Annotated in this window: 92 protein-coding genes and 3 pseudogenes (1 of these 95 only partly in view); 46 read left to right on the top strand and 49 right to left on the bottom strand. The window is 70.4% G+C overall.

All coding sequences use genetic code 11. The features are described from left to right. Positions 1-3: 3 nt before the first annotated feature. Together I004_RS0105200 and I004_RS0105195 are read left to right on the top strand one after the other, a co-directional pair. On the top strand, positions 4-228 hold the full coding sequence (locus I004_RS0105200) for a hypothetical protein (protein WP_028434599.1): 225 nt from the start codon (positions 4-6) through the stop codon (positions 226-228). A 263-nt stretch (positions 229-491) separates the two neighbouring features. After that, complete coding sequence (locus I004_RS0105195) at positions 492-1,217, top strand: transporter substrate-binding domain-containing protein (protein WP_028434598.1); 726 nt, start codon at positions 492-494, stop codon at positions 1,215-1,217. Positions 1,218-1,331: 114 nt separating this feature from the next. Here the strand turns inward: I004_RS0105195 and I004_RS0105190 are convergent, their stop codons facing one another. Beyond that, a complete protein-coding gene (locus I004_RS0105190) occupies positions 1,332-2,240 on the bottom strand; it encodes a shikimate dehydrogenase (protein ID WP_028434597.1) in 909 nt (302 codons plus the stop codon). Continuing rightward, the gene (aroQ, locus tag I004_RS0105185; RefSeq protein WP_028434596.1) at positions 2,237-2,707 is read right to left on the bottom strand and encodes a type II 3-dehydroquinate dehydratase; all 471 of its coding nucleotides are present in this window, start codon (positions 2,705-2,707) and stop codon (positions 2,237-2,239) included. The genes I004_RS0105190 and aroQ overlap by 4 nt, the downstream gene beginning before the upstream one ends. A gap of 138 nt (positions 2,708-2,845) precedes the next feature. Here aroQ and I004_RS0105180 point away from each other — a divergent pair, with 138 nt between their 5' ends. Further along, entirely contained in the window at positions 2,846-3,508 is a 663-nt protein-coding gene (locus I004_RS0105180; protein ID WP_028434595.1) for a TetR family transcriptional regulator, read from the top strand. 136 nt (positions 3,509-3,644) lie between these two features. Continuing rightward, complete coding sequence (locus I004_RS0105175) at positions 3,645-5,018, top strand: MFS transporter (RefSeq protein ID WP_028434594.1); 1,374 nt, start codon at positions 3,645-3,647, stop codon at positions 5,016-5,018. Between the two features lie 63 nt (positions 5,019-5,081). Here the strand turns inward: I004_RS0105175 and I004_RS0105170 are convergent, their stop codons facing one another. Beyond that, positions 5,082-5,792: a response regulator gene (locus I004_RS0105170; RefSeq protein ID WP_028434593.1), complete on the bottom strand. Its 711-nt coding sequence runs from the start codon at positions 5,790-5,792 to the stop codon at positions 5,082-5,084. Between the two features lies 1 nt (position 5,793). After that, positions 5,794-10,302: a HAMP domain-containing protein gene (locus tag I004_RS32370; RefSeq protein ID WP_078510842.1), complete on the bottom strand. Its 4,509-nt coding sequence runs from the start codon at positions 10,300-10,302 to the stop codon at positions 5,794-5,796. A gap of 86 nt (positions 10,303-10,388) precedes the next feature. Here I004_RS32370 and I004_RS0105160 point away from each other — a divergent pair, with 86 nt between their 5' ends. After that, complete coding sequence (locus I004_RS0105160; protein WP_051344727.1) at positions 10,389-12,206, top strand: SpoIIE family protein phosphatase; 1,818 nt, start codon at positions 10,389-10,391, stop codon at positions 12,204-12,206. A gap of 43 nt (positions 12,207-12,249) precedes the next feature. Here the strand turns inward: I004_RS0105160 and I004_RS0105155 are convergent, their stop codons facing one another. Then, the gene (locus I004_RS0105155; RefSeq protein ID WP_028434591.1) at positions 12,250-14,940 is read right to left on the bottom strand and encodes a LuxR family transcriptional regulator; all 2,691 of its coding nucleotides are present in this window, start codon (positions 14,938-14,940) and stop codon (positions 12,250-12,252) included. Between the two features lie 291 nt (positions 14,941-15,231). Here I004_RS0105155 and I004_RS0105150 point away from each other — a divergent pair, with 291 nt between their 5' ends. Next, a complete protein-coding gene (locus I004_RS0105150; RefSeq protein WP_028434590.1) occupies positions 15,232-17,835 on the top strand; it encodes a LuxR family transcriptional regulator in 2,604 nt (867 codons plus the stop codon). Here the strand turns inward: I004_RS0105150 and I004_RS0105145 are convergent. After that, positions 17,825-18,664, bottom strand: coding sequence for a LuxR family transcriptional regulator (locus I004_RS0105145; RefSeq protein WP_028434589.1), 840 nt, complete (start codon positions 18,662-18,664; stop codon positions 17,825-17,827). The genes I004_RS0105150 and I004_RS0105145 overlap by 11 nt on opposite strands. A gap of 111 nt (positions 18,665-18,775) precedes the next feature. On the opposite strand from I004_RS0105145, the gene I004_RS0105140 reads away from it, so the two are divergent. Then, positions 18,776-20,422 (top strand): AMP-binding protein, encoded by a 1,647-nt coding sequence (locus tag I004_RS0105140; protein ID WP_028434588.1) that lies wholly within the window; start codon positions 18,776-18,778, stop codon positions 20,420-20,422. A 135-nt stretch (positions 20,423-20,557) separates the two neighbouring features. Here the strand turns inward: I004_RS0105140 and I004_RS0105130 are convergent, their stop codons facing one another. Together I004_RS0105130 and I004_RS0105125 are read right to left on the bottom strand one after the other, a co-directional pair. After that, positions 20,558-21,754 carry an amidase gene (locus I004_RS0105130; protein ID WP_037975030.1) on the bottom strand — a complete coding sequence of 399 codons (1,197 nt, stop codon included), beginning with the start codon at positions 21,752-21,754 and terminating at the stop codon, positions 20,558-20,560. A 118-nt stretch (positions 21,755-21,872) separates the two neighbouring features. After that, positions 21,873-22,703: an IclR family transcriptional regulator gene (locus I004_RS0105125; RefSeq protein ID WP_051344725.1), complete on the bottom strand. Its 831-nt coding sequence runs from the start codon at positions 22,701-22,703 to the stop codon at positions 21,873-21,875. A 105-nt stretch (positions 22,704-22,808) separates the two neighbouring features. On the opposite strand from I004_RS0105125, the gene I004_RS32365 reads away from it, so the two are divergent. The 6 genes from I004_RS32365 (at position 22,809) to I004_RS38000 (ending at position 30,041) form a co-directional block, all read left to right on the top strand. After that, the gene (locus I004_RS32365) at positions 22,809-24,257 is read left to right on the top strand and encodes an MFS transporter (protein WP_078510839.1); all 1,449 of its coding nucleotides are present in this window, start codon (positions 22,809-22,811) and stop codon (positions 24,255-24,257) included. After that, entirely contained in the window at positions 24,254-25,777 is a 1,524-nt protein-coding gene (locus I004_RS32360; RefSeq protein WP_051344724.1) for a mannitol dehydrogenase family protein, read from the top strand. Before I004_RS32365 ends, I004_RS32360 begins: the two co-directional genes overlap by 4 nt. Before the next feature lie 84 nt (positions 25,778-25,861). Then, a complete protein-coding gene (locus tag I004_RS32355) occupies positions 25,862-26,995 on the top strand; it encodes an L-idonate 5-dehydrogenase (RefSeq protein WP_078510838.1) in 1,134 nt (377 codons plus the stop codon). After that, on the top strand, positions 26,992-28,245 hold the full coding sequence (locus tag I004_RS32350) for an alpha-hydroxy acid oxidase (protein WP_051344723.1): 1,254 nt from the start codon (positions 26,992-26,994) through the stop codon (positions 28,243-28,245). The genes I004_RS32355 and I004_RS32350 overlap by 4 nt, the downstream gene beginning before the upstream one ends. A gap of 153 nt (positions 28,246-28,398) precedes the next feature. Further along, positions 28,399-29,130 carry a creatininase family protein gene (locus tag I004_RS0105100; RefSeq protein ID WP_028434584.1) on the top strand — a complete coding sequence of 244 codons (732 nt, stop codon included), beginning with the start codon at positions 28,399-28,401 and terminating at the stop codon, positions 29,128-29,130. After that, on the top strand, positions 29,127-30,041 hold the full coding sequence (locus tag I004_RS38000; RefSeq protein WP_486579745.1) for a RibD family protein: 915 nt from the start codon (positions 29,127-29,129) through the stop codon (positions 30,039-30,041). Before I004_RS0105100 ends, I004_RS38000 begins: the two co-directional genes overlap by 4 nt. 105 nt (positions 30,042-30,146) lie before the next feature. On the opposite strand, the pseudogene I004_RS40160 reads toward I004_RS38000, so the two are convergent. The 5 genes and pseudogenes from I004_RS40160 to I004_RS0105075 form a co-directional block, all read right to left on the bottom strand. Then, positions 30,147-30,968 (bottom strand): annotated as a pseudogene (locus tag I004_RS40160) (lysylphosphatidylglycerol synthase transmembrane domain-containing protein); the annotation flags it as partial. Beyond that, the gene (locus tag I004_RS0105090; protein ID WP_028434583.1) at positions 30,965-31,828 is read right to left on the bottom strand and encodes a class I SAM-dependent methyltransferase; all 864 of its coding nucleotides are present in this window, start codon (positions 31,826-31,828) and stop codon (positions 30,965-30,967) included. The pseudogene I004_RS40160 and the gene I004_RS0105090, both read right to left, overlap by 4 nt. An 11-nt stretch (positions 31,829-31,839) precedes the next feature. Beyond that, positions 31,840-32,964: a glycosyltransferase family 4 protein gene (locus tag I004_RS0105085; protein ID WP_037975028.1), complete on the bottom strand. Its 1,125-nt coding sequence runs from the start codon at positions 32,962-32,964 to the stop codon at positions 31,840-31,842. Further along, entirely contained in the window at positions 32,937-33,335 is a 399-nt protein-coding gene (locus tag I004_RS0105080; protein WP_028434581.1) for a 6-pyruvoyl trahydropterin synthase family protein, read from the bottom strand. The genes I004_RS0105085 and I004_RS0105080 overlap by 28 nt, the downstream gene beginning before the upstream one ends. A 72-nt stretch (positions 33,336-33,407) precedes the next feature. After that, complete coding sequence (locus tag I004_RS0105075; protein WP_028434580.1) at positions 33,408-34,421, bottom strand: zinc-dependent alcohol dehydrogenase; 1,014 nt, start codon at positions 34,419-34,421, stop codon at positions 33,408-33,410. A 107-nt stretch (positions 34,422-34,528) separates the two neighbouring features. On the opposite strand from I004_RS0105075, the gene I004_RS32340 reads away from it, so the two are divergent. Together I004_RS32340 and ribA are read left to right on the top strand one after the other, a co-directional pair. Then, complete coding sequence (locus I004_RS32340; protein ID WP_078510837.1) at positions 34,529-35,320, top strand: CDP-alcohol phosphatidyltransferase family protein; 792 nt, start codon at positions 34,529-34,531, stop codon at positions 35,318-35,320. Between the two features lie 141 nt (positions 35,321-35,461). Further along, entirely contained in the window at positions 35,462-36,118 is a 657-nt protein-coding gene (gene ribA / locus I004_RS0105065) for a GTP cyclohydrolase II (protein ID WP_037975026.1), read from the top strand. Between the two features lie 712 nt (positions 36,119-36,830). Here ribA and I004_RS0105060 read toward each other — a convergent pair. The 3 genes from I004_RS0105060 to I004_RS32335 form a co-directional block, all read right to left on the bottom strand. After that, the gene (locus I004_RS0105060) at positions 36,831-37,517 is read right to left on the bottom strand and encodes a histone deacetylase (protein ID WP_486579744.1); all 687 of its coding nucleotides are present in this window, start codon (positions 37,515-37,517) and stop codon (positions 36,831-36,833) included. A gap of 173 nt (positions 37,518-37,690) precedes the next feature. After that, positions 37,691-38,182: a GNAT family N-acetyltransferase gene (locus I004_RS0105055; RefSeq protein WP_028434577.1), complete on the bottom strand. Its 492-nt coding sequence runs from the start codon at positions 38,180-38,182 to the stop codon at positions 37,691-37,693. Next, positions 38,169-39,491, bottom strand: a complete 1,323-nt coding sequence (locus I004_RS32335) for an MFS transporter (protein ID WP_051344722.1) — start codon at positions 39,489-39,491, stop codon at positions 38,169-38,171. The genes I004_RS0105055 and I004_RS32335 overlap by 14 nt, the downstream gene beginning before the upstream one ends. A gap of 68 nt (positions 39,492-39,559) precedes the next feature. Here I004_RS32335 and I004_RS0105045 point away from each other — a divergent pair, with 68 nt between their 5' ends. Beyond that, complete coding sequence (locus I004_RS0105045) at positions 39,560-40,072, top strand: winged helix-turn-helix domain-containing protein (RefSeq protein ID WP_028434576.1); 513 nt, start codon at positions 39,560-39,562, stop codon at positions 40,070-40,072. A gap of 194 nt (positions 40,073-40,266) precedes the next feature. Here I004_RS0105045 and I004_RS0105040 read toward each other — a convergent pair whose 3' ends face one another. Together I004_RS0105040 and I004_RS0105035 are read right to left on the bottom strand one after the other, a co-directional pair. Further along, positions 40,267-41,622, bottom strand: coding sequence for a phytase (locus tag I004_RS0105040; RefSeq protein WP_199779327.1), 1,356 nt, complete (start codon positions 41,620-41,622; stop codon positions 40,267-40,269). 131 nt (positions 41,623-41,753) lie between these two features. Beyond that, positions 41,754-42,188, bottom strand: coding sequence for a subtilase-type protease inhibitor (locus I004_RS0105035; RefSeq protein WP_028434574.1), 435 nt, complete (start codon positions 42,186-42,188; stop codon positions 41,754-41,756). A gap of 985 nt (positions 42,189-43,173) precedes the next feature. Here I004_RS0105035 and I004_RS37420 point away from each other — a divergent pair. Beyond that, a complete protein-coding gene (locus I004_RS37420) occupies positions 43,174-43,986 on the top strand; it encodes a ricin-type beta-trefoil lectin domain protein (RefSeq protein WP_158677003.1) in 813 nt (270 codons plus the stop codon). Between the two features lie 80 nt (positions 43,987-44,066). Here I004_RS37420 and I004_RS32325 read toward each other — a convergent pair whose 3' ends face one another. Beyond that, positions 44,067-45,290: an MFS transporter gene (locus tag I004_RS32325; RefSeq protein WP_051344720.1), complete on the bottom strand. Its 1,224-nt coding sequence runs from the start codon at positions 45,288-45,290 to the stop codon at positions 44,067-44,069. Positions 45,291-45,505: 215 nt separating this feature from the next. Here I004_RS32325 and I004_RS0105020 point away from each other — a divergent pair, with 215 nt between their 5' ends. From I004_RS0105020 to I004_RS32315, 4 genes are all read left to right on the top strand, one after another. Next, positions 45,506-48,151 carry a glycosyltransferase gene (locus tag I004_RS0105020; RefSeq protein WP_199779326.1) on the top strand — a complete coding sequence of 882 codons (2,646 nt, stop codon included), beginning with the start codon at positions 45,506-45,508 and terminating at the stop codon, positions 48,149-48,151. After that, positions 48,151-49,614: a radical SAM protein gene (locus tag I004_RS0105015; RefSeq protein ID WP_028434572.1), complete on the top strand. Its 1,464-nt coding sequence runs from the start codon at positions 48,151-48,153 to the stop codon at positions 49,612-49,614. The genes I004_RS0105020 and I004_RS0105015 overlap by 1 nt, the downstream gene beginning before the upstream one ends. A 163-nt stretch (positions 49,615-49,777) precedes the next feature. Beyond that, complete coding sequence (locus I004_RS37415; RefSeq protein WP_158677002.1) at positions 49,778-50,752, top strand: helix-turn-helix domain-containing protein; 975 nt, start codon at positions 49,778-49,780, stop codon at positions 50,750-50,752. 16 nt (positions 50,753-50,768) lie between these two features. Further along, positions 50,769-51,779, top strand: a complete 1,011-nt coding sequence (locus tag I004_RS32315) for a helix-turn-helix domain-containing protein (protein ID WP_037975024.1) — start codon at positions 50,769-50,771, stop codon at positions 51,777-51,779. 60 nt (positions 51,780-51,839) lie between these two features. On the opposite strand, the gene I004_RS0105000 is transcribed toward I004_RS32315, so the two are convergent. The 3 genes and pseudogenes from I004_RS0105000 to I004_RS0104985 form a co-directional block, all read right to left on the bottom strand. Next, positions 51,840-52,853 carry a pirin family protein gene (locus tag I004_RS0105000; RefSeq protein ID WP_028434571.1) on the bottom strand — a complete coding sequence of 338 codons (1,014 nt, stop codon included), beginning with the start codon at positions 52,851-52,853 and terminating at the stop codon, positions 51,840-51,842. 37 nt (positions 52,854-52,890) lie between these two features. Beyond that, a pseudogene (locus I004_RS32310) lies at positions 52,891-54,103 on the bottom strand (GDSL-type esterase/lipase family protein). Positions 54,104-54,209: 106 nt separating this feature from the next. After that, the gene (locus tag I004_RS0104985) at positions 54,210-54,779 is read right to left on the bottom strand and encodes a TetR/AcrR family transcriptional regulator (protein WP_028434568.1); all 570 of its coding nucleotides are present in this window, start codon (positions 54,777-54,779) and stop codon (positions 54,210-54,212) included. A 586-nt stretch (positions 54,780-55,365) separates the two neighbouring features. Here I004_RS0104985 and I004_RS0104980 point away from each other — a divergent pair. The 4 genes from I004_RS0104980 to I004_RS32300 all read left to right on the top strand — a co-directional run bounded on the left by I004_RS0104980 (position 55,366) and on the right by I004_RS32300 (position 58,823). Then, positions 55,366-56,247, top strand: coding sequence for an arginase family protein (locus tag I004_RS0104980; protein ID WP_037975022.1), 882 nt, complete (start codon positions 55,366-55,368; stop codon positions 56,245-56,247). A 311-nt stretch (positions 56,248-56,558) separates the two neighbouring features. Then, positions 56,559-57,311: a GNAT family N-acyltransferase gene (locus tag I004_RS0104975; RefSeq protein ID WP_028434566.1), complete on the top strand. Its 753-nt coding sequence runs from the start codon at positions 56,559-56,561 to the stop codon at positions 57,309-57,311. Next, positions 57,308-58,315: a lysophospholipid acyltransferase family protein gene (locus I004_RS32305; RefSeq protein WP_078510834.1), complete on the top strand. Its 1,008-nt coding sequence runs from the start codon at positions 57,308-57,310 to the stop codon at positions 58,313-58,315. The genes I004_RS0104975 and I004_RS32305 overlap by 4 nt, the downstream gene beginning before the upstream one ends. Positions 58,316-58,385: 70 nt before the next feature. Continuing rightward, on the top strand, positions 58,386-58,823 hold the full coding sequence (locus tag I004_RS32300; protein ID WP_051344718.1) for a nuclear transport factor 2 family protein: 438 nt from the start codon (positions 58,386-58,388) through the stop codon (positions 58,821-58,823). 86 nt (positions 58,824-58,909) lie between these two features. Here I004_RS32300 and I004_RS0104960 read toward each other — a convergent pair whose 3' ends face one another. Then, positions 58,910-59,647, bottom strand: coding sequence for an alpha/beta fold hydrolase (locus I004_RS0104960; protein ID WP_028434565.1), 738 nt, complete (start codon positions 59,645-59,647; stop codon positions 58,910-58,912). 91 nt (positions 59,648-59,738) lie between these two features. Here I004_RS0104960 and I004_RS0104955 point away from each other — a divergent pair, with 91 nt between their 5' ends. Further along, positions 59,739-60,686: a helix-turn-helix transcriptional regulator gene (locus I004_RS0104955; RefSeq protein WP_028434564.1), complete on the top strand. Its 948-nt coding sequence runs from the start codon at positions 59,739-59,741 to the stop codon at positions 60,684-60,686. Positions 60,687-60,848: 162 nt separating this feature from the next. On the opposite strand, the gene I004_RS0104950 is transcribed toward I004_RS0104955, so the two are convergent. The 6 genes from I004_RS0104950 to I004_RS0104925 all read right to left on the bottom strand — a co-directional run bounded on the left by I004_RS0104950 (position 60,849) and on the right by I004_RS0104925 (position 67,530). After that, positions 60,849-62,171: an MFS transporter gene (locus I004_RS0104950; RefSeq protein ID WP_028434563.1), complete on the bottom strand. Its 1,323-nt coding sequence runs from the start codon at positions 62,169-62,171 to the stop codon at positions 60,849-60,851. Positions 62,172-62,212: 41 nt separating this feature from the next. After that, positions 62,213-63,730, bottom strand: a complete 1,518-nt coding sequence (locus I004_RS0104945; protein WP_028434562.1) for an MmgE/PrpD family protein — start codon at positions 63,728-63,730, stop codon at positions 62,213-62,215. Then, complete coding sequence (locus I004_RS0104940; RefSeq protein ID WP_028434561.1) at positions 63,727-64,554, bottom strand: cyclase family protein; 828 nt, start codon at positions 64,552-64,554, stop codon at positions 63,727-63,729. The genes I004_RS0104945 and I004_RS0104940 overlap by 4 nt, the downstream gene beginning before the upstream one ends. 107 nt (positions 64,555-64,661) lie before the next feature. Continuing rightward, positions 64,662-65,531, bottom strand: coding sequence for an HpcH/HpaI aldolase/citrate lyase family protein (locus tag I004_RS0104935; RefSeq protein WP_037975020.1), 870 nt, complete (start codon positions 65,529-65,531; stop codon positions 64,662-64,664). Next, entirely contained in the window at positions 65,528-66,745 is a 1,218-nt protein-coding gene (locus I004_RS0104930) for a CoA transferase (protein ID WP_037975019.1), read from the bottom strand. The genes I004_RS0104935 and I004_RS0104930 overlap by 4 nt, the downstream gene beginning before the upstream one ends. Further along, a complete protein-coding gene (locus I004_RS0104925) occupies positions 66,742-67,530 on the bottom strand; it encodes an IclR family transcriptional regulator (protein WP_028434558.1) in 789 nt (262 codons plus the stop codon). The genes I004_RS0104930 and I004_RS0104925 overlap by 4 nt, the downstream gene beginning before the upstream one ends. 233 nt (positions 67,531-67,763) lie before the next feature. Here I004_RS0104925 and I004_RS0104920 point away from each other — a divergent pair, with 233 nt between their 5' ends. From I004_RS0104920 to I004_RS32295, 4 genes are all read left to right on the top strand, one after another. Continuing rightward, entirely contained in the window at positions 67,764-69,185 is a 1,422-nt protein-coding gene (locus tag I004_RS0104920; protein ID WP_486579743.1) for an FAD-dependent oxidoreductase, read from the top strand. Beyond that, positions 69,182-70,645, top strand: coding sequence for a dihydroorotase (locus tag I004_RS0104915; protein ID WP_028434556.1), 1,464 nt, complete (start codon positions 69,182-69,184; stop codon positions 70,643-70,645). Before I004_RS0104920 ends, I004_RS0104915 begins: the two co-directional genes overlap by 4 nt. Before the next feature lie 188 nt (positions 70,646-70,833). After that, positions 70,834-71,445 carry a TetR/AcrR family transcriptional regulator gene (locus tag I004_RS0104910; RefSeq protein ID WP_028434555.1) on the top strand — a complete coding sequence of 204 codons (612 nt, stop codon included), beginning with the start codon at positions 70,834-70,836 and terminating at the stop codon, positions 71,443-71,445. Positions 71,446-71,538: 93 nt separating this feature from the next. Then, positions 71,539-72,492, top strand: a complete 954-nt coding sequence (locus I004_RS32295; RefSeq protein WP_051344716.1) for a hypothetical protein — start codon at positions 71,539-71,541, stop codon at positions 72,490-72,492. Between the two features lie 159 nt (positions 72,493-72,651). Here I004_RS32295 and I004_RS0104900 read toward each other — a convergent pair whose 3' ends face one another. The 3 genes from I004_RS0104900 to I004_RS0104890 are packed head-to-tail and all read right to left on the bottom strand — an operon-like array spanning position 72,652 to position 76,345. Further along, positions 72,652-74,799: a xanthine dehydrogenase family protein molybdopterin-binding subunit gene (locus I004_RS0104900; RefSeq protein WP_028434554.1), complete on the bottom strand. Its 2,148-nt coding sequence runs from the start codon at positions 74,797-74,799 to the stop codon at positions 72,652-72,654. Further along, entirely contained in the window at positions 74,796-75,788 is a 993-nt protein-coding gene (locus tag I004_RS0104895) for an FAD binding domain-containing protein (RefSeq protein ID WP_028434553.1), read from the bottom strand. Before I004_RS0104895 ends, I004_RS0104900 begins: the two co-directional genes overlap by 4 nt. Further along, positions 75,785-76,345, bottom strand: coding sequence for a 2Fe-2S iron-sulfur cluster-binding protein (locus I004_RS0104890; RefSeq protein ID WP_028434552.1), 561 nt, complete (start codon positions 76,343-76,345; stop codon positions 75,785-75,787). Before I004_RS0104890 ends, I004_RS0104895 begins: the two co-directional genes overlap by 4 nt. A 250-nt stretch (positions 76,346-76,595) precedes the next feature. On the opposite strand from I004_RS0104890, the gene I004_RS0104885 reads away from it, so the two are divergent. The 4 genes from I004_RS0104885 to I004_RS0104870 all read left to right on the top strand — a co-directional run bounded on the left by I004_RS0104885 (position 76,596) and on the right by I004_RS0104870 (position 81,610). Next, positions 76,596-77,177 carry a TetR/AcrR family transcriptional regulator gene (locus I004_RS0104885; protein WP_028434551.1) on the top strand — a complete coding sequence of 194 codons (582 nt, stop codon included), beginning with the start codon at positions 76,596-76,598 and terminating at the stop codon, positions 77,175-77,177. A 361-nt stretch (positions 77,178-77,538) separates the two neighbouring features. After that, the gene (locus I004_RS0104880) at positions 77,539-79,479 is read left to right on the top strand and encodes a LamG-like jellyroll fold domain-containing protein (RefSeq protein ID WP_028434550.1); all 1,941 of its coding nucleotides are present in this window, start codon (positions 77,539-77,541) and stop codon (positions 79,477-79,479) included. A gap of 386 nt (positions 79,480-79,865) precedes the next feature. Continuing rightward, entirely contained in the window at positions 79,866-80,240 is a 375-nt protein-coding gene (locus I004_RS0104875) for a PadR family transcriptional regulator (protein ID WP_028434549.1), read from the top strand. After that, positions 80,237-81,610 carry a permease prefix domain 1-containing protein gene (locus I004_RS0104870; protein WP_028434548.1) on the top strand — a complete coding sequence of 458 codons (1,374 nt, stop codon included), beginning with the start codon at positions 80,237-80,239 and terminating at the stop codon, positions 81,608-81,610. The genes I004_RS0104875 and I004_RS0104870 overlap by 4 nt, the downstream gene beginning before the upstream one ends. Positions 81,611-81,736: 126 nt before the next feature. Here the strand turns inward: I004_RS0104870 and I004_RS32290 are convergent, their stop codons facing one another. After that, a complete protein-coding gene (locus I004_RS32290; RefSeq protein ID WP_051344715.1) occupies positions 81,737-83,860 on the bottom strand; it encodes a glycoside hydrolase family 3 C-terminal domain-containing protein in 2,124 nt (707 codons plus the stop codon). Positions 83,861-84,117: 257 nt separating this feature from the next. Between I004_RS32290 and I004_RS0104860 the strand changes: the two genes are divergently transcribed. From I004_RS0104860 to boxB, 3 genes are all read left to right on the top strand, one after another. Next, a complete protein-coding gene (locus I004_RS0104860) occupies positions 84,118-85,755 on the top strand; it encodes an FAD-dependent oxidoreductase (RefSeq protein ID WP_028434547.1) in 1,638 nt (545 codons plus the stop codon). A gap of 266 nt (positions 85,756-86,021) precedes the next feature. Next, positions 86,022-87,581: a phenylacetic acid degradation bifunctional protein PaaZ gene (paaZ, locus tag I004_RS32285; RefSeq protein ID WP_051344713.1), complete on the top strand. Its 1,560-nt coding sequence runs from the start codon at positions 86,022-86,024 to the stop codon at positions 87,579-87,581. Between the two features lie 80 nt (positions 87,582-87,661). Beyond that, positions 87,662-89,140, top strand: coding sequence for a benzoyl-CoA 2,3-epoxidase subunit BoxB (gene boxB, locus I004_RS0104850; RefSeq protein WP_028434546.1), 1,479 nt, complete (start codon positions 87,662-87,664; stop codon positions 89,138-89,140). A gap of 76 nt (positions 89,141-89,216) precedes the next feature. Here boxB and I004_RS0104845 read toward each other — a convergent pair whose 3' ends face one another. Further along, on the bottom strand, positions 89,217-90,086 hold the full coding sequence (locus tag I004_RS0104845) for a PaaX family transcriptional regulator C-terminal domain-containing protein (protein WP_028434545.1): 870 nt from the start codon (positions 90,084-90,086) through the stop codon (positions 89,217-89,219). 163 nt (positions 90,087-90,249) lie between these two features. On the opposite strand from I004_RS0104845, the gene boxC reads away from it, so the two are divergent. From boxC to I004_RS0104815, 6 genes are read left to right on the top strand one after another with little or no spacing between them, the layout of a single operon-like run. After that, a complete protein-coding gene (gene boxC / locus I004_RS0104840) occupies positions 90,250-91,998 on the top strand; it encodes a 2,3-epoxybenzoyl-CoA dihydrolase (protein WP_028434544.1) in 1,749 nt (582 codons plus the stop codon). 39 nt (positions 91,999-92,037) lie between these two features. Then, the gene (locus I004_RS32280) at positions 92,038-93,663 is read left to right on the top strand and encodes a benzoate-CoA ligase family protein (RefSeq protein WP_051344712.1); all 1,626 of its coding nucleotides are present in this window, start codon (positions 92,038-92,040) and stop codon (positions 93,661-93,663) included. Between the two features lie 26 nt (positions 93,664-93,689). Then, positions 93,690-94,730 carry an NAD(P)/FAD-dependent oxidoreductase gene (locus tag I004_RS0104830; RefSeq protein ID WP_037975201.1) on the top strand — a complete coding sequence of 347 codons (1,041 nt, stop codon included), beginning with the start codon at positions 93,690-93,692 and terminating at the stop codon, positions 94,728-94,730. A 13-nt stretch (positions 94,731-94,743) separates the two neighbouring features. Next, a complete protein-coding gene (fdxA, locus tag I004_RS0104825) occupies positions 94,744-95,082 on the top strand; it encodes a ferredoxin (RefSeq protein ID WP_028434542.1) in 339 nt (112 codons plus the stop codon). Between the two features lie 15 nt (positions 95,083-95,097). Continuing rightward, positions 95,098-95,964: an amidohydrolase family protein gene (locus tag I004_RS0104820; protein ID WP_028434541.1), complete on the top strand. Its 867-nt coding sequence runs from the start codon at positions 95,098-95,100 to the stop codon at positions 95,962-95,964. Positions 95,965-95,967: 3 nt separating this feature from the next. Next, positions 95,968-96,513, top strand: coding sequence for a gamma carbonic anhydrase family protein (locus tag I004_RS0104815; protein WP_028434540.1), 546 nt, complete (start codon positions 95,968-95,970; stop codon positions 96,511-96,513). A 104-nt stretch (positions 96,514-96,617) separates the two neighbouring features. Here I004_RS0104815 and I004_RS32275 read toward each other — a convergent pair. From I004_RS32275 to I004_RS32265, 9 genes and pseudogenes are all read right to left on the bottom strand, one after another. Further along, positions 96,618-97,355: pseudogene (locus tag I004_RS32275) on the bottom strand (dienelactone hydrolase family protein); the annotation flags it as partial. A gap of 89 nt (positions 97,356-97,444) precedes the next feature. Next, positions 97,445-98,674: an MraY family glycosyltransferase gene (locus I004_RS32270; protein ID WP_078510830.1), complete on the bottom strand. Its 1,230-nt coding sequence runs from the start codon at positions 98,672-98,674 to the stop codon at positions 97,445-97,447. 188 nt (positions 98,675-98,862) lie between these two features. Further along, on the bottom strand, positions 98,863-100,557 hold the full coding sequence (locus I004_RS0104800; RefSeq protein ID WP_028434539.1) for a thiamine pyrophosphate-binding protein: 1,695 nt from the start codon (positions 100,555-100,557) through the stop codon (positions 98,863-98,865). A gap of 83 nt (positions 100,558-100,640) precedes the next feature. Further along, a complete protein-coding gene (locus tag I004_RS0104795; RefSeq protein WP_078510829.1) occupies positions 100,641-101,963 on the bottom strand; it encodes an MFS transporter in 1,323 nt (440 codons plus the stop codon). A 355-nt stretch (positions 101,964-102,318) separates the two neighbouring features. Next, a complete protein-coding gene (locus I004_RS0104790; protein WP_486579742.1) occupies positions 102,319-103,554 on the bottom strand; it encodes a cytochrome P450 family protein in 1,236 nt (411 codons plus the stop codon). Positions 103,555-103,644: 90 nt separating this feature from the next. Further along, positions 103,645-105,003: a cytochrome P450 gene (locus I004_RS0104785; protein ID WP_028434536.1), complete on the bottom strand. Its 1,359-nt coding sequence runs from the start codon at positions 105,001-105,003 to the stop codon at positions 103,645-103,647. Between the two features lie 11 nt (positions 105,004-105,014). Then, positions 105,015-105,803, bottom strand: a complete 789-nt coding sequence (locus I004_RS0104780; RefSeq protein ID WP_486579741.1) for a terpene synthase family protein — start codon at positions 105,801-105,803, stop codon at positions 105,015-105,017. 146 nt (positions 105,804-105,949) lie between these two features. Beyond that, positions 105,950-107,017 (bottom strand): polyprenyl synthetase family protein, encoded by a 1,068-nt coding sequence (locus I004_RS0104775; protein WP_051344711.1) that lies wholly within the window; start codon positions 107,015-107,017, stop codon positions 105,950-105,952. Between the two features lie 245 nt (positions 107,018-107,262). Continuing rightward, a complete protein-coding gene (locus tag I004_RS32265) occupies positions 107,263-107,967 on the bottom strand; it encodes a LuxR C-terminal-related transcriptional regulator (RefSeq protein ID WP_486579740.1) in 705 nt (234 codons plus the stop codon). Positions 107,968-108,547: 580 nt separating this feature from the next. Between I004_RS32265 and I004_RS0104765 the strand changes: the two genes are divergently transcribed. Further along, the gene (locus I004_RS0104765; RefSeq protein WP_028434533.1) at positions 108,548-109,540 is read left to right on the top strand and encodes a LuxR C-terminal-related transcriptional regulator; all 993 of its coding nucleotides are present in this window, start codon (positions 108,548-108,550) and stop codon (positions 109,538-109,540) included. Positions 109,541-109,559: 19 nt separating this feature from the next. On the opposite strand, the gene I004_RS0104760 is transcribed toward I004_RS0104765, so the two are convergent. The 6 genes from I004_RS0104760 to I004_RS0104735 are packed head-to-tail and all read right to left on the bottom strand — an operon-like array spanning position 109,560 to position 114,047. Beyond that, positions 109,560-110,384, bottom strand: coding sequence for an SAM-dependent methyltransferase (locus I004_RS0104760; RefSeq protein ID WP_028434532.1), 825 nt, complete (start codon positions 110,382-110,384; stop codon positions 109,560-109,562). Between the two features lie 54 nt (positions 110,385-110,438). Next, a complete protein-coding gene (locus I004_RS37410) occupies positions 110,439-111,125 on the bottom strand; it encodes a 4'-phosphopantetheinyl transferase superfamily protein (protein ID WP_051344710.1) in 687 nt (228 codons plus the stop codon). A gap of 41 nt (positions 111,126-111,166) precedes the next feature. After that, a complete protein-coding gene (locus tag I004_RS32255; protein WP_051344709.1) occupies positions 111,167-112,018 on the bottom strand; it encodes an alpha/beta fold hydrolase in 852 nt (283 codons plus the stop codon). A gap of 51 nt (positions 112,019-112,069) precedes the next feature. Then, positions 112,070-112,927, bottom strand: a complete 858-nt coding sequence (locus I004_RS0104745) for a hypothetical protein (protein WP_028434531.1) — start codon at positions 112,925-112,927, stop codon at positions 112,070-112,072. Beyond that, positions 112,927-113,172: an acetyl xylan esterase gene (locus tag I004_RS0104740; protein ID WP_078510827.1), complete on the bottom strand. Its 246-nt coding sequence runs from the start codon at positions 113,170-113,172 to the stop codon at positions 112,927-112,929. The genes I004_RS0104745 and I004_RS0104740 overlap by 1 nt, the downstream gene beginning before the upstream one ends. Beyond that, complete coding sequence (locus tag I004_RS0104735; RefSeq protein ID WP_028434529.1) at positions 113,169-114,047, bottom strand: diiron oxygenase; 879 nt, start codon at positions 114,045-114,047, stop codon at positions 113,169-113,171. The genes I004_RS0104740 and I004_RS0104735 overlap by 4 nt, the downstream gene beginning before the upstream one ends. A gap of 861 nt (positions 114,048-114,908) precedes the next feature. On the opposite strand from I004_RS0104735, the gene I004_RS0104730 reads away from it, so the two are divergent. Both I004_RS0104730 and I004_RS0104725 read left to right on the top strand, forming a co-directional pair. Then, positions 114,909-115,328 carry a YciI family protein gene (locus I004_RS0104730; RefSeq protein WP_028434528.1) on the top strand — a complete coding sequence of 140 codons (420 nt, stop codon included), beginning with the start codon at positions 114,909-114,911 and terminating at the stop codon, positions 115,326-115,328. After that, on the top strand, positions 115,325-115,343 hold the 5' end (the start) of the coding sequence (locus I004_RS0104725) for a DUF6596 domain-containing protein (RefSeq protein ID WP_028434527.1). 1,190 nt of this gene lie beyond the right edge of the window; the window shows 19 of its 1,209 coding nt (coding positions 1-19); its start codon is at positions 115,325-115,327; the stop codon falls past the right edge of the window. Before I004_RS0104730 ends, I004_RS0104725 begins: the two co-directional genes overlap by 4 nt.

Below are 115,343 nucleotides of genomic sequence, written 5' to 3'. Positions count from 1 at the left end.
CTGATGGCTTTCTTCCTGGCGGTCGACGCGGGGCTGCTGCTGATCATTACCGCCCTGGTGTGGGTCCTGGTCCGCAGAAGCCGCCGCCGCGGCGCCACGGGCACCGATGGCCTGCGCATCGAGGCGGCAGCCGGCGCCGAGGTGCGGGAGGCCCGGCGGCGGGCCCGCGCCGGGCGCCACATGGGAGCCGTGTCCACCACGCCGTACATGCGCGACCGGGGAACCTGAACGGGCCCGTGCCCCTTGGAGTTTCAGCGCGTCCACCGTAAGTAAGCGTGCCGTCGGGGGAGAGCGGTGCCCAGGTCGCGCGGGCCGACCGGTCCGTGACGTCGCGCGAGCCGACCGGTCCGTGACGATGACCAGCGCCTGAAACGAGCCCGCCCGCCCTGGCGGTGTTGCCCACCTCGACCGGCCGGCGTCGGGCCCTCGTCGACCCGCGACGCTCTCCGGTCCCGGCTGCCGGGCTCACGAAGTGTCCTACACTCCGGTCCGTGGTCGTGACTCCTGCCATCGCCGAGGATCTGGCACCGAGTGGCGTGCTGCGGGCCTCGGTCAACCTGGGAAATCCGGTGCTGGCTCAGGGCACGCCGATGGCGCCGAGCGGTGTCACGGTCGACATCGCTCGCGAGGTCGGCGCGCGGCTGGACATGCCGGTGGAGCTTGTCGGCTTCGACGCGGCACGCACGTCGTACGAGGCGATGACGTCGGGCCGGGCCGACATCTGCTTCCTGGCCGTCGAGCCCGCGCGTGAGGCTGAAGTCGCCTTCACCGCACCGTATGTGGTGATCGAGGGCGTGTTCGCCGTGCCCCGTGACTCGGTCCTCGCCACGGTGGATGACGTCGACCGGGAGGGCGTGCGGATCGGCGTGAAGCACGGATCCGCCTACGACCTCTACCTCTCGCGCACCCTTCAGCACGCGAGCATCGTGCGCGGAGAGGAAGGCGTCGAGGAGTTCCGCGCCCGGAGCCTGGAGGTCGCTGCCGGCATCAGGCAGCCGATGACCGAGTTCGTCGCGGCACATACCGAAGTCCGGCTGATCGAGGAGCCGTTCATGCATATCCAGCAGGCGGTGGGCACGACAACGACTCGGCGGCCCGAGACCGTGCAGTTCCTCAGGAACCTCGTGGAGGAGCTGAAGGCCTCGGGATTCGTCGCCGACGCGCTTCGGCGCTCGGGTCGATCCGAGTCCCTGGTCGCCCCACGCGCACAGGCGTAGCGCACGCGGGGACCACTCCGTGCACGGGGAGCACGGCAGGGAAACCGGCCGGACGCACTCACGGACCGGCGGGAGAGCATCAACCGCCCTGCGAACACGTGGAGTCGGCGCCGCTCACAGGTGAGCGCCGGGCGCCTCCGCGAGGTCCTCGAAGTCCGCGAGCATGCGCGCGCTGTCGGGCTCCAGCCCGGTGAACAGGCGGAGCGCGTCGGCCGCCTGGAAGACGGCCATGCCGCCGCCGTCGAGGACACGGCATCCCCGGGCGCGCGCCGCGCCGAGCAACTCGGTCCGCAGGGGCCGGTAGACGACCTCGGCGACCCACAGTCCGGGATGCAGCGCCCCCGCCGGTACGGGCAGCCCGGGATGCGCCGCCATTCCGGTGGGGGTGGCGTGCACCAGGCCGTCGGCGTGCTCCAACCGGCCCCTCAGTTCCGGGAGTTCGGCCACGACCGCACGTCCGTCGCCGAAGTGGCGGACCAGTGAGCCCGCCAGCGCGGAGGCCCGTTCGGGCTCGGCGTCGACGACGGTGAGGCGTCCCGTGCCCAGCCCGAGCATGGCGTGCGCGACGGCGGCTCCGGCGCCTCCAGACCCGAGCAGCACCACGTCGTCGATCGCTGCGTCCGGCAGTCCGCGCGCGAAGGACGAGGCGAAGCCGGTGACGTCGGTGTTGTGCCCCACGGCCCGGTGGCCGTCGAAGACCACCGTGTTGACCGCGCCGAGCGCCTCCGCCTGCGGAGCGAGCACGTCGAGATGCGGAATGACGGCCTGTTTGCAGGGGTGCGTGATGTTCAGCCCGTCGAAGCCGAGTTCGCGGGCCGCGCGTACGAGGTCGCCCGTCCGCTCCGCGGAGGCTTCCCCTGGGCCTGGGGGCCCGGGAGATGCCCCTATTCCGTCGAGGTCGATGAGCCGGTACACGTAGCGCAGGCCCAGCCGTTCCGCCTCCCGCTCGTGCAGCGCGGGGCTGAGGGAAGGGCCGATGCCGGAGCCGACGAGACCGACGAGGTACGTACGCCCGCCGCTCACCGCTTCTCCCGCACCAGCGTGGCCGCGTGGGCCAGCGCCAGGGCGTACCCGTTGGCGCCGGCGCCGCAGATCACGGTGTCGGCGACGGCGGAGACATAGCTGTGGTGGCGGAACGCCTCCCGCTTGTGGATGTTGGAGAGATGCACCTCGACGACGGGCAGTTCGACCGCCGCGAGCGCGTCGCGCAGCGCCACGGAGGTGTGGCTGTACCCCGCGGGGTTGATCACGATCGCGCGGTGCGCGGTTCGCGCCTCGTGGATCGCGTCGATGAGCACGCCCTCGTGGTTGCTCTGCCGGCAGTCCGCCCGCAGCCCGTGCGCCGCGGCGGTCTCGCGGCACAGCTCCTCGATGCCGGCCAGCGTGTCCTTGCCGTAGATGTCGGGCTCGCGCAGGCCGAGCAGATTGAGGTTCGGGCCGTTCAGGACGAGCACTGGGATGTCGTCCGGTAGGTCGGCGGAGTGGGGCATCGGTCGCTTCCCATCAATGTACGAACTGGTTCGTTAGTCATATCAAGCCGATGCCCCCACTGTGAAGCCCGGCAGGACGGGCCGCGCGCGGCTCGCCCTACAATCGCTGGACTGCAGTGACCCCCGCCGAGGAGCCGGATGACCACCGCGGAAGACCCGGCGCAGTCCGCCGGACGCGTACGTGACGCCGCCCGAACCCGGGCCGAGATCATGGACGCCGCCACCCAGGAGTTCGCGCGCGCCGGCTACGGGGGAGCCAGGGTCGACGAGATCGCCGCCCGTACGCGCACCACGAAGCGGATGATCTACTACTACTTCGGCGGCAAGGAGCAGCTGTTCACGGCCGTGCTGGAGCGGGCGTACTCGGTCATCCGCGAGGCCGAACAGCAGCTGGACGTCGAGCACCTGGATCCTGTCGCGGCCATCCGCCGGCTCGCCGCCGTCACCTTCGACCACCACGAGGCGCACCCGGACTTCATCCAGCTCGTCAGCATCGAGAACGTCTACGAAGCGGAACACATCGCAGGGTCGGAGGAGCTGCGCCGACTCAGCTCGCCCGCGATCGACGTCATCCGGCGCATCCTCGACGCGGGGCGGGCCCAAGGGGTCTTCACGGCCGATGTGGACGCGGTCGACCTGCACGCGATGATCAGTTCCTTCTGCTTCTTCCGCGTCGCCAACCGCCACACCTTCCGGGCCCTCTTCGAGCGCGACCTGCTGGACGAGGACCGCCGCGAGCACTACCGGACGATGCTCGCGGACATGGTGATCGCCTACCTGACGACCGGTGAGAAGGGCTGACTCCGGCGCCCCGCGGAGAAAGCCCCGTCCAGGCCCCTTGACACAAGCGGAACGCGGCTCCAGCATCCGTAGCCACTCACTATTAACTATCTGGTGGGTTAATTAGAGCCGCGAGGGACGCCCGAAGGAGCACGCCGTGACCGCCGAGAAAGAGTCCGGCTCTGCCGCCGCATCGGCACAGCCACGCAAGGCCGCTGTCGCCGCAGCGGTCGGGAGCGCACTGGAGTACTACGACTTCTTCATCTATGGCAGCGCAGCCGCCCTGATCTTCCCGAAGATCTTCTTCGAGGACTCGGACCCGGCGGACGCCACGCTGCTCTCCCTGGCCACCTTCGGTGTCGCCTATGCCGTCCGCCCGCTCGGCGCCCTGCTGCTCGGTCACATCGGTGACCGCTTCGGGCGAAAGAAGATCATGCTGTTCACGCTGTTCCTGATGGGAGCGGCAACCTTCCTCATCGGCTGTCTGCCCACGCGCGCCCAGATCGGAGGGGCGGCGCCCGCCCTGCTGGTGCTGCTGCGCGTCATGCAGGGCATATCCGCCGCCGGCGAGCAGGCCGGCGCCAACTCGATGACTCTGGAACACGCGCCACAGCACAGGCGTGGCTGGTTCACCAGCTTCACGCTCAACGGCACCCAGGCCGGACAGCTCCTGGCGACCCTCGTGTTCATCCCCGTCGCGGCCCTGCCCGAGGACCAGATGCTCACCTGGGGGTGGCGCATACCGTTCCTGCTGAGCGCCGCGGTCGCCCTGGTCGGCTGGTTCATCCGCCGGACCCTGCACGAGACGCCCGTCTTCACGAAGCAGGCGCAGGCGGGCCGGGTCGCGAAGATGCCCCTGGCTGTCCTCCTGCGCGGACACTGGCGAGCGCTGCTGCGGGTCATCTGCGGTGCGCTGGTCGCCTCCGTCAGCACGATCTTCACCGTCTGGGCGCTGTCGTACGCGACGAGCGACGCGGTCGGCATGGACAGTTCGGGGATGCTCTGGGTCGGCGCGCTCGCCAACGCGGCCGCGCTGGTGGCGATCCCGCTGTGGGCCCGGCTGTCGGACAGGGTGGGCCGCAGGCCCGTCTTCCTCGCCGGGGCGGTGGGCAGCGCCGTCACGATGTTCCTGTACCTGTGGGCGATCTCCACCGGCAGTTACCCGCTGACGCTGCTGAGCGGAGTCCTCGCCTTCGGCGTCGTCTACAGCGCCGCCAACGGCATCTGGCCCTCCTTCTACGGAGAGATGTTCCCGGCGTCCGTCCGGCTCTCGGGCATGGCCGTCGGCACCCAGATCGGCTTCGCCATCTCCGGGTTCGCGGTGACGTTCGCCGCCGGCATCGCCGGGCCGGAGGGAGACGGCTGGGCGAACGTCGGGCTCTTCACCGCCGCACTCTGCGTGCCGCCCGCGCTCGCCGCGCTGACGGCCCGCGAGACCGCCCATGTCCCCACCGACGAACTCGGGTTGCCCGCGGGCGGGAGCGCCGGGGTGGCCGACGATGTTCCGCACCGTACGGCCGAGCGCGCCTGACGGAACCTCACGGAGCAGCAGCAGGGGCGAACGGGAGCAGCCGGGCGGGGCCGCGCGCTCACCTCACCTGGCGTTCCCGTCCGTCGTCCCCACCCTGCGCACGATCTGCTCGAGGTCCGCGATGCGGTCGGCGAGGTCGGCCGATGCGGCGGTCTCGCCGTCCCTCAGCCTCATCTCGATCTGCACGAGCATTTCCGTGATCTGGGCGAGCTGTTCGGCGCCGCCCTTGCCGGCTCCCATGCGCTCCGGCTGACCGGTGGCGGACCAGGTGCCCTCCAGCGGTCCCTCCGCCGCTCCACCCTGGCCGCCGGCGCGGGGTGAGTGCTCGGCGACCAGGAGACGTCGAAGCTGTTCGGCCTGGACGGCGAGTTGACGGTTCTTGCGGTCCAGGTCGAGGAAGACGTTGACCTTCGTGCGCAGTACCCATGGGTCGATGGGCTTGGAGAGGAAGTCGGCTGCGCCCAGGGCGTATCCGCGGTAGGCGTAGTCCGCGTCCACGTCTGTGCCGGTCAGCAGGATGACCGGCACGTCCTTCGTCTGGTCCAGACGCTTGATGTTGCTCGCGGTCTCGAAGCCGTCCATCCCCGGCATGAGCACATCGAGCAGCACGACGGCAAAGTCCTGGCGCAGCATCGCCTTCAGCGCGTCCTCGCCGGAACGCGCCGTCACCAACTGCTGGTCCAGAGGCCCGAGCACGGCCTCCAGGGCGATGAGGTTCTCCTCCATGTCGTCCACGATCAGGATGCTGGACCTGTCGGGCACCGCGGCACTCATGTCATCCGTCCAGGGGCTCGTCGCCGGCGTCGTCACCGGGCGGGGAGATGTGGTGCTCCCGGCCTCCGGCGCCGTCCGGCGAGGCCGTGCTGTGCGGTTCCACACCTCCCGGCGCCGGTCCGGATCCGTTCGTCCCTGGCGCCGTGTCCGTCTGCCTCCTCGCCTCCGTCTCGCGCGCCGTCACCGGAGGTGCGGCTGAGACCTTGCCGTCACTGCCCTCACCGCCGTCCCCGCTCTGAGTGGCGCCGCTGCCGCCGGGCGTCCCCACTCCGCGGCCGTCCTTGAGCAGGTTGTAGATGGACTGGAGCAGCTCGTCGAGGTCGACCGGCTTGGCGACGTAGAGGTCGGCGCCCGCGTCGAGAGCCTTCTTGCTGTCGCCGGACATGGCCTTGGCGGTGAGGGCGATGACGGGCAGACCGGCCAGCCGCGGTGTGCGCCGGATCGTCTGGATGGCCTCGTAGCCGTTCATCTCCGGCATCATGATGTCCATCAGGACGACCGACACCTCGGGGGAGCGGTCCAGGACGTCCAGGCCTTCGCGGCCGTTCTCGGCGTACTTCACCGAAATGCCCACGCGCCCCAGGACATGGGTGAGGGCGAAGACGTTCCGGATGTCGTCATCGACGATGAGCACGTGGGTCCCCGACAGCACCTGGCCGCGCTCGCCGCCCAGCCACTGCTTGAGCTGCGTGGTCTCGGGCCAGGTGTCCTCCTTGTCCTTCGCGGGCTGTCCGCTGCCCGCGGGCCGCTCGGGCCTCACGGTCTCCACCCGCGGTGAAGGCGCGGCAGCCGGCTCTGACGGTTCGGGCCATGCCGCGGGTGTGGGTTCGGCCGGAGCCCCGCCCTCCGGTGCCTCCGCGGCCTCCCCGGGCTCAGCCGGTTCCGTGGGCGCGGGCGCGGCCCCTCCCGCCGGGCCCAGCGGCTCCGCCTCGGGCAGTGCGGCCGGCGGCGGAGTCGTCGTGACGGGCGTGCCACCCGCGGAGTCGCGGCCGCTGACGGTCGCCGGAGCGCCTCCCACGCGCTGCGGCGGGCCGATGGGGGCACTGCCCGGGTAGACCGACGGTACGTAGAGGGTGAACCGCGAGCCCACGCCCTCCTGGCTCTCGACGTCGATCCGCCCACCGAGCAGCCCCGCGATCTCCCGGCTGATCGACAGCCCGAGGCCCGTGCCTCCGTACCGGCGGCTCGTCGTGCCGTCGGACTGCTGGAACGCCTCGAAGATCACCGCGAGCTTCTCCGGCGGGATGCCGCTTCCGGTGTCCTTGACGGAGAAGGCGAGCACGGACTCGGCGTCGCGCAGCGTCGCCTCGTGGAAGTCCTTTTCCGCGATCCGCTCCACGCGCAGCTCGATGCCGCCCGACGAGGTGAACTTCACGGCGTTGGAGAGGAGATTGCGCAGTACCTGCTGGATGCGCTGCTCGTCGGAGTACAGCTCGCGCGGCACGTTCTCGCCCACCGCTATCTCGAACCCCAGCCCGCGGTCGATCGTCATCGGCCGGAATGTCGCGTGGACGTAGTCCAGCAGCTTCGTCAGCGGCAGCGAACGCGGCCGCACGTCCATCCGCCCGGCCTCGACCTTGGAGAGGTCCAGGATGTCGTTGATGAGCTGGAGCAGGTCAGATCCCGAGCGGTAGATCGTGGTGGCGAAGTCCACCTCCTGCTCTGAGAGCCGGCCGTCGGGGTTGTCGGCGAGCAGCCGCGCCAGGATGAGCAGCGAGTTCAGCGGAGTGCGCAGCTCGTGCGACATGTTCGCCAGGAACTCCGACTTGTACTGGGACGACGTGGCGAGCAGCGCCGCCTTGTCCTCGAGTTCGGCGTTGGTGCGCTGCAGCTCGTCCGACCGCTGGCGCAGTTCCTTGGTCAGCCGCTGCGACTCGGAGAGCAGAACCTCCGTGCGGGCGTTGGCCAGGATGGTGTTGATCGAGACGCCGATGGTGTGCACGAACTGGTCGATGAAGGTCAGGTACACCTCGTTGAACTTGCTGAACGACGCGACCTCGATGACGCCGAGCGCCCTGTCCTCGAAGAGGATCGGCAGAATCAGGATGTTCGCCGCGGGTGCGGAGCCCAGACCCGACTCCACTCTCACGTACTCCGGCGGCGCGTCCTCGATCAGGATGCGCTTCTTCTCGGCGACGGCCTGGGATATCAGCCCGCGCAGCGGGGAGTCGGGCCCGCCGGGTTCCTCGCGCCCGCTGGTGCCGTAGCCGGCGATGTACTCCAGCTCCTCGCCGGGCTTCCCTCCGGCGCCGACCAGGAAGAAGGCGCCCGCCTGGGCGTTCACCAGCGGAGTCAGCTCCCGCAGGATCAGGTCGGCGACCTCGACCAGGTCGCGCTGGCCCTGCATCAGCCCGGCGATGCGGGTCAGGTTGGACTCCAGCCAGTCCTTGGTGCGGGTGGTCTCGCGCAGGTTGGCCACCATCACGTTGATGTTGTCCTTCAGCTCGGCCACCTCGCCGCGGGCGTCCACCTGGATGGAGGCGGCCATGTCGCCCTGGGTCACGGCGCTCGCGACCTCGGCGATGGCACGGACCTGCGTGGTCAGGTTCAGGGCCAGCTCGTTGACGCTCGTCGTCAGTCCCTTCCACGTGCCGTAGACGCCCTCGACGCGTGCCTGGCCGCCCAGCTGTCCCTCGCTGCCGACCTCGCGGGCCACGCGTGTGACCTCCGAGGAGAAGGACGAGAGCGTGTCGACCATGGTGTTGAGGGTGGTCTTCAGCTCCAGGAACTCGCCGCGCGCGTCGACGTCGATCTTCTTGGAGAGGTCTCCGTTGGCGACGGCCGTGGCGACCTGGGCGATGTTGCGGACCTGCGAAGTCAGGTTCGTGGTCATGAAGTTGACGTTGTCGGTGAGGTCCTTCCACACGCCGGAGACACCGTGCACCTGGGCACGGCCGCCGAGGTTTCCTTCGGTGCCGACTTCGCGTGCGACGCGTGTGACCTCGTCGGAGAAGGCCCGCAGCTGGCGGACCATCGTGTTGACGGTGTCCTTGAGCTCCAGGATCTCGCCGCGCGCGTCGACGTCGATGTTCTTGGAGAGGTCTCCGTTGGCGACGGCGGTGGTCACCTGGGCGATGCTGCGGACCTGTGAAGTCAGGTTCAGCGCCATGGAGTTGACGCTGTCGGTCAGGTCCTTCCACACCCCCGACACGTCTCTGACCTGAGCCTGCCTGCCCAGGTTTCCTTCGGTGCCGACTTCGCGTGCGACGCGTGTGACCTCGTCGGCGAAGTCCGAGAGCTGGTCGACCATCGTGTTGAGGGTGGTCTTCAGCTGGAGGATCTCGCCCTTCGCGTCGACGGTGATCTTCTGGCTGAGATCGCCCTCGGCCACAGCCGTGGCGACCTGGGCGATGCTGCGCACCTGCGAGGTCAGGTTGGACGCCATGAGGTTGACGTTGTCGGTGAGGTCGCGCCAGACACCTGAGACGCCCCGCACCTCGGCCTGCCCGCCGAGGTTTCCTTCGGTGCCGACTTCGCGTGCGACGCGCGTGACCTCGTCGGCGAAGGCGGAGAGCTGGTCGACCGTCGTGTTGACGGTGCTCATCAGCTGGAGGATCTCGCCCTTGGCGTCGACGGTGATCTTCTTGCTCAGGTCACCCTGCGCGACGGCCGCGGAGACCTGGGCGATGTTGCGGACCTGCGAGGTCAGGTTGGACGCCATGAGGTTGACGTTGTCGGTGAGGTCGCGCCATGCCCCCGACAGACCTCTCACCTCGGCCTGCCCGCCGAGGTTTCCTTCGGTGCCGACTTCGCGTGCGACGCGTGTGACCTCGTCGGCGAAGGCGGAGAGCTGGTCGACCATCGTGTTCACGGTGAGCTTCAGTTCCAGCAGCTCACCGGAGGTCTCGACCATGACCTTCTGCGTCAGGTCACCCCGCGCGACCGCCGTCGTCACACCGGCGATGTCACGTACCTGTCCCGTCAGCCGCTCCGCCATGGTGTTGATGGCCTCGGTCACGCGGCGCCAGTCACCCGAAAGGTCCCCGACATCCGCGCGGCCGCCGAGGTTGCCCTCGGTACCGACCTCGCGGGCCACCCTGGTGACCTCTGCGGTGAACATGGAGAGCTGGTCCACGAGACGGTTCAGGCCGCTGTCCAGACGCCCGAGGTCGCCGTGCTTGCCGTTGTGCCGGTCCATGTGGTGGGTGAGATCCCCGTCGGCGATCGCCTCCAGCACCCTGGTCGCCTTCGTCACCGGGGTCCCGAGAGCCTCGATGAGCTGATTCGCCTCGTCGACGTTGGTGCTCCACGAACCCGGACCCGGGCTCGCTGATATCCGCTCGTCGAGTTGGCCCTCCTTGGCCACCTCCCGGCGGACGCGCCTCAGCTCCGTGGCCAGGTGGTCGTTGCGCGCGGCTATCTGGTTGAACACCCCCGCCATCTCGCCCAGAATTCCTTCGCTCTCGGCTGCCGCACGCACCGAGAAATCGCCGTCGCTGAGCGACCTCATGTTCCCCAGCAGTCGACGCAGGTCCGCCTCGCGTATCGACTGGCCCTGGGCGTCGTCCATGGCATCCCATCCCAAGCATCCTGGATGTGTAGCTTTATCCTATTGTAGAGGCTTTATCGCGAGGACATCCGAGTCAGGAGTGGCTTGTGCGACTGCCATCCGCGGGCCTGAGCGATCCCGAGTCGCGCAGGGCCCTGCCTACAAGCCAGCTCGCACCGTCCACCGCACGCGCGATCGTACGATCGGAGATCGAGAAATGGGGGCGCGCGAGCACGGCGCCGTGGCGGCTGACCGAGCGGCTTGCGGACGACGCGGAGCTCCTCGTCAGCGAACTCGTGAGCAACGCCCTCATGCACGCCGGCACCCAGATCGAGGTGGCCTGCGGGGTCGAGACGGACGTGCCCGGGCCGGACGAGCCCGGCGAGGCTCACGGACCGGTCGAGGTCTCGGCAGTGCTGGTCGAGGTGGTCGACCGGCAGCCCAGCGGCCGTGTCAGCGGCGACACCTCGGCACGGCGCGGAGGCCGTGGCCTCGGGCTCCAGATCGTCGGAGCTCTCGCCCAGTCCTGGGGCGTGACCTATCGGCGCACCGAGAAGGTCGTGTGGTTCCGTCTCGCCGTCGCCGAGATGGTCGCCAAGCCGTCCGGGTCGCTCAACGAGGCGATGCACCGCGAACTGGAGGCCGCGGAGATCTTCACCTCTTCCGAGCGGTCCGACCGCCGCCGCACCGCGGAGTGGGCCGACCGCGGCGGCGCGTTCCTGGCCGAGGCCAGCGAGCTGCTCTCGGGGCAGCTGGACGAGGACATGGTCGCCGCGCTGGCCGGCCAGCTGCTCGTGCCGAGGCTGGCCGACTGGTGCGCCGTGTGGCTGACCAGCGAGGCCGGCGGCATGCGCCTCTCCCGTGTGTGGGACGTCGACGAGCGCAAGGTGGACGCGCTGCGCTTCGCCCTGGAGCGGGATCCGCCGCCCGCCGGCCTGCGGACCGTGGGCATCCCCTGGCCCTGGCCGGAGAGCGCGGACGATTCCGGGAAGGGCGGTTCGGCGCTGGCCTTCTCCCTCGTCGCCGGCGGCACCTGCCTGGGCTCGCTGGTGATCGGCAGGGCGGGGCCGACCGAGATGACCGACTCCGTGGCGCGGACCGTGGAGGACGTCGCGCGCCGAGTGGCACAGGCCGTGGTCACCGCACGCCAGTACGCGCGCCAGACCAGCATCAGCCGGGCGCTCCAGCGCAGACAGCTGCCGCCGTCGCTGGCCAGCCTGCCGGGGGTGGAGACAGCAATCGTCTACGAGCCCCACGCCATGGGCCAGACCGTCGGAGGCGACTTCTACGACCTCTTCCCCATGGGCGACAACCGGTGGTCGTTCCTGCTCGGAGATGTGCAGGGCAAGGACCCCGAGGCGATGTCGGTGACCGGGCTGACGCGGCATCTCGTCCGGCTGCTCGCCCGTGAGGGGCATGGCGTGGAGTCCGTACTCGACAGGCTCAACGCCGCCATGGCGGAGGAGGGAGCCGAGGCCGTGGCCGTGGGCGGTGAGAGCGCGCAGCCGCGCTTCCTCAGCCTCGTCTACGGGGAACTCGAGCCGGACAGGAAGGCGGGCGGGGCGCACTGCTCGATCGCCAGCGCAGGACATCCGGCGCCGCTGAAGCTGTCCGCGCACGGTGTCGTGCCCGTGGTGGAGTCGCAGATGCTGCTCGGCATCGACGAGGGCACCGAGTTCGCGGCCTACGGCTTCGATCTGAGACCGGGGGAGACGCTGCTGTGCGTCACCGACGGCGTCACCGAACGTCGTAGCGGGCAGCGTCAGTTGGACGACAACGACGGGCTCGCCGAGATCCTTGCCACCTGCGGCGGCATGGGGGCGATGGCGGTGGCGGAGCGGGTGCGCCAGGCCGCGCACGAGTTCGGACCGGAGCCGGTCGAGGACGACCTGGCGATCCTCGTGCTGCACGCCGTGCGCGGCTGAACTGCCCGGCACCGGTCTGCCCGACCGGCGGCGGGCCCGCGGGTCACAGCGGCCGGACAGCGACCTCCTCCGCACTTCCGCCGGCGGAGTCGGACTTGGTCTGGTCAGTGCCGGTCCTGTCCGCGCCGGTGCCGTCCCCGTCCGGTCCGTCGTGGTCCGGCTCCCCGCACAGGACTCCCGCCAGCTCCGTCCGTGAGTTGACACCGAGCTTGGTGTAGACGGTCTGCAGATGGTTGGCGACGGTCCGGCTTGCCAGCCCCAACTGGGCGGCTATGGCGGCGTTTTCGAGGCCCCGTACCGCCAACTCGCACACCTCGCGCTGCCGTTCGGTCAGCGACTCCTCCCACGGTGCCGGTGCCGACCAGACCGCCCGGAAGCCTCCGCACATCTCACGCAACCGGGCCGCTCTGCGTGCGTGGCGGACCGCGTCCCGTCCGCAGCCGTGTGCCGAGGCGCTCGCCGCCGCCTCGGCGGCCATGCCGTGGTAGCCGAGCCCGGCCAGGGTCGCCGAGACCCGGCCGAGTTCTTCGGGGTCCTCCTCGGCCGCGGCCCGTGCTTGGCGGGCGAGCACGGGGAAGAGCGAACTGTCGCAGGCGGCCGCCACGTTCTCCAGACGCGAGGCGACATCGGCCGAAGGTCGCATGCGTGCCGCATAGTAGAGCGCCTCGGCGGCGTTGCTCAGCCGGCCCGCGGCCAGATATCTCCCCGAGAGGGCGACAGCCTCGCCGGCCGCTTCCTCCAGACGGCCCGAGCAGGCCAGGACACGCACCCGGCCCAGCGTCAGATGGTCGCTCATCACCGACTCCGCGGGCAGCCTGCCGTTGCCTTCGGCCAGCACCCGCCACGCGGCGTCCAGTTGGCCGTGCGCGGCGAGCCCGGCCGCCAACTCGCTGAAGACATAGGCCTGTACGGGGAAGGGCGTGTGCTCGTCGATGAGGGCATGGGCCTCCCTGTAGTACGGCAGGGCGGCGTCATGTCGGCCGGCCCATGACTCGCACACCCCCAACTGGAGGCTCAGCAGCGCCGTTTCCTCTCCGACGCCCCGTTCGAGCGCCGCCTCGTAGTACAGACGGCCGACGGCGAGGGCACCGACGATCCGGCCGTCCAGCACCAGCGCGTGGAGGTGGCACGCCTGCACGGCGCCGCTCATCGCGGGCCACAGACCGGCGGGTGCCGGCCCACAGGAGCCTGCCTCCGCCACGACCGTGCCGGGACGGCCGGTAAAGGTCAGCAGATACGCACGCAGCGGGGCCGCGGCACTGGCCACCGCGCTGCCGGGCGGCAGCTCCCGCAGGGACGTGAGTCCGCCGGACTCCGCGAAACCGGAGAGCCCCGCGGACCCGGCGGACCCCGCGTCCCCGCCGCCGAACACCGCCAGGGCCACTTCCGCGACGGCGAGCCCGGGGGCGTCCACTCCGTCGCGGCGGGCACCGCGGACGAGCGCGGCGGCGTCGGCCGTGCGCCGCAGCCCCCAGAAGAGGTTGAGCGCCCGCAGCGTGAGGAGATGGCCGAGGTCCTGCGCGGCGAGCACCTCCTCGGCCTCCTCCGCCTTGCCCTGCACCACGAGCGCTTCCGCCAGCAGCGCGCGGCCGGCCTGTCCGGCGACCCCGCGGGCGAGTTTCTCGGCGAGTCGCGGGTCGCGGCGGGCCAGCGCCTCGGACCCGGCGGCCAGCACGTCGTCGTCCGGGACGTCCTCCCCGGCCAGGAGCCGCCAGTTGACCAGCGGGAGACGCTCCTCGCCGGCGAGGCCGCCGCTGCACAGCGCGTCGGCGAAGCGGGCGTACACGGCGCGCCGCCGGGCCTCGGAGGTCTGCGAGCGCACCACTTCGCCGTACAGCGGATGACCCGCGCACACCACGAGCCGCTGCCCGCGGGTCTCCAGCGAGATGAGCGAGCGGCGCTCGAGTTCCTCCAACTCCTCGGGCCCGGCGAGGAGTTCGAGGACGCTGAGCGGAACGGGTTCGACGTGCGCGACGAGTTCCAGTGCGCGCGCGGGAGCCTCGCCGAGCTCGTCCAGCTCGGAGGCGACGAGGTCACCGAGACGTTCGTAGCCGCTCAGCTCTCCGTGCCACCGCCACACCCCGGCGCCCGCCCGCAGCGCCGTCGAGGCCCGTCCCGCCGAGACGACGTGCCGCAGGAAGAGGGGGTTGCCCCTCGTCAGCCGGAAGAGCCGGTCGGCCGTGACCCCGTCGACGGGACCGCCGAGCGTCAGGCCGAGCAGTTCGCCGATCTGCTCACGGTTCAGGCCGCCCACCGTGACCTCCCGCACCAGGAGGCGTCGGCGCAGTGCCCGGATCGTCGGATCGTCGAGCTCCCCGGTGCGCGCCGTCACCAGCAGCCGGGCGCCGGACGTGGCCGCCAGGTGCTGGATCATCGCGCCGGAGACCGCATCGAGGTGGGCGGCCTCGTCGACGCCGAGGACGACGGGCCGCCCCCGCGCCAGCCGCTCCAGCTCCCGTGCCGCACGCGGGAAGACATCCGAGGCAGGACCGCGCGTGAGCAGACCGGACATGGCGCCGAACGGGAGGGAACTGCTGGCCTCGGCGCCCGAGGTGCGCAGGGTGCACATCCCCTCACGCGTGCACTGCTCCAGCACCGCGGCGGCCAGGCGCGACTTGCCGATACCGGGCTCACCGCTCAGCAGCACGCCCGGCCCGTCCGGCTCCAGCAGGAGCGAGGAGAGCGCGCCGACTTCTTCGGTGCGTCCCACGAGGGGCCAGGCGGCAGTGTTCACGGCGCCGCGCCCGCCGTTCGCGACGGCCGCGCGGCGCCCGCAACGGCGGCGGGCGGCACAGGCAAGACAGGTCCCTTCGTGGGTGGCTCCAGTATCTTCCGCACTCCTGTGCGGGGGAACGTCGCGGCAGGAGGGCGGCAGGTGCGGCGGGCAACGGCGGGACGGCGGCCAGGGGAAGTCACCGCCCCGCCGGATTCCCCCGGCCCGCCAGGTTTCACCGCTGGGCGCGAGCGCGTCATGAGTAACCGGTGACCATTGCCATCCGGCCGGACCCGTGACCAGGATCGGCGCGTGCACACCGACTTCCTGACGTGCTCCTGGCCGCTGGCCGGCCGGAGCGACGAAGTCGCCGAGCTGGCCGGCCGCCTGATCCCGCCCCCGGCCGGCCGCGTGCTGCTGCTCGGCGAGGCGGGGGTCGGCAAGACGGCGCTGTGGCGTCAGGTCCTCGAACGCTGCCGGGAACGAGGAGGGCACGTACTCACCGCCGCGTGCAGCCCCTCGACCAGCGACATTCCCTTCCTCGCCCTCTCCGACTGGGCCGGCATGCCGCTCGGCGGTGCGTCCGGGACCGTGGAGTCGCTGCGTGGGGCCGTGCGCGAGCGGGCTGGGTCCCGTCCCCTCGTGCTCGGCGTCGACGACGCGGACCACCTCGACGCCGCGTCGGCCTCCCTCGTGGCCGACCTGGCCGGGGAGGCCGGTGCCGCGCTGCTGCTGACCGCCCGCAGCCCGGCGCCGCAGGAGGGCGTGCTTCAGCGGCTGATGGAGCGGGTGCCATGCCGGACGTGGCAGGTCCAACCGCTGTCCGAGAACGCCTTCGCCGGACTCCTGCGCGACGTGCTCGACGGCCCCGTGGACAGCCTGACGACAGGATCGCTGTGGCGGATGTCCTCGGGCAATCCGCTCTTCCTGCGCCACCTGCTGCTCGCCGGGGCCGAGAGCGGCGGACTGCACCGCAGACACGGAGTGTGGACGTGGCGGGGGCCCGCCGGCGGCCACCCGCGTCTGCGGGATCTCGTGGCGAGCACCGTCGGCGTCGTCCCGGACGAGGAGGCCCGCGCTCTCGAATACGTCGCACAGGCCGGCTCGGTGCCCCGCGGGGCCCTGGAGTCCCTCGTCGGCGCAGCCGTGCTGGACCGTCTGGTCCGGCGGTCCCTGGTCACCGCGTTCGCCGAGGCGGAGGGCGAACAGGTCCGCGTCGCACACCCGTTGTACGGAGAGGTCGTCCGCGCGGGGACGGGCCCTCTGCGGCGGCGGCGCATACACCGGGACCTGGCCGACGCCGTGGACCGCTGCGGCGGCGCGACCGACCCGATACGTCCCGTGCTGTGGAGACTGCGCGCCGGAGCGGAGGTCCCCGAGGGCCGGCTGGTGCGTGCCGCCTCCGCCGCCCTGCTGCACTCGGACGCCGAACTCGCACGGCGCCTCGTGGCGCACCTGCACACGCCCGAAGCCGTACGGGTGCACGGCCAGGCACTCGTGGCACAGGGACGTGCCGCGGAGGCCGAGGAACTGCTCGCCGCTCGCAACGGGCCACCCGCGTTGCGCGCCCTCAATCTCTTCTGGGGGCTGCGCCGCCCCGAAGAGGCACGTGCCGTGCTCGACGCGCTCGACGAGGCCGAGTCGAAGGAACCCGAGACGAAGGTGGCGTCCCGGGCCCTGGCCCTCTTCACCCACGGCGAGAGCCACGCCCGGCAGGTGCTGCCGTCGGTGCTCGAGGCCGGCGACAGCGGGGACTGGCTGGCGGACAACGCCTCGGCGACCCTGCGGGCCTACGCCCTGACCCTCCGCGGCCGGCCGGCCCTCGTCACCGCGGAGTTCGAGCGAGGAGCCATCCCGCTGCCGCCCGCATGGGGCTCGATGCGCGGCGCCACGGAGGCATGCCATGTGTACGCGATGGTCATGGCGGGGCGGCTCGACGAGGCGCTGCGCACGGCCGGACGCTACTACCGGGAGGCGCTGGAGCGGGGCGATCAGGCCGAGGTGGCACTGGTGGCGTTCATCCACGGCGTGGCGCTGTACTGGGCGGGGCGCCCGGATCTGGCGCTGGAACTGCTCAGCGAGGCGCAGGCACTGGTCGACGAGCAGACGATATTTCCCGTGGAGGGATACATCGTCACCGAGTACGCCTCGTGCGCGGCGGCCCTGGGTCGTACCGAAGAGGCCTCGGACGCGCTCGCCAGGGCGGCCGGCGGCTTTCCCGAAGGCAGCAGCATGCGGGAGAACCTGACCAAGGGCGAGGTGCGGGTGCACGCCGCCGCCGGACGGGTCGCCCTGGCCGCGGACCTCGCCGACCGGCTCGCCGAGACGTATCTGGCCGGCGGCAGGCTGACCACCGGTGTGGAGATCGCCTACCTGTGCTGCCGTCTGCGGCCGGGGGCCTCCGCGGCGCTCCGGCTGGAGCAGGCGGTCGCGGAGTGCGACAGCGAACTGTTCTCGCTCTTCGCCCTCCACGGCCGTGCGCTTGCCGACCGCGACCCGTGCGGACTCTCGGCGGTGGCGGAGGAGCTGGCGGCACTGGGCTACGCGGGTCTCGCCCTGGAGGCCGTCGTGGCGGCGCGCGGCCTGAGTACCGGCCGGGCGTCGGACGAACTCGCCCGGCGAGCCGAGGAGTTGAGGCAGCACTGCCGCGCCGGGCCCGGTACCGCGCTGCCGGAGACAGCAGGACACACGGGCCGGCTGACCAGCAGGGAGCGGCAGATCTGCGAACTGGCCGCATCCGGGATGAGCAACCCGGCCGTCGCCGGGTATCTGGACATCTCCGTGCGCACCGTCTCCAACCACCTGCAGCGGGCCTACGACAAGCTGGGCGTCAAGCGGCGCGCGGAGCTCGGGGCGGCGCTGGCACTGCCGCCCGCTCCCGGGCCGGCAGCTCCGGGGCCCGGAGTCAGGGAATGATGCCGGTGCGGCGCGCGGCCACCACCGTCTCCATCCGGGTGTGGGTGCCCAACTTCCGCATGGCGGAGCGCAGATAGGCCTTGACGGTCTCCGGCTTCAGCCCGGTACGGGCGGCCACCGCGGCGTTCGTGCCGCCCCCGGCGACGCACGAGACCACGTCCACCTCACGCGGCGTGAGGGAGACGACCTCCGCCGTGTGCTCCCTGGATGACTGCGGCCCGCACGCCGTCGCCAGCCGGCCGCAGGCGTCGAGGAGTTCCTGCCGCAGCTCGCCGTCCGGCAACCGCTGGGCGAGGGTGCGCAGTTCGGCGTGCGCCTCGCGCACCTCCTCCCAGGCGCTGGGATCGTCGACGGGCGCCTGCCGCGCCTGCATCAGCCGCTGGGCCTCCTCGCGGACGGCGAGGGTCTGCTCCAGCTCGCGCACGGCGTCGGCGGCGGTGTCCAGGGCGCGGTCGCCGAGCGCGAGCGACTCCCGCAGCGCCGCGTACACCACCCCGCGCACACGGCGGCGGACCACGACGGGCACCGCCAGCACCGAACGCAGGCCCTCCGCCGCCACGGCGGCGTCGTACTCGTGGCTGATCACACGCGAGGACCGGTAGTCGGTGACGGAGGCGGGCCTGGCCAGTGCGACGGCCTTGCCACCCAGTCCGTTGCCCGGCGCGATCGCCAGGCCGCGCAGCGCCTGCGTGGTGGTGCCGGTCATCTCGGTGATGCGGAACCCGCGTCCCTCGCCGGTCATGCCCGCGAAGGCAACCGGGATCTCGGTCGTGCGCCGCAGCCTGGACAGCGCCGCCCGCACCGCGCCCGATTCGGCCGGATCCGTCATCGCAGTCCCCTCTCGCGTTCCCCGCCGGACGTCACCCCCGTTCGGGGGTGGTGAGGCGCAGATCACTCGCACACGATGCTAAAGCCATGGCTCAAGGACGAGGAGGTCCCGGTGACCGGAGAATCCACGGCGCTCTCGTATGCGAGCGGGGCCGCCACCACGCCGCTGCTGGGCGAGACGATCGGCAGCAACCTCGACCGGAGCGCGTCCGCGTACCCCGACCGCGAGGTCCTCGTCGACGTCCGGGAGGGCAGGCGCTGGACGTACGCGCAGTTCGTCGCCGATGTCGACCAGCTCGCGCGCGGGCTTCTCGCGCGCGGCATCGGCAAGGGAGACCGCGTAGGGATCTGGGCCGTCAACTGCCCGGAGTGGCTGCTCGTCCAGTACGCGACGGCGCGCATCGGCGCCGTGATGGTCAACATCAATCCGGCGTACCGTACACATGAACTGGCCTATGTACTGCGTCAGTCGGGGGTTCGTCTGCTCGTCGCGTCCACCGAGTACAAGACGAGTGACTACCGGGCGATGGCGCGGGCGGTGGCCGGTGAATGTCCGCAGCTGCTGGAGACCGTCCACATCGGCACCCCCTACTGGGAGGTGCTGGTCAATGCCGGCCATGAGATCACCGACGAGCAACTCAGGGCGGCCGAAGCCGGGTTGAGCTGCGACGACCCGGTGAACATCCAGTACACCTCGGGGACGACCGGTTTCCCCAAGGGTGCGACCCTCTCGCACCACAACATCCTCAACAACGGTTATTTCGTCGGCGAGTTGCTGGGCTACACCGAGCAGGACAGGGTGTGCCTTCCGGTGCCCTTTTACCACTGCTTCGGCATGGTGATGGGCAACCTCGCGGCGACCAGCCACGGCGCCTGCGTCGTCATCCCCGCGCCCACCTTCGAACCGGCTGCGTCGCTCCAGGCGGTGCAGGACGAGCGGTGCACCTCGCTGTACGGGGTGCCCACGATGTTCATCGCCGAGCTCGGGCTGCCTGACTTCCCGGCCTACGACCTGGGTTCGCTCCGTACCGGGATCATGGCCGGCTCGCCGTGCCCGGTCGAGGTCATGAAGCGGGTCGTCGCGGAGATGCACATGGAGGAGGTGGCGATCTGCTACGGCATGACCGAGACGTCACCGGTCTCCACCCAGACGCGCACCGACGACGATGTGGAGCGCCGCACGGAGACCGTCGGCAAGGTGCTCCCGCACCTCGAGGTGAAGGTCATCGACCCGGGCAGCGGTGTGACTCTGCCGCGCGGAGAGCCGGGAGAGCTGTGCACCCGCGGCTACTCGGTGATGCTCGGGTACTGGGAGGACAAGGAGCAGACCGACCAGGTCATCGACCCGAGCCGCTGGATGCACACCGGCGACCTCGCGGTGATGCGTGACGACGGATACCTGGCCATCACTGGGCGCATCAAGGACATGATCATCCGAGGCGGGGAGAACGTCTACCCCCGCGAGATCGAGGAGTTCCTCTACACCCACCCCAAGGTCTCCGACGTGCAGGTGGTGGGCGTGCCGGACGAGCGGTTCGGCGAGGAGATCCTGGCCTGCGTCATCCCCAACGACCAGGACGACCCGCCCTCGCAGGAGGAGGTCGCCGCGTTCTGCGAGGGCCGCCTCGCGCACTACAAGATCCCGCGCTACGTGCGCGTCATGACGGAGTTCCCCATGACGGTCAGCGGCAAGGTGCGCAAGGTCGAGCTGCGCCGCGAGGCCATGGAAGGCGCGGAGCCGGTCCCCGGAGCGCTGTAGATCCGCGCACCGGTGCCGGAGGCGGCCTGGAGACGTTCGCCCTGCTCGGTGTGCTCGGTGTGCTCGGTGTGCTCGGTGTGCTCGGTGTGCTCGGTGTGCTCGGTGTGCTCGGTGTGCTCGGTGTGCTCGCCGGGCTCACCGACGGCTCTCCGCGACCGCGAGGTCCAGCAGCGCACGGTCGCTGCCGGGGGCCGCGATCACGCAGAGCCCGACAGGCAGACCACCGGCCGTCATGCGCGGAAGCACCAAGCACGGCAGTCCGGCCCCCGAGGCCAGACACGTGAGCTGGAGCGCCGAGCTCCTGACCGCGTCCCGCTCCTCGGTGCCCGACTCCCGCGCCGGCGCCGGGCCCGGAGCCGCCGGCAACAGCAGGGCCGTCCCGGGGGAGAGGGCCGCGTGCAGCGCGCGGGCCGTCGCCCTCACGGACTCGCGTGCCCGTGCCGCGCGCTCCCTGCCGATCCCGGACGCCCAGGAGAAGCGGCGCGCGATCTCCGGTCCGAGCGAGCCGGGGTGCGCGGCGACCCACTCTCCGTCGCTCTCCCACACCTGTACCGCCTGCGCGACCGAGAAAGCGGTCGCGCGCTCCTCCGGGTCGCCGCCGAACGCGCACTCCTCCCTGCGCAGACCCAGCCGGACCGCCAGCCCCGCGGCGGCCGACGCGAACGACTCGCGCACCCGGGGTTCGGCCGGGGCGAGGAGATCCTGCGAGACGAGCAAGGTGTGGAAGGGCCCCGGATCCTCGGTCTCGTCGGCCCCGGGCAGCAGCACGTCGCCGATCCGGGCCAGCGTTGGCGCGTCGTGCGCGAGCCAGGCGACGGTGTCGAAGTCCGGAGCCAGCGGCAGCATTCCCGTGACGGGAACGGCTCCATGGGTGGGCCGCATGCCGTACAGGCCGCAGTAGGAGGACGGTACGCGGATCGAGCCGGCGGTGTCGGTGCCGAGCCCGGCGTCCGCCTCGTGCAGCGCGACGGCGGAGGCCGGGCCGCTGGAGGAGCCGCCCGGAATGCGGTCGGGAGCCTGGGGGTTGGGCGGTGTGCCGTAGTGGGGATTCGTGCCGTCGAGGCTGTAGGTCAGCTCGTCCGTCTGCGCGATGCCGGTGATCTCGGCGCCCGCGTCGAGCAGCGCCCCGACCGCCCAGGCGTGTGCGGTCTCCGGTTCCGCTTCGGCGAGGAAGTCGGGATTGCCCGCGCCGACGCGCTGCCCCGCGATCGCGTACACGTCCTTCACCGCGAGCCGCAGGCCGCTCAGCGGCCCGCTGACTGACGGGGCGACAAGCGGGGCGCCGCGCTCCCGCCACACCGCTTTCTCCGCGTTGGTCTCCGACGGGGTCATGGGCCCTCCGCATGCAGCCGGGTGGTGGTCGTCGCCGCGGCCCGCAGCGAACCGGGGCCGAGGTGCGATGTGTACCCGCTCGAAGGGGCCGCGGGACACATCTGGTCCGCGGGCGGTCTCAGCGGCCGAACAGCGGCTCCAGCCTCGCCGCGGTCTGCGTCAGCGCGGCGCGCAGCGCCAGCACTTCGTCCCGCGCCACCACGAAGGTGACCGTCGAGATGCTGACCGCGCCGATCACCTGGTGCTCCGAGGCGCGCAGGGGAACGGCGATGCATCTGACGTTGGCCTCGTTCTCCTCCTCGTCCAGCGCGTAGCCCTCCTCCCGCACGTGTGCGAGTTCCTTCCTCAGCGCGGCGCGCGTGGTGATCGTGGCGTCGGTGCGGCGTTCCAGGCCCGCGCGCTCGACCAGTCCGTCCACTGCTTCGGCGTCGAGGCCGGAGAGGATGCACTTCCCGATCGCCGTGGAGTGCAGCGGCTGGTACATGCCCACCCGTGAGGCCATGGCGAACGGCTGGTCCCCCTCGACCTTGTGCGTGTAGATGATGCGGTCGCCGCTGCGCACCCCGACGTGGACGGTCTGGCGCACCTCCTTCTGCAGCTCGACGAGCACGCGCTCGATGCTGTCGCCGCTGCCCGAGCCCGCGATGGCGGCACCCAGGGCGCGCACGGCGGGGCCGATGCTGTAGCTGCCGCCCTCGTGTGGGACGGCCCACCCCTCTTCGGTCAGCACACGCAGCAACCTGTGCGCCGTCGGCTTCGACAGCGCGGCGGAAGCGGCGAGTCCGGCCAGCGGGACGGGCGCCTGCGACGAGCAGAGCGCGTCGATCAGCCGGAGCAGCCGTCGCGGAGCGGCTCCGTCCCCCGCCGTGGACTCCCCGCCGACGCCGGGGCCCGGGCTCCTCCCGCCCGCGGATGGGGACTTCGACGAAGCCGGGTCGGCAGAAGTCATTGACACCACCACGCACTCTCCATAGGTTGCGGCAGGATTCTAGATCACGGAATTCCGTTCCGGGAGCCGGAATTGGGTGCGATGCGGCGGACGCAAGGAGGGTGCATGCCCGCGCAGGCGGAAGTACGAAACCTCTCGGACGTCGCCGCCAGACACGTCCTGGCCAAACACGGGACCGACACCGGCCGCCGCACGGGCTGGCTGATGATCTCCACGATCCTGATCGAGGCGTGGGATCTGTACTCGATCTCCTTCCTCCTGCTCTTCGTCCAGGACGAGTTCCACCCCAGCGCGAGCATGCTCGGCCTCGCGTCGGCCGCTGTGCAGCTGGGCGCGCTCATCGGCGCGGTGTGCGGGGGCTGGTTCGCCGACAGGTTCGGGCGGCGGAAGGTCTTCATCACCACGATGGTGCTGTTCGTGGTCCTCGCGCTGGCCCAGTCCTTCGCCACCAGCATGTGGGAGCTGGTGATCATCCGGTTCCTGCTGGGACTCCCGCTGGGCAGCGACATCTCCACCGGCTACGCGTACATCATGGAGACGATGCCCAAGGGCAAGCGGGAGGTGATGGGCAACCGCTGGCAGGGCATGTTCGGCCTCGGCGAGGTCGCCGCCATCGCCGTCATCACCGTGATGTACCTCAGCGGCATGGACCACAGCCTGCTGTGGCGCATCGGTCTCGGCATCGGTGCGATCCCCGCGCTCGTCCTTCTCGTCGGCCGTCTCGACGTGCCCGACACGGCGCTGTGGCTCATCCAGCGCGGCAAGTTCAAGCAGGCCAAGACCGTCGCGAAGAAGATGTTCGACGACGACCTGCCGATGCTGCCCGACGAGGACCACGTCATCGAGCGCCCCCGCACACGGGACTTCCTGGCCGGTATCTGGAAGGACCCGGTACGCAAGAAGGCCAGCATCTTCGCCTGGATATCCAACGGGATGCAGGGAGCGGAGTTCGCCGCCTTCGCCTTCTACCTGCCGTTCATCCTCGTACTGACCGGCGTCTCCGGGACAGCCGAGACCAACTTCATCACCGGGGCCATCTACGTCCTCGCCACCATCAGTGGTTTCGTCGGCCCCGCGATCACGCCGCGCCTCGGCCATCGGGGCATCGCCCGCTGGGGATTCGGCATGGCGTTCGTCAGCCTGCTGCTGGCAGCGCTCTTCCTCCACCTGGACTGGAAGCCGCTGGTGCCGTTCGCCGCCGCCGGTCTGATGTGGGGTCACTACTGGGCGGCCTCCAACGGCATGACCATCGCCTCCATGGTGGCGCCCAGCCGGTACAAGGCGACGGCCTCCGGTTTCGGATACATCTTCGTGAAGCTCGCCGCCTTCCTGACGATCTTCCTCTTCCCGGTCCTCTTCGAGAGCCTGGGTGTTCCGCTGGCCACGGTCATCGTCTCGGTCCTCTCCCTGACCGGTTACCTGGCGGCGACCTATGTGCTGCCCGAGGTGTACGGGTACGTCGAGCAGGAGGACGAGAACCCGGAGGGTGCGCCGGGCGGCAGCACGTCCGCCACGGGCGCGCCGTCGAAGTCCGTTGCCGAGGAGCGCTCTTGAGCGGAGCCGGCGGTCCGCACCGCATCCTGCACCTGGGCCTGGGCAACTTCCACCGAGCCCACCAGGCCCTGTGCACGGAGGACGCCGGGCGCGCCGGCGACTCCTGGGAGATCACCGGGGTCGCCGGCAACACCCGCCGCGTCGTCGAAGCGCTGCACCGTCAGCGGATGCGCTACAGCGTCGTCACCCTCGGCCCCGAGGAGACCGGCGTGCGCCAAGTGGCAAGCATCACCGACGCGTTCGTGGCGGCGGACGAGCCGGACAGGGTGACGCGGGAGATCGCCGACCCGGGCACCCGCGTCGTCTCGCTGACCGTCACCGAGAAGGGGTACGACATCGACCCCCTCAGTCGGCGCCTCGACCTGGACTCGCCGGGGATCCGCGGGGACCTCGGCGGGGGAGCGCCGCACCGCAGCACGATCGGCCGTCTCGCTGCCGGACTGCTGCGCCGCGCCCGCGCGTCGGGCGCTCCGGTGACCCTCCTCAGCTGCGACAACATCACAGCCAACGGCACCACCCTGGCGGGTCTGCTGCGCGACTTCGCCGCCGCGCTGCCGCTCCATGACGGAGCCGAACTCCTGGGCTATCTCGACGAGTCGGTGACCTGCCCGGACACCATGGTGGACCGCATCGTCCCCGCCACGACCGACGTCCACAGACGCCTGGCCGCCGAAGCGGGCCACCAGGACGAGGTACCGGTGCCCGCCGAGCCGTTCTGGATGTGGGTGATGAGCGACCGTTTCGCCGCCGGACGGCCCGCCTGGGACAGTGCCGGCGCGGTCATGACGGACCGTGTGCACGACTACGAGACCGTCAAGGTGCGCCTGCTGAACGGCAGTCACTCGCTCCTGGCCTACCTCGGACTCCTCACCGGGCGCGCCCTGATCGCCGACGCGGCCGCGGACCCGTCGATCGCGCAGGCGGTGCGTCTTCTTGGTGACGAGTACGAGCCGACGCTCACCCTTCCCGACGGCTTCCAAGTGGCCGCCTACCGGCAGGAGTTGGGCGAGCGGTTCGCGAACCGCCGGCTGGCCCACCGCACCACGCAGGTCGGCGCCGACGGATCGCTCAAGCTGGCCCAGCGCGTGCCCGACGCGGCCCTGTGGCACCTGGAGCGCGGCCGGATCCCGTCCGCGCTCGCGCTGACCGTCGCCGCATGGCTGCGCTGCACCGCGTACCCGGAGCAGCTGGACCCGGACCGCGCCGGAGTGCCGGTGGACCCGAACGGTGAGCGGATCCGGGCACTGGCCGGGGGGACCGGCGGGGCGGGCGGCAGCGCGCAGCGCGCCCGGAGCCTGGCCCGAGCGGCCCTGCGGGACCAGGCGGTCCTGGGGCAACGGCTCGCAGAACAGGGTGAGTTCGTGGACCGGGTCGCCGAATTGCTGGACCTCCTGGAGACCGGGGGAGCAGCCGCGGCCCTGAATGCGGTGTGCAGCGACGATGCGCCCCCGGACGCGCCCACACCACCGGCCCAGACGCCGCCCCCGGGCGTGGACGCCCGGGGGCCGCAGCACCCCTAGACAGCAGCGCGCTGGGACGAACGCGAAGCACGCGGAGAACGGACAGGACGAAGCCTCGCAGGAGCGGAGGGAAGGAGGTGCGCGGTGCGGACCGCTGTCGTGCACGCTGCGGGTGATCTGCGGGTCGAGGAGCGTCCCGCTCCCGTCCCGGAGCCGGGCGACGTGCTCGTGGCGATGACCCACGGCGGCATCTGCGGCTCGGACCTGCACTACTACCGCGAGGGCGCGGTGGGTTCCTTCGCGATACGTGAGCCCCTTGCCCTCGGCCACGAAGTGGTGGGAAAGGTCGCCGAGGACCCGGAAGGGCGGCTCCGCCCGGGGACGCCAGTGGCCATCCACCCCGGAACCTCGTGCGGCAGCTGCCAGGAGTGCCGCGAGGGCCATCCCCAAGTCTGCCGCGACACGCGCTACTTGGGATCGGCGGCCACGTTCCCGCACACCCAGGGCGGCTTCACCGGGCAGCTGGCCGTCCCCTCCGGCCGACTGCACGTGCTGCCGGACGGGCTGCCCCTCTCCAGAGCCGTACTGGCAGAACCTCTCGCCGTGGCGCTCCACGCCCTCAACCGGGCGGGCGGAGTCGCCGGGGCACGCGTCCTCGTCAACGGGGCGGGGCCGATCGGGGCGCTGACCGCGGGAGCCGCCGTGGCCTGGGGCGCCGAGGAGGTGTGGGCGAGCGACGTCCGCGAACCACAGCTGCGCATCGCCGAGCGTGCCGGGGCCGGCACCACCGTCCTGATCGGCCAGGACACGCTGCCCGAGGAGCACTTCGACGTCGTCGTCGAGGCGTCGGGTGCTCCCTCCGCGCCCGCGGCCGTGATGGGCGCGATACGCAGACGAGGCGTGTTGGTTCAGCTGGGCTCCGCCCCCGCGGAGCCCGTCAGGGTCCCCTTCGGTCCCGTCGTCGCGAAGGAGATCGAACTGCGCGGCACATTCCGCTTCGAGCACGAGCTCGGCAACGCCCTGGCCATGCTCGCCTCGTCCGACCGCCTCGAGGCCGTCGTCACGCGCAGCTTCCCGCTGCGTGACGCGGTCGAGGCGATGGAGGCGGCCGCCGATCCGGCGGTGCCCGGCAAGGTCGTCCTGCTGCTCGACGGTGAGGACACCTCGCCCGAGGCCGCATGCGGCACCGTTGAGAACGAAGGACCTGCACAGACGGCCGCGGCGTCCGCCGCGGGCCCCGACAGCACGACCCGCACAACACGGAGAGCAGCCCCATGACGCGACTCGAACGGCGACTCCCGCGACCCAAGGACCTGGCGCCGCTGCTGAAGCTGAAGACCCGGCACAAGGGAGCCGTGGAGCGCAGGCTGGCCGACGCCCACACCATCTGGGACCTGCGGCGCATCGCGAAGCGCCGCACACCGGCGGGCCCTTTCGACTACACCGACGGCGCCGCCGACGGCGAGGTCGGCGTGCGCAGGGCCCGGGAGGCATTCGAGGACCTGGAGTTCAGGCCGGGCGTCCTGCGCAACGTCGACAGCGCCGACACCGCCACCACTGTGCTCGGCGGACGCTCGGAACAGCCCTTCGGCCTCGCGCCCACGGGCTTCACCCGCATGATGCACTCCGCAGGCGAACGTGCCGTCGTCGCGGCGGCCGAGCGGGCGGGGATCCCGTACGCGCTGTCCACCGTGGGCACCACCTCGATCGAACAGGTCGCCGAGACGGCGCCCTCGGCCCGCAAGTGGTTCCAGCTGTACCTGTGGCGCGACCGCGACCTCTCGCGCGAGCTCGTGGCGAACGCCAAGGCCGCGGGCTACGAGGCGCTCATCGTCACCGTCGACGTGCCCGTGAACGGGAATCGCCTGCGCGACCTTCGCAACGGCATGACGATTCCGCCCCAGCTGACGCTCAGGACGTTCCTCGACGCCTCGTACCGCTGGGAGTGGTGGCTGAACTTCCTGACCACCGAGCCCTACACCTTCGCCTTCGACAAGGACGGCCACGGCGCCCTGACCGAACTCGTCAGCAAGCTCTACGACCCGACCGTCACCTTCGAGGACCTGGAGTGGATACGGGAGGTGTGGGACGGCCCGATCATGGTGAAGGGCATCCAGACCGTGCGCGACGCCGAGGCCGTCATGGCCCACGGCGCGGACGGCGTGATCGTCTCCAACCACGGCGGCCGCCAGCTGGACCGGGCACCCGTCCCGCTGCACCTGCTGCCAGGCATCGCGGAGGCTGTGGGGGAGCGGGGCACCGTGATGCTGGACACGGGGATCATGAACGGCGGCGACATCGTGGCGGCGCTGGCCCTGGGAGCCGACTTCGCGCTCGTCGGCCGCGCCTACCTCTACGGCCTCATGGCCGGCGGCGAAGCGGGGGTGGCCCACGCCATCGGCATCCTCTCCGCCGAGGTCGAACGGACCATGAAACTGCTGGGCGTCACCAGCGTCTCCGAACTCGGCCCGGACCACGTCCGGTTGATGACCAGGCGCGTTCCGGTCGTATCGGACACGAAGAGCTGAGCGGACGGTGCGGCGTCGCGGCGGCCTGACCACCGGGACTGGTGGCTGTGGAGTTTCTGTGGAAGCGTGATCGCGGCGCACGAGCAGCCCGCCGCGCGCGCCGCTTCCGAGCGGTGCCGCGCCGGCGCACCGCACCGGAGGAAACGACCACCCATGGACACCCCTGCCCACGCCGTCCGCGCGCTGCCCACGGAGACGACCGGCGACGCGGCCGAGCGCAAGGCCACGGTGGCTCTTCTGCCCGTCGGTAGCTACGAACAGCACGGGCCGTATCTGCCGCTGTCCACGGACACGCTGATCGCCTGCTCCGTGGCCGAGCGCGTCGCCGCCGCGTACCCCGTGCAGCTGCTTCCGCCGCTGACGGTCTCCTGCTCGCAGGAGCACGCCCGGTGGCCCGGCACGGTGAGCATCACGGCCGCCACCCTGATCGCCGTCGTACGGGACATCGCCGACTCACTGCGCCGCTCGGGCGTGCCCGGTCTGGTGCTGGTGAACGGCCACGGCGGCAACTACGTGCTGCGGAACGTCGTGCAGGAGGCCACCGCCGAGGGGCACCACATGGCGCTCTTCCCCGTCGGCGCGGACTGGGACGAGGCCTCCGCCAAGGCCGGCATCGAGACCCCGGGGCGCAGCGACATGCACGCCGGTGAACTGGAGACGTCGATCCTGCTGCACACCCGCCCCGACTGCGTACGCGAGGGCTACGAGACCTCCGACCTGATCAGCGACGACCGCAGGCACCTGCACACACTCGGGCTCGGCCCCTACACCGAGTCAGGAGTGGTCGGCAGGCCCTCGCTCGCCACGGCCCGCAAGGGCGACGAGGTGCTCACCGCGCTCGCCGGTGCCTTCGCCGACCATCTGCGCGTCCTGGAGTCGTGGTGACGGCGGCAGGGCAGCCCGCAGGGGCACAGCCGGGCGGGCACATACCCTCCGGCAGCACCGGCAACGGCTCCGCCGCCGTTCAGGAAGCCGAAGCGGCATGGGAGAAGCTGCTGGGCGTGCGCACGGCCGACGAGGCCGACCGGGCAGGACTCGTGCGCGGTGAGGACGGCGTGTGGCGCTGGCGCGCGCCCGCCTCGCCCGAGGCGGACACGCTCGCCTCGCTCTACACGCCTCTCTGCCTGGGCGGGTCCGACTTCGCCTTCGCCCAGCTCGGCCAGAGCGTCGACGGCTTCATCGCCACACGCACCGGCCACTCCAATTACGTAACCGGAGAAGAGGACCGCCTCCACCTGCACCGGCTGCGTGCCCTGTGCGACGCGGTGCTCGTCGGGGCGGGCACCACGATCGCCGACGATCCGCAGCTGACGGTGCGTGCCTGCACCGGCACCAACCCCGTGCGCGTCGTGCTCGACCCGCGCGGCAGGACGGGGCACGAGACCCCCGGGGCGCGGGTCTTCACCGACGGGCTGGCACCGACACTTCGGCTGGTCGGCGCGGGCGGAGACACCGCCGCGTCCGGCCGAGGAGACGAGGAAGTCGTCGAACTCCCGCGCGGCGACGCGGGGTTCGAGCCGCGGCTAGTACTGGAGACCCTCGCCCGCCGCGGCCTTGGCCGGATACTTGTCGAGGGCGGCGGCGCGACGGTGTCCGGGTTCCTGCGCGCGGAAGTGCTGCACCGGCTGTACGTCACGGTCGCGCCGGTTCTCCTCGGAGACGGCGTACCCGGGCTCCGCTTCCCAGGGCCCGTACGGATGGGGGAGGCCCTGCGCCCCCGGACCCGTGCCTTCCCCCTCGGCGCGGACATGCTCTTCGAACTCGACCTCCTGGACCTCCTCGACGGCACGGCCTGAACGCCGCGCGGCAAGGAGACGGCAGACCAGCACGCCGGCCCCCGGCAGACTGGACAGCAGCGCCAGCGCCCCGTACACCACCGCGGAAGCCAGCCCCTGTGCCGCGCCCAGACCCGCCGCGCCGAACGCCAGCGCACACATGCCTTCGCGCGGACCCCAGCCGCCGACGTTGACGGGCAGCGCCATCACCAGCAGCGCCATGAGCAGCGGCGGAACCAGCGCGGTGAGCGGCGCGGTCGAACCTGCCACCCGCGCCGAGGCCAGGAAGAGCCCCAGGTACCCTGCCAGCGCGAGAGTGGACAGGCCGAGCACCGCCGGCCAGCTCTCCCGGGCGAAGAGCGCCGCCTTCGCGTCGATGAGGAAGATGCCCAGGTCGCGCCGCCACTTCGCGGCGCGCCCGCCCCGTCCCGCGAGGAAGGCCCCGGCGACGGCCGCCACCACGCACAGCGCGAGGGCAGCCGTGGCGAGCGGCACCTCCAGGGCGTCCAGCACCGGCAGGGGAGGGGGCGCGGCCACGAGCACCACGACACCCGCGGCCACGATGACGGCCTGCCCCGCGGTGCGTTCCAATATCACCGCGCGTACACCCCGCGCGACGTCGCCGGCTTCGCGGCCGTTGCGGACGGCACGGTGCACATCGCCCAGGACGCCCGACGGCAGCGTCGCGTTGAGGAACAGCGCCTGGTAGTAGTCGGCCACGGCCGTGCGCAGCGGCAGACTGATTCCGAGCCGCCCCGCCACGAGACGCCAGCGCCATGCGCTGAAGACGGTCGCGGGAACGCTGAGGGCGAAGGTGATCACGACCGCCTGTGCGTCGATGCGGTCAAGGGCCCCCAGCAGAGCCGAGGTTCCCAGCTTGTGGACCACCACGCCGAGGATGATCAGTGCTATGGGTGCGCGCAGCCGGCGCCAGAGAGTGCCCTTCATATGGAAGCAGTCCCGGCATGCCTCTCGGGAAGGGCCAGCAGATCGCGGTGGTGGACCACGGCTCGCAGCTCGCCCGCTTCGCACGCGTCGAGTCTGCGCCGCAAGTACTCCTCGCTGGCCGCCTCCAGCGACGGCTCCTGCGCACATGCCGCCGCGACCCACCCCAGCAGCCACTGCGCGGTGAGCCCCCTGTCGTCGGGGCCGAGCCGCCACGGGCTGGAGTGCGTGAGCACGGTGGCGCCGTTGCGCTCGAAGGCGGCCGTCGCCGCCTCGACGGCGTCCGGACCGAGCAGCCTGCGTCCGCTGTCGGTGCGGCGCTGGTGGGCGTCGAAGGCCGCGGCGAACTCCTCGTCCAGCGGATCGGACGGCTCGATCTCCACCTGTCCGTCCACGGACAGCGCCAGCAGCACCGCGCAGCCCGCCGAGGCGCAGCTCGCCGCCAGCGACTCCAACTCCTCGGCGGTCAGCAGGTCCAGCAGGGCGGAGGCGGTCACCAGCGTGGTGCCGGCAAGGTCGTCGCCGGTCAGCCGGGTGATGTCGCGCTGCTGCGGCACCACCTCGAGCGGAGTGCCGTCCGCGGCCTCCCGCGGCATCCGGGCGGCGATGTTCTCCAGCAGTGCCGGGTCGCGGTCGTGCATGAACCAGCGCTGAGGACCGGTCAGACGCGCGGAGAGCCACCGTCCCATCGAACCGGTGCCGCATCCCAGATCGTGAACTGTCAGCAGCCCGCCCGACGCGGTGGTGTCCGCGAGGAAGTCGTGCAGAGGCCCGAGGAGCTGCTCGGAGCGGGCGCGGGCATCCGCGTCCTCGCGCAGCGCGAGCCACTCGGGGGCGTAGCGGGGCGAGCCGACAGTGTTCAAGCGCCACTCCGTTATTCGAGCCGAATGTGCTCCAGCACTTCGGCAAGCTGACGAGAGCTTTCGGCCCAACCTTGCAGCTTGGCGCGTCGCCCGCGGGCGGATGTTGTCAGATGCGAACGAATTCCTGGATCTTCCAGCCATCCACGCAGCGCAGCGGTTAGAGCTGCGGTATCGCGCGAAGTGACCAGAATGCCGGGAATGCTCCCGTCGGGTGCGGTGCCGACGGTGTGGGGCACGGCGCCGGCCTCGATGGCGACCACGGGGATGCCGCGGGCGAGCGCCTCGGTGAGCACCATGCCGTAGGTCTCCGTGTGGGACGCGAGCACGAAGAGGTCCGCGGAATCGTACGCGGCCGCCAATTCGTCGCCCTGCCGAGGACCGGTCAGATGCACCCGCTCCGCCAGCCCGTGATCGGCGATGCGGCGGCGAACCTCCGCCACGAACCCTGGAGCGCGGTCCAGCGGACCGGTCAGCTCGCACGTCCACTGCAGATCGCGGAGACCGGCGAGCGCCTCGACGAGCAGATCCTGGCCCTTGCGCGGTGTGAGCGCCGCGACGCACAGCAGCCGCGAGGCGCCGTCCGTGCCGCGCGCGAGCGGCGCCGGATCGGTGCCGGGGAGTACGGAGTGGACGCGGTCCGCATCCAGTCCGTGCCGGGCGGCGACGTCGTGCGCCGCCCAGTCGCTGGTCACGACGACGGCGGCCGCCGCGTGCAGGGTCTGCCGCTCCAGCTGCTCGCGCTCCGCCGCCTCCGCGGCGCCGAGGCCCGTCTCGTCCGCGAGCGGCAGATGCACCAGCACCGCCAGGCGCAGTCTGCGGGCGTGCGGCACGACGACGTCCGGCACGCCGCAGGCGACCAGCCCGTCGACGAGCACGACAGCCCCGTCGGGCAACTCCTCCAGCAGGGCGGCCAGTTCGGCACGCGAGGCCGTGCCCGGCCGGGGCCACGTCCCCGCGACGACTCTCTCGTCCACGAAAGTGCCCGCCGCGCCCAGCTCGCGGCAGATGCGCAGGTCGTAGTTGTTGCCGCCGCTCACAGAGCGTGGATCACCGACGTCGCCGGGCATCACCACATGGACGCGCCGTGCGGACGGGCCGTCCTCGTCGTTCAAAGCGATCGCTCGTAGCTCGCCCATGCGACATGCGACTCGTGCAGCGTCACGGAGATGCCCTCCAGGCCGCGGGCGCCCTCGCCCAGCGCCCCCGCGTGGATCCTCTCGGCGATCCGGTCGGCGACGACCCTGGCCAGCATCTCCGTGGACGTGTTGATCCCGGCGAAGTCCGGTTCCTCGTCGAGGTTGCGGTAGTTGAGGTCCGCGAGGACGGAACCGAGTTCCTGCGTGGCGGCACCGATGTCCACGACGATGCCGTCGGCGTCGAGTTCGGGGCGCCGGAAGGTGGCGTCCACGAGGAACGTCGCACCGTGCAGGCGCTGTGCCGGGCCGAAGACGTCACCACGGAAGCTGTGGGCGATCATCATGTGGTCACGAACGGTGATGCTGTACATCGGCTCACTTTCCTGTATGTGCCCGTACGTCCCCGTACAGGCGGTTCCTGGTGCTCGGCGGGCTCGTTGTGCTCAGCCGGCCCGCGTCTCGTCGGCGTCGGTGTCGTAGGTGATGAGGTGGCACAGGGCGGGCAGCCGCCCGTCCGCGATGCGCGGCATCACCTCGGGAAGTTCGGCGAACCGGGACTCGCCGGTCAGCAGGGTCTCCAGTGCGGGATCGGCGAGGAGGTCGAGCGCGAGCGACATCCGGTCGGCGAAGGTGCGGCGGGCCCGGCGCGACGGCGGCAGTGCGCCCACCTGGCTGCTGCGCAGCGTGAGCCGCCGCGAGTGGAAGGACTCTCCCAGCGGGATGCTGATCCGGCGGTCGCCGTACCAGCTGAGTTCGATGATCTCCCCGTCCGCCGCGAGCAGTTCGAGGGATCTGGTGAGCCCCTCCTGGGACGCGCTGGCGTGCACGACGATGTCGCACTCCCCGGCGGCATCAGAGGGCAGGGCGAAGGGGACGCCGAGTGCCTCGGCGACCGCTGCCCGACCGGGATCGGCGTCGATCAACTCCACGCGTGCGGCGGGGAAACGGGAGAGCACGGAGGCCACGCAGGAGCCCACCATCCCCGCACCGACGACCGCGATCCGGTCCCCCAGCGAGGGAGCGGCGTCCCACACGGCGTTCACGGCCGTCTCCACCGTCCCGGCGAGCACCGCACGCCTCGCGGGCACCGGTTCGGGTACGGGCGTCACGGCGTCCGCGGGCACCACGTACCGCGTCTGGTGGGGGTAGAGGCAGAAGACGGTGCGGCCCATGAGCCCCGGGTCGGCGCCCTCCCCGCACTCCTCGACCACGCCGACACTGAGGTAGCCGTACTTGACCGGCCCGGGGAAGTCGCCCTCCTGGAAGGGGGCCCGCATCACCCCGTACTGGTTCTCCGGCACACGTCCGTCGAAGACGAGGGTCTCCGTTCCGCGGCTGACGCCCGAACAGAGCGTGCGGACAAGGACGTCACCCGGCCCGGGAGGATCCAGCGACACGGAGCGGATCTCACCTGAACCCGGGGAGCGCAGCCAGTAGGCGTGGGCGGTGCGCTCCATCTATGTGTCCTCCAGGTATGACGACAACTGCTAAGCCTTCACATCTCAGAGGCCACTCGTACCATAATCAGCCCCCTTCGACTCCGCCATATGCACCTGGAGGCGTGATGGGGAACCAGCACAGGCAGGACGACCGGGCCACTGACCAGCTGAAACTGCAGACTTCGACCGGAATGGCCGGGCAGTTGGTGCTCCTGGGGTTGCTGTGGAGCGTGACCGGACTCGGGCCGGTCGGCTGGGTTGTCGGGACGGCCTGCGGCGTGGCCGTCTGCCTCATCCTGCTGCGTTCGGGGAAGGCCGCGCTGGGACCGGCGGACCTGGTGACGCTCAGCAGAGCGGTCCTCGCCGGGGGCACGGCAGCGCTCGTGGCGGACCAGGGGCAGGACGCCTCCATGGTGGTCGTCGCGATCGTGGCCAGCACGGCGCTCGTACTCGACTTCGTGGACGGGCTGGTGGCGCGGCGCACGGGGACGGCCTCGGCGCTCGGCGCACGCTTCGACATGGAGGTCGACGCGTTCCTGATACTCGTGCTCAGTGCCTACGTCGGCCTGTTCGTCGGCCTGTGGGTGCTGGCGATAGGTGCCATCCGGTACGCGTTCCTCGCCGCGCAGCGGGTGCTGCCGTGGCTGCGCGGGCCGTTGCCGCCGAGCAGGGCCCGCAAGACGGTCGCGGCGCTCCAGGGCATCGCGCTGGTGGTGGCCGGATCCGGACTGCTGCCCGTATCGGTCGCGGTATTCGTGGCGGGCGGTGCGCTGTCGGCTCTCGTGTGGTCCTTCGGGCGTGATATCGCTTGGCTCTGGCATGTGCGCACGCTGCCCGTCATCGCGGAGGGCGCCCTCGAACTCGCCGTGGTTTCACACGGTGGCAGCAAGCCCGCGACCGGCACACACAGGGGTTGATCCGCCACCATGCAAGACGAAATGCCCGGTAAGGCACACATTCCCGCCCCCTCTCTGCAATCAATTGCCACTACACGCAACCCGGTTGACGATTCTCCTAAAAAAACCGATGCGGAGTTGAACGGCGGGTATGCTCGCCGCATGGCGTACCAGGAACTCTCTGTGAACGGCTCCTCGCGGCAAACCGCCGCTGTCGAGAGGGTGGTGGAGGCCCGGCTGCCCACGGTCCATGGAGAATTCCGAGCCATCGGATACATGGACCGCCGCACCAACCAAGAGCAAGTCGCGCTTGTCCACGGTGACATTGCGGCCCACGGCGCACTCACGCGTGTGCATTCGGAGTGCCTCACCGGCGAGGTGTTCGGGTCCAACCACTGCGAGTGCGGAGACCAGCTGGGCACGGCGATGCGGATGATGGTCGCGGACGGTTCCGGCATCCTCGTCTACATACAGGGCCACGAAGGCCGTGGAATCGGTCTGCTGGCGAAGCTGAAGGCGATGCACCTGCAGCAGGCCGAAGGACTCGACACTGTGGAGGCCAATCTCGCACTCGGCCTTCCGGTCGATGACCGCGAGTACACGGTCGCCGTGGAAATCCTCAACGATCTGGGCGTCGAGTCGGTGCGTCTGCTGTCCAACAATCCCCTAAAGCGGGAGGCCCTCGAGGCCAATGGCATCACAATCGCCGAGCGTATTCCGCTGCTGATTCCGCCGAACAAGGAAAACCACCGGTATCTGCTGGCCAAGCGGAAGAGACTCGACCACAGCCTTCCTCATCTCGACGGTCTGCTCGGCTGAATCCGTCACGTACGTCATCGCAACTGCCGCTGCCGCCTCATGACGCAACCGTCATGAGGCGGCGCTGCATTTCCGACGCAATTCCACACGCCGGGTCCCCGGATTGCTGCGTCTTCCCAACCGCTGCTGTGTGTTTGCGGGATCGCTGCGGGGCGCGCAGCCGCCCGCCGTTCCCGGGCCGGGCGGCGCCCGCCGCGGAGGGACCGGAGCAGGCATACCACCAGTTCCGTTCCAGGTGACCAGGACGCCTCCGACCGCTTCCGCGGCCCTCTGTCCACCCGCTGACGGCGGGCATCGCCCGGTACCTGTCGGTGTGCTCCGGCGTCATCGTGACGAGAATGCACCTGCGATCCGCGAGGCGACATCCGGCACCTGTACCGCCCCTGGATTCGTGAAGCGCGAACACCGTCGGCGGAGCGGTGCGAATGGGCATCGCCCGCCCCGGCATTGGCGGCCGTAGAACCACCCCGCCCGTATTCGGGGACCGTGAAAGCAATCACCTGCGCGGCTCCGCGATTTCGGGACCGCACCGCGACAAGAACCGGCCAGGCGGACCGTGCTCGTGCCGAGGCGGCGTTACCCGTCGGTCACCGGAACGTATGCGCCATGATCCGCGGCTTCCACTTCTTGCCGCGTTTGCGGGTGTGCCCGCGGGACGACCTCGGCCCCACCGTCCGGGAAGTGCCCGTCGCGGCCTTCCTCAACGGGGCGGTCAGCCCCGTACTGCTTCGCCCGAGGGGGATTCCAGAAGTCCGGCGACAGCGTCCCTGCTCCAGTGCTCCTCGGCTCCCGGGCGCGTGGCCAGATACTCGGCGATGCGGTCGTGCGACCAGCCGTGCGACTCCGCCAGCCCGGATGCCAGGTGCTGGAGGTAGGCGTCGGCCGGGGGATTCCCCTCGACGCTCCCGCGCCCCCAGGGAGCGGTGAACGTCAGCACGGGGTGGTCGTCGATGACGCCGGCACACACCAGCGTCTCGTACCGCCCCGGACCCATCTGGTCACGGCCCGAGGAGAGCACCTCACGCAGATCCAGGTCCGTGCCCGGCTCGCGGCGCATCTCCTGCGCGGCGATGTCGGAGAACTGCCCGGCCGTGACGAGCCAGGCCCGGGCGGCGGTACGTCCCTCACCGTCGGGGTCGTAGAAGGCCGTGCCACCCGTCCACACCGGCGATTCCAGCGCGAAGTACAGCTCTCCCGGAAGCATGACCGGCAACGCACGCTCAGGCGGCCGCGGATCACGGCAGCCCGGCTGAGCCTTGAGGCCGCCCGCGGGACGGCCGCCGCGCAAGTAGCAACTGAGGCGGGAGAGGTGCATGTTGGAGCCGAACGCCGCATACCAGACCTGCCGCGGGGCGGTGAACTCCCGCCGTGGCGGGGGCATCTGGCGAGGGATGATCACTGGATCTCTTTCCGTGCGGGTCTGCTGAAAGGCCTGGGACGGCCGCTCGGCACCTACCCGGACGGGCGCCGCGGCGAACAGTGTGCCTGGTCACGCCGGGCGGAATGCGGCGCCGACCTGGGTCCGACCAGCGCGGATCTCTTCGTTGTGCGGGGTCGTCGCCACTCGCGCCCTCACGCCGGGGCGTCCAGCGCCCACACCGTCACCGGATTGCCGAAGAGCAGATCGTCGCGGCGGGGCGTGAATCCGAGGCGCTCGGCCACACGCATCGAGGCGGCGTTGTCCGGGTGGATCATCGCCGTCACGAAGCCGAGCCCGAGATGCGAGAACCCCCAACTCACGGACGCCGCCGCCGCTTCGGTCGCGTAGCCTCGGCCCCACACCGCGGGCCTGAAGGTCCATCCCGCCTCCACCTCGTCGAACTGCGGCCAGTAGTTGAGGCCGCACCGTCCGATGAACTCGCCCGTGGCCTTGAGTTCGACCGCGCACAGACCGTGTCCCCGCTCGGACCACTGTTCCTCGATCTCGGCGAGCCGCGCCAGCGCCCGCTCACGGGAGTGGGCAGGGACGAACCGGTTCACGAGCGGGTCCGCGTGCAGGTCGACGAGCGCATCCACGTCACGTCGCGTCAGGGGACGCAGTACGAGCCTGTCAGTTTCCAGCACGCGACCCTCCCGGATCGTCCGCGGGCGCCACGGCCTCCTCACCGGCGGCGTCAGCCCCGGCGACTTCCCGCCGGACGCGAGCCGGCAGAAGCAGGGCCGCGACCATGCCGACGGCGAGAGCACCGGCGGCGAGCACCTGAACCCGGTAGTCGAAGACCGCCACCATGGCGGTGCCGAGCAGCAACACGATCCCTGTCGGGGCGAACATCAGCGTGTTCGCGGTGGCGGCGATCCGGCCCATCATCCTGCTCGGGGCCTCCCGTTGCACAGCAGTGAGTGCCGCGACGAGCGGACAGGGCAGCCCGGCGCCGATGAGCACACTCCCGGCGACCACGACCGGCCACCACGGTGCCGCCCTGGCGAGCGAGCCCAGCGCGAAGGCGGCGAACCCGGCTGCCGCGAAAGCGCGTTCGGGCATGCGGCGCAGAAGCGAGCCCGCGGCGAGCCCGATGACGAGCGAACCGAGACCCTGGGCCGCCGTGAGCACGCCCGCGTACACGGGAGGACGGTGCAGCCCCGAATCGAGCAGCGCGAACGTCACCGTGCTGCTCAAGGCGGAGACGGTCAGCGCCGCGGCTCCCGCGCACACGAGAGTGCGCAACACCCGCCGCTGCCACAGGGATCGGATGCCCTCGGCCATCTCCGCCGTCCAACTGCGCAGCGGAGGACGGGCTGTTGAGGGCCCAGTGCCGAGGGAGGGCTCGTGCACGCGGATCATTGCGAAGGCCGCTGCCGCGAGGACGAACGTCGCGCAGTCCAGCAGCGCCACCGCATGCCCGCCGAACGCCGCGAACAGGCCGGCGCCGGCCAGCGGGGCGCACAGTTTCCCGCTCTCGACAGCGGTCCGCGCCAGACCGTTGACATCGCCGCGGAGGTTCTCGGGGACGACGTCCGCGCACAGCGCCGTCTCCGCCGCGTCCGAGAGCACGGCCCCCGCGCCCACGAGGAAAAGGACCGCGAACAACAGCCACACCTGCTCACGCGAACGCACCGCGAGCGGCACGGTCAGCACCGCGGCCAGAACCAGGTTGGTGACCACCAGGAGGGGTCTGCGCCGGAAGCGGTCGGCCGGCACGCCGATCGCCGGGCCCGCGAGGGCGGGCAGCCAGAAGCAGAAAGTCACCAGCGCGGCAAGGCTGTCGGAGCCGGTCAGCGTCTTCACCCAGACACCGGCGGCGAGCGACATCGCGGAGTCCCCGAAGGCGGAGGTGACCACCCCGCCCAGGTACAGTCCCGCGTTGCGGTCCCGCAGGACCCGTATCACCGTCCAGCTCACGTCGCCCCCGTCCCGCTCCCGGCGGACGAACATACCCCCAATCAATTGCTTGGGGGTAGTGGGCGCAGGCCTCGCCGGTCCCATGCGCTTTACTGGCCTGCGTGACCGCCGTCGACCCCGTGCTGCGCGCTCTCGCCCATCCGGTCCGGCTGCGCATGATGACGCTCATGTGGCCCGGGCCCATGTCCGCCGCCGAACTCGCCCGCGAACTGGGCATCTCGCATGCGCTGTCCAGTCAGCATCTGCGCCGCCTGGACGCCGTCGGCCTCGTCGAGTTGGCGGAGGAGCGGAACACGCGGGGCGGACGCGAACGCCGCTACCGCGCTGTGCACGGCTCGCCGCTCTCCGAACAGCGCGAGGGCGCACCGATGCTGGCGGAGACACTGGCGCACACACTGCGTGAAAGGACGACGCAGCGTGACCCTGAGGGCGAAGGTGTCACCACCGACGCCGAGTTGTGGGTGGATCCCCGGGTGTGGGAGGACGTGCGCAGACGTCTGGCGGACCTGGCCATGGAACTCCACGACGCCGCGCGTCCGCCGCGCACCCCGGACACCACCCGCGTCGGCCTCACCTTGATGGCGTTTCCCATGTGTGAGGAGGGGGAGGGCTGAGCCACCCCTGAGAGCCGTCCGTGCATGGCCTGTTCTGCCTGACGGTGCGCGCACGCGCGCCCCGAGGTGGTCGACATCGAAGCCGGCGACCGCGACCTGCTGGACGGCACCACCATCCCGTCTGGGCGGGCGTCGCCCTCAAGTCCGCCGGCTGAACCGGGGCCCGGGCCGGGCGCCCTCAGTCCGGTTCGCCCTCAGTCCGGGTCGCGCGGGTCGAACGATTCCGTGTCGACGATCAGTGATTCCGGGAAGGCGGCAGCGAGGCGGTCCCACCTGACGAACTTGAAGTCGGTGCCCTTCCGTTCGCCTTCGGCCGGGGTTGCCTCGCCGTCGTGTGTGACGAGCACGCCCTTCGGAAACGCCTTGCCCAGCGGGACGTTGAGCACCGTCGCGCCATCGGACTGCTGCACGCCGTCGGTGTCCGGGCCGTCCGTCACCCTGAACGAACCGAGGTAGGGGGTGCGTTCGCCGCGCCCGAAGACCGCGAAGGTGTCGTCGCCCTGGCTGGAGGCGAGCACATATCCCTTGCCATCGGCGGCGTGATAGACGGTGAGGCCCTCGGCGTCGGCGCTCAGGTTCTTGCCGCCGTACCCGGGGTCGTTCGCCGTGTCGAGCACGCACTCCTCGTCCGCCTCGTCATACGTCCACGGTACGCCGTACTCCCGCACCTTCTCGAACAGCGAAGGCTCCTCGAACTCGCCGTCGTCGAGGGCGATCCGCCACAGACCGACGTCCTCCTGCGCGGCGTAGAGCACCTGCTTCTCCTGGTCGACGGCCATCCCCTCGACCTGTGCGCCCTCTCCCGGGTCCGTGCACGGAGCCCACGACTGTCCGTCCGGGAGCGTGAACGAGCCGGGCAGGTCGGCCGTGTCCTCGGCCGTGTAACCGACGCGGCCGTCCTCGTCGTTGAGCTTCAGCAGCTTCATCCGGGTCTCGGCACGCCGCGAGACGACCGCGTACGAGTCGCCGTCCTCCGTGTACGCGGCCAGTCCGTACGAAGTGTGCTGATCGTCCACCTCTTCCTCGTCCGCGGCGAAGACGGGACCGGCTCCGGCCGCCGTGACGTCGGTCAGCGGTGGGCTTCCCGCGGCGGCGGCCACCGGGTCGATCGCGTAGGCACGCAGCCGGTCACGGCCGCGGTCGCTGACGAGGGCCAGGTCGGTGGCGCGCCCGTTCAGCTCGAAGCCGTAGACGATGTCGACGTTGTTGAAACGCCCTGCCTCCGAGCCCTCACCCGGTGCGGGCGGTGCCTCGATGTGCTGCAGCCGGCGGCCGTCCAGCCCGTACACGTCCAGACCCGCCTCCTTGAGCGTGCCCACGACCAGGCTGCGCCGCGAGTCCTTCGGGTGGACCCAGACCGCCGGGTCGTCAGCGTCCGCGTTGCCGCCCGCCTCGTCGTCGTGGACTGCCGGAGTCTCGACGGAGGCCGTGGTGGGAACCGGCTCGGAAGCGCCGGCGGCCAGGGCGGCCGGCGCCGTCGCGACGAGCAGTGAGGCGGCCAGTGCCGCGGCACTCCGGACGGTGACGGGGCGGACGGTCGAAGGTCTCACAGCTCTCCTCGGTATCGGCACGGGAAGACAAGCCTGCGGTGGAAGGGTGAACTCCCTTCCACCGCAGGGCGGCTGACACACGATCAGTCGATGGCCGTCGTCATCCGCGTGTGGGACGGCTTCTTGACGGATCAGAAGTCGAAGACGCTCCCGCCGGCCTTCTGCGAGCACGAGTTGCCGTAGGTGTGCTGCCAGGACACTCGCTGGCCCTTCCACACGCCGTCCGCGGTGACGACGACCGGGTCCCAGATTCTCGTGCACATCCCGGGCGTCCCGGCCGCCACGAGCTCCTGGAACCGGCCGTCGACCGCGTTCACGTCGGCGCAGGCCCGGGCGGCGGAGGGGTGGCTGCCGCCCGCCGTCGGAGCGCAGTTCAGCACCACGGCACGCTGGACGGCGGAGGTCGCCGCGTCCGAGCCCTTGCCGACGGTCAGGACGAGTGCCGACGGTGCATAGACGCTGTCCGCGCCGGCGGGGGCCGCGTGCGCGACACCGCCTCCGAGGCCGGCGAGGCAACCTGCTGCGACCGTGGCCGCCGTCCCCAGAACCGTGACGCTGAACCGCATATCGAGCACTCCTTGATGTGAGATCACGTATATCGGACAGGCAGGACCCTGGCGTAAGACGGGCGAGAACGCACGTCGGTCGATCACTTCCAGTCGCGGATTACCCGGCCGAACCCGCACCACGGCTTATAGGACCAGGTCGGCGCGGATGTCCGGGTATCGGTGGTGTATCCGTCATGTAGGGCAAATCGGTTGTCGTTCAACCGGAAACTTCTTCCTGAGCTGCGCAGATGCGGGTCCGGACCCTGCCCGGCCGTCTCATCTCGGCTGGAAAGCGCCGCTGCGGGCCGGTCCTGATGGCTCGACTGCCGTCCGGCACGGCTCTCCGGGGGTTCAGCAGGGCAGACCTGCGCTGAGAGCGGTGCGTCATCGCCGTGGGATCCGGGTTCGTCAGCACGGACATGAACCGACATTCCGCAAAAGCCCTCCGTGCGGAATGCGGGCTCGACGTCCGGTATTTCGCTGTCTCGTCCCGTCGGATTCCAGCCGGTTCTCCGTGAAGAGCTTTCACGCGTCCAGTGATCACCTGTTGACTGGGATTACGGCGCGTCACCCCGTGCCCCCGCGGCCCCGTATCCGTCGGGACGTCACGACCTGAGTCCCGCGACTTCCGGTGAACCTCCCGTGTGTGCGGGCACATCCAGGCGCGGCGCGAATGCCGCCCGAGTCGCCGGGTAAGCGTGAGGCCCCGCCACGAAATGTGCGGGCTCTCCGGCGGATTCGCCGGTGGGCGGCCACTCTTTTCCTTTCACAGCACGATTCCCAGCGAGAGGACGCGATGACCGGCTCCCGTGATGAGCATCGGGCCCAGGGGGATTCCGAGTCCCAGGACTCGGCCTATTCCGCGGACGCCGCGGAGGAGACCTCTGCCTCATTGCCGGATCAGGAAGACGGGCCACGCTCTCAAGAACCGGAAAGGCCGTCCGCGCACGCGGACGGGGACGGGAACGGGGACACGGAGAACGCCGGCGGCATCGTCACCGTGGTGAACCCCCGTATCGTGCCCGCGGGTTCACGCAACCCCGCACCCGCGCCGCCACCGCCGGGCCGGACGCGCCTGGCCCTGCTCGCCACGGCCGCCGCAGTCGCCCTCACGGGGCTGGCGGGCGGCAGCTACCTGCTCGTCGGCGCTGACGCGGGGGACGGCGACTCCCGTGCCGGAGCCGGTCAGGGCTGGCAGGGCGGCCAGAACGACGACGACTTCGGCCACGACCCGCTGCCCGGCGACTCCTCGTCCGGCCGGGGCGACGGCAAGAGCAAGGACCCCGGCAAGGACGGCAGTCCTGGAAGCGGTGCGCACGGCGGGCCGCAGGACGATGGCGACAAGGGGAAGGACCGTCCGCCGAAGGATGACGACGACGGCGCCGATGAGGATCCTCCGCCGGAGGAACCCGGCGGCGGCAACGGCTCCGACGGCACCGTCCGCATCTGGAACCACAACTCGGACCTGTGCATCAACGTCCCCGAAGGTCAGGCTCGCGACGGCATGTACCTGGAGATCCGCACCTGCTCGGGCGCCGACTCGATGAAGTGGACGTTCGCGGACGACGGCACGGTGCGGGCCCTCGGTCTGTGCATGGACGTCGCCAACGGATCGGCCGAGAACGGAACCGTCATCCAACTCGCCAACTGCAGCGGGAATGTGGCCCAGCAGTTCCGCCTCAACGAGCGGAGTGATCTGGTCAACCCGCAGACGGACAAGTGCGTGCAGGTGCGCAACGGCGACGTCCGCGTCGGCCAGCAGCTCCAGCTGTGGGACTGCTCGGGCCAGGACAGCCAGAAGTGGAGCACGATCTGAGCGCGTGCGGTGCTGAGTTCGGCCCCGGCTGACCTGGCTGGGTCGCCCGCGCGAGGCGCCGCCCATGCGCATACCCGGAGTTACGGCTCAAGTCTGTCCGTTTCGCCGCCGCGGCCCGCCTTCTGCAGTTCCCGCGCGGCGGTGCGCTCCGGTGCGCCTCCGCGTCCCCGCACCGCGAGGGCCGCCGGCGTGATCAGCGCGGCCAGCAGGCCGACGAGCCCCATCGAGACCGTGAGACTCGTCAACGAGGCGACCCCGCCGACCAGCGGCGGCCCGCCGAGCAGTCCCGCGTAGGCGATCGTCGTGACGAAGCCGAGCTCACGCTCACCGCCGCTGCCGTCCTCGCGCCGGCCCGCGTCCCCGGCCAACGCCATCGCCGTGGGGAAGCAGAAGGCCAGGCCCGCACCGGCGAGCGCGAATCCGGCGTAGGCCACCGCGCCGGCGGGGACCAGGGCTCCGGCCGTCAGCCCGAAGGCCGCCACGAGCCCGCTGCCCGCGAGCACCCGGTGCGGCCCGAACCGCCTCTCCACACGCTCACCGACGAGCCTGGTCGTGGCCATCGTCACCGAGAAGACGGCAAAGGCCGTCGCGGCCACGGATTCCGAGACGGCCCGCTCGCGGACGAGGAACAGTGCCGACCACTCGGCGCACACACCTTCGGCCACCGCTGCACACAGCGCCACCGCGGCGAGCAGCCACAACTTCCTGCGGGCGACGACGTCCCGGAAGCTGCCCTCCGTGCGCTGATGCGGCTCCGGCCGTTCGCCGGGCAGCGCGCGAGCGGTGACCAGCAACACCAGCAGGCCCGCCGCCGACACCCCGCAGAAGTGCCAGGCGGGCGGCACCGTCAGAGCGGCGGCGAGGGCGGCACTCAGCGAACCGAGCAACCCGCCGGCGCTGAACCCCGCGTGGAAGAACGGCATCAGCGGCCTGTCCGTCTCCCGTACGACGGCGACGGCCGCCACGTTCATCGCCACGTCGACGGTGCCCATCAGCCCGCCCAGGCAGGCAAGTGCGAGCCCAAGCGTCAGCGGTGACCCCGTCAGGCCCACCAGCGGCAGCACGAGGCAGGAGCACGTCAGCGCCGCCGAAATGACGAACCGTGATCCCCGCGCGGCGCACGCGCGTGCCGCCAGCGGCGCCGTGACGATCATCGCGATGCCGGGTCCCAGCAGTGCGAGGCCGAGACCGCCCGGCTGCGCGTCCACCTGCGAGGCGAGCGCGGGTACCCGGGCCGCCCAGGCGCCGTACAGGCCGCCGTTGACGACGAACACCACGGCCACAGCGGCGCGGTGGGAAACCACGCGATTCCTCCTCCGTCGGTGACGAGCCTTCAGGCGGCGAGCGGTCAGGTTATTGGCATCCGCGTTCCAACGTCTGGAAAATGATCGAATCGCGGTCTTCTCACGCCGCCGCGGGGGGTAGTTGCTCGTCGGGGCGTGCATTCCGCCGGTGACTAAGTGGGCGGTCCTGACGTACCCAGGCAGAGCGGCACACAACGGCAGGAGTACGCGAGTCCATGACCGTGTTGTGGGGAATATCGTTCGACGCCACTCCGATCTCCGGCGTGGTGGTGGAATTCGTCAAGACCGCGCGGCACTTCCGGGAACACGGCTACCGGGTGCATCTGGATCTCGGTTACGACGTCAAAGCGGACAAGAACGCATTCTTCCGTCCCTACAGAGACGAAGCGGCGCAGCTTCCGCACTGGATACGGCTCGACCGCGTCGAAGGCCTCGACGAAATTCCCGGCTACGACCAGCAGTTCGTCTCCGACGTTCTTCGTGAGTGCGTTCAGGAGGGCGCCGGCGAACATCTTCTGGCGCGCGTGAACGCCGCCGCCGAAGCGATCAGCGAGCGGATCATGGAGACCTGGGAGCGGCTCGATGTGTCCTCCGTGCTCGTGGAGAACGGGACGCTGCCCGAGAACATCACGTACACGATGGCGCTGCACTCGGCCATCGAGCGCTACGGACGGCGTCACCGGCTGGGCCGCTTCGTCCTGTGGCGGGACCACGACCTGATGTGGCAGAGCGAGCCCGGCATCGAGAAGTACGGCACCTTCCCCTACCCGAGCACCGTGGCACCGGTGAACTCGCCGTACATCCGCTACATCGCCCTGCACGAGGAGGCGCGAAGAAGAACTCTCGAATGGGTTCCCGGCCTGGAGAACATCGACGTCCTGCCCAACACCTTCACGCACGCAGCCGCCGCGCCCCGGCAAGCGGCCGGCGGTGAGGGCCAACGGAGCGCCTTCCGCCGGGACTTCGGGATCCCCGCCGACGCGCCCCTGATCGCGCGCTTCACCAGGATCATCCCGCAGAAGCGGATCGACCGGGACATCCACCTGGTGGCGCGGCTCGCCGACCGCGCAGACGCCCACCTCTTCGTCGCGGGTGACACGGGGGAGTCCCCGGAGGAACACGCCAAACTCGTCCGGCTCGCCGACTCGCTAGGCGTGGGCGACCGCGTCGTCTTCGGCGGACCGCTCGCACCGCACGAGGCCGACATCGGGGCGGCACGCGCCGACGGGTACTCGGTGCGCGACCTGCTCGCCCACGCCGATCTGGCCTCGTTCCTGACCTCCTACGACTACGAGAGCTACGGGAACCCGATCGGTGAGGCGATCGCCTCGCGCGTCCCGTACCTGACCACCCGCTACCAGCTCTACGACACGGTGTACGGGGACAAGGGATTCCGCGCGCCCGTCATGGAGCTCACCGACGGCGACCTGCCCACACAGACCTTCGTGGACAGCGTCGCCGAGCTGATCCTGGACGAAAGGAAGCGCGAGGAGATGGCGGACTTCAACCACGGGCTGGGCAAGCAGCACTTCGGTGCGGATCGTGCGGGCGAGGTGCTCGGTGAACTCTTACTGCCTCCCATGGGGGAGCGGACCAGGATGAGCGTCGTACTCCCCGTGTACAACGAGGCGGAAAACCTCCCCGCGGTGCTCAACTCGCTGTGGGAGCAACGCGGTCCGGACGGCCCGCTGGACAAGTCCCTCTACGAGGTCGTGCTGGTGGACAACAACTCCACCGACGAGACGGTGAGGATCGCACGCCGCTTCGCCGCCGACCATCCCGAACTGGCCCTGCACGTCGTCCCCGAGCCGGAACAGGGCGTGGCCTGCGCACGGAAGACCGGCATGGACTTCGCGTCGCGGCGCAGCGCCCGGCGCGAACTGTCCGATGCCGAGCAGCGCTTCTACCTCGTCTCCGCCGACGCCGACTGCCGTGTCGACGAGCGGTGGCTGTGGGAGCTGATGACGGCGATGGAGTCGGGCAAGGCCGCCATCGGCGTGTGCGACTACTACTACGAGGCCGAGCACTTCGCCGGGAGGCCCCGGCTGTGGGATGCCATCCAGCGCACGCTGCGCTGCCGCGCCGTGACGTTCGCCCTCTTCGGCGGCTTCCCTGACGGGAAGGGCTTCGCGGTCGAGCGGGACGCGTACGAGAAGGTCGGCGGCATCGAGATCTTCTACCAGCTCCAGAACGGACGGTTCGTCAACCACCTGTCCGACGACTGGGACTTCGGGATCCTCGTGCGCGGTTCCGGCGACGACATCACCTACGTGCCCGCGTCCCGGGTGGAGATCAACCCGCGCCGGGTCAACCACGCCATCGACGAGGTGATCACCGGCCGTGCATACGGCTCGGACGGGATCATCGTGATGCGCGACATCCGGGTCCAGGAGCCCGCGGAGCCGGCGGAAGGCGGCCCGGTCGGCGATCTCACGGAGCAACAGGCCCTGCAGGCATGGGAGTTCTCCATCAAGGACTTCACGCCGAAGAACACCATCCTGCCCGTGCTGCTGACGCCATCGCTGCTGGACGACCGCGCCGTCATCGAGTTCTTCGGGGCCTCGCTCGCCGAGCGGCTCGGGAGGCGGATCGCCGAGATCAAGGACGAGATGCGCGTGGTCGACTTCACGCCCATCCACTCGTACAAGACGCCTTCCTACCGGCTGTACTTCGAGTTCGCGGACGAGATATTCGCCCGGCTGCGCGCCACCGTCGGCGAGGACATCGGCCATCCGCCGCCGCTGCCCGAATGTCTGCGCGATGTACCGGAGGAACAGTTCACCGAGTTCGTCAGGTACTTCTGCGAGGACCGCGAATCCGGCGAGGCACACAACTACTTCGGGAACGGGGGAGTCTTCTGATGGAGATCGGACACAGGCAGACCTACGAGGACTCCGTCGCATCGCTGCGGCAGACGGACCCCGGCCACCCGGTGCCGTCCGTGCTGGAAACCCTTGGCGCCTCCGAGAACAGGCATCTCCTGGAGTACGTGACCGAGGATCCCTTCGGCGCGCACGTCTTTCCGGGCAACATCCCCGGCCACACACCCGCGGACTTCCTCGCCGACCTCGACGAGCAGCTCGCCGGCACGGCACCCATCCACCTGTGGTCCTACATCCCCACCTGCGCCTACCGCTGCCGCTTCTGCCAGTACCCCGTGGTGCTCGTCAAGGGAGCGCCGGAGGTCGCCGACAGCAAGGCCCGCCAGTGGGTCGACTGGAACATCCGCGAGGCGGAACTGTGGCTGCGGGAGGTGCCGAATCTGGCGTCGGCTCCCATCGGGGAGTTCAACGTCTTCGGCGGAACCCCCTCGTTGCTGCCGCCGGACGCCATCCGTGCCCTTCTCGACTTCTACAGGGAGAACTTCAACTTCACCCCGGACACGGCGATCCGCTTCGAGGGCGACCCCAGCACCTTCACGCCCGGGAAGCTGGAGCTGCTCGCCGAACTCGGCTGCACCAAACTGAGCAGCGGTGTGCAGTCCTTCGACGATCCGGTCCTGGAACAGTGCGGCCGGGAGCACACCGCGCAGATGTGCGTGGACTTCATACGCAACGCCCAGCGACTGGGCTTCGAATGGACCAGCATCGACCTGATGTACGGGCTGCTCGACCAGACGGTCGACAGTGTGCGCAGGGACCTCGACATCGTCGTCGAGAACGAACTGACCGCCGTCGTGTGCACGAAGCTCCATCTGAAGTCCTACACCGACACCAGGACCGGAGTGGCCGGAGTGCAGCCCGCGGCTTGGCAACTGCCCGACTACCGCGCCAAGTTGGTCGAGAACGGCCATCGGTGGCCGACTCTCGGCGAGCAGTACCAGATGCGCGAGCTGCTCACCGAGGGCCTCGAGAGCGGCGGATACCGAGAACAGCCCACCATGTACTTCGCGCAGGACGGCAAAGGTCCGGAGACGTGGAAGGCCATCATGGTCGACCAGGACAAGCAGGAGGCCGAAGTCGCCATCGGGCTGGGCGGCAGCTCCAGTTGCCGCACCTCGGAAGCGATCACCGACGTGAACTGGAAGCGGTATTCGGAGGCCGTCGAGGCGGGCCGCGTCCCGCTGGGATCGGTGACCCGCTTCAGCGAGGAGGCGCAGGAGGCCAGGGCGGTCAAGATGGCCCTCTCCACGCTGAGCCCCCTCAGCGACGAGCTGCACCGGCGGCGCTTCCCCGGGTCCTCACTCTTCGAGGAACCCTGGCGCGGCAGGTTCCGCTCCCTGGAGGAGCGCGGCCTCGCGGTCATGGACAGCGACGCCGAGGAGGTCCGCCTGACGACGGACGGAAAGGTACTGGTCGAGGCGGTCATCAACTCGGAGTTCTGACGGCGGGGGCGCCTTCCCCGGCGGATCCGTGCTCCGCCGGGGGAGAGGCCTGGCCGCAGGGGACCCGGTGCTGGGGAAGCGGGCCCTCCGTCGCCGGGTGGGTGAGGAGTACGGTCAAAGGAGGGGTCTGGCAGGTCCTGCGACCGCTGCTGTGGAGGTGATCATGACAGCGGACACTCAGCAGCCCACGGTGAAGCGGTTCGACTTCACCACGTCGGACCCGGCGGCCGCGCAGGCAACGACCCGGGGGATGTACGGCGACTGTCGGCAGACGCTCTCTTCCGCGGAGGATTTCGCCTTCGGCTTCCATCGTACGAGCGCGGCGGGCATCAGCCTGGATCACCTGGAGCACTCCGCGACAGCGACCGCGGACTGCGACGTCTTCGAGGACCTGATGCTCTTCGCCTGCCTCACCGCGGGGAGGTTCAGCGTCACCTCGAGTGACCAGGAGGCAAGCCTGAACGTCGGCGACACGGCGCTCTACCCGCCCGGGGGCCCCATCCGGATCAGCTGGAGCCACATGCGTGCGGAGGTCCTTTCGATGCCTCTGCAGGTCGCCGAGCGGGCAGCAGCCGAACGCTGCGGCGAGGACGAGGTGCGCTTCGTGGGCACGACACCGGTCTCGCCGGCGATGGACAGGTTCTGGCGCTCCACGGTCGGGTTCGTCAGCCATCAGCTGGAGACGCCCGACAGCCCCCTCTCGGCGCCGCTGGTCCGTGCCGAGACGCGCGACCTGCTCGGAGCGGCAGTCGTGCAGGTGTTCCCGAACACGACCATGACGCCTCACTATCGGCCCGGTCCGGGCCAGGTCTCACCTGCGGCGGTCCGGCGAGCCGCTGACTTCATCGACGCTCACGCCGACCGGCCCCTCACGCTCGCCGAGATCGCGTCCGCGGCATCCGTCCCACCCCAGGAGCTGGACGCGGCCTTCGCCTCGCGTTTCGAGACCACCCCGCTCGGCTATCTGCGCCGCGTGCGCCTGGCGCGCGCCCACCGCGAGCTCCAGGACAGCGATCCGGCAGGCGAGGCGACGGTCTCCTCCATCGCCACACGCTGGGGTTTCTCCAGTCGCGAGACCTTCGCCGTCCACTACCACGACGTGTACGGGCAGCCGCCCGACCACACTCTGCGGAACTGACCTTGCGGGGAAGCTCATGAACGCCGCCACCGTCGATCCCGACCTCGAGCGCCACGCGTTGAGGCGGACAGTGTTCGAGACCAACGACCTCGACGTGGGTCGCACCTTCATGAACGCCACCTACGGCACCGAGCTGCGCATGAAGGGAAGCGAGCGGGACCAGCTCATCAGACACGCCCGCTACGACTTCGGATGCTTCTGCGTCGACGACGTGACGCTGTCCATGGACACCGGCTACGACGTCGACCCGCTGGGGAATCTCGCGATCGTCCAGCCGAGGTCCGGCTGGGTGGAGCACCGGTGGGAGGACAACAGCGAACGCGTGGGTCCGGGCGACATCGCCGTCATCTCACCGCCGGACCGGCCCTTCAGCGCCACCGTGCACAACCTCGACTTCGGGTCCGTCGTCCTGAGCCAGCCCCTCCTGATGCGGACCGCGGGCTTTCCCGAGGAAGAGCCGGACAGTTCCCTGCAGTTCTCCGGAACACAGCCGGCGTCCGCGGACCTCGGGGCTCAATGGCGCGAGGCGGTCGGATATGTACGCAACGTGGTCTCGGCCAGCCCCGACGCGATGAGTGAACCGCTCGTGATCGGCAATCTGGCGCGCAACCTCGCGACGAACGCACTGCGCATGTTCCCCAACACCGGTGGCCCGGAGCTCACTTCGGCGGACGGCGGCGACGCCACCACCGGTGCCGTGGCGAGGGCCGTCGCGTTCATCGAGGAGAACGCGCACAACGACATCAGCCTCGCCGACATCGCCGCCGCGGGCCGGGTCACCCCGCACGCCCTCCAGATCGCCTTTGCCCGCCATCGCAGCAGCACCGTGTTCGGCTGCCTGCGCAGCGTCCGGCTGGACCGCGCGCACTTCGAACTTCTCGCCGCCGAGGATGCCGCGTCGGGCGCCGACGACGGCGAGACGGTGGCGTCCATCGGTGCTCGGTGGGGATTCGCGAAGCCGGCCGACTTCGTCGCCTCGTATCACCATGCGTACGGCGTCAGCCCCGGCGAGACCCTTGCGATCTGAGCCTGCCGCGGCGCCGCGTCCGGCTCCGCCGCAGGCTCCTCCTCCTGGTCGATCCGGTCTCTACTCCCCGGCTTCGTCCCGGTCCAGGGGCGCGTCGGTGGCCGTGCGATGAGGCACGGGCCGCGGCGCGGTGGTGCCGAGACGGCCGTTCTGGAAGTCTTCGACCGCCTGGATGATCTCCGCCTTGGTGTTCATCACGAACGGGCCGTAGCGGGCGACCGGTTCGCGGATCGGCAGCCCGCCCAGGAGCAGTACCTCCCAGCCGGTGCGGCTGCCGTTGTAGTCCTGTCCGTCGGCGGCCTGCAAGGTCAGGGCCTCGCCGGGGCCGAGGACGGCCAATTGCCCTTCCTCCAGCGGCCGTCGATCGGTTCCGACGGTGCCGCGGCCGGCCAGTACGTAGACCAGTGCGTTGAACTCCTGCGGCCAGGGCAGGCCGAGCTTTGCTCCGGGGCTGACCGTGGCGTGGACGTACGTGATGGGGGTCCTGGTCACGCCGGGCCCGCGATGTCCGGCGAGGTCGCCCGCGATGACGCGCAGCAGGCTCCCGCCGTCGTCGCTGGAGAGCAGGACCGTCTGTCCGGCGGTGATGTCCTGGTACTGGGCAGGGGTCCACTTCAGCGACTTGGGCAGATTGACCCACAGCTGGATCCCGTGGAACAGGCCGCCCTTCGCCACGAAGTCCTGCGGCGGCAGCTCGGAGTGCAGCACGCCCGCGCCAGCGGTCATCCACTGCGTGGCGCCCTCGGTGATCAGGCCGCCGCCACCGGTGGAGTCGTTGTGCTCGAAGGCGCCGTCGAGCATGTAGGTCACGGTCTCGAAGCCGCGGTGCGGGTGCCAGGGGGCGCCCTTGGCCTCACCGGGGCCGTACTCGACCGCGCCGAGGTGGTCCAGCAGCAGGAACGGGTCCGCCGCGCCGAGGTCCGTCCCGGGAAACGGCCTGCGTACCTCGAAGCCTTCCCCTTCCAGCTGCCGGCGGGCGGTCACGGTCCTGGTGACCTCTCGCCATCGGACGCCCGCACCTGCGGGGGACGGGACGCGCGGCAGGGTGAGGGTGTCCGCGGTGACGGCCGGCATGGTGACCTCCTGGGTGCGGGGGAGCAGTGCACCACGGTCAATGAAGTTCAGTTTTCAAATATTCCTGGGTCGCGAAGGGCCTGTTGGCGGTGAACGCCAGCTCGGCGAAGCGCTCTGCGATGCGGCGGTGCGTGGCGGCGTCCGGGTGGAGCCCGTCGGGCAGCGGCAGCTCGGCGAAGTCGGCCTCGCCGTAGAGGTTGAGGCCGTCGAGCAGGTGCAGATTCGCGTCCTCCGCGGCCCGCTGCTCCACGATCCGGGCCAGCTCCTCCCGTACGACCCTCAGCGTCAGCTTTCCTCTCGCGACCTCCGCCGGGTCGCCCCCGGCCCGGAAGCGCAACTGCCCGGTGCTGAGCGCGTCGAGGTCCGGGGTGCTGGGGCCGGGCGCGTCCTCGTGGATCGGGCAGTGGATGGGCGAGACGACCAGCAACGGCGTGGTCGGGTGGCCCCTCGCGAATGGTGTCGAGAAAGCCATGGACGGCGGGGACGAGCGCGCGCAGCCGCATCACATCGGCGTTGACCAGATTGATGCCGATCTTGACGCTGATCAGATCGGCGGGGGTGTCGCGCAGCGCGCGGGCGGTGAACGGATCGAGCAGGGCGCTCCCGGCCAGGCCGAGGTTGATCAGTTCCACCCCGCCGCGGGTCGCCGCGAGTGCGGGCCACGTAGTGGTGGGACTGGCGGCGTCGGAGCCGTGGCTGATCGAACTGCCGTGATGCAGCCACACCTTGCGGTCCCGGTCGGGTGCGGGTTCGACGGGCGCGTCGGTACGCAGGGCGACGAGTTCGGTGGTCTCGTTGTGCGGCAGCCAGATCTCGACGTCCTTGCGGCGCTCGGGCAGGCCGCTGAAGCGGACGGTGCCCCCGGTGCCCGGACGCTTCTCGGCGGTACCGGCGGCCATGTCGATCGTCAGCGTGTTGCCCCCTGCCACTACGTCCTGCCCCTCGAGCCGGCCGTCGACGAGCAGGTCGTACACGCCGTCGGGGCTGGGCGGAGCGCCGACGTAGACCCGCTTCGTCGGCAGCGTGTCCAGCTCGACGGTGGTGGCCCGCGTGCGGAAGACCAGCCGCACGCCGGAGGGCTGTGCCTCGGCCATGGCGAGCTGCCCGTCGGTGCACTGGGCGCGGGCGTGTGCGGGCAGCCGGTGCGGCAGGACGCCGTGTGCGGTCCGCTCCAGGTCGAGGGCGCCGCGCAGCATGTCCGCGGTTATCGGCGTCGTGATGGATGCGGTGGTGCGGCTCTCGGAGTTCATCGCCTCGGCCTGTCGATCAAGAGGTATGGATCGGTCTGATGCGTGGAGGTGCTGCGTGAGCGCAGGTTCCTGCGGACGCCGCGACGGCGGGGTTGCAGGTGAGGGTTCAGGGTGCGGCCCCGCCCCGCAGCAGCGCGTCGAGACGGTCCAGGACCCATGACCAGGTCTCCTGTGTGTCGACGGGGGTGTGGCTGAAGCCTCCGGCCGCCTCCAGGCCGATGTAGCCGTGGAAGACGCTGCCCAGCATCCGCACGGCGTGCGTCTGGTCCGGTTCGGCCAGGTCGTAGCCGCGCAGGATCGCCCGCGTCATCTGCGCATGCTTGACCCCGGCGCTCGCCGCCGCCGTCTCCGGATCGAGCCGGAGCTGTGCGGCGGCGTAGCGGCCCGGGTGCTCCCGGGCGTAGTCGCGGTAGGCGTCGGCGAAGGCGGCCAGGGCGTCCTTGCCGGCCCGCCCGGCCAGGGCGGCGCCGACACGGTCGGCCAGTTCCTCCAGCGCGAGCAGGGCGATCCTCGTTCTGAGGTCCTGGGAGTTCTTCAGGTGCGAGTACAGGCTCGCGGTTTTCACGTCGAAGCGCCTGGCCAGCGCCGAGACGGTCACCTGGTCGAATCCGGCCTCGTCGGCAAGGTCCGCCCCGGCCCGGACCAGACGTTCCGTGGTCAGTCCCGCACGTGCCATACCGCTCCGCCCATCCGCCTGAAGTCTTCCGCCTGAAGTCATTAGGCATAAACCTAAATGGATTAGGAAGATGAGCTTAGCACCCGCGGAGACTCAGGCGGCCCGCCGGACCGGGTCAGGCCCGGGTCAGGGTGCCTGCACGTCGCCGCGACACGAAGCTCACCGACTCCGGTGCGGTGCGGTGCGGGTGATCGCTCCCGCTGACCGGACCGCGGGAAGGCGCGCCGGTTGATGCGCTGTCCGTGACCGGTGACGCATCGAGAGTGACCCGCCGTGGACGGCCGGGGGCGCTTTCGACGTGCGCGGCACGGGCCCTGCGCGGGGCTGCGTACGGCCAGACCCGGTCAGCCCCCGGCCGTCCGTGCCTCCTCGGGGGCTCGTTTGCCGGGGCGTCGCGCGGGAACGCGGTTTCCGGCAATGCGGCGCCGCCGCTCGCGTCGCGGTCGGCATGCCGGACCAGCGCCGCGAGCTTCGGTAAGTGAGCGCTCCGTCCGCCGGGTCGAACTCGCAGCGGTGGAGCAGCCGTAACGGTCGCAGGGCTGACAAGTCGCGGCAGCAGGGCCTCTTGTGCGAGTGGGAGGACCGGATGAGAGTCATCGGCGTTCCCTTCAACTCAGCCGGCCGATCCGACGGCGTCGCTCGTGCGCCGCGCGCCCTTCGGGAGGCCGGGCTGATCGACGTGCTCCCCGATGGCCTCCGCGATGCCGGTGACGTGGACGTCGGCGTGCCCGACCCCGGCCGGTACGCCCGCTCCGGGCTGATCTCGCCCGGCAGCCTGGAGACGACCACCGCCTCCGTGCACAGCGCGGTTGCCGACAGCCTCCGTGCCGGCGACCGTCCGCTCGTGCTCGGCGGCGACTGCCCCGTCCTTCTCGGCGCTCTGAGCGGCGCGGCCGAAGCAGCAGGAGACGTGGGCCTGTTGTTCGTCGACGGCCACGAGGACGCGTGGCCTCCGGACCGCAGCACCACGGGCGAGGCCGCCGACTGCGAACTCGGCCTCCTGCTGGGGCTGCACCGCGAGAACCTCCCGCACCCGCTGGTGCGGTTGCTGCCCACCCTCGCGTCCGACGCCGTCGTCGCGCTGGGGCCCCGCGACGCGGACGAGCTTGCGGCGTACCGGATCCCGTCGGTGGCGGGGAGGATCCGCATGCGCACCGGCGCCGATCTCGCCTGGCAGCCCGGCGCGGCGGCCGCGTACGCGCGCGAGGGCACCGAGCGCCTGCGCCGCCGCGCCGGCAACTGGTGGTTGCACATCGACCTCGACGTGCTCTCCACCGACGCCCTGCCCGCCGTCGACTACCCGCAGCCCGGCGGTCTGACCTGGCCGGAGTTGGAACTCCTGACAACGACGGCGCTGGGCGCCGCCGGCTGCGTGGGGATCACCCTGTGCATCTACAACCCGGATCTCGACGCCGACCGGCACCATGCGCGCCGCATCGTGGACTTCGCCCGCCTGCTGACGAGTTGAGCGTTCAGCCCACTGTGACGAGCAGCGCCGCGGCGAAGGCGCCCGTGTGGCAGTCGCCGACTCCCGGGCGGGGCCTGGCAGTTCACCCGTGGGCGCAGATCCGCGGCCCGAGCAGGAGATGAGGCCCCCGGATTCCCGGAGCGTGCGTGCGGACGTCTGCGGCACTCATCCGACGCGGAAGGGCCGCCGAGCGGTAACTCGGCGGCCCCGTGCGGAACACAAGCAACCGGTTGCATACGGAGGAACCCTCGCGGAGATCGCTGGCAACGGTCCGCGCGGGTGCCGCAGCAGCCCACCTAGGGAGATCACTCATGCCCACTGCATCCAGCGTAACGACCAACCCCGGTACGTACGCCACCTCCATAGCCGGGTCGGAGGCGGAGATACGCGCCGCCCAGCGACTCCGTCACCGGATCTTCGCCGAGGAGAACGGCGCACGGCTGCGTTCACCGCTGCCCGGGCACGACGTGGACGGATTCGACGAGGCGGCGGACCACCTCATCGTCACCTCACCGGCCGACGGCGAAGTCGTGGGCACCTACCGGCTCATGCCGCCCGGGAGGACCGAACGTCTCTATTCGGAGTCGGAGTTCGATCTGCGCTGCCTCCCCGTCGACGTCAGGTCGTCGATGGTCGAGGCCGGCCGCGCCTGCGTGCACCCCGATCACCGCTCGGGTGCGGTGATCAACGCCATGTGGGGCGGGCTCGCCCGCTACATGCTGCTGTCCGGACACCGCTATCTGGCCGGGTGCGGATCCGTACCGCTGGACGACGGCGGACAGTCCGCCGCCGACGCCTGGCTGCTGGGCACCACCAAGCACGCCGCACCGGCCGAACTGCGAGTACACCCACGCGACCCGTGGCACCCGCAGCAGCCGCTGACGGCCAAGCCGGACCACGCCTCGCTCCCCGCGCTGCTCCGCGGGTATCTGCGGATCGGCGCCTGGGTGTGCGGAGCACCCGCCCACGACAGGGACTTCGGTGTCGCCGACTTCTTCGTCCTGCTCGACATGGAGCGGCTGAACGAACGCTATCGGCGCTACTTCCTGGGCCAGGGCCGGTGAACCCCTGGGAAGTCGGCTCCCCCTGCACGCAGCGGTGCGTCACCCGGCCCACCGGAAACGAGCAGGCGGGCGCCCGCACCCGCCGTGTGCCCGCCGCGTCCGTGCTCCGGCGCTACGCGTCGCTCACCGCCACCCTGGGCAGCGCCCTGGCAGCCGGGACGCGGATCGCCGACCCGCCCGTGCTCCAGCGCCACGCCCGCAGCGTGCTCGACGCACTCGGCATCGGCCTGGACGCCACGGGTCCGCTCAGGGTGCCGGGCACGGCCAGCGGCACGCTGATCGTCGCGAACCATGTGTCCTGGCTCGACATCATCGCGGTGCTGGCCGTCGAGCCCGTGCCGCTGATCGCCAAGCAGGAGGTCGCCGGGTGGCCGGTCGTCGGGCCGCTGACACGCAGGACGGGCAACCGCTTCATCAACCGCGACGCGCCACGCGAACTCCCGCGGTTCGTCGGCGAACTGGCGGCACATCTGCGTGACGGCGGCTCCGTGATGGTCTTCCCGCAGGCGACCACCTGGTGCACCGCGCCAGGCGGGCCCTTCCGGCGCGCGATGTTCGAGGCGGCGCTCCAGGCGGCAGCGCCGGTCCGTCCGGCAGCCATCGACTACGCACGGGACGGCACGCGGAGCACGGCGGCGGCCTACGTCGGCGGGGACGCCCTCACGGCTTCGCTCCTCCGGGTGGCCGGAACCGACGGGCTCGCCGTACGCGTCCGTCCGTGCCGGCCGCTGTGGCCCGACGGCCACGACCGGCGTTCGCTGGCGGCGGCCGCGCATGCGGCGGTGTCCGACGCCGCGGGTGCCCCGGTGCTCGTCCCGCGCACAGGGGTTGGAGCCTCGCCGAAACAACTGCCCTGGCGCACGGTGCCGTCGGGCTTCACTTCCGGCGTGCCTGAGCCGCGTCCCCAAGCAAGACGTGCCGGGCCTCGGCAGGACCGCGGCCGGAAGAGGGGCGGCGAGGGGCGCTCAACTCACCGTTCCCAGAGGCCATTACCAGGGAGGTAATTGCCGGTCTCCGGCGCCGGCCGACACGCTTCCCGCACATCATTCGTGCACGGGAAGTGAGGCTGCTCAGATGACCGGAGACACAGAGGGCCGCGTGCGGGCGTATGCGGCGAAGACTCCCTTCAACGTCGGCCTGTGGGCGAAGTTCTGGGCGAAACCGGATGCGACCCGGGTGATGCTTCTCGCGGAGGACGTCGTCGGTGACTGGCCGGGTGACCCAGAACCCGTGCGGGGGAGGGAGGCATACAGGGACCGGATCGCGCAGTTGCTGGAACTCGTCCCCGACCTCCACCTCGAAGTCGCCGAACATGCCGAGAACGACGGCTGCCTCTTCATCCACTGGGTGGCCCACGGCACCGGCGGGCGGGGGCCGTTCGTGTTCGACGGCATCGACCGGATCCTGCTCGACGAGGACGGGCTCGTGAAGGAGACCGTCATCCGCTACGACCCCGCGGTCGTCGCGGCACGCGTTGGCGGCGGCTCGGACCGGGAGGGGCCGGACGCATGAGGACCGGGGGCCGGGACCGGCGCGGAGACCGACTTCCCGCACAGCGGCGCGAGTTCGCCCGCTCCTCATCCCTTGGTCGCGGCGTGTCAGCCCGCGATCTCGCCCAGGACGGCGGCCAGTTCGCGGGGGCGGGAGAACATCGGCCAGTGACCGGTGGGCAGATGGTGCATGTCCATCCCGGCCATCAGCTCGAAGACAGGATTCCCCGTTCCCGCGACCATGCGCACCTGCTCAGGAGTGAAGGTGGACATGATCACTGAGCGCGGGGTCGACGGCAGGACCGCGGGACGGTCCAGGGGATCCGCGGCCGTGCCGAAGGGCTGCGGAGTGCCCAGGGTGCGCATGCGCGTCAGATGCGACTCGGTCAGGCCCGCCAGATTCACGGGATCGGCAGCTGGGTCGAACGCAGGCACCGGGATGCTCCAACCTTCGCCTTCCGCCGTGACCTGCCGGCGCAGTTCCTCCCGCGCCTGCGGCTCGTGGAAGTCGATTCCGGCCAGGCCGTCGGGCATGGGGCCGCTGTCCACGTAGACGATCCGCGCCAGTCTCTCCGGGATACGGTCGGCGGCCCCGGTGACCGGCATGTTCGCTCCGCTGTGACCGACCAGCACCGCATCCCGCAGGTCCCCGCCCTCGATGACGTGGACGATGTCCGCGATGTGTGTCGCGAGGCCGACGTCCGAGGTGGCCTCCGCCGCCCGGTCGGCCAGCCCGGTCAGCGTGACCGGACGGACGTCGTGCCCGGCCTCCCGCAGGTCACGCGTCACCTCTTCCCACGCCCAGGCGCCGAACCAGAACCCGGGTACCAGCACGATCGTGGCCATCCCGTCCACCTTTCACCTGTGTCTTCCGCTCCTACGTGACTAGGGTGAACCCGATACCGGACAGGATCCGCCCGGATTTGCGAGGTGACTCGTGTCCCACCCCACGACCCGGGTGCTGGCCATGCTGGAGCTGATGCAGGCGCACCAGCGAATGAGTGGCGCGGCCCTCGCCGAGCGGCTCGGTGTCGACGAGCGGACGGTCCGCAGATACGCGGGCCGCCTGGCCGAGCTGGGCATCCCGGTGACGGCCGAGCGCGGCCGGTACGGCGGATACCGCCTGATGCCGGGCTACAAGCTGCCGCCCCTGATGCTCAACGACGACGAGGCGACGGCCGTGGTGCTTGGACTCCTGGCGGGACGCCGCCTCGGCCTGCCCGGCGACGCCGCCGAAAGCGCTCTGGCAAAGGTGCAGCGAGTGCTGCCGCGCTCGCTCCGCGACCGCGTCCAGGCCCTCCAGGAGACCCTCGGCTTCACCCTCACCTCCCGTGAGGGCGCTGCTCCCGCGACCGGAACGGTGCTGGTCCTTGCGCAGGCGGCACGCGAACGCCGGCGTGTGGGGATGCGGTACCGGTCGTGGAAGGGCAGCGACAGCGAGCGCGAACTGGACCCGTACGGCCTGGTCTTCCACTCCGGCCGCTGGTACTTCGTGGGGCACGACCACCGCAGCGGGCAGACCCGCACCTTCCGCGCGGACCGGGTGCTCTCGATGGAGTTGAGGGACGCCACGTTCGACGTGCTCGACGATCTCGACCCGGTCCAGCACGTCACACAGTCGCTGGCAGCCGTTCCCTACACCCACGAGGTGGAGGTGGTGCTGGAGACGACCCTGCAGCAGGCCGCCAGGTGGATTCCGCCCTCGGCCGCCACCCTCAGCGAGACGAGGGGTGGTGTCCTGTTGCGTGCGCGTGCCGAGAGCCTGGACGGCATGGCCCAGCTCCTCGCCGGGTTCGGCCGGCCGTTCACGATCCGGCGCCCGGACGAACTGCGAGACGCCGTACGCGATGTGGCGGCCCGCCTCGCGGCCTCGGCCGACGCTTGATCCCCGTCCCCGCTGTCCAGGGACGCCTCAGCAGCCCGGAGTCGTCACGCTGCCGCAGGCGGAAGTGGGCCCGGGCCACGCAGGCGGAAGGCCACGCCGGCCCGGCCCCACCTTTGTCGAACGCCGTGGTTTCCAAACACCCGGCTTCCAACACACCGGCCGCTACGGCGACTTGGCCGTCAGATCTGGCTGCGCGGCGGCGCCGCTCTCCGCGGGCGGCACCTGACGCGGCAGGTCCCGCTTCGGCAGCAGAAGCATCGCCGCCGCCCCGGTCACTGCCAGCACCGTCATCACCACGAAACCGCTGGAGTAGCTGCCGGTCGAGGTGACGATGAAGCCCATCACGGACGGTGCGACGACGCCCGAGAGGGCGAAGGCCGCGTCGGCGAACCCGGCGGCCGCACCCGGCTGTGCGGGCAGCGCGTCGATCGACGCGACCCACCAGATGCCGCCGGTCACGAACCCGATTCCCACTCCGATCGAGATGAAGGTGACCGACACCGTCAGGGACGGTGCCACGAAGATCGGGATCAGCGAGGCACCGGATCCCAGGAGCGCCAGCCCCATGATGGTCAGCCGGCTCCTGGGACTTCCCGTCTTCTTGAAGATCCGGTCGGTGAGGACGCCGCCGATGATCGCGCCGACCACGCCAGCCGCCCACGGAGCGACGGAGAACAGGCCGACCGCGGTGATCGTCAGGTCGTACTGGTCGGACAGATAGCCCGGCAGCCAGTACATGAAGCCCCAGAACATGAAGCCCCACGCGAAGTAGCCCACCGCGATGATCCACAGATTCCGGTTGGTCAGCAGGGGCCGCCAGCGGACCTTGTCCTTGGAGGGGCGTTCCTCCGCGAGCTGCCCCGCCGCGATGTACGCACGCTCCTCCTCCGACACCCTCCCGCTCTCGTCAGGCGTGTCCCGCAGCAGCGCGAAGGCGATGACGAACCACAGCACGCCGACGCCGGCGAGCACCCAGAACATGCCGCGCCAGCCGACTCCCGCTATGAGCTGGGTCATCACGGGCCCGCCGATCAGCAGCGAACCGGACACGGCGACGCCGCCGACCATGGCGAGCGCGATGCCGCGTTCCTTCTGCGGCATCCAGCGGCTGACGGTACGGGTCGCCGCGGGAAAGCCCGGCCCCTCACCGGCACCGAGAATGATCCGGACCACGAACAGGCCCATGAAGGTACCGCTGACGGGAGTCACCGCGGTGACGACCGACCAGAGGAGCACACCGGCCAGCAGGACCCGCCGCGAGCCGTAGCGGTCGACCAGCGGACCCGCGAGGAACGCGAACACCATGTAGCCGATGGAGAAGGCGCTGCTGATCAGCCCGTACTCGTACTTCGTGATGCCGAAGGCCTTGGTGAGCGGTTCGATCGCGAAGCTGATCGCGCTTCTGTCGATGTAGTTGATGACGATGAGGGCGACGATCAGTGTGAGCGTCAGCCAGCGGTACTGGGTCCGGGTCCGGGCGGGCATGGGTTCACCTCACGCTGGTGCGGTGCAGATGCTGTGGTGCCTCACGTGCCGGTCACCACGTTGGACAGCGCACGGGTCAGACCCGCGGTGTCGAGGGAGTTGCGGATGTTCCAGACCTCCTCGGCCAGATCCCGCACGGCCCGCGGACCGCCGGCGCCGAGGGCGTTGGCGGTGAACTTGGCAGTGAGTTCTCCGGCATGAAGGGGGTTTTCCGGGCTGCCCCTGTTGACCATGACCCGCTCGGTGACGGTGGAGCCGTCGCCGAGTTCCGCGGTGAGCACGGCAGGGAACTGGTGGGGGAAGATCCTTGTGCACTCCTCGTCCGCGACGCAGGTCACGCGGGCGGCGAGGGCGAGACGGGCGGGGTCCGCGGCGGCCTCGTCGGTGAAGTCCTCGTGGAAGACACCGAGTCCGGCCGACCGGGGCGAGCCGGGGAGGGCGTTCCCGTTCGACAGACCGGGCGGAGACCAGCCCGGACCGCACGCCCAGGGCGAGAGCAGCCCGGCGGCCACGGTGTACGGCCCGCTGAACGCCGCGTGGTAGCCGGAATGAGGGCGTGCCTTCTCCGCGGCGGGTTCGGCGATCGTGCGCAGCACCGGGGCAGGCACCCCGAGCGTCAGCCGGGCCACGGAACCGGGGTCGATGCCCCGCCTCCGCATCCGCATCGCCGCGTCCACCCCGGCGTGCGTGAAGTGATTGCACGGGTACGGCTTGATGAACAGCCGTGACAGCTCCCAGCGTTGACCGAGTTCTCCGGTCAGCGCCTCCTCTGCCATCTCCTCGTCGTACCGGTCGCCGCAGTACGCCTGGAAGAAGCCGAACCTGCCCTCGAGGACCGTCGGCGGCCCCGTCAGTCCGAGCCGCGCCATGTCCGCGGCGACAACGCCCGCGTGCGCCGCCCATCCGCAGTGGACGCGCTTGACGGTGCCACCGGTGCGGTTCGCCTCGATGATCCCGGAGCCCATGCTGGCCGCGATGCCGATCGCGGAGCACACACCGTCGGCGTCCAGCCCGCGCAGCACGGCAGCCGCCACGGCGGCGCCGACGGCACCGCAGATGGCGGTCGCGTGCAGACCGCGGTCGAAGAAGACCGAGTTGCCCAACTCCTCGTCGTACTGGGCCATGCCGAGCCGGCAGGTGACCTCGATCCCGGCGGCGGACGCGGCCAGCAGCCGTGCCCCGCCGGCGCCGGACGCTTCCGCGACGGCCAGTGCGGCCGGCAGCACCGAGGATGAGGGGTGCAGCACCGAGGGCAGATGGGTGTCGTCGAAGTCCAGGCTGTGCGCGAGGGTTCCGTTGACGAGCGCCGCCGACGGCGCGGGCAGCCTCGTGAGGGAGCCGATGACGGTGGCGGTCGGGGAACCGCCCCACTCCTCGGCCAGTTGACGTACCGCCATGCCGGGGCGCATGGGGAGCGCGGCCAGGCTGTTTCCGAGCAGGTCGAGCAGGTGTCCTGCGACCTTCTCGCTCAAGTCGGCTTCGAGGCCCTCCGAGGCCACGTCGACTGCGAACCGGGCGAGTTGCTGCGCCGGAGTGAGCCCGGCGGGAGCGAATGTCACGCCACCACCGCCAGCGGGCGGATCGGGGAGCCGGTGCCGCCGACGATCCTCAACGGAGCGACGACGAAGAGGAATTCGTACCGGCCGGCGGCCGCGAGATCCTCGAGTGCCAGGTGCTCCATGATGTAGATGCCGTAGTCGACCAGCAGCAGCCGGTGGACGGGCAGCAGACTGTGCCCGGCACCGGCCTGGATCTGCTCGCATGCGGTCGTGTCGGCGCCGACGGCACGGACACCGCGGGCGGCCAGCCATCCTCCCGCGCTCTCGGTGATGCCCGGCACGCCGGACTCCTTGCCGAGATAAGCCACAGGGTCGTCGAAGTTCCGTGCCCAGCCGGTCCGTACGAGAGCGACATCGCCCTGGCGGGGTTCCGCACCGCCGAGTTCTGCTGCGCGCTCCAGGTCCTCAGCGGTGACGCCGTATCCGCCGGGCAGCGTGTCCGCTCCGAGGGCGGCGGCGACATCGAGGAGTACGCCCCGCGTCACCATGGCCGGGATCCGCTCCGCGCCGTGCTGTGAGAACGCGCCGCCGGACTGCGCCTCGGCGGCGTCGACCCCGCCGTGCAGCCTGCCGTCGTGGCTGACGTGGGAAAGGGCGTCGATGTGGGTGCCCACGTGGCCGCCCGTGATGATCACTTCGTTGGAGGCGGAACCCCCGTCGGCCCGGACCATGTCGCCGTGGCGGCGTGCCAGGGTCATCCGGAATCCCGGGTGGTTGGGGGAGCACGGCATGCCGGTGAACAACGGCTGGCCCAGCTCGACGATGTGCGGCTCGGAAGGCAACGCGTCGAGCAACGGGTTGGGGGGGTGCGGTACTGCGGTCATGTCCTGCCTTGCGTGGACGGTGAGGGGAAAGGAGGAGCCTAAAGCTGAGTGGGGATCAGGAAGGGGTGGGGAGTGGGAAGGTGCTGTGCTGGTCCTCATGCGCCTTCTCAGCCGGCCGGTACGCGGCCCGTCGCCAGCTCGAGGACCCAGTGCGCCCGGGCGACGACCGCCGGGTCGATCAGCCGGCCGTCGTCGTCGAGCCAGGCGGCGCTGCCGGCGTCACCGGCCGTCCGCAGGGAGTCGACGAGTCGGCGGGCGGCCTCGACCTCCGCCGGTCTCGGAGTGAACGCTTCGTTGACGGGACCGATCTGCGCCGGGTGCACGACGGACCGGCCGTGGAAGCCGCGGTCGCGGGCCCGTTCGGTGCTGACCGAGAGACCGTCCAGGTCCGCCACGTCGGTCCACACGCTCTGCACGGGAGGGGCGAGTCCGGCGGCCCGCGCCGCGTTGACGACGCGGCTCCGCGCCCAGCCGAGCGCGTCGTCAGCACGCACCCGCAGGTCCGCGCCGAGGTCCGCCTCGCCGAGCGACACGAGCGTCACCTGCGGTGCGGCGGTGGCGAGTTCGAAGGCGCGCTCGACACCGAGCGCCGTCTCGATGAGGAGATGCAGGGGTGCGTCGACGCGGCCGAGAACGGTCGCGATCTGCTGCGGCGCCTCGCACTTGGGCAGCCTCAGGCCCTGCACGGGGACGTCGGCGAGGGCGGCCAAGTCGGCCTCGCCGTGCGAGAGTTGGACCTGGTTGACGCGGATCCACAGCGGCTTGGGCCAGGTACGTGCGGCGGCTTCGGCGGCGTAGGAGCGTGCCTCGTCCTTGCGCTGGTCGGGCACCGAGTCCTCGAGGTCGAGCACGACGGCGTCGGCGTCGCCGCGCATCGCCTTCTCCAGGAGTTCGGGCCTGGTGGCGGGAACGTACAGCCAGGACCGCACGGCCGTGACGGGCGGAGTGTCGGGGCCGGTCCGGCCGGGGGCGGTCATACGATGCCCCGTTCGGCGAAGTCGGCGAGCTCGTCGGCGCCGACGCCGTACGCACCGAGCACTTCGGCGTTGTCGCGACCCTTCCGGGGGCCCGGCCACCGGACTTCGCCGGGCGTCTCGCTGAGCCGGAACGGCACGTTCTGGAATCGGATCGCGCCCAGCTCCTCGTCGTCGACCGTGGTGATGGTCTCCAGCGCCTGGTACTGGGGGTCGGTGAAGATGTCACTCATCTCGTAGACGGGGGCGACGGCGGCGTTCGCCGCCTCGAAGGCCTCGGTGACCTCGCTGCGGGTGCGCTGCGCTATCCAGGAGCCGACTGCCTCGTCCAGCTCGTCCGCGTGCTTCGCACGCTCGGCTCCCGAGGCGAACCACGGTTCGTCCACGAACTCGGGGCGGCCCACGAGCCGCATCACCCGCTCCGCGACGGACTGCGCACTGGTGGAGACCGCGACCCAACTGCCGTCCCTGGTGCGGTAGGTGTTGCGTGGCGCGTTGTTCGCGGACCTGTTGCCGGTGCGCGGTTGAAGCTCGCCGAGCTGGTCGTAGGTAATGGCCTGCGGCCCCAGCAGGGTGACCATCGGCTCGATGATCGCGAGGTCGAGCACCTGGCCGCGTCCGGTGCGCTCCCGCGCGTGCAGCGCGGTCATGATGCCGAACGCCGCAGTCAGGGCCGACACCCCGTCGGCCAGCCCGAAGGGCGGCAGCGTGGGGGGCCCGTCGGGCTCGCCCGTGATGGCGGCGAACCCGCTCATCGCCTCGGCGAGGGTGCCGAATCCGGGACGCGCGGAGTACGGGCCGTACTGGCCGAAGCCCGTGACGCGGGCCAGAACGAGGCGGGGGTTGATCCCGCTGAGCACGTCGTGGCCCAGGCCCCAGCGCTCAAGAGTCCCCGGCCGGAAGTTCTCGATGACGACGTCGGCGTCCGCGACCATGCGGCGGAAGGTCTCCTGCCCCTCGGGGCTGCCGAGGTACAGGGTGATGGCCTTCTTGTTCCGGGAGAGCATCTTCCACCACAGGCCCACGCCGTCCTTGCTCGCCCCGTGGCTGCGCACCGGATCGCCTCTGGGGTGCTCGACCTTGATGACGTCGGCGCCGTAGTCGCCGAGCAGCGTGGCGGCGAGCGGGCCCGCGAAGAGCGTGGCGATGTCCAGCACCTTGACGCCGTCCAGCGCGGCGCCGGACCCGGCTGCGTTCGCAGGGCCGGTGTCGGTCATGGAGATCGTGATCCTTCCTTCGCGCCGGGCCATCCGAGCGCATGGGAGATGTCGTGGGCCGCCTCGAGGAGGCGGGGCGCGCAGTCGCGGACGAACTCGGGCGTGAACCGGGAACGCGGACCGCATACGGACACCGCTCCGCGGACGTCGCCGTCGAGACCGAAGACGGGTGCGGCCACCGATCCGGCGTCGGCCTGACGCTCGCCGGCGGAGCTCGCGTATCCCGAGTCCCGTACCGAGTCCAACTCGGCGCGGAGACGCGTCGCGTCGGTCGGCGTGCTGCCGGTCAGCGCCGGAAGCCCGGCGGCGAGGATCTCCTCGCGCCGTCCCTCCGGCAGGAACGCCAGCACCGCCTTGCCGGAACTGCCGGCGTGCAGCGGGAATCTGCGGCCGAGTTCGACGGTCATCTTCACCTCGTGGGTGCTGACGATCTGGTCGACGTAGGCCCGTCCGCCCGGCACCAGCGCGGTGAGGGTCACCGTCTCGCGCGTCTCCTCCTGAAGCCGCCGCAGGGTGTTCGCGGCGACGGCCCGCAGGTCGAGATCGCGCAAGGCGCGGGCACCGAGTGCGGCCGCTGTGGGACCGAGTTGATAGAGCCGGGTGTGATGATCGAGCGTCACCATGCCGCGGGCGACGAGCGTCTGCAGGATGCGGTGCACGACGGCCTTGCTCAGGCCGAGTTCGCGTGCGATCCGGGACACCCCGAGCTCGTCCGTCCCGTCCGTGAACAGCAGCAGGACGTCGATCACGCGGCCCGCGGTCTCGGTTCCGGGTTGAGTCGTCATGGGCCCATTCTCACCTGCTCCCTTCCACGAGATGCGGGACGGAGTGATACTCGTACCGCTCAATGGAACGACAGGGAAGCATTGGCACTCGACGACGGTCAAGGGCTGTCCACCGAACAACGAGGCTGTTGCCTCGATCCTTCATCAGGCATTGACGCTCTCCAGGCAGCATTGAAATCATCGTGTGCTAAGAGTGTTCCGCTCAACGGAACGACCCGAAGGAGGTGGAGAAGGTGCCCGCCGACCGGAGTGACGGCATGAGGGACCAGGCGGCGGTCGACCTGGTGGTGGCCGGCGCCGGCGGAGGCCTGGTCGGTGCGCTGCGTGCCGCCGAAGCCGGGCTCAGCGTGCTGGTCGTGGACCCGGACGAACACTTCCTGCGCGGCAACAACACCTCGATGTCCACGGCGATGATCCCCGGGGCGGGCACACGCTGGCAGTCGGCGGCGGGCGTCGAGGACAGCCCGGAGCGCTTCCTCGCCGACATCTCCGCCAAGACGCGTGGCGCCGCCGACCCCGTGCTGGCCGCCGCGCTCGCCGGACTCAGTGCGCCGCTCGTGGAATGGCTGGCCGACAGCGCGGACCTTCCCCTCCACCTCGTACGGGACTTCAGCTACCCGGGGCACTCCGCCGACCGGCTGCACACGGTCGACGGGCGGCACGGATCCGCACTGCTGCGTCATCTGTACGGACGGGTGCGGGCGCAGCCGTCCGTCGATCTGCTGGTCCCCGCCCGCGTCGTGGACGTCACGCTCGACGCGGCCGGCGACGTCACCGGGGCGGTGATCCAGTACCCGAGCGGCCACCGGGAGACCGTCCCGACCCGCGGGGTGCTGCTCGCGACCAACGGATACGGCGCGAACCGCGAGCTGGTGACGCGGCACATGCCCGAGGCGGCGACGGCGGAGTACCACGGCGGGCAGTTCTCGCTCGGCGACGGCCTGGACATCGGGCTGCGCCACGGGGCCGCGTCCGCCTTCATGGACGCCTACCAGGGCCACGCAGCGCTCGCCCGCCGCTCGCGGACGCTGGTCGGCTGGGCCACGGTCATGCACGGCGCGATCATGGTCGACACGGCAGGCGACCGGTTCGGCGACGAGACCACCGGCTACTCCGAGTTCGCCGCGGCGCTCACGGGCCGCCCCGGCTCGCGCGGCTGGATCGTGCTCGACCGCCGCATACACGACCTGTGTTCTTCCTTCACCGACTTCCGGCGGACCGCCGAGGCGGGTGCGCTGGTGTGGGCCGACGACGTGAACACGCTTGCCGAGCGCACCCGCCTCGACCGGGAGGCGCTGGCGGCCTCCGTCGAGGAACAGGTGTCGGCGGCCTCCGGTGCGGGCGGGCACGACAGGTTCGGCCGCACTTACGTCGAGCAGCCGCTCCGGGCACCGTACGCGGCCGTCGAGGTCGTTCCCGCGCTGTTCCACACCCAGGGCGGTCTCGCCGTCGACGGTGAGGCGCGGGTGCTGAACCGTGCCGGCGCACCGATCGGCGGTCTCTTCGCGTCGGGGGGCGCGGCACACGGCATATCGGGCCACGGCGCCGGCGGCTATCTCGCGGGCAACGGCCTGCTGCCGGCTCTGGGTCTTGCCTGGCAGGCGGCGAACACCCTGTCATGCACGTACGCACATGGAGAGGGCACAGCGCGATGACGGAATTCGATCGGCTGATCAAGAACGTGCGACTGGTGAGGCACGACGCGGCGGACATCCCGACGACGGACATCGCCGTCGCGGACGGCGTCTTCCGGCGCATCGCCCCGGACATCCCGGCCGAGGAAGCCCGTGAAGTGACCGACGGCAAGGGCCTGCTGGCCTTCCCGGGTGTCGTGGACGCACACCAGCACTGGGGGATCTACAACCCGCTGTCCGACGACACGGCGAGTGAGAGCCGCGCCTGCGCACAGGGCGGAGTGACGACGGCGCTCACATACATGCGCACGGGCCAGTACTACATGAACCGCGGCGGCAGCTACGACGAGGTCTTCCCCCTCGTCCTCGAGGCCTCCGAGGGCCGCAGCCACGTCGATTACGGCTTCCACCTCGCACCGATGCAGAAGTCGCACATCGAGGAGATTCCGGAGCTGATCGGCCGCTTCGGCGTCCCGTCGTTCAAGGTGTTCATGTTCTACGGGAGCCACGGCCTGCACGGCCGCTCCTCGGACCAGAACTCGTTCCTGATGATCCCGCCGGACGAGCGGTACGACCTGGCGCACTTTGAGTTCGTGATGCGTGGCGTGCAGGCGGCGCGGGAGAAGTACCCGGAGCTGGCCGACGCGATCTCCCTGTCCCTGCACTGCGAGACCGCGGAGATCATGACGGCGTACACCAGGCTCGTCGAGGAGGAGGGCGAGCTGACCGGGCTCGCCGCCTACAGCGCGTCCCGGCCGCCGCACTCGGAGGGCCTGGCGGTCACCATCGCGAGTTTCCTCGCCGCGGAGACCGAACTGCCCAACATCAATCTGCTGCACCTCTCCTCGCGGCGGGCGATCGAGTCCGCGTTGCTGATGGCCAGGACCTTTCCCCAGGTCGACTTCCGCCGCGAGGTCACCATCGGCCACCTGCTGGTGAACATCGAGACGGCATCGGGCGTCGGCGGCAAGGTCAACCCGCCGCTGCGCCCGCAGGAGGACGTCGACGCGCTCTGGGAGCACCTCGTGGCGGGCAACGTCGACTGGGTCGTCAGCGACCACGCGTGCTGCAAGGAAGAGGTGAAGTTCGGCGACCCGAAGAGCGACGTCTTCGCGGCCAAGTCGGGCTTCGGCGGCACGGAGTACCTGCTCCCGGGCCTGGCCGGTGCCGCCGGTTCGCACGGTCTCCCGCTCCAGAAGGTCGCCGAGCTCACCTCCTGGAACCCCGCACAGCGCTTCGGCCTCCGCTCCAAGGGGATGATCGCCGAGGGTTACGACGCGGACCTGGCCCTGGTCGATCCGGACCGCTCCTGGACGGTGAACGCGGCGAACTCCGAGTCGGTGCAGGAGTATTCGCCCATGCAGGGCCTGGAGATCGGCGCGAGCGTAAGCGCGACGTTCCTGCGCGGCCGCCCCGTCTACGCGAACGGTGAGGTGACAGGCCGGCCGGAGGGCCGCTACATATCCCGTCCGACCGTCTGACGGGGGCGGCCCACGACCCCTTGGCCGAAGTCGCCAGGCTCACCGCGCCGAACCGGAAGACGGACCTCGGGAGTTGGGACGTCCGTGCCCGCGACGGTGGGCCTGCTCGTACCCCACCGGGTTGACACCCACCGGGGCCAACACGAGAATGACACGTCATTCCGGACGATCAGAGGTGGAGGCAGCAGGTGGGCGCTGTGCCCCAAGGTGTGGTGGACAAGCGGGAGGTCATCCTCCGCGCTGCCAGCAAGGTGATCGCCGAGAAGGGGTACCACGCGACCGGGATCGCCGACATCGCCCGCGAACTGGGCGCCGGGCACGGGACGTTCTACCGCTACTTCAAGAACAAGGAAGACATCGCCCGCAGTCTCGTCGTCCGCGCTCTGGGGCAGATGCAGGACGCGATCGCCGATGAGGACCCTCAAGCCTCTCGCTCCCTGGGGGAGTACCGGGAACAGGTGCGGCGCATCGGCAACAAGCTCTTCGACCTCGTCGTCGCGGAGCCCGAACTGGCCCGGGTGCTGTTCTACGACGCGGCGGCCATAGCCCGTACCGACCCCGGAGTCCTCGGCTCCGCCGTGGAGAACGCGGGTGCCTATACGGCCGCCTTCATCCGCAACGGTCAGACGAGAGGCTTTGTGCGCTCGGAACTGGACCCGCAGGTGGTCGGTCTGGCCGTGAACGGCATGATCCTCGCCGGGTGCGCGCAACTGCTCCATGTCCGCGACGCCGAGGAGATGCGCACCTCGTGGATCCGGACGGTGGAGACGCTCATGTTCGACGGGCTCGGAGGCACCTGACGCCCGCAGCCCGCAGGCCGGGGCAAGGCAGCCCCGGCCCTTTCTTTGCCCACCGAGCAGAATGACATGTCATTCCGAGAAGGGATCCGGCACATGGTGCAAGTCGACGTCTTCTGGGCCTACGGGATCGGGGCGGGCTTCGGGACCGCCGCGGCCTTCCATCTTCGGCAGGCGCGCCCCGAACGGCGGTCCGGAAGGGGCGGTCCGCAGCAGCCGCCCCCCTACCTCCTCGCCACCGCCGTCTACTGCGGAATGCTGTTCGCGCCCAGCGGGATATGGCTGCTGTGGAGCTTTCCCGACTGGGAGACCATGCAGGTCGCCGACGGGCACGGGGCTCTGCCGGGCTGGCTGGTGGCACTGTTCGCGCTCACGAACGTCAGCCAGGGGCTGCTGGGGTACGAAGTGGCACGCCGCCTCGTCGTCCGCGGGCGCGTGTACGCGGCGTTTCTGCAGACCGGCGTCGGCTATCTCGGGATGTTCCTCATCCTCGTCCACGGCTGGGACGGGCGGGGCTACCAGCGCTTCTTCTCGCCGGGGCAGGAGGAGTTCGCCGAGTGGCCCGCGAGCCACGGCCCCGGCGAGCTGCTCTCACGCGCCGGTGACTGGGCGGTCTCGGCCGTCGGCCTGACCCTGGCCGGCATGGGTGTGGTTCTCCTGCCGGTGCTGTTCCACGTCCTGGTCACGGCGATCCGGAGCGGACAGCGGGACGCGGGTACCGAGATGCGCAGCGGGTCCCGCATCGTCGGCACGTTCCTGCTCGCCGTCTTCGGGCTGGCGCTGGGCTCGGCCGTCCTGGCGAGCGTGCTCATCCATCAACTCGGCTGGTGGGCGGGGACGCCCGTTGCCGCACTCATCGTCTGGGGACTGGTCCTGCGGCGGGAAACGGGTGCGGCCCACCGGGTCTTCGGGCTGCTCGGCCTGCCGGACGCCCCGAAGTCCGGCGGCGGACACGACGAAGGGAAGCACCCGGACGACCACACCCGGCCGGAGGCTGAGGCATCCGCGGGAGAGCCGCAGGCCGTACCCGACGAAGCGGTGCGCACCTGACGCCCCGAACGGCGCGGCGGATGCCGGCGGGGTTCCGGGTCAGGAACCCCGCCGGCATCCGGCGTGGATCGCGGGGGAGCTGCCGCTCATCCGGGCCCAGCTGCAACTGCCGGTCCCGGACCGGCGGTTCCGCCACTCATCCACCCCGGGCCCGTGCGCTCACGGTGTTGGCGAAGCGACCCCCGCTCCGGCCTCCGCCGTCAGGACGCGATCGGGCCGGATCGGCAGATTCCGGTGCCGTACGCCGGTCGCGTGCCACACCGCGTTGGCGATCGCCGCGGCGGCGCCCACGATGCCGATCTCGCCGATGCCCTTGATGCCGACGGGGTCGTCCGGCTCCGGGTCGTCGATCCAGTCCGCCTCGATGTGCGGCACGTCGGCGTTCGCCGAGACGTGGTAACCCGCGAAGTCGGCGCCGACGTTGGCTCCCGATGCCTGGTCCCGGAGCGCCTCCTCGTGCAGGGCCATGGAAATGCCCCAGGTCATTCCGCCGACGAACTGGCTGCGTGCCGTCAGCGGGTTGACGATCCGGCCCGCCGCGAAGATGCCGAGCATGCGGCGCACACGTACTTCGCCGGTGGCGGTGTCCACCGCGACCTCCGCGAACTGCGCTCCGAACGAGTGCCGTTCGGTCTCCGCGAGTGCCCCGATCGCCTCGGCGGTGTCCGAGCGCGCCGTGATGCCCTCCGGTGGAATGCTGCCGCCCAGGGCCAGTTGCTCCCGCAGCTCGCGTGCGGCGGACGTCACCGCCCACGCCCACGAGCGGGTCCCCATCGAACCGCCGGCGATCATCGCCTGGCCGAAGTCGCTGTCGCCGATGCGGACGTGCACCCGTTCAGGAGTCACGCCGAGCTCCTCGGCGGCGACGAGGGTCAGGGCGGTACGGGCGCCGGTTCCGATGTCGGCCGCGGTGATCCGCACGGTGAAGGTGCCGTCCGCCTCCGCCGTCACCGCCCCGGTGGACGGTACGGCCCGTGCGGGGAAGGAGGCGGCGGCGGTGCCGGTCCCCAGCAGCAGCCGCCCCTCACGGCGCACCGCCGGACGCGGGTCCCGGCCCTCCCAGCCGAACCTGCGGGCGCCCTCCTCGAAGCAGGTGATCACGCGGCGGCTGCTGAACGGCAGCCCGGAGACGGGTCCGGTCTGCGGGTCGTTGCGGGCACGCAGAGCGATCGGGTCGATGCCGCACTTCTCGGCGAGTTCGTCGAGCGCGGACTCGATCGCGAACGAGCCCGGTGCCTCGCCCGGCGCGCGCATGAACGTCGGGCTGGGCACGTCGAGCCGCACGATCCGGTTGGCGGTGTGGTGGGCGTCGGCGTCGTACATCACCCGCCCCACAGCAGCGCATCCCTCGACGAATTCGTGCACGGTCGAGGTGAGGCTGAGCGAGTCGTGCTGCAGGGCGCGCAGCCGCCCGTCGGCGTCGGCCCCGAGCTTGATCTGCTGCGCCGTCGGGCTCCGGTAGCCGATCAGCGAGAACATCTGCCGGCGCGTCAGCACGACCCGGACCGGGCGCTGGAGGACGGTCGCGGCCATCACGGCGGCCACCTGATGCGCACGCACGCCCTTGGAACCGAAGGCGCCGCCGACGTGTTCGGATCGCACCCGCACGGAGGACGGGTCGAGCGAGAACAGCTGCGCCAGCTCGTTCACGATCCACGTGCTGCCCTGGTTGGAGTCGACGATCTCGAGGCGGCCGCCTTCCCATCGGGCCGCCGCAGCGTGCGGCTCCATCGGGTTGTGGTGCTCTTCCGGCGTCGTGTACTCCTCGTCCACGACGACGGCGGACGAGGCGAGTTCGGCTTCCAGGTCCCCCTTCTCCGCGAGGGCCGAACCCATGCCGTCGTGCGCGTAGGCGTCAGGCCGTCCCGCGGCGAACGCGATGTCGTGCGGCTCCTCCTCGTACCGCACCACCAGCGCCTCGGCGGCCTCCCTGGCCTGCTCGGAGGTCTCGGCGACGACGAGCGCCACCGGCCAGCCCCTGTGCGGCACGCGGTCGTTCTGGAAAACGGCGACGGTCGGGTCAGGAGGCCCCAGCATGCCGACGTAGTCGGTATTCACGTGCGGCGCGTTCCCGTGGTGCAGGACTTCGAGCACACCGGGCATTTCGAGGACGGGTCCGGTCTCGACAGAGAGGATCCGGCCGCGGGCGATGGTGGACAACACCAGCCAGCCGTGGGCGAGTTCGGCGAAGGGGATGTCGCCGGCGTAGCGGGCCGCGCCGGTGACCTTCTCCAGGCCTTCCACGCGGGTGTGCGGAGCGCCGTGGGAACTCTTCGCCGGGGTGGTTCCGGTCGTGGTGGTGGTCATCGGTCGGCCTCCTCGGACAGTTCGGTCAGCACGGCCACCACCAGATTGCGGATCAGGCCCACCTTGTATCCGTTCTGGGGCAGCGGCTCGGCGGCCGCGAGCTCGGCTTCCGCCGCGGCGGCGAAGGTCTCGGCGGTGGCCGGTGCCCCGGTCAGTACCCGCTCTGCAGCGCGGGCCCGCCACGGCCGTGAGGCGACAGCCCCGAAGGCCAGGCGCGCCTCCTGCACGGCACCGTTCCGGACGTCGAGCGCGGCGGCCACGGAGCCGATCGCGAACGCGTACGAGGCGCGCTCGCGGACCTTCCGATAGCGGGAGTTGGCGGCGACCGGAGAGGGCGGCAGAGTCACGCCGGTGATCAACGCTCCGGAAGGCAGCGCCGTCTCCAGGTGCGGAGTGTCTCCGACGGGCGCGTAGAACTCGGTCATGGGCAACTGGCCTGACCCGTCCGCCGTTTCGTACTGGACGACGGCGTCGAAGGCGGCCAGCGCCACCCCCATGTCCGAGGGGTGCACGGCCACACAGTGGTGGGACGCGCCCAGGATCGCGTGATTGTGGTGCTCGCCCTCGATGGCGGGGCAACCGGTGCCGGGGGAGCGCTTGTTGCACGGCTGGGACACGTCGGCGAAGTAGCCGCAGCGGGTGCGCTGGAGCAGATTCCCGCCGACGGTGGCCATGTTGCGCAGCTGCCCTGACGCTCCGGCGAGCACCGCCTGGGCCAACGCCGGGTAGTTGCGGCGGACTTCGGGGTGTGCGGCCAGGTCGCTGTTGGTGACGGTCGCACCGATGCGCAGGCCGCCGTCCCCGGTCCTCTCGACCTCTCCGAGCGGAAGCCGCGTGACGTCGACGAGTTGGGCGGGCCGCTCGACGCCGGTCTTCATCAGGTCGACGAGGTTCGTGCCGCCCCCGAGGAAGCGGGCCTCCGGATCGGCCGCGAGCTGCGCGACCGCGCCGGACACATCGAGAACGCGCTGGTAGCCGAACTCCCTCATGCTACCGCCCCGTTCCCGGCCTGCTCGGCCTCCGTCCCGGCCGAGGCCGCCCGGGCGACGGCCTCGACGATCTGCACATAGGCGCCGCAGCGGCACAGGTTGCCGCTCATCCGCTCACGTATCTCCTCCGCGGTCAGCGGCGGCGGTGCGCTCCTCACGTCGCTCGTGACGGCGCTCGGCCAGCCCGCCGCGTGCTCCTCGATCATGGCGACGGCCGAACAGATCTGTCCCGGAGTGCAGTAGCCGCACTGGTAGCCGTCGAGGTCGAGGAACGCCTGCTGCACCGGATGCAGTCGCTCCCCGTCGGCCACGCCCTCGATGGTGGTGATCTCCCGCCCCTCGGCGGCCACCGCGAGCTGAAGGCAGGAGACGGCCCGCTGCCCGTCGAGCAGAACGGTGCATGCGCCGCACTGCCCTTGGTCGCAGCCCTTCTTGGTGCCCGTCAGGTCGAGACGCTCGCGGAGCGCGTCGAGGAGGGTGGTGCGGTGGTCGACGGACAGCGTGTGTTTCTCGCCGTTGATGTTCAGGGTGATGGCGCTGGACGTCGATGGGTCCATGCTCAGCCTTCTTTCGCGTATCGGAGCGCGTCGGAACCCCTCCGGCAAGCAGAGGAACGGGGACGCGGCCGTACGGACCGTACGTGGCGACGGCGGCTGCGAGAACGGGCTGAGGGAAGGAGGAGCGCCGACGGCCCCGTTCGACGTTATGGTGGACCTAACCGGAGGGTTGTCCGTTACCGGAGAACGTAGTGGACAGTTGTCCGTTTTGGCAAGCCCGGGTTCGGGCGCGAACCCGCGAGGAGGACGAGTGCAGCAGAGCAAGGAGACGCCTCTGCGCTCGGACGCACGACGCAACCGTGAGCGCATCCTCGACGTGGCCCTGGCGGAGCTGACGCGTTCCACGAACGTCCCGTTGAGCGCGATCGCCAAGAAGGCAGGCGTCGGTCAGGCCACGTTCTACCGCAACTTCCCCAGCCGCGAAGCCCTCGTGCTGGAGGTCTACCGCCACGAGATGCATCAAGTCGCCGACGCGGCCGCCCAGTTGATCAAGACCTACGCGCCCGACCGTGCGCTGCGTGAGTGGATGGACCGCCTCGCCCGGTTCGCCATGGCCAAGGCCGGGTTGGCGGACGCCATCCGCCAGGCCACCAGCGCGCCCGGAAACGCGGAGAAGCCGGGCCACGGACCGGTGACGCGGGCCGCCGAACTCCTGCTCCGTGCCAACGAGGAGGCCGGCACCATCCGTCCGGGAGTGACCGCGGACGACTTCCTCCTCGCCATCGCGGGCCTCTGGCAGATCGACCCGCGGGGTGAGTGGCAGCCACGGGTCAGCCGGCTCCTCGATCTCGTCATGGACGGGCTGCGAGCGGGAGCGGCCGGCGTCGAGTGAAGGTCCCCTCTTGATCGCGTCCGGCGCTCTCCCGGCGATCAGCGACCCCGCTTCGGTGGCGTCCGGCTCCGGCCGGAGGCGCCGGCCCGCGTGACCGGAGTGCCGCATGGGCCGTCGCGGACGAGGGGACGAACCGCCACCACTGGACACCAACCACCTCACCGGTCCCACACACTTCCGCCTCAGGTGTGCTCTGACTATGGCGTTCGGGGCTTGATTGCGCTGGACTTGGGGACGACCGCCCATGACATCGACTCGGATCCGGCACCCGAGCCCCCGCGAAGCATCAGTCCAAGACCAGACGACCTCGTGACCTTCGTGACTCGCCGGAGACGCCGTGAACCGGGATCGGGGGAAACGGATGGATTGCGTACACCTCTCTGACGCGGAGCTGCTCCGTCTCGTATGGGAAGGGGGAGAGATCTCCCGCGCCGCGCTGCACGAGCTTGAGCGGCGCCACTTCCCTGCCGTTCGAGCCTTCGCCGCCTTCGGCGCCGTGAGTCCGCAGGCCGCGGACGAACTTGCGTACCAGGGATGGCAGCAGGCGCTTCGGCAGCAGGCGGAGGGCAGCGTCAGCGGTGCCGTACGTGCGGGTGCGCTCTCCGCGGTGCTTCAGACGGCGTCAGCATGGGCGCAGGCGAGCGGACGGGCGGCGCTGAATCCCCAACTGGCGGCGTGGATGGAAGCCAACAGCGCGGTGATGCCGGGGAGCACCGCGCCGGCGGGCTTCCACCGCCCGTCACTCGTGGCGCGCGCCTTCGCCGGCATTCCCTGCCGCAGCCAGACGGTCCTTTGGCACCAGTTGGTCGAGCACAACGACACCGCAACGACCGGCCGGTTGATCGGTGCGGGTTCCGGTGAGGTGGTCGTGGCCACCGGCCGTGCGCAGGAGGAGCTGTACAACTCCTACGTCCAGGTCCTGCTGAACGGGATGCACGACGAATGCCGTCTCTACCACCGGCTGGTGCTCGCGTACGGGGACGCGAGGTCCGCGAACGTCGCCGCCGAGGTCGCGCCGCACCTGGAGCGTTGTGCCCGCTGCTCCCGGGCCGTCGGTGATCTCGGGCGTCTGCGTCACGACCCTGGCACGCTGCTGGCGCAGGCGCTGCTGCCGTGGGGCGGCTCGGAGTACGCCGCGCAGAGTGCGAACGCCAACCGGGGTGGCGGGCGCGGGGACTTCATGCCCGGGGCCGGCATGGCTCCCACCCCGGCGATAGCTGCTCTGCCCCCCGGCAGCCAGATGCCGCAGGGCCTCATGTCCGGTTCCCTCGGTGCCGGAAGCCAGGAGTCCGGGGGCCGGGCGCCCGGCAGGGGGCGGCACGCGGCCGCCGAAGCGGCCGGAGCCGGCGCGGCTGCGCGTGCCACGAAGCGACGTACCGACCTGGTCGTGCGGTGCACGGCGGTCGCAGGCGTCTGCGCGGTCGGCGCCGCCTTCGCCTTCGGATTCGTCGGGGACTCCGACACGGGGAAGCCGCAGAGCAAGGAACCGGTGTCGCCGGTCAAGGCCTCGCCGTCTCCCTCCAAGACGCCTGGCCCCCTCCGTGCCACGGCCACGGCGAAGTCCACTTCGAACCCCTCGAGGAAGCCCTCGTCGAAGCCCACCAGGACACAGCCCGCGCCGCCCGACGCCGGTTCGGACCGGCCTTCCCAGCCGGCCGTGCGCAACGTGGCCGTGGAGTGGCTGTTCGACAAGGTCAGCAGCGACGGCGTGACGCCCGACAGTTCGGCGAACAACAACGCCGGCACGCTCTTCGGCGCGTCCCGTCCAAGACCCACGGAATTGGGAGCGCTGGCGTTCGACGGGGAGCAGTTCGTCGCGTCGAACGGCCCTCTGATCGACACGACCGGCAGCTTCACCGTCTCGGCGCAGGTCGTGCTCGACCGCACTGACGTCTCGCAGACGATCGTGAGTCAGGACGGGTCGGACTCCAGTGCCTTCATGCTCCAGTACGACGCCGATGAGTCCCGGTTCGAGATGAGCATGCCGGAGGAGGACACCGGCGACGCGGAGTCCGACGCCGACGAGGCCGTCTCGGCGCTGGAGCCCCAAGCGGGCCAGTTGGTGCATCTGACGGGTGTCTACGACGACGCCGACGACGAGGTGCGCCTGTACGTCAACGGCCGGCTCGCCGGAACCGCCGATCACGAGGAAGACTTCGCCTCCGGCGGCAACTTCGTCGTCGGCCGCGGGCTGTCGGACAACGCGTTCTTCCAGGGACTCGACGGGGCCGTCGACGACGTGCGCGCCGTGGGGAGGGCGGTCTCCTCGGCGGAGGCCGCGTCCCTGGCACGGGAGTCCTGACGAACCCGGGAGAGCGGCCGCGCGCGGAGCGGCGAGCTGGGGCCGCCTCCTCACGGCGTTGACCGCGACGGCCGCGAACAGGCCGCACCGACCGCGACCACGTGCAACCTGCGTGCCCCGCACCCGCACCCTCGGCCCTGACGCCGGCACGAGATGAAGCGAGCACGGCCCCTGACCCCTCGCTTGATGTCGCCCCGTGCCGCGTGGGATTCCGCCCCCGGTGACCGTGGGCCGCCCGGCCTCATGCACTCCGCGTCTCCCAACCGATGCCGCGGGGGCTGTCCCCGAACTGCCCCCGTACCCGTGGAAGATCCGGTTCCTTGTCGCACGCTGATACCTAGCGCTACTATGCATCAGGGTCCTAGGTATGGGCCCGGGGAGGTCTCGTGAGGGTCACCAAGGATCTCGTCGCCGCCTCGGCGACACCGATGGTGCTGGGCATCCTGGCCGAGGGGGAGAGCTACGGCTACGCCATCCTCAGACGGATCAACGAGCTGTCCGGCGGAGAGCTGGACTGGACGGAGGGGCTGCTCTACCCGTTGCTGCACCGGCTCGAGCGCCTCGGACATGTGGAGTCGAGCTGGCAGGCGGTCACCGGGGAGCGGCGGCGCAAGTACTACCGCATCACGGACAGCGGCCTGGCCGAGCTCGCAGAGCAACGCCGGCAGTGGGACACGGTCGTGGACGCGCTCAAGCAGGTCTGGCTCGGCACCGGCGACCTCAAGTCGTTGACAGCAATACCGCTGGAGGGCCCGGCATGACAGCGCTGGACGGTCAGGACGACCTCGAGGGCCAGTTCGCTCAGTGGCGCCACTATGTGCAACGCCGCCCGGAACTTCGGCAGTCCGACGCCGATGAGCTCGAAGACCACCTGCGGGGCTCCGTCGACGAGCTGACAGCCCTCGGCCTGCGCCCCGACGAGGCGTTCCTGGTCGCGGTCAAACGCATGGGCGGTCTGGACGACCTCTCCCGAGAGTTCGCCCGCGAGCACTCCGAACGGCTGTGGAAGCAGCTGGTGTTGACCGGTGAGCCCGACAGCGCGGTGGCGGACGACCGGTCGCGGCGTGACCTGTACGCGATGATCATCTGCGTCGCGGGAGCGGCGATGTCCGTCAAGGTTCCCGCGCTGTTCGGCATGAGCTTCGAGGACGACCCCGGTTTCCACGGCCGAAACTTCAGCCTGTTCGCGCTGCCGTGGCTCGCGGCCTTCCTGGCCTGGCGTCGCCGCGCCGCACGAACGGTGATCGGAATTCTGGTGGGGCTGTTCGCGCTCGGAGCGGTGGCGGCCAATGTCTATCCGCTCGCGGACGACTCCCAGTCGGCGGTCCTGACGGGCATCCATCTGCCCATCGCCCTGTGGTTCGCGGTCGGTCTGGCGTATGTCGCCGACGACCTGCGATCGACGCGCCGGCGCATGGACTTCATCCGCTTCACCGGCGAATGGTTCGTCTATCTCTCCCTCATTGCCGCGGGTGGCGGCGTGCTGATGTCGCTCGTGTTCGGGACGTTCAAGGCCATCGGGGTGAACCCGGAGGACTTCGTCGTCCAGTGGCTGCTTCCCTGCGGGGGCGTGTCGGCGGTGGTGGTGGGCGGGTGGCTCGTCGAGGCCAAGCAGAGCGTCGTGGAGAACATGGCCCCTGTGCTGGCGCGGCTGTTCACCCCGCTGGTCACCCTGGTGATGCTGGCCTTCCTCGTGGCGTTCGGCGTGACAAGCGCCGGCATCGATGTGGAGCGGGAAGCGCTGATCCTCTTCGACCTTCTGCTGGTCGTGGTGCTGGGGCTGCTGCTCTACTCGATCTCGGCCCGCGATCCGCTGGCCTCGCCCGGCCTGTTCGACAAGCTGCAGGTGGCTCTCGTGGTCAGCGCGCTCGCCATCGACGTGCTGGTGATGGTGGAGATCACCGGACGCATCACTGAGTACGGCACCACGCCCAACAAGGCGGCGGCGCTCGGCGAGAACATCATCCTGCTGGCCAACCTCACCTGGTCGGCATGGCTGGTGCTGGGCTTCGTCCGGCGGCGCACTCCGTTCGGGGCGCTGGAGGGCTGGCAGACCAACTACCTGCCGGTGTATGCCGCGTGGGCATGGGTCGTGGCCCTGGTCTTCCCGCCGGTGTTCGGCTACCTCTGACGGCTGCACGGTCCGGAACGACCGGCCTGATCCGTCCGCAACCGTCGACCGGCCCGCCCCCGGGTCACCACTCCCGGGGGCGGGCCGGTACGTCGTTGCGCCACCGTTCGCCCGGGGCTCCGGGCCTCACTCGACCCGGTAGGAGGCGTCGAGCGGGAGTGCGCGTGACGAGGAGCCGACGGCGATCCCGTACTCGCCCTCGCGTACCCGGAACTCGTCGGAGCCCGTGTCCCAGTAGGAGAGCTGCTGCGGGTCGACCGAGACCCGCACTTCCTTGCTCTCACCGGGCTCCAGGCTCACCTTCCGGTAGCCGCCCAGTTCCCTGGGCGGGCTGTCCACCTCGGTGTCCGGCTTGCTGACGTAGACCTGCGGTGCCTCGGAGCCCGCGCGCGTCCCGGAGTTGGTGACCGTGAACGACAGCTCCACCGGGTCGTCCGGGCCGCCGGAGTTCTTCTCCAGCCGCAGGTCCGAGTAGGCGAAGCTGCTGTAGGACAGGCCGTGCCCGAAGGGGAACAGGGGCTCCGTGCCCGTCCCGTCGTACCAGCGGTAGCCGACGTCGACCCTCTCCGAGTAGTGCGCCGTGCCGTTGACACCCGGGTACTGCGCCTTGGTGTTCGCCGGCACCTCGTCCTCGCGGACCGGGAAGGTCTGGGGGAGCTTGCCCGAGGGGTTCACGTCACCCCACAGCAGACGCGCGGTGGCGGCGCCCCCGCGTGCGCCCGGATACCAGGTCTCCAGGACGCTCTTGACCTGCGGCAGCCAGGGCATCAGCACGGGGCCGCCGGTCTGGAGCACCACGATCGTCTGCGGGTTCGCCTCGGCCACCTTCGCGATCAGCTTGTCCTGGTTGCCGGGCAGCGACAAGTCGGCGCGGTCGCTTCCCTCTTCCTCCTTGTCCTGTGCGAAGACGAGAGCCACGTCCGCCGACTTCGCGGCTTTTGCCGCGAGCCGGGGAAGTCTCCCGTCGTGGTAGGTGACGTGGGCCGAGGCGCCGGCGCGCTCCCTGACCGCGCCGAGCGCCGTGTCCTCCGAGAGCGGGTCGACCTTGCTGCTGCCGCCGCCCTGCACCGAGTCCGCGGCGGCGGAGCCGATGACGGCGATCCTCTTCGCGGAGCCCGTCAGGGGGAGGGCCTTGTCGTTCTTGAGCAGGACGGCGCTCTGCTCGGCGACGTGCTGCGCCGTGGCGTTCCCCGCTGCCTCGTCGACCGGGGACGTGGCCGTGCCGTCTCGCTCGAAGAAGCCGAACCTGAACAGGACGGTGAGCACTTCCCGTACACGCTGGTCGATAGCCTCCTGGGGGAGTGCACCCCTGAGTTTCGCGGCACGGACGGTGAGGGAGTTGACGAGCACGGGCAGGGGCAGTTCGACATTGAGTCCGGCGGCGAGGTCGGAAGTGCGGTGGGTGGAGGGGTAGTCGGAGACCACGTACCCGTCGAAGCCGAATCGCGAGCGCAGCATCGTGCGCAGCGTCTGCGAGTTGGAGCAGGCGTAGACGGTGTTGACGCGGTTGTACGAGCACATCACGGAGCCCGGCCTGCTCTTCTGCACCGCGAGGTCGAAGGGTTTGCCGTAGATCTCGTGCAGCGTGCGTTCGTCGATGTCGGCCGAGACGGTCATGCGGTCCGTCTCCTGGTTGTTGGCCATGAAGTGCTTGACGGTGGCGATGACGCCCTGCGACTGGATGCCGGTGGCGTCGGCGCCCGCCATGGTGCCCGCGAGGTAGGGATCCTCGCTGTAGTACTCGAAGTTGCGGCCGTTCACGGGGACCCGCTGGATGTTCGTGCCGGGCCCGAAGAGCTGCATCTGACCTCTCGCGCGTGCCTCGCGCCCGAGCGTGCGCCCGTACTCCCGCGCCACCTCGGTGTCGAAGCTGGCGGCCTGCGCCACAGGGGCCGGAAGCGCTGTGGCCTTCTGCCCGTTGCGGACGCCGGCGGGTCCGTCGGTCATCGTCACGCCGGGCACCCCGAGGCGCCGTATCGGCGCGATGTAGCCCGTGGTCGGCACGGGGGAGCCGATGGTGCCGTGCAGCATGCGGACCTTCTCGTCGAGGGTCATCGCGTCCAGCAGCAGATCGGCACGCTCCTCCGGGCTGAGCGATCTGTCGGTCCACGGACGGTCCTCCTGGGCGCCCGACGAGGAGGCGTAGGCCGTCGCCTCCCCGGAGGGGAGCGGGCCGGGTGCCGGCATCGTCAGTGCGGCGGAGAACACCAGGGCGGTCGCGACCCGGACGAGGGGCCGAGGGGGTCCCATCACCTCAGCACGTCCTTTCTGCCGCCTCGGCGGCCTCGCAGGCGACTGACATGTACACGTTCTGTTTGCTTGAGATATCCCCATCCACGGCTCGAGGAATGCCGGGACGACCGATCCGCGGCGGCGTACGCACCTGGGGACACCGGCTCCGGAGGCCCGTCCCGGCCGCGGGAGCAGGCCCCGGCATCCGGACGGTCACAGCGCTGCCACCAGCTGTCACCAGGCATGACGCGCCGGGGGGCACTAGCCTTGGAAGGGTGACGTGGCCAGTCATTTTCGTCGTGGATCACGACCCGAGTTCACTCCGTGTGCTGCTGGCCGACCTCACGCGACGGTTCGGCAGAGCGTTCACGGTTCGGGGCGCGGGCTCGGCCGATGCTGCGCTCGTGGCCGTGCGGGATCTGGCGCAGGCCGGGGAATCACTCGCACTGCTGCTCGTGGACGACGAGTCGATCGACGTGCTCACGCGGGCGCACAAGCTGTATCCGCGTGCCAAGCGTGTGCTGCTCGTGGACCGCGACTACTCGTCGACCAGCCCGGCCGTCCAGGCGATCGCGCTCGACCGCGCCGACTACCACATCGTGCGGCCATGGGTGGACGACGAAATGCTCTACCGCGCGATGAGCGAGTTCCTGTCCTCGTGGACGAGGGACCAGGAACCCACCTTCGAGCTGTTCCGGGTCGTCGCGGCGAAGGACGACAGCAGTGTGCACCAGGTGTGCGATGTGATGGCCCGCTTCAACCTCCCGTTCGCGCTGTATCCGGCCGAGGAGGAGGCCGGGCAGCGGTTGATGAGGGAAGCCGGCATCGACGCGTCGAACCTGCCTGCGGTGGTCCGTTACGACAGTCAGGCCTTCATCCAGCCGGAACTGCCCGATCTGGCGCGCGCGCTCGGGGTCAACGTCACCAACGACCTGGACGTCTGTGACGTCGCCATCGTCGGTGCGGGGCCGGCCGGTCTGACGGCGGCCGTCTACGCGGCGTCCGAAGGACTCGACACCGTGCTCCTCGAGCGGGCCATGTCGGGAGGACAGGCCGGGACGAGCCCGATGATCAGGAACTACCCGGGGTTCCCCCACGGCATCGCGGGAGACGATCTCATGGGTCAGACCTGCGAGCAGGCGTGGCTCATGGGCACTCACATCGTCTTCGCGCAGCAGGCGGTCGCGCTCGAACGCCGCGGCGACCGGCGAGTCGTTCACATGCTCGACGGTTCCGAGATCAACGCACGCACGGTGCTGATCGCCACCGGGGTCGACTGGCGGCGTCTGGGCGTGCCCGCTCTGGAAGCCCTGGTCGGCTCGGGAGTGTTCTACGGCACGGCCGTGGGTGAGAGCCGTTCGATGCGGGACCGGGACGTCTTCATCGTCGGCGCCGGAAACTCCGCCGCTCAGGCCGCCGTGCACCTGGCCAAGCACGCCCGCACGGTCACCTTGGTGGTACGGGGTGACAGCCTGGCGAAATCCGCATCCGCGTACGTGGTGGGCGCCGTCGAGGCGACGCCGAACATCATCGTCCGCCAGTGCACCGAGGTGGTCGACGGCGGCGGCAACGGGCACCTGGAACACGTGACGCTCCTGGACCGGGAGGCGGACACCGTCGAGCGGGTCCCGGCAGCCGGGCTGTTCATCATGATCGGCGGTGAACCGCACACGCAGTGGCTGCAGGACAGCATCGAACGCGATGGGCAGGGCTATCTGATGACGGGCCACGAAGTCCGCGAGGGCTCCTCCGTGACCTGGCCCCTGCGCCGGGACCCCATGGTGCTGGAGACGAGCATGCCCGGTGTGTTCGCGGCCGGAGACACGCGGAACGGGTCCATCAAGCGCGTCGCCTCGGCGGTGGGTGAGGGGTCCACGGCCGTGCGCCTGATGCACGAGTACCTGAGCCGCTGAACGGAGCCGCATCCCGCCGCAAGTGAAGGACACCGCGATGTGGCCGGGGTCGTTGCGGCGGCCCTGTCGCTGCGGCCGCTGGGCCAGGCGCTGGGGACCGGCCGGGTGCGCCCCGTGGGGTGCGCGAGCGGGGTCGGCAGATGAACAATGCCACGTTCTTTACGCGATGCGTCATGAATATGTAGCGTGTTTGAGGATGGTCAGGGGCGAGGCATGCGCGGGATCAGTACTTCCGCACCTGGTGACAACCCCGCGAAGGAGCGGTCGTGGCACGAACACTGCACAGCTGGACCCGCGGAGCCTGGTGGGCCCCCGACGGCCGTGGGCTGGAGGTGACCGACGCCGTCACCGGCGAGCCGGTGGTCATGGTCTCGAGCAACGGCCTCGACGCCGCGGCCACCGTCGCGTACGCCCGCGAGGTCGGCGGGCCGGCGCTCAGGCAGAGCGGCTTCACCGAACGGGCCGCGCTGGTCAAGCGGTTGGCGCTCGCACTGAAGGAACGGCGCCACGAGCTGGTCGAGCTGTCCGCGCGCACGGGCGCCACCGCCGCGGACGCCTCCGTCGACGTCGACGGAGGCATCGGCACTGCCTTGGTCTTCGCGAGCAAGGGAGGCAGGCAGCTGCCGGACGGCAACGTGCTCGCCGAGGACGACGCCGAACAGCTCGGCAAGGGCGGCACGTTCGCCGGACGGCACCTCCTGACTCCGCGGCGCGGCGTCGTGGTGGAGATCAACGCCTTCAACTTCCCCGTATGGGGGATGCTGGAGAAGCTGGCGCCTGCGCTGATCGCCGGCGTGCCCACCATCGTCAAGCCGGCCACGCAGACCGCCTACGTCACCGAACATGCCGTCCGCATCCTCGACGAGACCGGCCTGCTGCCCGACGGGGCGTTGCAGCTCGTGTGCGGCGGGATCGGCGACCTGCTCGACCACCTCGGCGGGCAGGATCTGGTCTCCTTCACCGGCTCGGCCGGCACCGCGGCCAAGCTGCGGGGACATGAGGCCGTGACCGCGCTTTCGGTGCGGTTCAACGCCGAGGCGGACTCGCTCAACGGTTCCGTGCTCGGTCCGGACGCGGTCCCCGGCACCCCGGAGTTCGAGCTCTTCGCCGACGCCCTCGTACACGAGATGACCTGCAAGGCGGGACAGAGGTGCACGGCGATCCGGCGGGCGCTGGTGCCGGAGGAGCTGCTGGACCAGGTGGCCGACGCGGTCTCCGACCGTCTCGCGAAGGTCGTCATCGGCGCACCCGGGGCGGAGGGCGTCACCATGGGTGCCCTCGTCGGGCAGGCGCAGCGTGGCGAAGTGCTCGCGGCCGTGGACCGGTTGAAGACGGCCGCCACGGTGGTCACCGGCGGCGGACCGCCGGCTGAGGTCGCCGGCGCCGACTCCACGACGGGTGCGTTCATGGCACCCACGCTGCTGCGCTGCGACGACCCGGCACGTCCGGAACCGCACACCGTCGAGGCGTTCGGCCCGGTGAGCACGCTCATGGGCTACCGGGATCCCGCGCACGCGGTGGACCTGCTGGCACGCGGAGAGGGTTCGCTCGTCGCCTCGGTCGTCTCCCACGACGAGGAGACGGTGCGCGAGATCGTGCTCGGCGCCGCCGCGCACCATGGACGCATCCTCGTGCTCGACCGCGACGACGCCGGCGAAAGCACCGGCCACGGCACCCCGATGCCGCAGCTCGTGCACGGCGGGCCCGGCCGCGCCGGCGGCGGCGAGGAGGAAGGCGGCCTGCGCGCTGTCGCACATCACCTCCAGCGCACGGCAGTTCAGGCATCACCCCGCGTACTGGAGGCTCTCGCCGGGACCGCATCTTGACCAGACGTGCTACATTCAAATGACGTGACGATTGTAAGTCGTGGACTAACGGTTGTACCCGGAGAGAAGGGCAAGAGCGGATGACGACGACGGATGACCGCCTGGGAGCCGCGCCCGAGCCCACCGGCCCGGTGAGCAGGATCGACTACAGCGAGCGGATCCCCAACAACGTCGATCTGGCCGGCGACCGCAAGCTCCAGAGGGCGCTTGAGCGTTGGCAGCCGAAGTTCATCGACTGGTGGAAGAGCCTCGGCCCGCAGGTGCCGACCAAGGAGGTCTATCTGCGCACCGCCGTCGCCATAGACCGCGACGGGTGGGCCGTCTACGACTTCGTGCCGATGGAGGAGTACCGCTGGGGCATCTTCCTCGCCGAGACCGACCCGGACCGTGAGATCACCTTCGGTCAGCACAAGGGCGAGAAGGCATGGACCGAGGTCCCCGGCGAGTACCGCGCGGAGCTGCAGCGGCTCATCGTCGTCCAGGGGGACACCGAGCCGGCCAGCGTGGAGCAGCAGCGCCAGCTGGGGGCCACCGCGCCGAGCCTGTACGACATGCGCAACCTCTTCCAGATCAACGTGGAGGAGGGCCGTCACCTGTGGGCCATGGTCTATCTGCTGCAGGCGTTCTTCGGACGCGAGGGACGCGAGGAGGCGGAGGAACTGCTCCGCCGCAACAGCGGGGACTACGACAACCCGCGCATCCTCGGCGCCTTCAACGAGGACACCACGGACTGGCTGAACTTCTTCATGTTCACCTACTTCACCGACCGGGACGGGAAGTACCAGCTCGGCACGTTGAAGGAGAGCGGCTTCGATCCGCTCGCCCGCACCTGTGAGTTCATGCTCAAGGAAGAGGCCCACCACATGTTCGTGGGCACCACCGGGATCCAGCGCGTCGTCGAGCGGACCGCCGAGCTGATGAAGGAGCACGGCACCGACGACATCCTGCAGCACGGCGGGATCCCGTTCACGATCATCCAGAAGTACCTGAACCAGCAGTTCTCCGTCTCCATGGACCTGTTCGGCTCCGAGCTCTCCTCGAACGCGGCGGCGTACTACACCGCCGGGCTGAAGGGCCGCTGGCAGGAGCGCCGGCGCAAGGACGACCACCAACTGCAGGACCAGACGCGTGAGATGACCAAGGTCGAGAACGGCGAACTCGTCACCGAGACCGTCCCCCTGCTCAACGCGCTGAACCTGGACCTGCGCGACGAGTACGTCGCCGACTGCGAGAACGGCATCCGCCGCTGGAACCAGGCGCTGGAGGACGCCGGGCTGCCGCACCGCCTGACGCTCCCGCACGAGGGCTTCAACCGCCAGGTCGGTGTGTACGCCGACAGCCAGGTCAGCCCCGACGGTGAGGTGCTCACCCAGGAGCAGTGGGACGCCAAGGTCCACGAGTGGCTGCCCTCGGAGCAGGACATGGCCGACGTGCGGTCGCTGATGCGGCCCGTGTACGAGCCGGGCCAGTTCGCCGGGTGGATCGCGCCGCCCGCGCAGGGCATCAACAAGCTGGGCGTGGAGTTCGACTACGTGCGCTTCTGGCAGGAGGACAACTGAGCAGGCTAGGAGTCACCGCGCACCCGCGCGCTGCCGAAGGGCGCCCGGTCCGCAGGCGGGCCGGGCGCCCGGTGCGTCAGGTCCGGTCGTCTGCTCCGGCGCACAGATGCTCCCAGTACGCCTGAGCGCGGCGGTGCCAGCGCTCGTGGCGGCGGTGGAAGAGCGTGGCGGCGTCGGGGCCCGGCCAGTCGTGGTCGAGGAGCTCCGCGGGAAGGGCCGGGTCCAGCGCGGGGAAGCGCCGCCAGGCGTGCACCAGGTGCACCTGGGCGACGAACGCCTCCTGCTGGCCGCTCACTTCCAGACTGCCGAATCGCTCGACGAATTCGCCGTACGCCGTCTCGATCTTGTCGAGTGGCCAGGCGGCGGCCACGACGTCCTGAGGGTCGCCGATCCCGGCCGAAGGACCCGTCCAGGACATGGTGCTGTGCTCGATGCCGAGCTCCCGCACGATGGCCTTGACCTCCTCCGCGCGCTCCGCGTCGGGCACCACCCACAGGCCGTGCGCCGGTGACCCCATGCCGGCCCAGGTGAGCCGGGTGCGCAGCTTGTGCCGCAGCCGTCGCTGCGTCTCGGGCACCGTCACCGCGAGCACCAGCCAGCGGCCGTCCCAGCGGCGCGTGTGCCGCATGAACGAGTAGATCCGCTCGGTGCCTTCCTCCAGGAGCTGTTCCCCGTTCGAGGTCAGGCTCCAGCGGGTGCGCCGTCCGACCCGGTCCGAGACCAGCAGCCCCTCGGTGGAGGAGCGGGCCAGCGATTGCCGTGCCGCCTTCTCCTCGATGCCGAGGGACTCAAGTGCCCGCAGCAGCGCGCCCGTCCATACCGGCTCGTGGCGGGGCAGCACGAATTCTCCGAGCACGGTCAGCAGCAAGGAACGCGCGCTCGTGGAGCCGGGCCAGGCGCGCCCCGTGCGCGATGGGCTCTCTGTGGTGCTGCCGGCAGCGGCCACGGCGTCGGGTCCTTTCGAAGAGGCCGGGAGGATCACCCGGATTCTAGTCCGGCCGGGGTCGCCCCGGACCGTCCCGTCAGAAAAACGTGCTACTTACTATTGACGACTCGCCATGCCATTGTAGAGTCATAGCTCTAGTGACCCGATCGTTTGGAGGAGTTCGATGACCGCCGCGGTCGAACCCAGTACCCAGCCGCCCGTCACCGAAGCGGGCGCTGCGGACGTCGAGGCGGCTGGGGCCCCCGAGGCCGCGCCCAAGGTCTCCTTCGACACCTCGCCCGGCCGGTACCGGCACTGGAAGCTCGACGTCGACGGTGAGATCGCGACGCTCACGCTGCTGGTGGACCAGGAGGGCGGGATCGTCCCGGGCTACGAGCTCAAGAGCAACTCCTACGACCTGGGCGTCGACATCGAGCTCTACGACGCCGTGCAGCGGCTGCGGTTCGAGCACCCGCAGGTCAAGTCCGTGGTGATCACGGGAGGCCTGGAGCGGACGTTCTGCGCGGGAGCGAACATCAAGATGCTCGCCCAGTCGACGCACGCCTGGAAGGTGAACTTCTGCAAGTTCACCAACGAGACCCGCAACGGGTTCGAGGACGCAACGGAGCACTCCGGGCAGACCTACATCGCCGCGGTCAACGGCACCTCGGCCGGCGGTGGTTACGAGATCGCCCTGGCCTGCGAGCAGATCGTGCTCGTCGACGACGGCTCGTCCGCGGTCGCGCTGCCGGAGGTGCCCCTGCTGGGCGTGCTGCCCGGAACCGGCGGCCTGACCCGGGTGGTCGACAAGCGGCACGTCCGCAAGGACCGGGCCGACATCTTCGCCACCAAGTCCGAGGGCATCAAGGGCAACACCGCCGTCGAGTGGAAGCTGGTCGACGCCGCCGTCTCCCGCGGCCGGTTCGACGACGAGGTGAAGTCCCGGGCCGAGGAGGCCGCGAGGCGCTCACACCGTCCGTCGGACGCGCAGGGCGTCCAACTGACGCCGCTGGACCGCACGGAGACAAGCGACTCGATCATCTACCCGCACGTCAAGGCGCAGTTGCTGCGCGACCAGCGCCGTGTGGAGATCACGGTCGAGGCGCCCGCCGGCGAACCGCCGGCCGACGCCGCAGCCGCACATGAACGCGGCACGGACTACTGGCCGCTCGCGCTCGCCCGCGAGCTCGACGACCTGATCCTGCGGCTGCGCACCAACGAACTCGAGCTCGGCACCTGGGTGTTCCGCACCACGGGCGACGCCGGCACTGTGCTCGCATACGACGCACAGCTCGACGACCTCGCCGGCGACTGGTTCGTCAACGAGGTACGGCACTACCTCAAGCGCACGTTCAAACGCCTCGACGTCACCAGCCGCAGCCTCGTCGCGCTGATCGAGCCGGGCAGCTGCTTCGCGGGGACGCTGCTGGAACTCGCGCTGGCCTGCGACCGGCAGTACATGCTGGCCGGGGTCTTCGAGGACGTCGACCCCGACGCGGAGCCGGCGGCCCTCGTCGTCGGCCGCGCCAACCAGAGCGCCTACCCGATGGGCAACGGCCTGACCCGGCTGCAGTCGCGCTTCTACGAGGCCGACGAGGACCTTCAGGCGGCACTCGCCCGCACCGGGACCCCGCTCACCGCCGACGACGCGGCCGAACTCGGCCTCGTCACCATGTCACTCGACGACATCGACTACGAGGACGAGCTGCGCATCGTGCTCGAGGAGCGCGCCTCGCTCTCCCCGGACGCCCTGACCGGCATGGAGGCCAATCACCGCTTCGTGGGGCCCGAGACGCTGGAGACGAAGATCTTCGGCCGGCTGACCGCCTGGCAGAACTGGATCTTCAACCGTCCCAACGCCTCCGGACCGGAGGGCGCGTTGCGCCGTTTCGGCACCGGGAAGCGCGCCGACTTCGACGTCAAGCGGGTCTGACGGACCGCCGCAGCCGAGGAAGAAGGAGGCGCAGAGCACATGTCCATGCCCTCACGGTCCTTCAACGCCGCCACCTACCTTGTCGACCGGCACCTCGACGCCGGCCGCGGCCACCACACCGCCGTCCGCCACGCGGAAGGGGACATCAGCTACGCGCAGTTGTCCGGCGACACCGCCCGCGTGGCCGGTGCGCTGCTGCGCCTCGGCATGCACCGCGACGAGCGCGTGATGTGCTGCATGTCCGACACCCCGGAGCTGCTGACCACCATCCTGGGCGCCTTCCGCGCCGGGCTGGTCGCCGTACCGGTGAGCACGATGCTGACCGGCAAGGAGCTCGGCGCGATCCTGGCCGACTGCGGAGCCCGCGTCCTCGTGTGCACCTCGGAGTTCGCCGAGGCGTGCGGCGAGGCGGTGCTGGCGTCCCCCGACGTGAGTCACCTCGTCGTGGTGGGGGAGGCCGAACCGGAGGTGCCGCAGCGGGTGGTGCGGCTGCCGTGGGCGGAGTTCACCGGCGGTCTCGCACCGGAGGACGGCACGGTCGCCGGCACCGTCGAGGACACTCCGGCGTTGTGGCTCTACACCTCCGGAACGACCGGAATGCCGAAGGCCGCGATGCACCGACACGTCAACATCCGGCACGTGTGCGAGACGTACGGGCAGCAGGTGCTGGGGATACACCCGGACGACCGGTGCCTGTCGGTCGCGAAGCTCTTCTTCGCCTACGGGATCGGCAACTCGGCGTTCTTCCCCCTCTCGGCCGGCGCGACGACCGTGCTGGAGCCGCGCCGTCCCACCCCGCAAGTGATCGCGGAGCGGGTACGCGCCGACCGGCCGACCCTCTTCTTCGGCGTCCCTACCTTCTATGCGGGGATGCTGTCCGCAGATCTGCCCGCGGACCTGATGTCGTCGGTGCGTCTTGCCGTCTCGGCCGGTGAAGCCCTGCCGGCGCCGCTGCTGCACCGCTGGCAGGAGCACTTCGGCGTGAAGATCATCGACGGACTTGGCTCCACCGAGGCCCTGCACATCTTCCTGTCGAACCGGCCGGACGACATCGGTCCCGGCACGAGCGGATTCCCGGTGCCCGGCTACGAGTTGCAGATACGGGACGAGCGCGGCACTGTGCGTCCGTCCGGCGAGCCGGGTTCGCTGTACGTCAAGGGCCAGTCGATCGCGACGGGTTACTGGTGCCGTACCGAGACCAGCCGCCACGTCTTCCAGGGCGACTGGCTGGCCACCGGAGACACCTACGTGCGGGACGACGAGGGCCGCTACACCTGCCTGGGCCGGTCCAACGACATGCTGAAGGCCGGTGGCATCTGGGTGTCGCCGGGTGAGGTCGAGAGCCGTCTGATCGAGCACGAGGACGTCATCGAGGCCGCCGTGGTCGGCGTACCGGACGGCGAGGGCCTGGACAAGCCGGTGGGCTACGTGGTGCTCAGGAAGAGCGCCACCGCGACGCCCGAGGACCTGATCGGTTTCTGCCGGGACGGACTCGCCCACTTCAAGGCGCCCCGCCGTGTGGTGTGCGTGGAGACGCTGCCGCGCACCGCGAGCGGCAAACTGCAGCGCTTCAAGATCCGTCAGATGGCCGCCGAAGCCGGCGCTCCGGACGCCACGGCAGAACATGCCGCCCGCGCGTCCGCCGAGCCCGAAGCCGTCAGCTGAGCGCGAGCACCATGCAGGAGGAGCAGATGACCAGTGGGGAGCAGATTCCCTCCGGCGACCGCCACGAGGTGGACCTCGTGCTCGTCGGAGCGGGACCCGTCGGGCTGTACGGCGCCTACTACGCCGGCGTCCGCGGGCTGCGCGTCGCGTTGGTGGACTCACTGCCCGAACCGGGCGGTCAGGTCACGGCGATGTACCCGGAGAAGCCCATCTTCGACATCGCGGGTTTTCCCAGCGTGCGGGGGCGGGAGCTCGTCGACAACCTCGTCGAACAGGCGGACCGGTACAGCCCGTTGTATCTCCTCGGCCGGCAGGCCCGGACGCTGGAGTCCGTCCCGTCCGGCGACGGCCCGGACCGTTTCCGGCTGACGGCGTCCGACGGCACGGTGATCGGCTGCGGCGCCGTCGTGGTGACCGGCGGCATCGGTATCTTCACGCCCCGGCCGCTGCCGGCCGGTGAGGACTTCCTCGGACGCGGGCTGTCGTACTTCGTGCCGTCGCTCGTCGACTTCACGGGAACCGACGTCGTCGTGGTCGGCGGCGGCGACAGCGCCTGCGACTGGGTGCTGGCGCTCAAGCCGATCGCCAGGTCGGTGACGCTCGTGCACAGGCGGACGGCCTTCCGCGCGCACGCCGCCACCGTCGACGCGGTGCGCTCCTGCGGCGCCACGGTGATGACCGACGCACAGGTGACCCGCATCGAGGGAAAGGGAACGATAGAGAAGGTCGAAGTCACCCCGAAGAACCAGGACTCCTTCGTGCTGCCCGCACAGCGGGTCGTGGCCGCGCTCGGTTTCCTTGCCGACCTCGGGCCGATGCGCGAGTGGGGCTTCGATCTGCACGACAACCGCCACCTCATGGTCGATTCGAGAATGGCGACCGACCTGCCCGGTGTGTACGCGGCGGGGGACATCTCCGAGTACCCGGGCAAGGTGCGTCTGATCTCGGTCGGCTTCGGCGAGGTGGCCACCGCCGTCAACAACGCCGCGGTGCATCTCGACCCCGAGGCCTCGTTGTTCCCCGGACACAGCACCGACGAGGCACCCGTCGCCGCGGTGGCGGCCTGAGGAGGAGACCACGATGCCCTACGTGATCATGTCGGACTGCATCGACATCACCGACCAGTCCTGCGTCGAGGAGTGCCCGGTCGACTGCATCTACGTCGGCGAGCGCAAGCTGTACATCAACGGCAAGGAGTGCATCGACTGCGGCGCCTGCGAGCCCGTGTGCCCCGTCGAGGCGATCTCCCAGGACCGCCGGGTACCGGAGGAGCAGCAGGACTTCATCGAGGACAACAAGACCTTCTTCAGCGAGGTGCTGCCCGGGCGGGACGAGCCGATAGGCACACCGGGCGGCTCACGGCTGACCGGCGACATCGGCGTCGACACTCCGCTGGTCTCGAAGCACCCCGGCAACTAGGCAGGAGAACCACGGATGTTGGACGGTCATCTCCTGGTCGACGCCCATGTGCACGTGCCCCTGCTCTCCTCGATCGCCCCCGCATGGTCGCAGTGGGCACGGGACTTCGGGCCCGAGGGCGTGCTGGGACTCGTCTGGGACGCGGACGGCAACCCGGACCCGGCGAAGCTGGACAGTCTGTTCGCGGCCGAAGGCGTCGATGTGGCGCTGCTGTTCTGCGAGTACAGCCCGAAGGCCACGGGCTACCAGCGGTTCGACGACCTGCTGCCGCTCGTCGAGCAGAACCCGCGGCGCTTCCGGCCCGTGGCGAACGTCAACCCGCATCTGCACTTCCCGATCGACCGGGAGCTGCGGCGCCAGCTCGACCTGGGCGCGGCCGCGCTCAAACTGCACCCTGTGCACGGGGGGTTCCGCCTGGACGATTCCGCGCTGTTCCCGGCGTACTCGGTGCTCGTCGAGCGGAACGTCCCTCTGGTGATGCACTGCGGGACGTCGTCCTTCCCGGGGTCGATGAACGAGAACGCGGACCCCACGCAGCTCTACCCGGTGCTCAGGATGTTCCCCGAACTCAAGGTCGTGCTCGCACACGGCGGCAGGGGCTGGTGGTACGACGCCGCGGCGTTCCTCGCGCTCTCGAACGAGAACGTCTGGATCGAGCTGTCCGGACTGCCCCCCAAGCGCCTGACGACGTACTACGCACGCCAAGATCTGAACAGGCTCGCACGCAAGTGGATCTTCGGTACAGACTGGCCCGGTGTCCCCGGAACGGCCATGAACGCGCGGGCCGTTGCCGGGCTTGGGTTCTCCGACGAGACGGTGCCGCTGGTGCTCGGGGAGAACGCCATGCGCGTCTACCACGGCCTCGACCCCGAAAGGGAGTGACGCATGCCTGTCTACGCGTTCGACGGAGTACGTCCGCGGGTGAGCGCCGGCGCCTACGTCCACCCCGACGCGGTGCTGATCGGACACGTCACCGTGGGCCCCGAGTCGTCGGTGTGGCCTGGCGCCGTCCTGCGGGGCGACCACGGCCGGATCGAGGTCGGCGCACGGACGTCGATCCAGGACGGCACCATCATCCACACGACGAGGGAGTGGCCCACGATCGTCGGGGACGAGTGCGTCGTCGGGCACAACGCCCACCTGGAGGGCTGCACGGTCGCGGACCGCTGCCTGATCGCGTCCATGTCGGCGGTGCTCAACAGGGCCGTCGTCGGCAGCGGTTCGGTCGTCGCCGCCGCGGCACTCGTACCCGAAGGGCTCGACGTGCCCGAACGCTCGATGGTGCTGGGGGTCCCGGGCCGGGTGAAGCCCCTGCCGGACGACCGGCTCAAGGGCCGGATCGACCACGGGGTGGACGTATACGTCGACTTCGCCCGCCGCTATCCCGAGGCGATGACCCGCGTGGACCTGGACGACTGCCGCGTGGACTGACGCATCCCGGCCCGGCGGGCAGCGGCGGGGAGAACCGCACATCGCCGAACGGGACGTTCCCCCACGGGAGTTGAACGATGAGGACCGCGAACCTCAGCCGTGCCAAGGGTGCGGACGAGGAGGGGAAGCAGACGGTCCCAATGGCGCTGCAGCGCCGAGGCGTTGAACGCGTCGGTGTCGGACATGGTGAAGCCGTGGATGGTGCCGGGGTAGATCTCGCACGTGTACCCCACACCCGCGGCATCCAGGGCCTGCTCGAACTCGCTGAGGGTCTCTGGCGACATGTCGTTCTCGGCGAGGCCGAGATGGACTTCGGCCGTGAGCTCGGGGACGGAGCGGTGCGGGCTGTCGGGCGCCTCGGTGACCAGGAACCCGGGGTGGAATCCGGCGACGGCGGCCACCTGGCCGGGGTGGGCAGCCGCGGTGCGCATCGCCGACGCGGCGCCCATGCAGTAGCCGATCACGGCGACCGGTCCCGCCTCGACCTCGTCCTGGGCGGTCAGGAACCCCAGGTAGGCGTCGGCGTCGCGGAGGACACGTTCGGTGGTGTGCGCCTCGACCAGCGGCATCAGCCGGGCGATGTCCGCGGGCCGGACCTCTTCTCCGATGTGCTCGGGAAGTTCGATCACCGGAGCCGGGCCGTGCCGGTAGTAGAGGTGGGGGACGAGCACGTAGTAGCCGTGCTCGGCGAGTTCGCGGGCCATCTCCTCCAGCACGGGCCGCACGCCGAAGGCGTCCGCGTACAGCAGGACCCCCGGGTGCCGCTCGCCGCGGTCGGGGAAGGCGGCGAAAGCGTCGGCCTGCCCGTCGTCGGTCGGAATCTGCAGCGTCTTGATGGGCATCGCTGATCATCTTTCATCGGGCCTGAGCTCGTGCACAAGGGCGGATGTCAGCCAGAGATCATCCGGTGCCGACCTGCGTAAGCCTCAGGTCACGGCTGGTGCGGTCCGCTCTCGGCCGTTCCGCTGAGCTGGCGGAGTCCGGGGTCGTGCGCGTCCTGCGTTGCGGGAGTGCTCCCGGACGTCCCCGGGCGCTGCGCCCGGCGTGGAGCCAGTCGGGGCAGCAGCAACAGGACGAGGCCCACCAAGCCGAAGAGGACGACGCCGGCCACGACCCACCCGCTTCCGTCGTGCACGGAGAGCGCGATCGTTCCGAACGCGATCAGCGCGGACCAGAAGTAGAGGATGAAGACGGCGCGGCGGTGCGAGTGTCCGATGTCCAGCAGGCGGTGGTGCAGGTGGCCGCGGTCGGCGGCGAAGGGCGACTTCCCCTTCCACACGCGGCGCACGATCGCCAGGAGCAGATCCGCGACCGGGAGGGCGATGACGGTCAGCGGCAACAGCAGCGGAACGTAGACCGGCATCATTGCGTGCGTGGCCTCGCGGGAGCTGCCCGCCCTTTCGACGAGGAGGTCCGAGTCCACCTGGCCGGTCACCGACACCGCGCTGGCGGCGATCACCAGCCCGATGAGCATCGACCCTGAGTCACCCATGAATATCCGTGCCGGGTGGATGTTGTGCGGCAGGAATCCCAGGCACATGCCGATCAGCACCGCGGCGAACAGCGTTGCGGGAGCGGCCCCTTCGATGCCGTAGCCGTACCACATGCGGTAGGCGTGCATGAAGAAGGCCATTGCGGCGATGCACACGATGCCGGAGGCGAGTCCGTCCAGGCCGTCCACGAAGTTCACGGCGTTGATCGTGACGACGACCGCCGTCACCGTGACGAACATCCCCTGTTCCTCCGACAGCGGGACGGGGCCGACCCCGGGAATCGGCAGCCACAGGACCGTCAGCCCTTGCAGGACCATCACGCCAGCGGCGATCACCTGACCGCCGAGCTTGAGAAGCGCGCTGAGGCCCCATTTGTCATCGAGCGCACCGAGCAGCCCGACCACGGAAGCGCCGGAGAGGAGTGCGATGGGCTCGCTCGTTGTCTCGAAGACCTCGTGGATGTTGGTCAATTGGCCGGCTACGAGGAGGCCCGCGCACAGCCCTCCGAACATCGCGATCCCGCCCAGTCGCGGAGTGGGTTCACGATGTACGTCACGCGCTCGGATCTGCGGCATGGCCCCGACGAGGATGGCGAACTTACGCACCGGGGCGGTGAGCAGGTAGGTGACCGCAGCCGTGACGCACAGCGTCAGTAGATATTCCCGCACAGGCCCCCCATTGGTCGTCGCCGGTCACAGCGGCCACACATCATCGTGTGTGTTGCCAGTGCATCATGGCGCGCAGAGGAGCCACGTCCGGTGTGGGACCGCAGGGCCCCGCGGGCCCGGTCGCCGACGACGGCCCGCGTGCGGATTCGGTTTCGGGCAAGGTGCCGGGCGCGGCCGTCGGCGCCCGGTCAGTGCCCGCGGAACGCCTCCTTCAGCCACCACGAGCCCTCCGCCGATGTGATCTTGGCGTCGACCAGAAGCGGCGTGCTGCGCGGTCCGTCCACCCATGCGGCGACGGACTCGAGGTCGCCTTCGCCGCGCACCGTGACGGCGGTGTAGCCGAGGCCGCGGGCGAGCGCGGCGATGTCGGTGTCGGGGAAGGTCACGGTGCTCAGGTCGACACCGTCGCCGGCGAAGTGGTGCACCTCGGCGCCGTAGGCGCGGTCGTTGTAGACGACGACCGCCATCGGCAGACCCAGCCTGACCACCGTCTCCAGCTCCGAGACGCCCATGAGCGCACCGCCGTCGCCGAGCGCGGCCACCGGAAGGCGGTCCGGCCGGGCGAGGGAGGCTCCGATCGCGGTGGCCAGGCCGAGACCGATCGACTGGAACGCCTGCGTGAAGCAGAAGCCCCGCTCGTCCGGCACGGACAGGAACATGGCCGGGTAGCCCATGAAGTTGCCCGAATCGACGGCGAGTACGCGCTCGCGCGGCAGCAGTTCGTCGAGTCGGATGGACAGCGTGCGTGGATCGATGTTCCCGTCGGTCGAATCGTCCGTGTACGGCACGGTGTTCCAGGCGAGTTCGCGCCCGATGCGTGCTCCCAGCTCGGGGGAGCGGTAGCCCCGTCGGCCTTCCTGCGGCGGGTCCTCGGTGGACGGGCGTCCGTCGCCGGCCAGCAACGCCGTCACCGCCGAGGCGGTCGCCGCCGCGTCACCCACGATGCCGAGGTCGACGGGACGGTGTGCCCCGATCGCCTCGGCGTCGATGTCCACCTGCACCAAGGACGCGTCGGCCGCGATCAGCGAACCGTGGCGCGTAGTCCACTTGTTGAGGGCACACCCCCAGCCGACGACGAGGTCGGCTTCCGAGATCAGCTCGGCCGCCAGCGGCGACGAGAAGCCGCCCGAGACATCGAGGGACCACGGGTCGCCGTGGAACAGGCCGCGCGCGACGGCCGAGGTCGCGAGCAACGCACCAGTGGCGGCGCCGAGTTCACGCAGCGCGTCCACCGCGGGCCTTTCCTCCACCGTGGGCCCGGGGAGCGCACCGCGTCCGGCGATGAATACGGGACGGCGCGACTGCCCCAGCAATCGGGCGAGTGCGGCCACCGCCTCCGGCGCGGGTGCCGGCTGGTGCAGCCGGGCCGGTTCGGGTTCCGGCAGCGGTTCGGGAACCTGCCGGCTCTGCACGTCGATGGGGAGGTTCAGCACGACGGTGCGCCGGCCCGAGACCGCCAGCCGGAAGGCCCGCACCGTGTCGGCGACAGCGGTGTCCGGGCTGTGCACCCGCTCCGCCCGCGCGCCCACGGCGTGTGCCAACGCATCCTGGTCGACACGGAAGTTGGAGCGCAGATCGGCCGCCGGAGTGTCGGCGGCCAGAACGACGAGCGGGGTGCGGCTCTTGGCCGCTTCGGTGATGCCGGTCAGCGCGTTGGTCAGGCCGCAGCCCTGATGCACGGTGACGACACCGAGCTTGCCGGAGACCCTGGCGTAGGCGTCGGCCATGACCGCCGCGCCGTTCTCGTGCCGCGCCGCGACATACCGGGCGCCCGCGGCGACCATGGCGTCGGTGACGTGGAAGTTCCCGCTGCCGACCACCCCGAACGTACTGTCGGCGCCGAGCCGGACGAGTGTACGGCCGACGGCTTCCGCGACGATCACCGGCGCATCTCCCCTCTCTCCGTAATGCCTGTCTCCGTGATGCCCGCACGTCCCGGTGGTGCCCCCCATCGAGACGCCGGGCGCTACTTGCGCAGCGCGGGTATCAGCAGCATGGAGACCGCTCCCAGCACGGCGGGAGCCGCGAACGCGTAGAAATTCGCGTCGAGTCCCCACCCCGAGGCGAGGATGAAGGCACCGTAGATCGGACCGAGGATGGCGCCCAGCCGCCCCACACCGAGTGCCCAGCCGAGACCGGTGGCCCGCATGTGGGCCGGATAGAAATTCGCCGTGTAGGCGTTCACCAGGATCGTCGTTCCGATCGTGCAGGCACCCGCGATGCCTACCAGCACGAACAGCAGGAAGCTCGGCAGCTCGAAGCTCAGCAGGAAGATGCACAGCGCGGCGGTGAGGAACATGCCCAGCGTGACGGGCTTGGAGCCGACGCGGTCGGCGAGTGCGCCGAACAGCGGTGTACCGATGATGGCACCGAGGTTGAGCACGAGCAGGAAGGCCAGCGCCGATCCCAGCGGATAGCCGGCCTCCCGCATGATCTGCGCGAGCCATGTGTTGAGTCCGTACACCAGCAGCAGCCCCACGCCGGTGCCGAGCCAGAACAGCAGCGTTCCGGCCACGTAGCGGGGAACGAACAGCGCCTTCAGCGTGGACAGGCCGCGAGGCGCGCCGTCCCCGGCGGCGGGCGGCTCCTCCAGGGCCAGACGGTATCGGCGGGCCAGCGTCTCGGCCTCTTCCCTGCGGCCCCGTGCCAGCAGGAAGCTGGCCGACTCGGGCAGCAGCCGCCATGCGACCGGGAGGAGTGCGACGCCCAGCACGACGCCGACCCAGAACATCGCGCGCCAGCCCAGCTGCGGGATCACGGCGATCGCCGTGAGCGCGGCCAGGATGCCGCCGACGGAATAGCCCGAGAACATCAGGCCGTTGGTGCGGCTGCGGTGCCTCGGGTGCGCGTACTCGATGGTCAGTGCGATGGCGGTGGGCACGACGCCGCCGAGCCCGAGACCGGCGAGGAACCGCGCGAACCCGAAGAAGCCCGGCGTCGGAGCGATCGCCGCGACCCCCATGGCCGCCGTGAACCAGGCGATGCAGCCCAGCATGATGCGCCGGCGGCCGACGAGGTCGGTGACGGTGCCCGTCATCATGGCGCCGAAGAGCATGCCGACGAGCGCGTAGGCACCGATGAGTCCCGTCTCGGCCTCGGAGAGTTTCCATTCGGCCGAGCCGTCCAGAAGGCTGGGCACGACGGTGCCGTACACGATCAGGTCGTAGCCGTCGATGATGATCGTCGCGCAGCACAGGGCGACGACAAGGGCTCTGGAGCGGGGACGGGCGGCAGGCTCGGGCTGCGGCGTCGGGGGGACGGGTTCGGCGGGAGCGGGGTCAGAAGTCACGCGATCTCCGACGGGAGCGATGCGTGCGCTGTCATGCGGCGCGCACTGGGGGACGGCATGGCCGGGGGAGGCCCTGGTGAGGCGCGTGGGGGGCCACAGGAAATCACGCCGGGCAACGGGGCGGAAGACCCTGCGCCCGCCGGTACTCGCCCACGCTTCCCGGGCTTCGCCTTCTCATCCGCGCCGGGCGGTCGGGCCGCCTCCGGCCGTGCCGAGGACGGACCCTCAACTGGCCGTGCCGCGTGGGCCGTTCGCAGCCCACCGGATAGTGCGTGCTGAAGCGCGTCTGGGCCCCCGCGCGCGGCGGACGGCGCCGCAGTAGCGGTCGCCGTCCGTCCCCGCCGGGCCCGCGGTACTACGGACGCAGGAACACCTTCAGGGTGCGGTGGCCGTGCGCGACGAACGACGGCACCGCTTCGAACTCCTCCTCCGCCAGGCGCATGGCGGGGAAGGCGTCGAAGAGGGCCGGAAGCGCGATGTTCGCCTCGGCGCGGGCCAGTGGAGCACCGACGCAGCGATGTGCCCCGTGCCCGAACGCCAGATGCTCGGAGGGCGCGCGGCGGACGTCGAAGCGGTGGGCGTCCGCGCCGTGGAACTCCGGGTCCCAGCCGGCGGCGCCGAAGGTGGCCAGGATCGCTTCGCCGGCTCGGATGGTGACGCTGCCGACGCTGATGTCGCTCACCGCGAACCGCAGGGGCAGATTCGCGATGGACGGCGCCCAGCGCAGGGTCTCCTCCACGGCGTTGTTCCAGGGCACGTCACCGGCGCGCAGGGCCGCGAGCTGATCGGGACTGCGCAGCAGAGCGACGACGGCGTTGCCGATCAGGTTGACCGTTGTCTCGTGGCCCGCCGCCAGAAGGAGGATGAGGGTGTCGACGAGTTCGGTCTCGCTCAGACGGTCCTGGCCGTCGTGGGCGGCGATGAGGGCCGAGGTGAGGTCTTCGCCGGGTTCGGCGCGCTTGCGGTCGATCAGCTGGGTGAGGGCTTCGCGGGCGTTGGCGAGCATCTTCCCGGCGATCTCCGGAGCGGTGGTGGTGTCCATCATGACCTCGACGAACGCGGCCACCTGCGCGCGTTCGCCGTCGACGAGGCCGAAGAGATCGCAGATCACGCGCATCGGAAGGGGCAGGGCGTAGTGGGCACGCAGGTCCACCGTCTCGCCGGGTGGTGTGGCGCGCAGCGCGTCGAGCAGGTCGGCGGTGATCGTCTCGACGGCTGGCCGCAGGGCTTCGGTGCGGCGAGCGGTGAAGGCTGGTGCGATGAGCTTGCGGAGCCGCGAATGGTCGTCACCGTAGGCGGTCAGCATGTTCTCCACACCGACCCAGTTGTAGATCCAGTGGGCCTCGGGGTTCTCGTGCAGCGAGCCGCTGCGCCAGGCGTCCCAGTGCAAGCGGGGGTCCTTGCTGACGTTCGGGTCGGTCAGAAAGGACTTGAGGATGTGGTGGCGGGTCGGTGCCCACACCCGTATCCCGCCGGGCAGTTCGACGGGCACCAGGTCGCCGAGCGCCCGCAGCCGGGCCGCCTCCGCCGGGATGTCGGCCCCGGAGGGGTCGATGGCGACGGCTTCGCAGTCGTGCAGGGACAGGGTCACGGGAGCTCTCCTCGGATACGGCGGTGACGGGGATCAAGCCGGTGGGACGTGAGGTGGGGCATTTGTAGGGGGCGAGAGCGTGCGGGTGGGTCAACGCCGTTCGCACACCATGGGCAGGGGTCCGGCCTCGAGCGTCGCCCTCGGTTCCGGGCGCAGCCGTGTTCCGGGCACCGGGCGCAGCCTCCAACTCGCCGCTATGGCCGCGACGATGAGCGTTGTCTCGGTGAGCGCCAGCACGTCGCCGATGCACTTGTGGGTGCCGGCGCCGAACGGCAGCAGGGCGCCGCGGGGCACCTGCGCGGCCCGGTCCGCCTGCCAGCGCCCGGGGTCGAACGCCTCCGGGGAGGGGAACAGCTCCGGATTGCGGTGCATGGCATAGGCGCTGTAGAGGACCATGGCGCCCGACCGGACCTGCAGGCCGCCGAGCTCGACGTCCTCGACGGCCACTCTCATCGCCATCCAGGACGGCGGATAGAGGCGCAGCGCCTCGGTGATGACGTTGCGTGTGCAGGGGAGTGAGGGCAGGTCCTCGTAGGCGGGAGCCCGGTCTCCGACGGCCTCGTCGATCTCTGCGTGCACCCGCTTCTCGACCTCGGGGAAGGCCCCCATCAGGTGGAAGACGAAGGCGAGCGTCGAGGCCGTGGTCTCGCTGCCGGCGATCAGGAACGTGACGACCTGGTCCAGCAGTTCGCGGTCCGTGAGCCTGACCCCGGTCACGGGATGCTCGGCGCGCAGAAGCGCCGACACCAGATCCTGCCGGTCGGAGGGGGAACGCCGCTGGGTGTCGATCATCGTCGCGACGATTTCCCGCAGCCTGGTGTTGGCGTGGTCGTAGGCGCGATTCGCGGGAGTGGGCAGCTTCTCCATGACCCCCAGCGGCGCCATGGCCCGTTTGTATATCCCCAGGGAAACGGTTCGCAGGCAGTGCCGGGCTTCTTCGATCGTGGCGTCGTCCAGCCCCGTGGAGAACAGGGTCCGTGCGGCCACGCGCATCAGCAGTGCGTGCATCTCGTCGCTGATGTTCCGTACCTCGCCCGGACTCCACTCGGCGATCGCCGAGTTCGTGTCGTCGGCGACGGCACGCGTGTACTCGGCGATCTTCTCCGGGCGGAAGGCGGGCTGGACGAGCCGGCGCTGGTACCGGTGCTCCTCACCGCGGGAGACGGACAGGCTGTTGCCCAGCAGTTGCCGTGCCTTGTCGAAGATCCCGCCCTTGTCGAAGACCCGCGGGTGGAGCAGTACGTGCCTGACCAGTTCGGGATGGTTGACGAGGTAGGCGCGGCCGGGACCGATGCGGACCTCGACGACGTCGCCGTGGGCGGGCAGTGAGGCCAGGAAGCCCAGCGGGTCGCGCCAGAGCGGAAGGACGTGCCCCAGCAGAGGGAGGGCGCCGGGGGCCTTGCCGGTCCGCCAGGTGCGGTCCGCCGGGGGAGAGATCGTGTTCGGCATCGGATCGGCTCCTATCGGATGAACGAGTTGACGTCGTTCACGGCCGACTTGTAGCGCTGATCACGTGTCGTCCACACGAAGTTGCCGCGGAGAAGGTCCAGCAGGATGTCCGCGGTGGTGTCATCGAAGGCTTTGACGCATTCGATGTCCTCCGTCATGTCCTTCAGCCGCGCCTCGAAGAAGCGCTCGAAGTCCTTGTCGTCGTCCACGTCGCACAGTTCGAAGCAGTTGGTGATCTGGCCGAGCGCGTTCTCGCGTTCGTAGGAGTAGAAGTCGTTGACGATCGCCAGTCCGCGTGTGGTCATGCGTGCGGCGAGCCCCGTCTTGGCGTGCTCGGTGAACTCCGGGTGCCGGTAGACCGGGTAGGACATCTTCATCCAGAAGTCCACGCCGACGTCGGTGACCCGGAACCGGAAGTACTGCTCGGGGGAGGTGCTGCAGAGCGTCTTCTTGATGGGCGAATCGCGGAACATGTGGTCGCTGGTGATGAACGCGCGCGCCCCCTCATAGGCGAAAGCCGCGTCCTGCGGTGCGTAGTAGCGTTCGCACACCGCGCCCACCTGGGGCAGAAAGAGATCGAACTGGTGCAGTGCGGGATCCATGTCGTCCCATACGAAGGTGACGCAGTTCAGGACGCAAACGGCCTTGAACGCTTCCATGTCCTTGATGTGGCGGGCGGATTGGGACCACCGGACCACGTCCATGTACGAGATCCAGCGCTTGTCGGAGACGGCCTTGCCCAGCGGCGCCACCGCACGGTTGCAGGTGTCCATGACCTCGCGCAGTTCTGCGTCCGACATCGGCACCTTCTGTGCCTCATGCGCAACGTGTTGCGAGAACAGCGAGGCGAATCTGTCCGTACATCCGGGCAGGTGCCGCGCCATTCCGGTGCCTGGGGAAACGCCGTCCGCGAGCGGTGCGGGGCGGCGGGTGACGGTGTCAGGGGTCATGACGTCCTCCTGGTGGCATTGCGGGCGAGATCCTGGAGGGCGTGAACCGCCTCAGCGGCGAACGGCGCACCATCCAGCGCTTCGACGGACTCCCGGTAGCGGTCCTCGATCATTTCTTCCACGGTGTCTTTGGCGCCTGTTTCGGCGAAGATCTTCCGCACCTGTTCGGCACCCCCTTCGTCCAGGGAGGGATTTCCGATCAACTCGTGCAGCAGGGCGGCCTGTTCGGGGCGGGCCGCACGGAGGGCGAGTGCGACGAGTGTGGTGTTCTTGCCCACGCGAAGGTCGTCGAGATGGGACTTCCCGGTTGTCCGGGCGTCGCCGTAGACACCGAGCAGATCGTCGCGGAGCTGGAATGCCTCACCCAGCGGAATGGCGTACGCGGTGAAGGCGTCCATGGTCCCGAGCCCCGCGCCCGCAAGCGCGGCTCCTACGTGCAGGGGCCGCTCCACCGTGTACTTGGCGGTCTTGTAGCGGCTGACCGTCAGCGTCGACTCCACGTCGTCCGTGGGTTTACCGGTGCCCCGCAGGTCGAGGTACTGCCCCAGCATCACCTCGCTCCGCATTTCGCTGATGACCGGGAAAACCGATGCGAACTGAACCGGAGTGAGGTCTGCCCGGTGCAGGATCTCGTCCGACCACGTGAAAGCGAGATCGCCCAGCAAAATGGCCGCGCCGACTCCGAAGTGCCTGGCACCGGAGCCCTGTTGATCGCCGGAGAGCTGCCGGTGAGCGGTGGGGCGGCCTCTGCGGAGTTCACTGTGATCCATGATGTCGTCATGGATCAGGGCGAACGCGTGGAACATCTCCAGCGACGCGGCGACCTGCACGACCTGTTCGCTGTCCCTCTCCCCTCCCGCCGCCACCCATCCGGTCACCGTCAGCAGGGGGCGGATGAGCTTTCCTCCCGTGAGGAACTCCGCCAGGATCTCCGGCAGTCGTTCCGCCTGCGGCAGTACGGCTTTCTCCTTCTTCTCGGTGAGGAACTTCTCCAGGAAATTCGCGACGGACTCTCTCGTCTCCGCCGCGCTGGTTCTGCCGAGATCCAACGTCTGCGTGCTCATGTGTTCTTCTCCCTCGAAGGTTCGCCCGACCGGACTCCCGTCCGGGGCAGGCGCGCGACTCAGGCACCGGAGTGCACGGTGGAACGCCGGACAAGAACTGCCGCACGGCCGGGCATTCACGGCCGAGCACCGGCACATTCGTCTCGGGCCCGCGCGGTGACCGCTGAGCCTTCGGTCGCCGAGGTCCACGTCAATGGGACGGGGCAGGGGCGCCAGGTTGGGGACCTGGCGCATTCCCGGGTCCGCTACGGACAGAAGGGGCTCTGCGCGGCAGTGGCCGGTACGCGCCGGCGGAACTCCCTGACGGACCCCGGAAGAATCCGCGGAGGCCAGACACCCGGCGCGAACATGCCCTTGGAGTGGGCGCGGGCCACGAGGGCGGCACGGTTGGGCACTTCGAGCTGACGGAGCATCTGCCCCACGTGGTATTCCACGCCCTGCCTGCTGAGGTAGAGACGGGACGCGAGCTGCTCGGTGGAGGCGCCGCCCGCGACGCCTTCGAGTATCCGGGCACCCAGCGGCAGCAGCTCCTCCCGGCCCTGGCGGGGGACGTCCTCTGTGTGGGGGAGCGGCGAACCGCCGTCCGGCCGCAGGAGGACAGCACAGGCCACGGACGTGGCCTCCGTGTGTACGGCGATGCCCGTCAGCCCGGCGGAGAAGCCGGCGTGCGGACCGCACACGCCGACCACACGCTCGGTGAAGCGCGAACTGCGGCCGTCGAGCAGCCGGTTGAAGTGCTCTTCGAGTGCGGCTGAGGCGCTGAGGCGCAGCAGGTCGCAGATGCTCCGGCCGCAGATCTCGGACGCCGTGCCGCCGAACTGCCGCAGAAATCCGGCGTCCGCCGCGATCACGGTCAACGAGGCGTCCAGGCTGGCCAGATGGGCCCGCCGGCCCGCGGCTGACCGGGAACGCGGGACGGAGCGGGGTTCGGTGTGCCCTTGCGATCTCACAACGCAGACCTTTCTCGGAATGCATACGGACGTGCGACCACTGCGCCACGTGTGGCCGGGCGCCCATGCGAGCGCGTACCACAGCGGGGGACTGCGTCCGGCAGGCGCAGGAGCCGAGCACGTCTGCGCGGCCGGACCGGGGACATGTTCCCAAGGGAGGGCACTCCTGGGGTCACGCTGCCGCAGGCAACAAGCTGCCGGGCAGCAAGCTGCACAAGGCGATCCGTACGGAAGATCCCGCTATGTTCCCGTCCTGAAATGTGGCTCCGAGGCGTCCCGTTCGTCGCTCTGCGGCGGCAGTTCCGCGCACCGACTCCGTGCGGGACCGCGCCGCCGGGCGGTCCACTATCGTGAAGGCCGCCCGGCCGGAGCCCTGCATGTGGTCCAATCTCGCCGTGACCGGCGACGGGGCCCGCGGCGCAGCAGGTGCGGCCCGCGCACCGGCGCGGCGGATACCGGGTCCTCCGGCTGGGTAGCGTCGGGGGGATTTTCGGCCGGTCGGAACAGATCGTTGCCGGAGGCACCGGGTGTGTGGGCACCGGCCTGCGGCGGCATGTGACACGGGTTCTCAGGGGGGCAATTGGACAGGGGTGCGTTGCTCGACCAGCAGGCCCTCGAGGTGTACCGGGCGATCCTCTTCCACAAGGAGCAGGACTCGGTGACGCTCAGCGAGCTGCTGGAGTTGGAGACCGACGAGGTGGAGGCAGTGCTCCGGCGTCTGGCCGACCTCTCCCTCCTGGCTCCTTCCCGGGACGCGCCCGGAACACTGCGCGCGGTGAACCCCCGGATCGGCCTGAAGATGCTTCTGCGGCGTGAGCAGGACGAGTTGACGTGGCGTCAGCAGCGCATCGAGCAGGAACGGGCAGCACTCGCGTCACTGGACGCCGAATACACCGCCTCCCGCCAGTCCGAAGCCGGCGACCGCGTCGAGGAGTTGCACCACCTCGACGAGATACGGATCCGGCTGGAGGCCCTCGCCGAGTCCTGCACGACCGAGTTCCTCGCCTTCCATCCCGGCAGCGGACCGGGGGTGGGCGCGATCCAGACCGGACGGTCCCTGATCGAGCAGGCGCTGGCCCGGGGCGTGAAGTTCCGCTCGATCTATCTCGACAGCATCGCCAACGACCGTGTGGGCCGGACGCACGCCCAGTGGATGATGGAGAACAACGGCGACGTCCGGACCTCTCCGACCCTGCCGCTGCAACTGCTCGTCATCGACACGAGTGCCGCGATGGTCGCCGGCCTGCCCGGGCAGAGCGGGACCTCGGCATTGCTCTTCTCCGGGCAGCCCGTGGTGCTCGCCATGCGCGCGCTCTTCGAGGCGTACTGGGAACACGCCTCGTCCACGAGCCGGCTCGTCGACGTGAGCGACGCTCCGTCCTGCCAACTCACTCCCCAGGAGCGGAAACTGCTCCAGCTCCTGGGCACGGGCCTCACGGACGAGGCCGCGGCGCGCGCCCTGGGCATCGGGGTCCGCACGGAGCGGCGGATGGTGAGCGAGCTGATGAAACGGCTCGGAGCCTCCAGCCGGTTCGAGGCAGGAGTCCAGGCCACTCGCCGGCAGTGGATCTGACCCGGGGCCCGCGAACGCGTCACTCCGCCGCCAGGCGGGCGCGGATGAGCCACAGGCGGTTGGCGTGCCGGCGGTCGCGGGGCTGGACCTGGTAGGGCCAGCGCCCCTCACCGGCGCCCGGCTGTCCCGGCTCCCTGAGGGACACGACGTCCCAGCCGTTGGCTGCGAGGAATTCCTCGGGCTCGTCCGTGCCGAAGACCCACGGAGTGCCGTCGGCCGCCAGGCGGTCCAGGAAGGTCCTGGAGAAGGGGTTGCGCAGCAGTCCCCTGCCGAGGATGTCGAGCGCGATGTGGCTGCCGGGAGCGGAGAGGGAGGCCAGCAGTCGGAGCAGCCCGGCCGCCTGCTCCTCGGCCAGGAAGAACGTGAGTGCCTCGGCGATCCAGAGCGTGGGCCGCGACGGATCGAACCCGGCCTTCTCCAACTCGGGTAGCCACTCCTGGGTGAGATCGGCGGACAGCTCGTGCCGTCGCACGGCGGGCCTCGCTCCGAGCGCCTCCAGACGGCGCCGCTTCTCCTCGATGAGCGGGCCGTGGTCGACCTCGTACAGGTCGGTGCCGTCGGGCCATTCGAGCCGGAACGCCCGGGTGTCCATCCCGGCGGCGATCAGTACCACCTGCCGTATGGAGCCGTCCGCCAGCAGGTCGCCGATCGCGTCGTCCAGGAAGCGGGTGCGGATGGAGATGAACGGCAACAGTCCGCCGCCCGCGTAGCGTTCGATCATCTCGGAGCCCCTGGGTTCGGCGAGCGCCTCGGCCAGGGGGTCGGTGAACAGCGCGTCGTCGCGCTCGGTTTCCCGCGCGCGGGCGGCGGCCATCCACTGGGCGGTGTAGGAAACGGCTTGCATGTGTCCGGTGGTCCCTTCTCGGGGGTGACTCGGATGACTCGCGGATCTCTCCACTCACAGGGGATGCGGCGGCTGTGGTCCTCTCCGCGTCGCCGAACACCAAGTCCGCTTCTTGCGGGGCGAGTTGGCAACCGGGGGAGGCCCATCGAGACGGACTGCCAGGGCGAAGGCGCAGTCCGGTGCGGCGGCTGCCCGGACCAGCGCGTACTGGTCACCCGCACGCGCCCACAGCTGATCCCCGAACAGGCCGAGCCGGACCCGCCAGAAGAGACCGCCGTGCGCGCCGCGGCAGTCGGACAGCGCCTTGAAAGCGGCCTCCTTCGCGGCGAAGAGCTTCCGCAGCCCGGCCCGGTCGCCGTCCTGCCACAGCAGGGCACGCTCCGCGTCGTTCAGCAGGAACCGGCTCAACCGCCGTTCGGGGAGGCGCGGTTCCACATCGACGCCGACTCCGCGTGCGCCTGCTGCCACCGCTGCCACGGCGAGGTCGTCGGTGTGTGTGAGGGAGCCGGCGAAGCCCGGTGGGAACTCGGGTGCACCGTCGCGCCGCCGGCCCACGGTCCTCACCCTGCTTCGGGCCCGCCGCAGCGCCGCGGCGGCAGCCCGGCGGCCGGCCCGGTGCTGCTCGGCGACGGTACGGGGCAGCTCGACCGGAGCGGTCTCCACCACGACGCGCAGGGCGCCGACGGGGCCGGACAGCAGCAGCTCATCGCAGAGCTGCGGACCGGCAGGACCGGCGTTCACCGTGTCCCGCCCAAGTGGAGACGTTCCGGGGCGGAACAGGTTCACTCATCCGTTCCGGCCACTCGCCGGACGAAGGCCAGCACTTCCCGGTTGAACCACTCGGCCTCCTCGACGAAGGCCGCGTGCCCGCCGTGCGGCACGATGACCGCGGTGGCGTCCGGCAGCAGCTTGGTCAGCCGTTCCGTGGCGTCGAGGCTCAGCGAGAAGTCGTCGCCGCCGACGAACAGCAGTGTCGGCTGCCGCACCTGGGTGAGGGTCTGCGGGTCGAGAGGCGCCTTCGTCGAGGCCAGCAGCCCGGCCCGCAGCGACTCGACCGTGTGGATGCCGAGGAAGTTCTGCTTGTAGCCCAGGAACCCGGCGGTGCCCACCTCCTCCACGGCACGGTCGCTGCAGACCAGCGGGTAGACCTGGTCGTGCAGGACGGCCAGGCCCGAGGTGTCCAGCGTGTGCAGCCAGGACTTGGTGAGCCGGCGCAGCCGCTGCGGCCCGTACGGGCTCAGCGCCGGACTGGCAAGCACCAGCCCGTGCACGCGATCCGGGTGGGCGATCGCAAAGTCCCGGCAGAGCAGCGTCGAGAAGGACGTGCCCACCAGGAACGCCTTCTCGATGCCCAGGCCGTCGAAGAGCGCCTTGAGGTCGCTGATGTGCTCCTCCCACACCGGTTCGTCGGCCAGCGGGGTCGATTCGCCCTGGCCCCGCAGGTCGTAGGCGGTGAGGCGGGCCGCCGCGGCGAGGTCCCCGGTGTAGGCCCGCCAGGACTTGCGGTCCACGAAGAAGTTGTTGAGCAGCACGATGTCCGTGCCGGATCCGCGTCTCTCGTAGCTGAGCCGGATGTCGTCGGACACCTGGACGGTGCCGGTCTCGAGCACGTCGTCGACGGTCATGTCAGTCATCGGATTCACCTTCGGTGGGAAGTCGGCGGGCGGAAGGGGGAGTTCACGTGTTCACGCTGCTGCGAGCACGGCTTCGGCGGCGTCACGGGCGCCGCCGAAGCGGGTGCAGAGGATGTGCACCCATCGCTCCAGACCGAAGGCGCAGCAACTGGTGGACGCAGGCGTGCCGTCCGGGAGGGCGATGGCGCAGCGCTCCCCGAAGAAATTGCGGTGGTAGTTCACCGAGCCGACGGCCAGACCGTCGACGACGAACTCCTCCTTCACCGGGAACAGCCGCTGCATGGTGGCGCGCGAACTGCGGCTGTCGAAGAACGGGTCGGTGGCGCCCCGGGTGTCCACCGCCAGTCCGAGTGCGCTCGCGAGACCCAGCACCAACTCCTTGGTCCGCTCCAGGTGTTCTGTGGCGCCGTCAGGGTGGCCAATGAAGACGATCTCGCGCATGGAGAATCCCAGCAGCCGCCGCAGCCCCTCGTACTGCGTCTCGTTGCGGAAGCAGGTCGCGCGTGTGGTGACCCGGTTCTCCTGCGAGGTCAGGGTCTGCCCGCGCAGATGGAAGTAGACCGAATAGCAGGCGGCTGTCGGCAGCGCGAGAGCCGCGTCGTGGAGGACCTCGGTCGGCAGTTCGCCGAGTGGGGCCTCGCGGACGGCCCGCAGGTCGCTGAGCAGTTTGGGATCGGCCGTCGCAGCGGCCAGTCCCAGGTGCGGGAAGTTCTCGTAGTAGTCGACGTCTTCGAGTTCGCGCGGCTTCAGCAGGAACGGGTAGCGGCGCTCCTCGGCGCCGAGTTGTTCCGCCCACGCCGTGAACAGGTCGTCCAGGACGCGCAGCAGGCGCAGCTCGTCCGCGCCGAGCACGTCCAGCCCGTCGTTCACCGTGCCCGTGCCCGTGCCCGTGCCGGTGCCGGTGCCCATCAGTGCCCCGCTCCCGAGAGGAACCGCTTGTCGATGGCCCGGAGCGTGCGGAAGTCCTCGAGGTCGAGCTCCTCGGGATCGATGGCCTCGCCGCTCAGCTCCTCCAGCAGGTAGAGGAACTCGACGAAGGCCAGCGAGTCGACCGCCCGGCGGTCGATCAGGTCGTCGTCCAGGCCCAGTTCACCCGCTTCCGGGTTGCGCTCCTGGATGAAGGCGAGGATCTTGGCGATCTTGTCATCGCTCATGCCGTGGCTCCCTGCGTGTCGAGGCCGCTGCGTGCGAGGAATCTCCGCGTGCGCTGCAGGATGCGGTCATGCGCGGCGTGGCGGGCGGGGTGCGCCAGCAGGTGACGCCTCAGCTCCAAGGGCCCGGCCAGCCCGGCGTCGCGGTACACGGCCGGGTTGTAGAGACTGTGGACGCTGTACTCCAGGTACTTCTCCAAGTACTGCGCGAGGACCGGGATGTCCTGCGGACTGTCCTCCTGCACCTGGTCCAGGAGCTGCGTGAACAGGCGCCTGCCGAACGCGACATGGCGGCTCTCGTCCTGGTGGTGTACGCGGTTGATCTCCCGTGCGATGTGCGGCAGCGCCTGGTCCGTGGCCATGCGGGCATTGAAGTAGTCGACGATCTCCTCGAAGATCAGAATCCGCGCGAAGACGAGCAGTTCGTGTGCGGCCTCGCCCACGCCCTCCAGCCGGCTCATGCCCACTTGCGGGACCGCCGGGTACACCTTGCCCAGATAGCGGCGGCAGAAGGTGCCGAAGAACCACATGTGCTCGTTCTCCTCGCCGATGAAGTGGTGGAGGAACTCCGAGGCATCGGCGTAGGTCTTGGTGTGGATGCGGAGCACGACTTCGCTGAGCAGTTCCCGGATGCCGTGCACGTTGAGGCTGAAGAAGTTCACCGCCTCATGGCGGGTCAGGGCGAGTTGCTGCTCGCGTGGCAACGCGTCCCACTTCTCCGTCCCGGCGAGGGTGACCAGGTCCTCACTCATCCACGGCCGGTCCTCCTCCAGGCTGTCCGGCCAGTCGAAGACCGTGTACGGGTTGTAGTAGTCGGACTCCGCCATCACTTCGAGCCGGTGCAGATCCAGCTTCACCGGCTTGACTGTCGTCGCCATCGGCAGACCTCTTTCCTGGCAAGTGCGGTCGTGCTCCGGCTCATGTGGCCAAGCGGGTGTGTGCCGGGGAACAGCGGGCGCTCGGGGACCCGTTCAGGCACAGCGCCTCACCCGGCGGGGACCGGGTGAGGTTGGTGCCCAACGGCCGTGCAAGGTGACGGCCCACAGGTTAGGCAGGGCGTGTGCGGGGTTGCCCTCTTTGCCGCCCGGAGGTAGGGAATACCCTAGTGATGGCGAAAGCGCTGGTCAGGGGCAGCGAGCGGAGGCTAGGGGAGCGCACGTCCGTGCCGGCGGCAGGTCGTCCGCCACGCTCCGGCGCCTTGCCCGCCGCGGGCCGGCCGCGGCCCCAAAGGCCCAGCGGCGCCGGGCGGTTGGAACGAGTGTCGGCGAAGTCGACCTGGCGAGCCGGAGTTCGGGCCGTACGGACGTCCAAGCGTCCCGCGTGCGCGCCACACCATCGGGAGCGCGGGTCCCTCGAGCGCTGATCGGCTCCTACCTGGACAGCCGCCCCTGCGACCGCGTCGCTCTGGAACGCGCCGTGGTGGGAGAAGAGCTCGCCGTCCTCGTCTTCCTGTGGCCGCGCTGCGTCGCGTTCGACAGCCCCTCGGGGATCGCTCGCGTCCGCAGAAGGGCACGGGACCTCCAGGACCGGTACTTCGACGGGACGCTCACGGCACGGTCCTGTGACCAGCGACGCCCGATGCCGTGCCGCGCCTGTTGCCGGACACGGCGAGACGCTCACCCGGGCTCGTCCGATGAGGGCAAAAAAATCTTGGTCCGTGATGTCGAGAACCCGTGACCGGCTCCGTCCCCGGTATGAACGCGGCCAGAATGGGTCGCACCAGCACCGAGGAGAACACCATGGCCAAGTACCTGCTGCTCAAGCACTACCGCGGCGCCCCGGCGGCGGTGAACGACGTGCCCATGGACAAGTGGGCTCCGGAGGAGATCACGGCCCACGTGCAGTACATGAGCGACTTCGCCGCCCGTCTCGAGAAGACCGGCGAGTTCGTCGACGGCCAGGCGCTCGCCCCCGAGGGGACATGGGTCCGGTACGACGGCGAGGGTCGCCCGCCCGTCACCGACGGCCCGTTCGCCGAGACCAAGGACCTCATCGCCGGCTGGATGGTGATCGACGTCGACAGCCACGAGCGGGCCGTGGAGCTGGCCGGGGAGCTGTCGGCGGCTCCGGGTGCCGGTGGGAAGCCCATCCACGAGTGGCTCGAGCTGCGCCCGTTCCTGGCCGAGCAGCCCAGCGTCACGGAGTGCGCGCATCGATGAACGAGGCCCTGCTGC

The sequence above is a fragment of the Streptomyces sp. TAA486 genome (assembly GCF_000426165.1).
This window is presented reverse-complemented; position numbering and strand designations above follow the sequence as displayed.

What these genes read in the sequence shown, in the direction of transcription:
- I004_RS0104935 (WP_037975020.1), bottom strand. Translation starts at nt 65,531, where the DNA reads ATGACCGCCCCCGGCCGGACCGGCCCCGACACTCCGCCCGTCACGGCC.
- I004_RS0104820 (WP_028434541.1), top strand. Translation starts at nt 95,098, where the DNA reads ATGTTGGACGGTCATCTCCTGGTCGACGCCCATGTGCACGTGCCCCTG.
- I004_RS0105145 (WP_028434589.1), bottom strand. Translation starts at nt 18,664, where the DNA reads ATGACGGATCCGGCCGAATCGGGCGCGGTGCGGGCGGCGCTGTCCAGG.
- I004_RS37415 (WP_158677002.1), top strand. Translation starts at nt 49,778, where the DNA reads ATGACAGCGGACACTCAGCAGCCCACGGTGAAGCGGTTCGACTTCACC.
- I004_RS0104815 (WP_028434540.1), top strand. Translation starts at nt 95,968, where the DNA reads ATGCCTGTCTACGCGTTCGACGGAGTACGTCCGCGGGTGAGCGCCGGC.
- fdxA (WP_028434542.1), top strand. Translation starts at nt 94,744, where the DNA reads ATGCCCTACGTGATCATGTCGGACTGCATCGACATCACCGACCAGTCC.
- I004_RS0104830 (WP_037975201.1), top strand. Translation starts at nt 93,690, where the DNA reads ATGACCAGTGGGGAGCAGATTCCCTCCGGCGACCGCCACGAGGTGGAC.
- I004_RS0105080 (WP_028434581.1), bottom strand. Translation starts at nt 33,335, where the DNA reads ATGTACAGCATCACCGTTCGTGACCACATGATGATCGCCCACAGCTTC.
- I004_RS0105015 (WP_028434572.1), top strand. Translation starts at nt 48,151, where the DNA reads ATGGAGATCGGACACAGGCAGACCTACGAGGACTCCGTCGCATCGCTG.
- I004_RS0104900 (WP_028434554.1), bottom strand. Translation starts at nt 74,799, where the DNA reads ATGACCACCACCACGACCGGAACCACCCCGGCGAAGAGTTCCCACGGC.
- I004_RS0104980 (WP_037975022.1), top strand. Translation starts at nt 55,366, where the DNA reads ATGAGAGTCATCGGCGTTCCCTTCAACTCAGCCGGCCGATCCGACGGC.
- boxB (WP_028434546.1), top strand. Translation starts at nt 87,662, where the DNA reads ATGACGACGACGGATGACCGCCTGGGAGCCGCGCCCGAGCCCACCGGC.
- I004_RS0105035 (WP_028434574.1), bottom strand. Translation starts at nt 42,188, where the DNA reads ATGCGGTTCAGCGTCACGGTTCTGGGGACGGCGGCCACGGTCGCAGCA.
- I004_RS0104915 (WP_028434556.1), top strand. Translation starts at nt 69,182, where the DNA reads ATGACGGAATTCGATCGGCTGATCAAGAACGTGCGACTGGTGAGGCAC.
- I004_RS32340 (WP_078510837.1), top strand. Translation starts at nt 34,529, where the DNA reads ATGGGGAACCAGCACAGGCAGGACGACCGGGCCACTGACCAGCTGAAA.
- I004_RS0104760 (WP_028434532.1), bottom strand. Translation starts at nt 110,384, where the DNA reads ATGCAAGCCGTTTCCTACACCGCCCAGTGGATGGCCGCCGCCCGCGCG.
- I004_RS0104895 (WP_028434553.1), bottom strand. Translation starts at nt 75,788, where the DNA reads ATGAGGGAGTTCGGCTACCAGCGCGTTCTCGATGTGTCCGGCGCGGTC.
- I004_RS32295 (WP_051344716.1), top strand. Translation starts at nt 71,539, where the DNA reads ATGGTGCAAGTCGACGTCTTCTGGGCCTACGGGATCGGGGCGGGCTTC.
- I004_RS0104975 (WP_028434566.1), top strand. Translation starts at nt 56,559, where the DNA reads ATGCCCACTGCATCCAGCGTAACGACCAACCCCGGTACGTACGCCACC.
- I004_RS0104780 (WP_486579741.1), bottom strand. Translation starts at nt 105,803, where the DNA reads ATGTCGGACGCAGAACTGCGCGAGGTCATGGACACCTGCAACCGTGCG.
- I004_RS0105200 (WP_028434599.1), top strand. Translation starts at nt 4, where the DNA reads ATGGCTTTCTTCCTGGCGGTCGACGCGGGGCTGCTGCTGATCATTACC.
- aroQ (WP_028434596.1), bottom strand. Translation starts at nt 2,707, where the DNA reads ATGCCCCACTCCGCCGACCTACCGGACGACATCCCAGTGCTCGTCCTG.
- I004_RS0105085 (WP_037975028.1), bottom strand. Translation starts at nt 32,964, where the DNA reads ATGGGCGAGCTACGAGCGATCGCTTTGAACGACGAGGACGGCCCGTCC.
- I004_RS0105180 (WP_028434595.1), top strand. Translation starts at nt 2,846, where the DNA reads ATGACCACCGCGGAAGACCCGGCGCAGTCCGCCGGACGCGTACGTGAC.
- I004_RS0104950 (WP_028434563.1), bottom strand. Translation starts at nt 62,171, where the DNA reads ATGCCCGCCCGGACCCGGACCCAGTACCGCTGGCTGACGCTCACACTG.
- I004_RS0104785 (WP_028434536.1), bottom strand. Translation starts at nt 105,003, where the DNA reads ATGCCGAACACGATCTCTCCCCCGGCGGACCGCACCTGGCGGACCGGC.
- I004_RS0104880 (WP_028434550.1), top strand. Translation starts at nt 77,539, where the DNA reads ATGGATTGCGTACACCTCTCTGACGCGGAGCTGCTCCGTCTCGTATGG.
- I004_RS0104740 (WP_078510827.1), bottom strand. Translation starts at nt 113,172, where the DNA reads ATGAGCGATGACAAGATCGCCAAGATCCTCGCCTTCATCCAGGAGCGC.
- I004_RS32255 (WP_051344709.1), bottom strand. Translation starts at nt 112,018, where the DNA reads ATGACTGACATGACCGTCGACGACGTGCTCGAGACCGGCACCGTCCAG.
- I004_RS0104745 (WP_028434531.1), bottom strand. Translation starts at nt 112,927, where the DNA reads ATGGGCACCGGCACCGGCACGGGCACGGGCACGGGCACGGTGAACGAC.
- I004_RS0104930 (WP_037975019.1), bottom strand. Translation starts at nt 66,745, where the DNA reads ATGACCGACACCGGCCCTGCGAACGCAGCCGGGTCCGGCGCCGCGCTG.
- I004_RS0104925 (WP_028434558.1), bottom strand. Translation starts at nt 67,530, where the DNA reads ATGACGACTCAACCCGGAACCGAGACCGCGGGCCGCGTGATCGACGTC.
- boxC (WP_028434544.1), top strand. Translation starts at nt 90,250, where the DNA reads ATGACCGCCGCGGTCGAACCCAGTACCCAGCCGCCCGTCACCGAAGCG.
- I004_RS0104940 (WP_028434561.1), bottom strand. Translation starts at nt 64,554, where the DNA reads ATGACCGCAGTACCGCACCCCCCCAACCCGTTGCTCGACGCGTTGCCT.
- I004_RS32280 (WP_051344712.1), top strand. Translation starts at nt 92,038, where the DNA reads ATGTCCATGCCCTCACGGTCCTTCAACGCCGCCACCTACCTTGTCGAC.
- I004_RS0105075 (WP_028434580.1), bottom strand. Translation starts at nt 34,421, where the DNA reads ATGGAGCGCACCGCCCACGCCTACTGGCTGCGCTCCCCGGGTTCAGGT.
- I004_RS0104735 (WP_028434529.1), bottom strand. Translation starts at nt 114,047, where the DNA reads ATGGCGACGACAGTCAAGCCGGTGAAGCTGGATCTGCACCGGCTCGAA.
- I004_RS0105100 (WP_028434584.1), top strand. Translation starts at nt 28,399, where the DNA reads ATGGACACCCCTGCCCACGCCGTCCGCGCGCTGCCCACGGAGACGACC.
- I004_RS0105000 (WP_028434571.1), bottom strand. Translation starts at nt 52,853, where the DNA reads ATGCCGGCCGTCACCGCGGACACCCTCACCCTGCCGCGCGTCCCGTCC.
- I004_RS32315 (WP_037975024.1), top strand. Translation starts at nt 50,769, where the DNA reads ATGAACGCCGCCACCGTCGATCCCGACCTCGAGCGCCACGCGTTGAGG.
- I004_RS32370 (WP_078510842.1), bottom strand. Translation starts at nt 10,302, where the DNA reads ATGGACGACGCCCAGGGCCAGTCGATACGCGAGGCGGACCTGCGTCGA.
- I004_RS0105130 (WP_037975030.1), bottom strand. Translation starts at nt 21,754, where the DNA reads ATGACCCCGTCGGAGACCAACGCGGAGAAAGCGGTGTGGCGGGAGCGC.
- I004_RS0104730 (WP_028434528.1), top strand. Translation starts at nt 114,909, where the DNA reads ATGGCCAAGTACCTGCTGCTCAAGCACTACCGCGGCGCCCCGGCGGCG.
- I004_RS0105125 (WP_051344725.1), bottom strand. Translation starts at nt 22,703, where the DNA reads ATGACTTCTGCCGACCCGGCTTCGTCGAAGTCCCCATCCGCGGGCGGG.
- I004_RS0104960 (WP_028434565.1), bottom strand. Translation starts at nt 59,647, where the DNA reads ATGGCCACGATCGTGCTGGTACCCGGGTTCTGGTTCGGCGCCTGGGCG.
- I004_RS0104775 (WP_051344711.1), bottom strand. Translation starts at nt 107,017, where the DNA reads ATGAGCACGCAGACGTTGGATCTCGGCAGAACCAGCGCGGCGGAGACG.
- I004_RS32350 (WP_051344723.1), top strand. Translation starts at nt 26,992, where the DNA reads ATGACGCGACTCGAACGGCGACTCCCGCGACCCAAGGACCTGGCGCCG.
- I004_RS0104890 (WP_028434552.1), bottom strand. Translation starts at nt 76,345, where the DNA reads ATGGACCCATCGACGTCCAGCGCCATCACCCTGAACATCAACGGCGAG.
- I004_RS32290 (WP_051344715.1), bottom strand. Translation starts at nt 83,860, where the DNA reads ATGGGACCCCCTCGGCCCCTCGTCCGGGTCGCGACCGCCCTGGTGTTC.
- ribA (WP_037975026.1), top strand. Translation starts at nt 35,462, where the DNA reads ATGGCGTACCAGGAACTCTCTGTGAACGGCTCCTCGCGGCAAACCGCC.
- I004_RS0104985 (WP_028434568.1), bottom strand. Translation starts at nt 54,779, where the DNA reads ATGGCACGTGCGGGACTGACCACGGAACGTCTGGTCCGGGCCGGGGCG.
- I004_RS32300 (WP_051344718.1), top strand. Translation starts at nt 58,386, where the DNA reads ATGACCGGAGACACAGAGGGCCGCGTGCGGGCGTATGCGGCGAAGACT.
- I004_RS0105170 (WP_028434593.1), bottom strand. Translation starts at nt 5,792, where the DNA reads ATGAGTGCCGCGGTGCCCGACAGGTCCAGCATCCTGATCGTGGACGAC.
- I004_RS32365 (WP_078510839.1), top strand. Translation starts at nt 22,809, where the DNA reads ATGCCCGCGCAGGCGGAAGTACGAAACCTCTCGGACGTCGCCGCCAGA.
- I004_RS32335 (WP_051344722.1), bottom strand. Translation starts at nt 39,491, where the DNA reads ATGTTCGTCCGCCGGGAGCGGGACGGGGGCGACGTGAGCTGGACGGTG.
- I004_RS0104870 (WP_028434548.1), top strand. Translation starts at nt 80,237, where the DNA reads ATGACAGCGCTGGACGGTCAGGACGACCTCGAGGGCCAGTTCGCTCAG.
- I004_RS0105020 (WP_199779326.1), top strand. Translation starts at nt 45,506, where the DNA reads ATGACCGTGTTGTGGGGAATATCGTTCGACGCCACTCCGATCTCCGGC.